This is a genomic window from Pseudoalteromonas tunicata (assembly GCF_002310815.1).
In the GTDB taxonomy this organism is placed as follows: domain Bacteria; phylum Pseudomonadota; class Gammaproteobacteria; order Enterobacterales; family Alteromonadaceae; genus Pseudoalteromonas; species Pseudoalteromonas tunicata.
In genome coordinates this window covers 270,687-386,029 of the sequence record NZ_CP011032.1, presented here as the reverse complement: position 1 = coordinate 386,029, position 115,343 = coordinate 270,687, and the positions used below count along the sequence as shown (strand labels likewise).

98 protein-coding genes, 3 rRNA genes and 1 riboswitch (2 of these 102 cut by a window edge) are annotated in these 115,343 nt (G+C 40.8%); of the genes, 37 read left to right on the top strand and 64 right to left on the bottom strand.

Going from position 1 to position 115,343, the window contains the following annotated elements:
• From PTUN_RS01725 to PTUN_RS01715, 3 genes are all read right to left on the bottom strand, one after another.
• Positions 1-628, bottom strand: the 5' portion of a protein-coding gene (locus PTUN_RS01725; RefSeq protein ID WP_009837956.1) for an ion transporter. 185 nt of this gene lie to the left of the window's left edge; the window shows 628 of its 813 coding nt (coding positions 1-628); its start codon is at positions 626-628; its stop codon lies off the left edge, out of view.
• A gap of 112 nt (positions 629-740) precedes the next feature.
• The gene (ssb, locus tag PTUN_RS01720; RefSeq protein WP_009837955.1) at positions 741-1,457 is read right to left on the bottom strand and encodes a single-stranded DNA-binding protein; all 717 of its coding nucleotides are present in this window, start codon (positions 1,455-1,457) and stop codon (positions 741-743) included.
• 18 nt (positions 1,458-1,475) lie between these two features.
• Complete coding sequence (locus PTUN_RS01715; protein WP_040643787.1) at positions 1,476-2,843, bottom strand: MFS transporter; 1,368 nt, start codon at positions 2,841-2,843, stop codon at positions 1,476-1,478.
• A gap of 238 nt (positions 2,844-3,081) precedes the next feature.
• Here PTUN_RS01715 and uvrA point away from each other — a divergent pair, with 238 nt between their 5' ends.
• The 3 genes from uvrA to PTUN_RS01700 are packed head-to-tail and all read left to right on the top strand — an operon-like array spanning position 3,082 to position 7,812.
• On the top strand, positions 3,082-5,901 hold the full coding sequence (uvrA, locus tag PTUN_RS01710) for an excinuclease ABC subunit UvrA (protein ID WP_009837953.1): 2,820 nt from the start codon (positions 3,082-3,084) through the stop codon (positions 5,899-5,901).
• A 24-nt stretch (positions 5,902-5,925) separates the two neighbouring features.
• Entirely contained in the window at positions 5,926-6,906 is a 981-nt protein-coding gene (locus PTUN_RS01705) for a hypothetical protein (protein ID WP_009837952.1), read from the top strand.
• A 12-nt stretch (positions 6,907-6,918) separates the two neighbouring features.
• On the top strand, positions 6,919-7,812 hold the full coding sequence (locus PTUN_RS01700) for a TraB/GumN family protein (RefSeq protein ID WP_009837951.1): 894 nt from the start codon (positions 6,919-6,921) through the stop codon (positions 7,810-7,812).
• Positions 7,813-7,849: 37 nt separating this feature from the next.
• Here the strand turns inward: PTUN_RS01700 and PTUN_RS01695 are convergent, their stop codons facing one another.
• Positions 7,850-8,239 (bottom strand): acyl-CoA thioesterase, encoded by a 390-nt coding sequence (locus PTUN_RS01695; protein ID WP_009837950.1) that lies wholly within the window; start codon positions 8,237-8,239, stop codon positions 7,850-7,852.
• 23 nt (positions 8,240-8,262) lie between these two features.
• Here PTUN_RS01695 and PTUN_RS01690 point away from each other — a divergent pair, with 23 nt between their 5' ends.
• Positions 8,263-8,967, top strand: a complete 705-nt coding sequence (locus tag PTUN_RS01690) for a 2OG-Fe(II) oxygenase (protein WP_009837949.1) — start codon at positions 8,263-8,265, stop codon at positions 8,965-8,967.
• Positions 8,968-9,041: 74 nt separating this feature from the next.
• On the opposite strand, the gene PTUN_RS01685 is transcribed toward PTUN_RS01690, so the two are convergent.
• Positions 9,042-9,674, bottom strand: coding sequence for a c-type cytochrome (locus tag PTUN_RS01685; protein ID WP_009837948.1), 633 nt, complete (start codon positions 9,672-9,674; stop codon positions 9,042-9,044).
• A 301-nt stretch (positions 9,675-9,975) separates the two neighbouring features.
• Between PTUN_RS01685 and yihA the strand changes: the two genes are divergently transcribed.
• Positions 9,976-10,635, top strand: a complete 660-nt coding sequence (gene yihA / locus PTUN_RS01680; protein ID WP_009837947.1) for a ribosome biogenesis GTP-binding protein YihA/YsxC — start codon at positions 9,976-9,978, stop codon at positions 10,633-10,635.
• Positions 10,636-10,925: 290 nt separating this feature from the next.
• Here yihA and polA read toward each other — a convergent pair whose 3' ends face one another.
• Positions 10,926-13,676, bottom strand: coding sequence for a DNA polymerase I (gene polA / locus PTUN_RS01675; protein WP_009837946.1), 2,751 nt, complete (start codon positions 13,674-13,676; stop codon positions 10,926-10,928).
• Between the two features lie 451 nt (positions 13,677-14,127).
• On the opposite strand from polA, the gene elbB reads away from it, so the two are divergent.
• The gene (elbB, locus tag PTUN_RS01670; protein ID WP_009837945.1) at positions 14,128-14,784 is read left to right on the top strand and encodes an isoprenoid biosynthesis glyoxalase ElbB; all 657 of its coding nucleotides are present in this window, start codon (positions 14,128-14,130) and stop codon (positions 14,782-14,784) included.
• 80 nt (positions 14,785-14,864) lie between these two features.
• On the opposite strand, the gene PTUN_RS01665 is transcribed toward elbB, so the two are convergent.
• On the bottom strand, positions 14,865-16,265 hold the full coding sequence (locus tag PTUN_RS01665) for a M16 family metallopeptidase (protein WP_232521788.1): 1,401 nt from the start codon (positions 16,263-16,265) through the stop codon (positions 14,865-14,867).
• Positions 16,249-17,586: a M16 family metallopeptidase gene (locus PTUN_RS01660; RefSeq protein WP_040643851.1), complete on the bottom strand. Its 1,338-nt coding sequence runs from the start codon at positions 17,584-17,586 to the stop codon at positions 16,249-16,251. Before PTUN_RS01660 ends, PTUN_RS01665 begins: the two co-directional genes overlap by 17 nt.
• Before the next feature lie 363 nt (positions 17,587-17,949).
• Between PTUN_RS01660 and PTUN_RS01655 the strand changes: the two genes are divergently transcribed.
• Together PTUN_RS01655 and PTUN_RS01650 are read left to right on the top strand one after the other, a co-directional pair.
• Positions 17,950-18,345, top strand: a complete 396-nt coding sequence (locus PTUN_RS01655) for a c-type cytochrome (RefSeq protein WP_009837942.1) — start codon at positions 17,950-17,952, stop codon at positions 18,343-18,345.
• A 137-nt stretch (positions 18,346-18,482) separates the two neighbouring features.
• Complete coding sequence (locus PTUN_RS01650) at positions 18,483-21,059, top strand: sensor domain-containing diguanylate cyclase (protein ID WP_009837941.1); 2,577 nt, start codon at positions 18,483-18,485, stop codon at positions 21,057-21,059.
• On the opposite strand, the gene rep is transcribed toward PTUN_RS01650, so the two are convergent.
• Positions 21,056-23,071 (bottom strand): DNA helicase Rep, encoded by a 2,016-nt coding sequence (gene rep / locus PTUN_RS01645; RefSeq protein ID WP_009837940.1) that lies wholly within the window; start codon positions 23,069-23,071, stop codon positions 21,056-21,058. The two genes, PTUN_RS01650 and rep, sit on opposite strands and share 4 nt — an antisense overlap.
• A 179-nt stretch (positions 23,072-23,250) precedes the next feature.
• Between rep and ubiK the strand changes: the two genes are divergently transcribed.
• The gene (gene ubiK, locus PTUN_RS01640; RefSeq protein WP_009837939.1) at positions 23,251-23,502 is read left to right on the top strand and encodes a ubiquinone biosynthesis accessory factor UbiK; all 252 of its coding nucleotides are present in this window, start codon (positions 23,251-23,253) and stop codon (positions 23,500-23,502) included.
• Positions 23,503-23,632: 130 nt separating this feature from the next.
• Here the strand turns inward: ubiK and can are convergent, their stop codons facing one another.
• The 8 genes from can to ilvG all read right to left on the bottom strand — a co-directional run bounded on the left by can (position 23,633) and on the right by ilvG (position 33,105).
• The gene (can, locus tag PTUN_RS01635) at positions 23,633-24,289 is read right to left on the bottom strand and encodes a carbonate dehydratase (RefSeq protein WP_009837938.1); all 657 of its coding nucleotides are present in this window, start codon (positions 24,287-24,289) and stop codon (positions 23,633-23,635) included.
• 12 nt (positions 24,290-24,301) lie between these two features.
• The gene (locus PTUN_RS01630; RefSeq protein ID WP_009837937.1) at positions 24,302-25,480 is read right to left on the bottom strand and encodes a methyltransferase; all 1,179 of its coding nucleotides are present in this window, start codon (positions 25,478-25,480) and stop codon (positions 24,302-24,304) included.
• A 111-nt stretch (positions 25,481-25,591) separates the two neighbouring features.
• A complete protein-coding gene (locus PTUN_RS01625) occupies positions 25,592-26,656 on the bottom strand; it encodes an ABC transporter substrate-binding protein (RefSeq protein WP_040643786.1) in 1,065 nt (354 codons plus the stop codon).
• A gap of 116 nt (positions 26,657-26,772) precedes the next feature.
• Positions 26,773-28,314, bottom strand: a complete 1,542-nt coding sequence (gene ilvA, locus PTUN_RS01620) for a threonine ammonia-lyase, biosynthetic (protein ID WP_009837935.1) — start codon at positions 28,312-28,314, stop codon at positions 26,773-26,775.
• Between the two features lies 1 nt (position 28,315).
• Positions 28,316-30,172, bottom strand: a complete 1,857-nt coding sequence (gene ilvD / locus PTUN_RS01615) for a dihydroxy-acid dehydratase (RefSeq protein ID WP_009837934.1) — start codon at positions 30,170-30,172, stop codon at positions 28,316-28,318.
• A 70-nt stretch (positions 30,173-30,242) separates the two neighbouring features.
• Positions 30,243-31,166 (bottom strand): branched-chain amino acid transaminase, encoded by a 924-nt coding sequence (locus PTUN_RS01610; RefSeq protein ID WP_009837933.1) that lies wholly within the window; start codon positions 31,164-31,166, stop codon positions 30,243-30,245.
• A gap of 53 nt (positions 31,167-31,219) precedes the next feature.
• The gene (ilvM, locus tag PTUN_RS01605) at positions 31,220-31,459 is read right to left on the bottom strand and encodes an acetolactate synthase 2 small subunit (RefSeq protein ID WP_009837932.1); all 240 of its coding nucleotides are present in this window, start codon (positions 31,457-31,459) and stop codon (positions 31,220-31,222) included.
• Complete coding sequence (ilvG, locus tag PTUN_RS01600; protein WP_009837931.1) at positions 31,456-33,105, bottom strand: acetolactate synthase 2 catalytic subunit; 1,650 nt, start codon at positions 33,103-33,105, stop codon at positions 31,456-31,458. Before ilvG ends, ilvM begins: the two co-directional genes overlap by 4 nt.
• A gap of 545 nt (positions 33,106-33,650) precedes the next feature.
• Between ilvG and PTUN_RS01595 the strand changes: the two genes are divergently transcribed.
• The 6 genes from PTUN_RS01595 to PTUN_RS01565 all read left to right on the top strand — a co-directional run bounded on the left by PTUN_RS01595 (position 33,651) and on the right by PTUN_RS01565 (position 40,077).
• Entirely contained in the window at positions 33,651-34,271 is a 621-nt protein-coding gene (locus PTUN_RS01595; protein ID WP_040643785.1) for a fimbrial protein, read from the top strand.
• 244 nt (positions 34,272-34,515) lie between these two features.
• Positions 34,516-34,709, top strand: a riboswitch (Lysine riboswitch).
• A 122-nt stretch (positions 34,710-34,831) separates the two neighbouring features.
• Entirely contained in the window at positions 34,832-35,716 is an 885-nt protein-coding gene (gene dapA, locus PTUN_RS01585; protein WP_040643850.1) for a 4-hydroxy-tetrahydrodipicolinate synthase, read from the top strand.
• Positions 35,717-35,727: 11 nt separating this feature from the next.
• The gene (locus PTUN_RS01580) at positions 35,728-36,468 is read left to right on the top strand and encodes a 2,3,4,5-tetrahydropyridine-2,6-dicarboxylate N-succinyltransferase (protein WP_009837927.1); all 741 of its coding nucleotides are present in this window, start codon (positions 35,728-35,730) and stop codon (positions 36,466-36,468) included.
• Complete coding sequence (locus tag PTUN_RS01575) at positions 36,468-37,673, top strand: PLP-dependent decarboxylase (RefSeq protein WP_009837926.1); 1,206 nt, start codon at positions 36,468-36,470, stop codon at positions 37,671-37,673. Before PTUN_RS01580 ends, PTUN_RS01575 begins: the two co-directional genes overlap by 1 nt.
• A 4-nt stretch (positions 37,674-37,677) precedes the next feature.
• Positions 37,678-38,790: a succinylglutamate desuccinylase/aspartoacylase family protein gene (locus PTUN_RS01570; RefSeq protein WP_009837925.1), complete on the top strand. Its 1,113-nt coding sequence runs from the start codon at positions 37,678-37,680 to the stop codon at positions 38,788-38,790.
• A 264-nt stretch (positions 38,791-39,054) separates the two neighbouring features.
• The gene (locus PTUN_RS01565; RefSeq protein WP_009837924.1) at positions 39,055-40,077 is read left to right on the top strand and encodes a phospholipase A; all 1,023 of its coding nucleotides are present in this window, start codon (positions 39,055-39,057) and stop codon (positions 40,075-40,077) included.
• Between the two features lie 109 nt (positions 40,078-40,186).
• Here PTUN_RS01565 and PTUN_RS01560 read toward each other — a convergent pair whose 3' ends face one another.
• Positions 40,187-41,095 carry a bifunctional GNAT family N-acetyltransferase/hotdog fold thioesterase gene (locus PTUN_RS01560; RefSeq protein ID WP_009837923.1) on the bottom strand — a complete coding sequence of 303 codons (909 nt, stop codon included), beginning with the start codon at positions 41,093-41,095 and terminating at the stop codon, positions 40,187-40,189.
• Between the two features lie 158 nt (positions 41,096-41,253).
• Here PTUN_RS01560 and PTUN_RS01555 point away from each other — a divergent pair, with 158 nt between their 5' ends.
• Positions 41,254-41,943 (top strand): spermidine synthase, encoded by a 690-nt coding sequence (locus PTUN_RS01555; RefSeq protein WP_009837922.1) that lies wholly within the window; start codon positions 41,254-41,256, stop codon positions 41,941-41,943.
• Here the strand turns inward: PTUN_RS01555 and dtd are convergent.
• From dtd to PTUN_RS01540, 3 genes are read right to left on the bottom strand one after another with little or no spacing between them, the layout of a single operon-like run.
• Positions 41,932-42,369 (bottom strand): D-aminoacyl-tRNA deacylase, encoded by a 438-nt coding sequence (gene dtd, locus PTUN_RS01550; RefSeq protein WP_009837921.1) that lies wholly within the window; start codon positions 42,367-42,369, stop codon positions 41,932-41,934. The genes PTUN_RS01555 and dtd overlap by 12 nt on opposite strands.
• Before the next feature lie 3 nt (positions 42,370-42,372).
• A complete protein-coding gene (gene pip / locus PTUN_RS01545; protein WP_040643847.1) occupies positions 42,373-43,338 on the bottom strand; it encodes a prolyl aminopeptidase in 966 nt (321 codons plus the stop codon).
• Positions 43,339-43,379: 41 nt separating this feature from the next.
• Positions 43,380-44,264 carry a virulence factor BrkB family protein gene (locus tag PTUN_RS01540; protein WP_009837919.1) on the bottom strand — a complete coding sequence of 295 codons (885 nt, stop codon included), beginning with the start codon at positions 44,262-44,264 and terminating at the stop codon, positions 43,380-43,382.
• Positions 44,265-44,376: 112 nt separating this feature from the next.
• Here PTUN_RS01540 and PTUN_RS01535 point away from each other — a divergent pair, with 112 nt between their 5' ends.
• Positions 44,377-45,021: a DUF2959 domain-containing protein gene (locus PTUN_RS01535; RefSeq protein WP_009837918.1), complete on the top strand. Its 645-nt coding sequence runs from the start codon at positions 44,377-44,379 to the stop codon at positions 45,019-45,021.
• Positions 45,022-45,096: 75 nt separating this feature from the next.
• Here PTUN_RS01535 and typA read toward each other — a convergent pair whose 3' ends face one another.
• A complete protein-coding gene (gene typA, locus PTUN_RS01530) occupies positions 45,097-46,917 on the bottom strand; it encodes a translational GTPase TypA (RefSeq protein ID WP_009837917.1) in 1,821 nt (606 codons plus the stop codon).
• 522 nt (positions 46,918-47,439) lie between these two features.
• Between typA and glnA the strand changes: the two genes are divergently transcribed.
• The 6 genes from glnA to PTUN_RS01500 all read left to right on the top strand — a co-directional run bounded on the left by glnA (position 47,440) and on the right by PTUN_RS01500 (position 53,698).
• On the top strand, positions 47,440-48,846 hold the full coding sequence (gene glnA / locus PTUN_RS01525; protein WP_009837915.1) for a glutamate--ammonia ligase: 1,407 nt from the start codon (positions 47,440-47,442) through the stop codon (positions 48,844-48,846).
• 131 nt (positions 48,847-48,977) lie between these two features.
• The gene (locus tag PTUN_RS01520) at positions 48,978-49,499 is read left to right on the top strand and encodes a DUF4124 domain-containing protein (RefSeq protein ID WP_009837914.1); all 522 of its coding nucleotides are present in this window, start codon (positions 48,978-48,980) and stop codon (positions 49,497-49,499) included.
• Positions 49,500-49,625: 126 nt separating this feature from the next.
• A complete protein-coding gene (gene glnL / locus PTUN_RS01515) occupies positions 49,626-50,702 on the top strand; it encodes a nitrogen regulation protein NR(II) (RefSeq protein ID WP_009837913.1) in 1,077 nt (358 codons plus the stop codon).
• A 25-nt stretch (positions 50,703-50,727) separates the two neighbouring features.
• Complete coding sequence (glnG, locus tag PTUN_RS01510) at positions 50,728-52,116, top strand: nitrogen regulation protein NR(I) (protein WP_009837912.1); 1,389 nt, start codon at positions 50,728-50,730, stop codon at positions 52,114-52,116.
• Between the two features lie 34 nt (positions 52,117-52,150).
• Positions 52,151-52,612: a Crp/Fnr family transcriptional regulator gene (locus PTUN_RS01505; RefSeq protein ID WP_009837911.1), complete on the top strand. Its 462-nt coding sequence runs from the start codon at positions 52,151-52,153 to the stop codon at positions 52,610-52,612.
• 93 nt (positions 52,613-52,705) lie between these two features.
• Positions 52,706-53,698, top strand: coding sequence for a tol-pal system YbgF family protein (locus PTUN_RS01500; RefSeq protein WP_009837910.1), 993 nt, complete (start codon positions 52,706-52,708; stop codon positions 53,696-53,698).
• Between the two features lie 113 nt (positions 53,699-53,811).
• Here the strand turns inward: PTUN_RS01500 and PTUN_RS01495 are convergent, their stop codons facing one another.
• The 4 genes from PTUN_RS01495 to PTUN_RS01480 form a co-directional block, all read right to left on the bottom strand.
• Positions 53,812-54,201 (bottom strand): YacL family protein, encoded by a 390-nt coding sequence (locus PTUN_RS01495; protein WP_009837909.1) that lies wholly within the window; start codon positions 54,199-54,201, stop codon positions 53,812-53,814.
• Positions 54,202-54,322: 121 nt separating this feature from the next.
• The gene (locus tag PTUN_RS01490; RefSeq protein WP_009837908.1) at positions 54,323-57,196 is read right to left on the bottom strand and encodes a TonB-dependent receptor domain-containing protein; all 2,874 of its coding nucleotides are present in this window, start codon (positions 57,194-57,196) and stop codon (positions 54,323-54,325) included.
• A 687-nt stretch (positions 57,197-57,883) separates the two neighbouring features.
• Entirely contained in the window at positions 57,884-61,009 is a 3,126-nt protein-coding gene (locus PTUN_RS01485) for a TonB-dependent receptor domain-containing protein (protein WP_119081527.1), read from the bottom strand.
• A gap of 613 nt (positions 61,010-61,622) precedes the next feature.
• Positions 61,623-64,496: a TonB-dependent receptor domain-containing protein gene (locus tag PTUN_RS01480; protein WP_009837906.1), complete on the bottom strand. Its 2,874-nt coding sequence runs from the start codon at positions 64,494-64,496 to the stop codon at positions 61,623-61,625.
• A gap of 452 nt (positions 64,497-64,948) precedes the next feature.
• Here PTUN_RS01480 and PTUN_RS01475 point away from each other — a divergent pair, with 452 nt between their 5' ends.
• A complete protein-coding gene (locus PTUN_RS01475) occupies positions 64,949-65,881 on the top strand; it encodes an AEC family transporter (protein WP_009837904.1) in 933 nt (310 codons plus the stop codon).
• 55 nt (positions 65,882-65,936) lie between these two features.
• Here PTUN_RS01475 and PTUN_RS01470 read toward each other — a convergent pair whose 3' ends face one another.
• Positions 65,937-66,158: a hypothetical protein gene (locus PTUN_RS01470; RefSeq protein WP_009837903.1), complete on the bottom strand. Its 222-nt coding sequence runs from the start codon at positions 66,156-66,158 to the stop codon at positions 65,937-65,939.
• A 307-nt stretch (positions 66,159-66,465) separates the two neighbouring features.
• On the opposite strand from PTUN_RS01470, the gene PTUN_RS01465 reads away from it, so the two are divergent.
• Positions 66,466-67,821 (top strand): MBL fold metallo-hydrolase RNA specificity domain-containing protein, encoded by a 1,356-nt coding sequence (locus tag PTUN_RS01465; RefSeq protein ID WP_040643781.1) that lies wholly within the window; start codon positions 66,466-66,468, stop codon positions 67,819-67,821.
• 123 nt (positions 67,822-67,944) lie between these two features.
• On the opposite strand, the gene PTUN_RS01460 is transcribed toward PTUN_RS01465, so the two are convergent.
• The 3 genes from PTUN_RS01460 to pdxR all read right to left on the bottom strand — a co-directional run bounded on the left by PTUN_RS01460 (position 67,945) and on the right by pdxR (position 71,098).
• Complete coding sequence (locus tag PTUN_RS01460; RefSeq protein ID WP_009837901.1) at positions 67,945-69,003, bottom strand: site-2 protease family protein; 1,059 nt, start codon at positions 69,001-69,003, stop codon at positions 67,945-67,947.
• A gap of 115 nt (positions 69,004-69,118) precedes the next feature.
• On the bottom strand, positions 69,119-69,571 hold the full coding sequence (locus PTUN_RS01455; RefSeq protein WP_009837900.1) for a hypothetical protein: 453 nt from the start codon (positions 69,569-69,571) through the stop codon (positions 69,119-69,121).
• Between the two features lie 42 nt (positions 69,572-69,613).
• Entirely contained in the window at positions 69,614-71,098 is a 1,485-nt protein-coding gene (gene pdxR, locus PTUN_RS01450) for a MocR-like pyridoxine biosynthesis transcription factor PdxR (protein WP_009837899.1), read from the bottom strand.
• An 89-nt stretch (positions 71,099-71,187) separates the two neighbouring features.
• On the opposite strand from pdxR, the gene PTUN_RS01445 reads away from it, so the two are divergent.
• Both PTUN_RS01445 and PTUN_RS01440 read left to right on the top strand, forming a co-directional pair.
• Positions 71,188-71,778, top strand: coding sequence for a GNAT family N-acetyltransferase (locus tag PTUN_RS01445; protein WP_009837898.1), 591 nt, complete (start codon positions 71,188-71,190; stop codon positions 71,776-71,778).
• Entirely contained in the window at positions 71,775-72,401 is a 627-nt protein-coding gene (locus PTUN_RS01440) for an FMN-binding negative transcriptional regulator (protein ID WP_050760025.1), read from the top strand. The genes PTUN_RS01445 and PTUN_RS01440 overlap by 4 nt, the downstream gene beginning before the upstream one ends.
• 41 nt (positions 72,402-72,442) lie before the next feature.
• On the opposite strand, the gene PTUN_RS01435 is transcribed toward PTUN_RS01440, so the two are convergent.
• Complete coding sequence (locus PTUN_RS01435; protein ID WP_040643779.1) at positions 72,443-73,510, bottom strand: hypothetical protein; 1,068 nt, start codon at positions 73,508-73,510, stop codon at positions 72,443-72,445.
• 1 nt (position 73,511) lies between these two features.
• Entirely contained in the window at positions 73,512-74,129 is a 618-nt protein-coding gene (locus tag PTUN_RS01430) for a paraquat-inducible protein A (protein WP_009837895.1), read from the bottom strand.
• 182 nt (positions 74,130-74,311) lie between these two features.
• Here PTUN_RS01430 and adhP point away from each other — a divergent pair, with 182 nt between their 5' ends.
• From adhP to PTUN_RS01415, 3 genes are all read left to right on the top strand, one after another.
• Positions 74,312-75,325 (top strand): alcohol dehydrogenase AdhP, encoded by a 1,014-nt coding sequence (adhP, locus tag PTUN_RS01425; protein ID WP_009837893.1) that lies wholly within the window; start codon positions 74,312-74,314, stop codon positions 75,323-75,325.
• A gap of 116 nt (positions 75,326-75,441) precedes the next feature.
• Entirely contained in the window at positions 75,442-76,191 is a 750-nt protein-coding gene (locus PTUN_RS01420; protein ID WP_009837892.1) for a hypothetical protein, read from the top strand.
• A gap of 93 nt (positions 76,192-76,284) precedes the next feature.
• Positions 76,285-77,016 (top strand): hypothetical protein, encoded by a 732-nt coding sequence (locus PTUN_RS01415; protein ID WP_009837891.1) that lies wholly within the window; start codon positions 76,285-76,287, stop codon positions 77,014-77,016.
• Between the two features lie 107 nt (positions 77,017-77,123).
• Here the strand turns inward: PTUN_RS01415 and acnB are convergent, their stop codons facing one another.
• The 7 genes from acnB to PTUN_RS01380 form a co-directional block, all read right to left on the bottom strand.
• Positions 77,124-79,721: a bifunctional aconitate hydratase 2/2-methylisocitrate dehydratase gene (gene acnB, locus PTUN_RS01410; protein WP_009837890.1), complete on the bottom strand. Its 2,598-nt coding sequence runs from the start codon at positions 79,719-79,721 to the stop codon at positions 77,124-77,126.
• 252 nt (positions 79,722-79,973) lie between these two features.
• A complete protein-coding gene (locus tag PTUN_RS01405; RefSeq protein WP_009837889.1) occupies positions 79,974-80,375 on the bottom strand; it encodes a hypothetical protein in 402 nt (133 codons plus the stop codon).
• A 123-nt stretch (positions 80,376-80,498) separates the two neighbouring features.
• Entirely contained in the window at positions 80,499-81,449 is a 951-nt protein-coding gene (gene lhpI, locus PTUN_RS01400) for a bifunctional Delta(1)-pyrroline-2-carboxylate/Delta(1)-piperideine-2-carboxylate reductase (RefSeq protein WP_009837888.1), read from the bottom strand.
• Between the two features lie 9 nt (positions 81,450-81,458).
• Complete coding sequence (locus PTUN_RS01395) at positions 81,459-82,538, bottom strand: M24 family metallopeptidase (RefSeq protein WP_009837887.1); 1,080 nt, start codon at positions 82,536-82,538, stop codon at positions 81,459-81,461.
• Between the two features lie 156 nt (positions 82,539-82,694).
• On the bottom strand, positions 82,695-85,802 hold the full coding sequence (locus tag PTUN_RS01390; RefSeq protein WP_009837886.1) for an efflux RND transporter permease subunit: 3,108 nt from the start codon (positions 85,800-85,802) through the stop codon (positions 82,695-82,697).
• 13 nt (positions 85,803-85,815) lie between these two features.
• Complete coding sequence (locus PTUN_RS01385) at positions 85,816-87,066, bottom strand: efflux RND transporter periplasmic adaptor subunit (RefSeq protein ID WP_009837885.1); 1,251 nt, start codon at positions 87,064-87,066, stop codon at positions 85,816-85,818.
• 63 nt (positions 87,067-87,129) lie between these two features.
• A complete protein-coding gene (locus PTUN_RS01380) occupies positions 87,130-87,489 on the bottom strand; it encodes a hypothetical protein (RefSeq protein WP_009837884.1) in 360 nt (119 codons plus the stop codon).
• A gap of 211 nt (positions 87,490-87,700) precedes the next feature.
• Here PTUN_RS01380 and PTUN_RS01375 point away from each other — a divergent pair, with 211 nt between their 5' ends.
• Positions 87,701-88,594 (top strand): DMT family transporter, encoded by an 894-nt coding sequence (locus PTUN_RS01375; protein WP_040643841.1) that lies wholly within the window; start codon positions 87,701-87,703, stop codon positions 88,592-88,594.
• Between the two features lie 783 nt (positions 88,595-89,377).
• Here PTUN_RS01375 and rrf read toward each other — a convergent pair.
• The 21 genes from rrf to PTUN_RS01270 form a co-directional block, all read right to left on the bottom strand.
• Positions 89,378-89,492 (bottom strand): 5S ribosomal RNA (rrf, locus tag PTUN_RS01370).
• A 131-nt stretch (positions 89,493-89,623) separates the two neighbouring features.
• Positions 89,624-92,512, bottom strand: a 23S ribosomal RNA gene (locus PTUN_RS01365).
• A gap of 271 nt (positions 92,513-92,783) precedes the next feature.
• A 16S ribosomal RNA gene (locus PTUN_RS01360) occupies positions 92,784-94,325 on the bottom strand.
• Together the 16S, 23S and 5S rRNA genes form the textbook arrangement of a ribosomal RNA operon.
• 1,065 nt (positions 94,326-95,390) lie before the next feature.
• On the bottom strand, positions 95,391-95,792 hold the full coding sequence (rplQ, locus tag PTUN_RS01355; protein ID WP_009839379.1) for a 50S ribosomal protein L17: 402 nt from the start codon (positions 95,790-95,792) through the stop codon (positions 95,391-95,393).
• Between the two features lie 40 nt (positions 95,793-95,832).
• A complete protein-coding gene (locus tag PTUN_RS01350) occupies positions 95,833-96,819 on the bottom strand; it encodes a DNA-directed RNA polymerase subunit alpha (RefSeq protein ID WP_009839380.1) in 987 nt (328 codons plus the stop codon).
• 23 nt (positions 96,820-96,842) lie between these two features.
• On the bottom strand, positions 96,843-97,463 hold the full coding sequence (gene rpsD / locus PTUN_RS01345; protein ID WP_009839381.1) for a 30S ribosomal protein S4: 621 nt from the start codon (positions 97,461-97,463) through the stop codon (positions 96,843-96,845).
• 23 nt (positions 97,464-97,486) lie between these two features.
• Entirely contained in the window at positions 97,487-97,873 is a 387-nt protein-coding gene (gene rpsK, locus PTUN_RS01340) for a 30S ribosomal protein S11 (protein WP_009839382.1), read from the bottom strand.
• A gap of 11 nt (positions 97,874-97,884) precedes the next feature.
• A complete protein-coding gene (gene rpsM / locus PTUN_RS01335; RefSeq protein ID WP_009839383.1) occupies positions 97,885-98,241 on the bottom strand; it encodes a 30S ribosomal protein S13 in 357 nt (118 codons plus the stop codon).
• Positions 98,242-98,369: 128 nt separating this feature from the next.
• Entirely contained in the window at positions 98,370-98,483 is a 114-nt protein-coding gene (rpmJ, locus tag PTUN_RS01330; RefSeq protein WP_009839384.1) for a 50S ribosomal protein L36, read from the bottom strand.
• 22 nt (positions 98,484-98,505) lie between these two features.
• Positions 98,506-99,834 carry a preprotein translocase subunit SecY gene (secY, locus tag PTUN_RS01325; RefSeq protein WP_009839385.1) on the bottom strand — a complete coding sequence of 443 codons (1,329 nt, stop codon included), beginning with the start codon at positions 99,832-99,834 and terminating at the stop codon, positions 98,506-98,508.
• Between the two features lie 13 nt (positions 99,835-99,847).
• Positions 99,848-100,282, bottom strand: a complete 435-nt coding sequence (gene rplO, locus PTUN_RS01320; protein ID WP_009839386.1) for a 50S ribosomal protein L15 — start codon at positions 100,280-100,282, stop codon at positions 99,848-99,850.
• Between the two features lie 3 nt (positions 100,283-100,285).
• Positions 100,286-100,462, bottom strand: a complete 177-nt coding sequence (gene rpmD / locus PTUN_RS01315) for a 50S ribosomal protein L30 (RefSeq protein ID WP_009839387.1) — start codon at positions 100,460-100,462, stop codon at positions 100,286-100,288.
• Between the two features lie 3 nt (positions 100,463-100,465).
• Positions 100,466-100,972, bottom strand: a complete 507-nt coding sequence (rpsE, locus tag PTUN_RS01310) for a 30S ribosomal protein S5 (protein WP_009839388.1) — start codon at positions 100,970-100,972, stop codon at positions 100,466-100,468.
• Positions 100,973-100,981: 9 nt separating this feature from the next.
• Entirely contained in the window at positions 100,982-101,332 is a 351-nt protein-coding gene (gene rplR / locus PTUN_RS01305; protein ID WP_009839389.1) for a 50S ribosomal protein L18, read from the bottom strand.
• A gap of 9 nt (positions 101,333-101,341) precedes the next feature.
• A complete protein-coding gene (rplF, locus tag PTUN_RS01300; RefSeq protein WP_009839390.1) occupies positions 101,342-101,875 on the bottom strand; it encodes a 50S ribosomal protein L6 in 534 nt (177 codons plus the stop codon).
• A gap of 12 nt (positions 101,876-101,887) precedes the next feature.
• Positions 101,888-102,280, bottom strand: coding sequence for a 30S ribosomal protein S8 (rpsH, locus tag PTUN_RS01295; RefSeq protein ID WP_009839391.1), 393 nt, complete (start codon positions 102,278-102,280; stop codon positions 101,888-101,890).
• A gap of 21 nt (positions 102,281-102,301) precedes the next feature.
• Entirely contained in the window at positions 102,302-102,607 is a 306-nt protein-coding gene (gene rpsN / locus PTUN_RS01290) for a 30S ribosomal protein S14 (protein WP_009839392.1), read from the bottom strand.
• A gap of 10 nt (positions 102,608-102,617) precedes the next feature.
• Positions 102,618-103,157, bottom strand: coding sequence for a 50S ribosomal protein L5 (gene rplE, locus PTUN_RS01285; protein ID WP_009839393.1), 540 nt, complete (start codon positions 103,155-103,157; stop codon positions 102,618-102,620).
• Between the two features lie 19 nt (positions 103,158-103,176).
• The gene (rplX, locus tag PTUN_RS01280; protein ID WP_009839394.1) at positions 103,177-103,491 is read right to left on the bottom strand and encodes a 50S ribosomal protein L24; all 315 of its coding nucleotides are present in this window, start codon (positions 103,489-103,491) and stop codon (positions 103,177-103,179) included.
• 10 nt (positions 103,492-103,501) lie between these two features.
• On the bottom strand, positions 103,502-103,870 hold the full coding sequence (gene rplN, locus PTUN_RS01275; RefSeq protein ID WP_009839395.1) for a 50S ribosomal protein L14: 369 nt from the start codon (positions 103,868-103,870) through the stop codon (positions 103,502-103,504).
• 335 nt (positions 103,871-104,205) lie between these two features.
• On the bottom strand, positions 104,206-106,140 hold the full coding sequence (locus PTUN_RS01270) for an AsmA family protein (RefSeq protein ID WP_040644032.1): 1,935 nt from the start codon (positions 106,138-106,140) through the stop codon (positions 104,206-104,208).
• A gap of 278 nt (positions 106,141-106,418) precedes the next feature.
• Here PTUN_RS01270 and PTUN_RS01265 point away from each other — a divergent pair, with 278 nt between their 5' ends.
• Positions 106,419-107,591 carry a hypothetical protein gene (locus tag PTUN_RS01265; protein ID WP_009839098.1) on the top strand — a complete coding sequence of 391 codons (1,173 nt, stop codon included), beginning with the start codon at positions 106,419-106,421 and terminating at the stop codon, positions 107,589-107,591.
• Positions 107,592-107,809: 218 nt separating this feature from the next.
• On the top strand, positions 107,810-108,484 hold the full coding sequence (locus PTUN_RS01260; RefSeq protein WP_009839099.1) for a TorF family putative porin: 675 nt from the start codon (positions 107,810-107,812) through the stop codon (positions 108,482-108,484).
• 77 nt (positions 108,485-108,561) lie between these two features.
• On the opposite strand, the gene PTUN_RS01255 is transcribed toward PTUN_RS01260, so the two are convergent.
• Complete coding sequence (locus PTUN_RS01255) at positions 108,562-109,467, bottom strand: aldo/keto reductase (RefSeq protein WP_009839100.1); 906 nt, start codon at positions 109,465-109,467, stop codon at positions 108,562-108,564.
• Complete coding sequence (purT, locus tag PTUN_RS01250) at positions 109,467-110,648, bottom strand: formate-dependent phosphoribosylglycinamide formyltransferase (RefSeq protein WP_009839101.1); 1,182 nt, start codon at positions 110,646-110,648, stop codon at positions 109,467-109,469. The genes PTUN_RS01255 and purT overlap by 1 nt, the downstream gene beginning before the upstream one ends.
• A 143-nt stretch (positions 110,649-110,791) precedes the next feature.
• Here purT and PTUN_RS01245 point away from each other — a divergent pair, with 143 nt between their 5' ends.
• The 4 genes from PTUN_RS01245 to PTUN_RS01230 are packed head-to-tail and all read left to right on the top strand — an operon-like array spanning position 110,792 to position 114,642.
• The gene (locus PTUN_RS01245) at positions 110,792-111,502 is read left to right on the top strand and encodes a YIP1 family protein (protein ID WP_009839102.1); all 711 of its coding nucleotides are present in this window, start codon (positions 110,792-110,794) and stop codon (positions 111,500-111,502) included.
• A 23-nt stretch (positions 111,503-111,525) separates the two neighbouring features.
• A complete protein-coding gene (locus tag PTUN_RS01240; RefSeq protein WP_009839103.1) occupies positions 111,526-112,704 on the top strand; it encodes an efflux RND transporter periplasmic adaptor subunit in 1,179 nt (392 codons plus the stop codon).
• Complete coding sequence (locus tag PTUN_RS01235; RefSeq protein ID WP_009839104.1) at positions 112,704-113,411, top strand: ABC transporter ATP-binding protein; 708 nt, start codon at positions 112,704-112,706, stop codon at positions 113,409-113,411. Before PTUN_RS01240 ends, PTUN_RS01235 begins: the two co-directional genes overlap by 1 nt.
• Positions 113,404-114,642, top strand: a complete 1,239-nt coding sequence (locus PTUN_RS01230; RefSeq protein ID WP_009839105.1) for an ABC transporter permease — start codon at positions 113,404-113,406, stop codon at positions 114,640-114,642. Before PTUN_RS01235 ends, PTUN_RS01230 begins: the two co-directional genes overlap by 8 nt.
• Positions 114,643-114,707: 65 nt before the next feature.
• Here PTUN_RS01230 and PTUN_RS01225 read toward each other — a convergent pair whose 3' ends face one another.
• Both PTUN_RS01225 and PTUN_RS01220 read right to left on the bottom strand, forming a co-directional pair.
• Complete coding sequence (locus tag PTUN_RS01225; protein WP_009839106.1) at positions 114,708-115,037, bottom strand: Bor/Iss family lipoprotein; 330 nt, start codon at positions 115,035-115,037, stop codon at positions 114,708-114,710.
• Positions 115,027-115,343 carry the 3' portion of a Bor family protein gene (locus PTUN_RS01220; RefSeq protein WP_009839107.1) on the bottom strand. It continues 16 nt past the right edge of the window, so 317 of the gene's 333 nt are visible here — the last part of the coding sequence; the start codon falls outside the window, past its right edge; its stop codon occupies positions 115,027-115,029. Before PTUN_RS01220 ends, PTUN_RS01225 begins: the two co-directional genes overlap by 11 nt.

Below are 115,343 nucleotides of genomic sequence, written 5' to 3'. Positions count from 1 at the left end.
TTAAAAAGATAAAACTGAGGTAATAAATCCAACTTAATGGATAAACTGTCATTGTTTCATACATGACATCAGTCCAATCTTCGAACGTCGCGACTCGAAACAAAGTCAACATGGCAATCGATACATCTCGCCACAGCACTTCATTAATATCACTAAACAGCATGCTACCGATTGCGGCGTAAATATAGAAAATAACAAACATCAATAAAGCAATATGCCCCATTCTCGGAATAGCTTTTAATAGCGCATTTACCAGCATTCGTAGCTCAGGCACCATAGAAACTAATCGTAATACTCTGAAAATTCTAAGCAAACGAGCAATAAAGACTGATGAACCAGCCAAAGGAACTAAGCTACCAACCACGATAATGACATCAAAAATATTCCAGCCTTTAGAGAAGAAGTCTTTAAACCCTTTTGATGCAACATAACGAATAATGATTTCTATGAGAAAAAACAGCGTAATTGCTTTGTCTAACCACAACAGTACATTTTCAAACCAAACAGGTAACGCATAAGTATGCGCACCCACACTGATGGCAGATACTACGATCACAAAGATAATGAAGGACTGAAAAACTTTACTGTTATCAATTCGTTGAAAAAATAACTGCAACGACTCAAACATTTTAAAACCTCAAATTATCAAAAAGCCTCAATAAAAATTGAGGCTTAAATTAACATAAAATGTTTAGGCTGAGTTCAGGGGGGCTCAGAACATTTATTAAAAGTATCCCGAATTAGAACGGAATATCATCATCAAAATCAATTGGCGGTTCCATTGGATTTGATGCGCCACCTTGTGGTGCATGCTGCGGTTTAGGCGCAAAACCACCTTGTTGCGGAGCAAATCCACCTTGCTGAGAACCATAATTACTTTGCTGTTGCGGCGCAGCTTGTTGTGGTGCAAATCCACCTTGTTGTTGCGGTGCTGCTTGCTGCTGTGGTGAATAACCACCTTGCTGAGGAGCTTGCTGCTGTTGAGCATAGCCACCACCTTGCTGTTGTGGAGCAAATCCACCTTGTTGCTGAGGCGCAGCTTGTTGTTGTGGTGCAAAACCACCTTGCTGAGCTTGTGGTTGGTAACCACCCGCTTGAGCATTCTCATTGCGCCCACCAAGCATTTGCATTTGGCCGGTAAAACCATCAACTACGATTTCAGTGGTGTATTTTTCTTGCCCGTCTTTGTCAGTCCATTTACGCGTCTGAAGCTTACCTTCAACATAAATTTGTGAACCTTTACGCACATATTCGCCAACGATTTCAGCTAATTTGCCAAAAAATACCACTCGGTGCCATTCAGTTTTATCAACCATTTGACCAGTATTTTTATCTTTATAGCTTTCAGCTGTCGCTAAACTAACGTTTGCAACGGCACTACCATTGGGCATATATCTTACTTCTGGATCTTGGCCTAAATTACCTACCAAGATGACTTTATTTACACCACGTGCCATAGCACCTCTCCTTTATACTTAATTCAGACCAACAACCTGACGAGCTTGTTCCAGGTTAAATATTTTATCATTCACTTTTAAATAGGTGCGATTTTCTTCCCACACCACAGTTGCCTCGAGTACGCCATCGAGCTCAACCAGTCGGGCAGCAAGATCTTCAGCTTGCTGCTCAGTTTCTGTATCTGTGATTAAACTAATTAATTTACTGCGCGGTGGAACCACCATTCCCCATGCGATAGCCAACCATATTAACCCAATCAATGTCGCTGCGGCAAACACTGCTTGCCCGGATTCGATTGATGCAATCATTCCACCTATCATGCCACCTAAAAATGCACCAAAAAACTGCCCAGAAGAAAACACCCCCATCGCAGAGCCTTTTTGGTTAGCTGGTGCCATGCGCGAAACCATGGCAGGCATCGTCGCCTCTAAAAAATTAAATGCGATGAAATACCCTAGCATGGAAATTCCGATCCCCAACACTGAATTGGCCGCTAAGGTTAATGTCAACAAACTTGCCACTAACAAAGCGATTGATGCTATAAACGCCTGTTTTTCTTTTTCTTTTTTTATAGAAATAATCATGATTGGCACCATGAGTACAAAGGCAAAAATAAGCACTGGGATATAAAGTTTCCAATGATATTGCGCTAAAAAGCCATCAGCGATTAGCTTACTTGGCAATACCACAAACACCGCGGTGAGTGTTAGATGTAAAAACATCACGCCAATATCGAGCCTAGCTAATTGAGGATCTTTTATTAATTTTTTTATATCGGCAAATACCGCTAGCGTATCGCCTTTTGGCGCTCGGTTGACTGCGGTAGGCACTACAGTCAGCACAATCACAATACCACATAACGCAAGTGCCGTGGTCAGCCAAAAAATACCGCTAATGCCAAAGCTAGCTGCAATCATCGGCCCTAACAACATTGCAAAAGCAAAACTGAGTCCGATGCACATGCCAATCACAGCCATTACTTTTGGCCGCTGCTCATCTCGGCTTAAATCAGCCGCCAAAGCCAGCACTGCACTGGCAATCGCTCCCATGCCTTGTAATGCGCGACCCAGAGTCATCATGTAAATTGAATCAGCTAATGCAGCAACTAACGAACCTATGGCGAACATAATTAATCCACCAACAATCACTCGCTTGCGACCAAATTTGTCTGACAGCCACCCCATTGGAATTTGTAATAACGCTTGGGTCAGTCCGTATGCGCCAATTGCCAGTCCGACCCATAAAGGCGAAAAACCTTCAAGTTCTTGACCATAAATAGCCAATACCGGCATGAGCATAAATAAGCCCAACATCCGGAAACTAAATACACTCGCTAAAGAGACTGCGGTGCGTTTTTCTAATTGATTAAGTGATGAGGAGGACATAGCACCCAATTGTGAGTTCAAAAAATGCAAAATAAGGGCGTTATATTAACACAGTTTTTTCGGGGGAGTCTAAAGCCGATTTTTAATTCCTTTTTTATAAAAGAAGATAAATGAGCCAAACACCATTGCTTTTTCGTAATGCAAACAGTACTCAACTTTTTTCTAAAGTATGCGATACTGGTCGCAAGACCTGATCGAACGTAAATCAGCCACCGTACCATCAAGATTTAGAGAACTCATGGATAATATCGAAGTAAGAGGGGCCCGCACCCACAACCTAAAAAACATAAACCTCACTATTCCTCGAGATAAACTCATTGTTATTACAGGTTTATCTGGCTCAGGAAAGTCATCTTTAGCATTTGATACCTTGTATGCTGAAGGTCAGCGTCGTTATGTTGAATCTTTATCTTCTTATGCGCGTCAATTCTTATCATTGATGGAAAAACCGGATGTTGATCACATCGAAGGCTTGTCACCAGCTATTTCGATTGAGCAAAAATCTACCTCTCATAATCCGCGCTCAACCGTAGGGACCATCACTGAAATTTATGATTACTTACGTTTGCTTTTTGCCCGAGTGGGAGAGCCACGTTGTCCGCATCATGATTTACCTCTAAGCGCCCAAACTATCAGCCAAATGGTTGACCAAGTGCTGGCGCTTGAGGCTGATACCAAAGTTATGCTGCTCGCTCCTGTGGTTAAAGAACGTAAAGGCGAGCACGTAAAAACACTAGAGTCTCTTGCTGCTCAAGGTTACATTCGTGCCCGTATTGATGGCCAAGTCTGTGATTTATCCGACCCGCCAGAATTAGAACTCCATAAAAAACACACCATTGAAGTGGTGGTTGATCGGGTCAAAGTAAAAGAAGGTTTGCAACAGCGCTTAGCTGAGTCGTTTGAAGCCGCATTAGCACTGTCAAATGGGGTCGCACAAATTGCTTTTATGGATGAACCCGACAGAGAAGAAATTGTCTTTTCAGCCAACTTTGCCTGCCCAACATGTGGTTACGCTATGGTTGATTTAGAGCCCCGTTTGTTTTCATTTAACAACCCAGCAGGTGCTTGCCAAAGCTGTGATGGTTTAGGTGTTCGCCAATACTTTGATCCTAGCCGAGTAGTACAAAACCCTGAGCTAAGTTTATCGGGCGGGGCTATTCGTGGTTGGGATAAACGCAGCTTATATTATTTTCAAATGCTTCAAGCTGTTGCTAAACATTATAAATTTGATATTGAAACGCCATTTAATCAACTGAGTAGCGAAGCGCAAAAAGTCATTTTAGATGGTTCGGGCAAAACCGACATTGAATTCCAGTACCGAAACGATCGTGGTGATGTTGTTTTACGCAAACATCATTTTGAGGGCGTGCTCAATAATATGAACCGCCGCTACAAAGAAACCGAATCAAGTTCTGTGCGTGAAGAACTCGCTAAATATCAAACAAGCCAAGATTGTCCAAGTTGCCATGGCTCGCGTTTACGCGAAGAAGCCCGCCACGTTTTTATCGGCAAAACTAATTTACCTGAAGTCACTCGTATGAGCATTGGGGATGCAACCGTATTTTTTGGCGATTTAGTGCTTACAGGTCAAAAAGGCCAAATTGCTGAAAAAATCCTAAAAGAGATTCGTGAACGCTTGTCATTTTTGGTTAATGTTGGCCTAAATTATTTATCTCTTGAACGTAGCGCCGATACTCTTTCAGGTGGTGAAGCGCAGCGCATTCGCTTAGCAAGTCAAATTGGTGCCGGTTTAGTTGGTGTAATGTATGTTCTTGATGAGCCTTCTATTGGTTTGCATCAACGTGATAACGACCGCTTACTCGGTACCCTGACTCACTTACGAGACTTAGGCAATACCGTGATTGTGGTTGAACATGATGAAGATGCAATTCGCGTTGCCGATCACATTATCGATATTGGCCCAGGCGCAGGGGTGCATGGCGGTTATGTGATCGCTGAAGGTACGCGTGATGACATCATGAATAATGAAAAATCAATCACAGGTCAATTTTTAAGTGGGGTACGTAAAATTGAAGTACCGGCAGTTCGTAACCCAACGAACGACAAATGGCTTGAAGTATTTGGCGCTACAGGTAACAACCTGAAGAATGTCGATTTACACATCCCTTTTGGCTTAATGACCTGCATCACAGGCGTATCCGGCTCTGGTAAATCAACTTTAATTAACGATACCTTATTTAAAGTGGCACATACTGCGCTTAATGGCGCAACAACAGCAGAAGCCGCGCCTCACAAAGAAGTAAAAGGGCTTGAGCATTTCGATAAAGTAATTGATATCGATCAGAGCCCAATCGGTCGTACACCGCGTTCGAATCCTGCAACTTACACCGGAATATTTACTGCAATTCGTGAACTCTTCGCAGGTACGCAAGAAGCACGCTCACGTGGTTATAAAGTCGGCCGCTTTAGCTTTAACGTCAAAGGCGGGCGCTGCGAAGCTTGCCAAGGTGATGGTTTAATTAAAGTTGAAATGCACTTTTTACCTGATGTGTATGTGCCATGTGATGTCTGTAAAAGTAAACGCTATAACCGCGAAACCCTTGAAGTCATTTATAAAGGGAAAAACATTCACCAAGTGCTTGAAATGACTGTTGAAGATGCCTACGCATTTTTTGATAAGATCCCAGCGATTGCGCGTAAACTGCAAACCTTAATGGATGTAGGTTTGTCGTATATTCGTCTTGGCCAAGCAGCTACAACGTTGTCAGGTGGTGAGGCGCAACGGGTCAAACTAGCGCGCGAATTATCCAAACGTGATACCGGTAAAACCTTATATATTCTTGATGAGCCGACCACTGGCTTACATTTTCACGATATTCAGCAATTACTTTTGGTATTACAGCGTCTGCGCGATCATGGAAATACCATAGTGATTATTGAGCACAACCTTGATGTGATCAAAACTGCCGATTGGATTGTCGATTTAGGTCCAGAAGGTGGTGCCAGTGGTGGTGAAATTCTGGTTGCTGGTACACCAGAAGATGTAGCACAATGTGAAGCATCGCACACAGGTCGTTATCTTAAACCTCTGCTTTAGCAGAGGTTTTACTTTGGAGTATTCATGGAACGATTAACGCTACTCAACAACAAAATCAGCCATCGCCTTAATCACTTCAAAGTAAAATTGACCCAGATTTGGTTTGATCTAAATACCGCACAACGCCTTTATTTACTCGCCTTGCTTCTCCTGCCTAGCGAAAATTTAGTCTTGGTCAGCATACCTGCAGCGCTTGCACTGAGCATTGAATTTTGGCCAAGATTTGTAAAGTCGTGGGATTCCATTCTTGGTAAGGCCATTATTTTATTAATTTATGCCACCATCGCCAACTTTGCATTAGTGAATGCAGCTGGTGTAATCAATGAAATAACCACGGTTTCAGCAGAGCACTTCACCTATAGTCATAACTTTGCCATTTTACTGTTTTTGCCCAGCTGGATAATTGGCATCTCATTTATTTTTTTACTGATGTTTCAATTAATCATGCCATTTTATTTACTCGCCCTACTCGCCCTAAAACCATTTGGTATTAAAGGCGTGCGTTTAATTAGCCGCTGCGAGTTTCCTTTTACCACTGCTTTAATCAGATTTATCGTCGCTATGGTATTGCTCGTGCAGGTCATTGCGTTGTCAGAATTTGGCCTAAATAATCAAGCCAAAAACTTTATAAGTGGTGTTGAGCATGGTTTCAACAACCCCCAAAGTACGCTCACCAAAGATCAGGTTACAACTCAATTACCAGTAAGCAAGGTCATCAGTAAAGACGATTTAACTTTTGGAGTGCTTGATGAGAATAACCCTGATATGCCCAGCTTTAGCATTGATTTAAACCAAGACTACCCAAGTATTGCCAAAACGATTATTGCAGACTTTATTTATGAGCTTGAAGCCGATGAGTTTTCTCGCTGTGAACATACTGAAAAGACTAAAGTAGTTGAACTAAACGATTACGAAATTGTTGAAATCAGTAAAAGTAAAACTGCAAAGTTTGGTTATCAATTTACGGTGAAAAAATGTGTTTCACCTGCATTTCCTGTCAATTAAAAGATTCGAATAATGAAAAAAATACCTCAATTACTCACACATCTTAAACTTGTAACAGCAATAAGCATTATCGGCTTTACCAGCCTTGCACATGCCGCGACCACCTCATTGTGGCAAGTAAGTAAAAATGGTGACTCGATTTATCTTGGCGGTACAGTCCATGTTTTACCTCCGAGCGAGTTTCCACTGCCCAAAGGATTTGAGCAAGCGTATCAAAATGCCAATGTATTGATGCTAGAAGCACAAATGCCCGATGCTAACGATCCCGCAGCTCAATTGGCGATGATGCAAAAATTGACTTATCCTGCAGGGCAAAACCTAAAGACTCAGTTATCCCCTGCGGTCTATAAAAAGTTAAGCCAATATTTTACTGATTTAGGGATTGATATTGCGATGTTTGAGCAGTTTAAACCGGGGCTAGTCACTATGATGTTGCTCACATTTGAGCTACAAAAAGCACAATTACAAGGTGAAGGCGTCGACGCTTATTTTTCCCGCTTAGCGAAACAAGATGATAAAAAAACCATCTATTTAGAAAGCCTCGATTTTCAACTGTCATTATTTTCAGCTTTTGGTGAAGATAATGCAGATGCTTTTATTCAAAGTAACTTAGAGCAAATGAAAGACTTTCAACCAAGCTTTACTAAAATGCTAGCAGCATGGCGCTCAGGTGATTTAAGTGATATTGAATATTTAATGACCACCGAAATGCAGCAAACTGATCCCGATACTTATGAATTAATGTTTACCAAGCGCAACAAAGATTGGATCCCTAAACTCGAAGCGCTATTTAATAACCAAGATAAAGAATTAGTATTAGTGGGCGCAGCTCACCTAGCGGGTAAAAATAGCGTACTCGATTTACTAAAACTACGAGGTTATCACGTCAAACAGGTTCAGTTTTAAACAAGCAATAAGTGCTTTGCCACAGCTCTCTTAACTTTTAAATTAAGTGAGCTGACAACGCATCACGCTCTTGTTCATTTAAGGCTTGAGAGCATTTATTGGCAAAATCGTAACGTACCATCACAGTTTTACCTTCAGCACAGCACTGACCGTGCTGCCAAGCTTGCTGCAAAATCACAAAAGAACTGCCGCCAATTTTTTCAATCATGGTTTTAACTTCAACGTCTTGGCCATAAAAAAGCTCACCTTTAAATGTCACTTCAATCTTAGCGACAATCAAGCGCCATTGATGTGGATCTAAATTTGGCGTAAAAAACTTAAAAATAGGCACGCGAGCCGCTTCAAACCATACCGGCAATACGGTATTGTTGATATGCCCAAGTACATCCGTTTCTGAGAAGCGCGGAGCAATTTTTTCAATAAACATAAGAATCCTTATAAGGAACGACAATGACGGACTTTATCCGAATTTATGATGGCGCTTTAAGTCCTGACTTTTGTGATCACTTTATCAAATTATTTGAACAAAGCCCGCATTTAAAACAAGGCACTACGAGTGGTGGTGTCGATTTAAATAAAAAAAATAGCCAAGATTTATATTTGAATATGCATCCAGAATACGCAGAACAACTTAAGCACATTCAACAAACAACCGCCCTGCACTTATTTAATTATCTTGAAGAACACTTTTTTATTTTAATTGGAGCGTTTGGGCTCAAAGTCTATCATCCAAAAACAGGGGAGCCGGTTGATTTAACCGTTGATAACTTTGCAGAAGTAGCCAAACCGCAAATGCACGTTTTAGTACCGCAACTGTTTCGCTTAGGGAATATTCAAGCGCAAAAATACCTTGTTGATCAGGGAGGTTACCCCTACTGGCACAGCGAAGTATATCCGCAAGTTGGACATAATGAAGCACTGCATCGCGTACTTTTATTTATGTTTTATTTGAATGATGTTGAAGAAGGTGGAGAAACTGAGTTTTACTATCAACAACTTAAAATTAAGCCGAAAAAAGGCGACATGGTGATTGCCCCTGCGTATTTTACTCATACTCACCGCGGCTGTATGCCAAAATCAAACGATAAATATATTCTGACTTCATGGGTGCTGTTTAATCGCGCAGAGCATATTTATGGCCAACCCAAAAACTAATAATGAGTATTTTATAACCACAAAAAAGCCGTTTACTTTACAGTAAACGGCTTTTTTAATTCAATAACGAAAAACTAGTGAAGACCATTTAAGTATTTTGATAATACTTCAATATCGTGATCTGTTAGTTTTTTCGCCACATCACGCATCATGCCGTTAAGGTCATTATGGCGTGTACCTGAACGGAATTTTTCAAGTTGTGACTTGATATATTCAGGATGTTGTGAAGAAATTTTTGGGAAGCCAGCTAACGATGTGCCGTTACCACGAGGACCGTGACACGCCGCACAAGCAGGAATTCCACGCTCGGCATCACCCGCTTTGTATAACTTAGTACCAACTTCAACCAATTCTTTAGGAGTTTCACCTTCTTGAATTGGTAAAGAATTAAAGTACGCAGCAAGATCTTTCATATCTTGTTCCGCTAATGGCATGGCCATGCCACTCATTACCGGTTCCATACGACCTTCTTTACCGCCAGAAGTCATACCTTGTTTAAGATCTTTCAATTGCTTGTAGATATACTCAGCATGTTGACCCGCTAATTTCGGATACATACTAATTGGCGCATTGCCATCGGCGCCATGACACGCTGCACATACTGCAGACTTTGCCTTTCCAGCTGTTGCATCGCCATCAAATGCAGTTGCGTTGTTTGCAGCCAATGCACCAAACAACATAGTTAAAGATAGTGCTATTTTTTTCATGGTGGATTCTCTGTTTTCGACCCTGTAAACCTGCAATGCAGGTATATCTACCAGCATTAGTTTCGTATTCTACACGATATTAATTTCTCTGGCACGTCTTATGCCCTGTAAAAACTTATAAAATATAAGGGTTTTGACTTAGATTAAGAAGTTTAGACCTTTTTTTTCATTTCACAGCTAAACTGTCTCGATAGTTGCTCAACATTTTATTGATATTAGTATAAAATGCTCCATTGGCAGTTTAATCGCACATTTTGCAGCTTTGCCTGCAGTTTATCCCAGCATACCTTAAGGAGTCACTGTGCTTAAATCACGTGTACAATACAGTGCTGCAACTTTTATTACCAGCGCTCCCGATATTAGCAAACTCCCACCAGATACAGGCATTGAAGTAGCCTTCGCTGGGCGTTCAAATGCCGGAAAATCCAGTTCTCTCAATACGTTAACCGATAAAAAAATTGCAAAAACCAGTAAAACACCTGGTCGTACGCAATTAATTAATGCATTTGATTTAGGTGATAACATGCGCCTAATCGATTTACCAGGCTACGGTTACGCTAAAGTACCGATTGAGATGAAGAAAAAATGGCAACGTTCTCTAGGTGAATATCTAGAAAAACGTAAAAGCTTAAAAGGCTTAGTTATTTTAATGGATATCCGTCATCCACTTAAAGATCTTGATAAAGATCTGATCAATTGGGCTGTTGATAGCAATATTTCAACCTTGGTCTTATTAACCAAAGCCGATAAATTTAAACAAGGTAAACGTAAATCTGAAGTGTTACGTGTTCGTCGTGAGCTAAAAGAGCTTAACGGTGATATTACCGTGCATGCTTTTTCATCACTTGATGGCATTGGTTTAGTGGAAGTGGCTAAACATCTTGATAATTGGTACTTGGGTGAAGTTATTCATCAAGCTCCTGAAGAAAAAGAAGCTATTGAGCCTGAACAAAACGTTTAAGCAAAAAAAAAACCGGCTTATATAAAATAAGCCGGTTATAGCAATCTGGGGAGAAGCTATTAATACGCTGCATCTCCGATTAAGGAAGACACATCATCAACAGGATGCCTACCTAAGTAGGACGGCGCGCACTTTAACAAAGCCCCCCCAATAAATAAAGCATGTTCGTCGTGTTTTAAACGTAAAAGCTCAATCACTACACAACACTAACTAAATACTAACAATCACTGCTTTTAATTTACTTAAAAAGTAAGTGATGACAAATTTTGCCATCACAATTTTATAAGTAATTAATGCGCCTGTTGCCAGTTATCACCACTATCAGATTCAACAATTAAAGGCACATCTAACGCCGCCGCTTGCGACATCAACAAACAAATGTGCTGCATATAGTCACCAACACACTCTTCTTTAATTTCAAATACTAATTCATCGTGTACTTGCATCAATAAACGTACCGTATTGGCAGGTTGTGCTTTAACCCAAGCATTCACAGTGATCATCGCTTTTTTAATGATATCTGCAGCGGTACCTTGCATTGGTGCATTGATTGCCGCTCGCTCTGCGGCTTTTCGACTTGCGCCATTACGTGCATTAATTTCAGGTAAATACAAACGACGGCCAAACAAGGTTTCAACGTAACCAAGTTCAGCGGCTTTTTCACGCGTGCTTTCCATGTACTCAAGCACACCTGGGAAACGTTCAAAATATTTATCAATATAATGCTGCGCTTCATGACGTGGAACATCAAGCTGGCGCGCAAGGCCAAACGCCGACATACCATAAATCAAACCAAAGTTAACCGCTTTGGCTTTTCGACGCATATCCGTGGTTACTTCAGCGACAGAAACGCCAAATACTTCAGCGGCTGTGGCACTGTGAACATCTAAGCCCTGTGCAAACGCATTCAGTAAGCCTTTATCTTGTGATAAATGCGCCATAATACGCAGCTCAATTTGACTATAATCGGCCGCAGCAATTTTATAGCCTTTGGCAGCAACAAACGCTTGGCGAATTTTTCGGCCTTCTTCGGTACGAATAGGGATATTTTGCAAGTTAGGATCGGTGGAGCTTAAACGCCCAGTGGCTGTAATTGCTTGATGATACGAGGTATGCACACGCTGAGTATCTGCATTAACCATTAATGGCAGTTTATCGGTATAGGTTGATTTCAGTTTTGATAAGCCACGATGCTCAATAATTAATTTAGGTAATGGGTAATCATGAGCAAGTTCTTGCAATACTTCTTCAGCGGTTGAAGGCGCACCTTTTGGCGTTTTTTTAATAACGGGCAATTCGTGCTTTTCAAACAAAATAACTTGAAGTTGCTTAGGTGAACTTAAATTAAACGCTTCGCCCGCCAGTTCATGGGCTTCTTTTTCAAGTTCATCTAACCGTTTACCAATTTCGAAACTTTGTTTAGCCAACATATCGCTATCAATTTCAACGCCGGTGCGCTCAATATCAGATAATACACTGACTAAAGGTAGCTCAATGGTTTCAAATACCACTTTGAGCTTTTCATCGGCTTCAAGTTTTGGCCATAACATTTGATGCAAACGTAATGTGATGTCTGCATCTTCAGCAGCATAAGGAGCAGCTTTGTCTAACTCAATTTGATTAAACGTCAGCTGATTTTTCCCTTTGCCGGCTATCTCTTCAAAACTAATGTTTTTATGGCCAAGATATTTAAGGGCTAATGAGTCCATATCGTGACGAGTGCCGACACTATTGAGCACATATGATTCGAGCATAGTATCGAATTTAATGCCATTTAGCTCAAGCCCAGCACGCGCCAAAACAGATTTATCGTATTTTAAATTCTGGCCTACTTTAGGGCGCTGCTCATCAGCCAATAACGGGCCTAATTTTGCAAACACCATCTCTTTACTTAATTGCTCAGGCGCACCTAAATAATCATGACCAATTGGTAAATAAGCCGCTTTACCTGCTTCGACTGCAAAACTCATCCCAACCAAATCAGCCTGCATATAATCTAAACTGGTTGTTTCGGTATCAAAAGCAAACAAGGGAGCACTTTGCAATTGAGCAAGCCATTTATCAAGCTGCTCTTCAGTTAAAATGGTTTCATACTCAACGTCAATCAGGGGCGCTGTAAGTTCTGAGCTTGTTTGGGCATTCGTTTCGCGTTGAGTTAAAGGTTGAGGTGCAGGTGCTGCGCCGTCTAATAACTCAGCCAACCAGCGGCGGAACTCACAATGACCGTAAAGTTTGATCAATTCATCTTTATTTGGTGCTTGGATCGTTAATTGATCAAGATCGTCAGATACTTCTACATCAAGTTTAATGGTGGCAAGCTCAAAACTAAGAGGTAAATGCGGCACTGCCGCTTGTAATTTTTCGCCTATTTTGCCTTTTATGGCAGCTGCGTTCTCGATAACTTGGGACAATGAACCATATTGTTGTAGCCATTTAACCGCGGTTTTTGGCCCACAACCATCAACACCCGGAATGTTATCGACTTTATCACCCATTAAAGCTAAATAATCGATAATCAGCTCTGGTGGAACACCAAACTTTTCCGTCACTCCGGCAGGATCAAGCACAGTATCTGTCATGGTATTAATCAGCGTTACATGCTCATTTACTAATTGAGCCATGTCTTTATCACCAGTCGAAATCAGCACATTACGTTTTTGCTCAGTCGCAATACGGGCAAACGTGCCAATCACGTCATCGGCTTCAACGCCTTCAATGCTAATTAAAGGTAAGCCCATAGCGCGAATAATGTCATGTAAAGGGGCAATTTGCCCTCTTAACTCATCCGGCATTGGAGGACGATTTGCTTTATATTCAGCGTACATGTCGTTACGGAATGTTTTTCCTTTGGCATCAAATATCACCACCATATGAGATGGATCAAATTGTTTAACCAAACTTTTGAGCATATTAACCACACCATAAATGGCACCGGTTGATTCACCACGGGAGTTTGTTAAATGCGGTGGCGAATGAAATGCGCGAAAAAGATAAGATGAACCATCAACCAAAATCAGTGGATTGTCTTGGATCTGCGCCATTATTAAGGATCCTGTAATTATAAAAAAGTTACTTAGTCGTTGTGATTGCCTAGCATGCCACAAGGACTCTCAGAAAACGAGTCACAGAAACTGATAGCAAGAGCTAAAAAATCAATAAGCTGTGGATAAGTTTGTAGATAAAAAGATATGACTAAACGCACCAGTTATAATTGAATAGCTGGAGTGTTTTTAATTCTTTGTATTTAAAGGGTTTTTAAAAATAATTTCGGTTAGAATATTATTTTTATTATTATTATCCAATGTGGAAAATGTTTTTACTGCAAGGTACCTGAGTGTGGATTACTGCGTCACAAAAATCTCAGAGGCAGTACTTTACCACAAAGGATCGAAGATCCTAGCGATCCTTTTATATTTTTTTATTCTTTAGGTAGATTCCTTTGCGCTATTTGTTTATAAACAAATCAATTTATTGCAATTTGAGAAACAACTTATGAAAAAAATCGCTGTTATATTAAGTGGCTGTGGCGTCTTTGACGGCTCTGAAATTCATGAAGCGGTATTAACGTTATTATCAATTACTCAGGCAGGTGCAAGCTATCAATGTTTTGCACCTAATATTTCTCAGTTTCATGTCATCAACCATTTAACTGGTGAGGTCGAATCAGATCAGCAACGTAATGTATTGGTTGAATCAGCCCGAATTGCCCGAGGTGATATCCAAGATTTAGCAATGTTAGATGCGACGAAGTTTGATGCATTAGTATTACCGGGTGGATTTGGCGCGGCTAAAAATTTATCTGATTTTGCATTTAAGGGCGCTGATTGCCAAATCAATGTCGAAGTATTAAATGCTTGCCAACTATTTGCCCAAGCAAAAAAACCAGCGGCTTATATTTGCATTGCACCCGCACTTATTCCTTTGGTATACGGGCCTGGCGTAACCGCAACTATTGGTACTGATCCGGCTACGGCTGAGCAACTGACTTTATTGGGTGCCAATCACCAAAATTGTGAAGTTAATGAATTTGTGATGGACGAAACCGCCAAGGTCATTAGCACACCTGCTTACATGCTCGCAGGTTCGATTGCACAAGCAGCTCAAGGTATTGATAAAACGATCAAACAATTACTTGTGATGATCCCATAAAAAAGCCAAACAAGGTTTGGCTCTTATTTAAACTCATTTTTCAAAATCAAGTGCAGCTATTGATGCACTTGATTTGATCATTAAAATTGATAACCAGGACGGGTAATTTCAACTTCTTGTACCGCACCATATTTTTTAACTGGCTCACGCAACTCATCCGCTTTACCAATCAGTACAAATTGTAAATCCTTCGCTGGAAAGTATTGCGCTATCAGCTCTTTACTGCGAGCGACTGTCAGTTCATTAACAGACTGTTCAAACTGATTAATCATGCTCTCTTCAATGCCATAGACATACATATCCGCTAGGAAATTTGCGAGATCATCACTGGTTTCATATCGCGGTGGTAGTTGACCTTTAACATATGATTTGGCTGAATTTAATGTTGCCTCATCAATCCCTAAAGACCACAGCTTTTGGTACGTTGTTAAGGCCAAATCAATCGCCTCAATTGTGGTAGCTGTTTTAGTAAAAGTAGAAATATAAAAGGTTCCAGCTTGGGCTTGGCTATTAAATTGGCTACGTGCACCATAAGTTAAACCAGTATTAACACGTAATTCATCATTTAACCATGAAGTAAAACGCCCACCTAAAATGGTATTAATAACCTGTAACTGAACGTAATCTTTTGCATTTTTTGCAACGCCAGCACCACCAATTAAAAATGTAGTTTCATTGGCATCTGCTTTATTAACTAACAGCACCTTGGCTTGTTGAGGTTTCACTACATCTTGTTTTGTCAATTCAATCAGCTCACCTGCAGGCCATGAAGCGAACATAGCTTGCAAGCGTACTTTCATTGCTGCGCTATTAAAGTCACCGCTTACAATTACGGCTGCATTATTTGGTTTATACCATTGCTGATAAAAATTCGTCACCGCTTCAACATTAAGTGCCGCTACAGTATTTTCATCACCTGATACCGGTTGAGCATAACTATGTTGCTGATAATAAAGCCCATTAAAATAGCGCCCAATCACACTACGTGGGCTCTCTTTTTGTTGGCTTAAAACACTTTGATGGCGAACTTTAAATTTATCAAACTCTTCTGGCGTAAAACTTGGTTGTAAAACCATATCGCGCACCAGCGCCATTACCGTCGCTTGATCTTTTGCAGCAAATGAGGCATTGATTTGACTGGCGTCGTGATCAGTTGCCACATATACATTAGCACCTAAAAAATCGAGCTTTTCTTCAATTTCGTTTTTTGATGCCTTCGTTGTGCCAAGCATTAAGCTTTCGTTAGTTAAATACGCCAAACCTTGTTGTGCGCCATCCGCTTTAGCACCTGTTTTTATCACAACCGCCATGTTAATAAGCGGCACTTCATGCTGTTCAAGTAAATAAACCGTGAGGCCATTATCTAAAGTTAGTCGCTCATATTGCGGCAACTTAAAACTGCTACCGGCAGCAAATGCAGTTGCTGAAATTGAACTTACTATCAATACAGATACTTTTAACCACTTAGAAATCATTTTCATGGCTATCCTCCTTCGCACCTAATACACCAACGGTACGATTAGCTCGCTTCAGATAGGTAGCTGCTACACGTTGTACATCGGCCACGGTCACTTGAGCAAAATCTTGTGGCGCGGTAAATAACTTTTGATAATCACCAAAAAACACTTCGTAAGTTCCCATTTCATTTGCTTTACCATTTATGGTGGCCAGCGTGCGGTATAAAGATAATAAGCGCTGATTTTTAACCTTTTCGAGTTCGGCTTCAGTCACCCCCTCTTTAATCACTTTATTAATCTCAGCAATTAAAGCATGCTCTAATTTAGTGGCATCGATGTCTTTTGCAGCCACGGCATAAAGGTAAAATAAGTTAGCATCAAATGACTGTGGTAAATAAGTTGCAGTGTCTAGTGCGATTTGGTTTTCAACTAAATTTTGATTTAAACGCGCACTTTTACCACTCGATAAAATATCTGATAGCAATGCCAAAGCATAATAATCCTGATGTGACGTCGCCGGTACATGATAGGCCATCATAATATTCGGTGATGATACTGATTCTTTTTGCACATACACACGGCGCTCACCTGTTTGTGCAGGCTCAACAGTATGAATGGCTCTTGGTGCAGGTTGCGCTGCAATCGGTCCTAAGTACTGCTCAGCTAATTTCTTAACCTCTGCAGTTTGAACTGCACCCACAATAACCATTACGGCATTATTTGGCGCATAATAGGTTTTATGATAATTTTTTAAATCATCTAACGTCCAATTATCAATATCAGACTGATGACCAATCACAGACCATGAATAAGGATGAGCCCTAAAAGCCGCACCTTTTACTTCCTCTGATAATGTGCGCCAGTTTGAGTTTTCAAGCCCAGTACTGCGCTCCGATGTGACTACACCACGCTCACTTTCTAGTACTTGTTGATTAATATCTAAATTTGCAATCCGATCGGCTTCTAAATCAAAAATAATTTCGAGGGATTCTGATGGAAACCAATTGGTGTAAACCGTTAAATCTTCTGTGGTGTACGCATTATTACGACCACCATGATTCTCCATCGTTCGGTCAAACATTTTTGGGCCGTATTTTTTCGCCCCATTAAACATCATATGCTCAAAAAAATGTGATAACCCAGTTATACCTGGAGCCTCATTTCGCGACCCAACCTTCCAAAATGTATACATATTGGCATTTGGAATTGAATCATCTTCTAATACAATGACTTTTAAGCCATTATCTAAAGTGAATGTATTTACATCCTTAGGGCTAACTAAAGCATGTGAAGCACTTGCTCCAAACAAACTCATAGTTATTAATATGCGCCAGGCTAGCTTCATGCCTGAACCTCCAATAAAAAAAACGAACACCACATTCTGTGACACTTTAAGCAAAAAAAGTTCACTTTTGCGCTTGATAAACAACAGTAACTTACTATTTCGCAGCGATTTGTGCATATTAGCGTAAATAGTGCCTATTTTAATATTAAATATGTAAAAATTGATTTCATTCCATACCCTTAAGTGAGAATGAATTTCATCCAGAAATCTTTTTTGCCTAAATTCTTTGCGCTAACGCAAATTTTTGGGGTTTTATAAACTTATCCTGCCTCTAAGCATTTTATAAATTTGCTGGTAGCGTTATAATCGATCTAATTTCCGTCTATCGTGTTTGATCGCGTTCTAATCGAAGTGAGCAAGGTAATGAAAAAACTATCCGCAGCATTGTTGCTGCTAGCAACAACAGTATCAGCCCAACCTTATGATAATTCTATGACCGAAGAAGCGATTAAAAGTCGTTTAGCACCTATCGGTTCTGTTTATCTTCAAGGTGATAAACCCGCTGCTGCCGCGGTTCCTACCGGCCCAAGAACGGGTCAAGAAGTATATCAAAGTAGCTGTTTTGGCTGTCACGGTACGGGTGCGTTAGGCGCTCCAAAAACTGAAGCAGACTGGGCACCTCGTGTTGCTAAAGGTCTAGATGTTTTGTTAAACCACGCTCTAAATGGTTTTAACTCTATGCCACCTCGTGGTACGTGTATGAGCTGCTCTGATGACGAAATCAAAGCTGCCATCGATTTCATGAAAACAGGTCACTAATTGAGGCCTTAAAAAAGAAGGCCGTTTACGGCCTTTTTTTATTGCTACAAAATCATTAATTCTTGACGAGTTTCTCATTCGATGGAATGATTAAGCTCAAATAATAACCGATAACTATAATAATACGGTTTAATTCAGTGGACGATCCTAACAGCGCTAAAAATAAACTTGTTTATAAAAATAAGCGCTTAAAAAAAATATTAGCCAAATATAAGCATATTCACGATATGCAATCTGCTTTGATTCAACTATCAGAGCAAGCCAGTAATGTTGCCGAATTAACGTTACTTTACCCCGCTATTCATAAAATTCTTGAAGATTATCTGCCGTCGAGCAATTTTTATGTTGTGCTCTTAAATCAACGCACAGAACAACTTGAACTCACTTATTTTGTTGATGAGAAAGACCATCAATCAGTTCCTTTAGCCGAAGAACACCACTTTAATGCAGGACTAACTGGCTATGTTTACCGCACAGGACAAACTCAGTTACTCACCAAAACCGACATACTTAAAGGCCAAACAAATAATCGTTTCAAATTACTCGGCTCAGTATGCGAACATTGGCTAGGCGTCCCTATTTTTCAAAATAAAACCATTATTGGTGTGATGGTTTCACAAAGCTACGAAGTTAAACAAAATTTTAGCGCGACTCAAATTGAATTATTTGAAGTGATTTCACTGTATTTATCAACTGCAATTGAGCGAGTAAAAAAACGTGAATTACTTGAACTCGAAGTAAAATATCGCACCTTTGCGCTGACTCAAAGTAACGAAGCACTGCAAAAAGAAATTCAAATTCGCAAACAAACATTAGAGCGCCAGCAAATATTATTTAAAATCTCAAAATTGGCCACCCAAACTGAGCGCTTAAAAGACTTTTATCAACAAATTCACCAGATTTTAAACAGCATTACCTACGCCGAAAATTTCTATATTTGCCTTTACGACAAAAACAGCCAAACCCTAAGCTTTCCGTATGCGGTTGATGAGCGAATTACTCACTATAAAACACGACCATTTCGTCAAGGTTTTACTGAATATGTTATTAATCAACGCAATGCCCAGCTCATTGATCACTACAAATCGGCTCAGTTAATTGAATCTGGACTAGTAGTTCGCACCGAAAACCATAGTACCGATTTAACCGAAACGTCTTGGATTGGCGCGCCACTCATTAGCAATGATGATGTTATTGGGGTGATTGCGTGCCAATCCTATGACAAAAAACATTATTTTACTGAAGATGATGTTGAGCTTATTAATTTTGTATCGCAGCAAATTGCCAATGTATTACAAAAACACCTAGCCAATGAAGCGCTGCAACAAAGTCATGAAAAGCTAGAAAAGCGTGTCGCTGAAAAAACAAAAGCCTTACAACAAACTAATCTTCATCTTGAATTACAAATTGAAGAACGTAAAAAAATTGAGCTACAGCTTTACCATGATGCACATCATGACGCACTCACAGGTTTGGCAAATAGAAGCTTGTTTTTAATGCAATTAGACAAAACCCTGCAACACCATTTACGCCATCCTCAACCAGGTTTTGCTGTTTTATTTATTGATTTAGATAATTTTAAAGCCATTAACGATAATTTAGGCCATCAAGTGGGTGATCAGTTCTTAATTGATGTCGCTCGCTCATTTGGTTTGTGTATTCGTGAACACGATTTGTTAGCGCGCTTGGCTGGGGATGAGTTTGTTATTTTACTTACCCATTTACATCATCCACAAGAAGCTATCGATGTCGCCAATAGGATTGTCGATATCATGAAAGAGCCCTTTTGCCGTAATGGTTTTTGCATTCAATCCGGCGCAAGTATTGGTATTACTCATAGTCACAATAACTATAATGATACCGATGCAATTATTCGAGATGCGGATACCGCTATGTATCAAGCGAAAAAGAATGGCCGAGGACAAGTTGAATTTTTTCACCCACTACTTAGACAAATCGATAGCAAAAATAGTGGCTTAGTAGAAATTGATGGCACACTTAATACCGCAGATCTTTCATTTAGTACTAAAACGATTATTCAAAATAGTGATGGGGAAGTTAAGGCTTATTTAACCGAGCGAATTTGGCAACATCCAAACCTTGGTACAATCCGCTTTAGTCAAATTGAAAAATACTTAACCAATAGCGTCAAATTGCCCGAAATTGAGACTAAAATTCTCAACGATATTTTGGATCAAGTGCATACTGACGCCCCAATTTTAATCAATTGCAATATCACCATGCTTAATGATGGTAATTTTGAATTACTACAACAAGCCCTTCGCTCTAAACAAGCAGAACAACAGGTTTGCTTACTTTTTAGCGAGCAAGCAATTGCTAAAGCGCCAAATAAAACCCTTGAACAGCTCGCAATCCTCAAAGCACAAGGCGTACTACTTGGTATCACCGATTTTGCACATTATCGCTGCGATTTAAATATCATCACACGTATTGCGTTTGATTATATTATTTTAAGCGCTATTTTTAGCCAAAGAGTATTACAACAACCTGCACAGCAAATGCAATTGCAGGGTTTGCTCGCTGTAGCCCAGTTAACTAAGAGCCAAGTTGTAGTCAGTGGCCCTGCAATTTTAAATTACCAGCAATTACTTGAACGTCATGGCTTAACACTGTTTTGTGCGCCAGCAAAGCCAGAGCAAAAACAGCGAATCACCGAAAAGAGTGACACGCCACTGCGATTATTGACGCGTTAATCTCTTTTCAGCATCGCCCTCAAGTTAGCAACTCGCGCCTGGCCTTTTTCCATACGCTCCGCTTGTGAAGAAGGCTGTTGGCGTGATTCATAAGCCAAGTCATCCTGAGGTAGCTCTTGCACAAAACGGCTGATTTCGGTATTTGATGTTTCGCCAAATTGGCGTCTGACTTTGGCATAAGTGAAAATTAACTCTTGCTGAGCTCGAGTAATGCCTACGTAAGCTAAACGGCGTTCTTCATCAACATTATCTTCATCAATACTGACTTGGTGAGGCAGCAATCCTTCTTCCATTCCGACCATAAAAACATAAGGATATTCAAGGCCTTTTGAGGCATGAAGCGTTAACAGTTGCACCGCATCTGATTCATCTTCCCCTTCGTTGCGCTCCATCATGTCTCGCAATGTGAGTTTTGTCACAACTTCAGCTAATGTCATCGGCGGATTATCTTCATTGCCAGTGATCATGTCGGTGATCCAACGATATAACTCAGAAACGTTTTTCATCCGCATTTCAGCTGCTTTAGGACTCGGTGAAGACTCATATAAATAATCTTCGTAGTTAATTTGTCGTACTAAGGTTTTTACTGCTTCAAGGGTATCACCGCGCACAGCCTCATCAGATAACTCAACCACCCAGCGACCAAATCCTTGTAAGGCGTTATAACCTCGCCCCGTTAAAGAATGATTAAGATCGGGTTCAAAGCATGCTGCAAATAAGCTAATGTGTTTTTCGTTAGCAAATGTGCCCAGCTTTTCTAGGGTAGTGGTACCAATTTCACGCCTTGGGGTATTCACTATGCGTAAAAACGCATTGTCATCATCTTGATTCACCAACAAACGTAAGTACGCCATGATGTCTTTAATTTCAGAACGACTAAAAAACGACATGCCACCACTAATTTTGTATGGAATGCGATTAGCCATTAGCGCTTTTTCAAAAATACGCGCTTGATGATTACCGCGATACAAAATAGCGTAATCTTTATAATTGGTACGCTTGGTAAATTTATGCGAAATGATTTCTGCAATAACACGTTCAGCTTCATGCTCTTCATCACGGGTGCCAATTACTTTAATTTGCTCACCATAGGCAAGCTCACTAAAGAGCTTTTTCTCAAAAACATGGGGGTTGTTAGCAATTAAAATATTTGCCGCTTTTAGAATCCGCCCTGCACTTCGATAGTTTTGCTCAAGTTTAATTAAGCGTAACGCAGGAAAATCTTTACTCAACAAGACTAAGTTTTGCGGTTTAGCACCACGCCATGAGTAAATCGATTGATCATCATCCCCTACCACAGTAAAACGGGCACGCTCACCAACCAGATACTTCACTAATAAATATTGGCTGGTATTCGTATCTTGATATTCATCAACTAATAAATAACGAAAGCGATTTTGCCAACGCTCTCGCACATCAGGATAATTGGCCAGCAATACCGTTGGCACCATAATTAAGTCATCAAAATCTAAGGCATTATAGGCTCTAAGTTGATTTTGATAGCGCGCATATAACAGGGCAAACTGTGCTTTTTGTGGTTCTTGAGCTTCTCGAATGGCTCGTTCTGGATTGATCAGATCGTTTTTCCAGTTGGAGATTTGCATTTTAAGTAAATTCAGCTGATCTTTGTCTTTTTTAAGTTCTTTTTCGGTTAATTCTGCCATCAACTGGCTGGTATCCTGATCATCAAATAACGAAAATCCAGGCTTAAAACCAAGGGTCATGAGCTCTTTTTTAATAATTTCTAGACCTAAGGTATGGAACGTCGAAACCCATACCCCTTTGGCTTCTTTTTTCCCTAATGTTTGACTTAAACGCTCTTTCATTTCGCGCGCAGCTTTATTGGTAAACGTAACGGCAGCAATATTTTTTGCTTGGTATTCACACTTTTGCACTAAATAGGCAATTTTATTGGTGATCACCCGTGTTTTACCTGAACCAGCACCCGCTAGTACAAGGCAAGGCCCGCTGATAAATTTAACAGCTTCATCTTGGCTTGGATTTAATTTCATGACAGAACAACTAACAAAACAGAAGACCGCTGATTCTAACGGATCTCAACTTTTTTACCAGTTGAGATCCGAAGCCATTAGCTAAATCAAGGCTTTTTTAGCTCAAAAATAGGATTGTTTTTTGGTATTCATCTATGAATGCGTTACCATTAGGCCAACTAAATTTAGAAGGCTCTGTCATGATTAATCCCGCTAAAATTGAAGAAATCGCAAAACAACTTACCGAGAATATGCCGCAAGGTATGAAAAATTTAGCTGAAAATTTTGAAGCAAAGACCAAGCAGGTATTACAAAATAAATTATCTCAAATGGATTTTGTTTCGCGTGAAGAGTTTGATATTCAAAGCCAAGTATTAATCCGCACCCGCGAAAAACTTGTTCAATTAGAAGAGCGCGTTAGCCAACTTGAGGCAAAACTAAAGCCAGAATAAGCCTTAGTTTCCTTAAGTCACCAGCTGAATAAAGCGAGCTAAAAAGGTCTGGTGACATTTGAGGTATTGGTGAGAGAAATAACAGCTAACCATTTATAAAGATTGCGTTTTTTATCTTACCAATGCCACATTATAACTTTGAGTTAAAAACTTGCTCAATCGCGTCTTGATAAATAGAATTCATTTCACTAGGTTGAGTAATACCCGAACATAAATCCCTCAAATGCCCATCTTTAAGACCATAAATCCAACCATGTACAGAAAGCTCCTGCCCTCTGTCCCATGCGTTTTCAACGATATTTGTTTGGCAGACATTACGAACTTGCTCTATGACATTTATTTCACATAAGGCATCAAACTTGTGCTGTGGATTACTTATTAGCTCAAATTGAGTAAAGTTTTTCTCTTTAGCATCGGTGACATGGCGCAGCCAGTTATCGATTAAACCAAAACGTGCCCCATCGAGCGCCGCTTTGACGCCACCACAACCATAATGACCCACTACCATGATGTGTTTTACTTTTAGCACATCAACCGCATACTGCATCACAGATAAACAATTATGGTCGGTATGTACCACCACGTTAGCAACGTTTCGATGCACAAATAGCTCGCCAGGTAATAAGCCAACAATTTCATTTGCTGGCACCCGAGAATCTGAACAACCAATCCATAAATATTCTGGATTTTGTTGCATCGACAATATTTTAAAAAAATTCTCATCGCGTGTGGTCATTTTACAGGCCCAATGGCGATTGTTATCAAATAAGTTTGCTAATTTATTCATATCCACCTTTTATTATTTAATTTTATGCGCCTGTATTAATACATTTCTTGGCGTGACTACCTTGTCGCAAAATTCAGCTACCTCAACAGCGTAACCTTGTTCTTGTAAAAACAACACCCGATCGAATACCAACCAAAGCTCAATCGCTCGACGAAAAGCGTGACGAACCAATTCAATTCGATCGGCTACTTTTTTACGCTGTAGACCTAATTCTAAGTACTTTTGATAATCTAAACTCTCAGGTAATTGCAGTGATTTTTTGTTTGCCGCCCAATGACAAAAATCAGCAAACTCTCCTGTAAACAACGCTTTTTGCGCCGAAGGTACCGGTAAATAGGTATCTGTACCAAAGACCTCTCGCTGCAGAGCATCAAAAGCGAGCCGCCACTCTACCTCAGTTTGTCGTAAAACAGTGATCCGATTAGCCGCAGTTACTGTTTCTTGTAACGCGAGTTTTAAATCGTGTCGGCTGAGTTTTAGTCGAGATTGCGCGCCAACCGCGCTCATTGCTTGATAATAATCGTCAGCGATTAAATGATAGCAACAGGGAGAAATCGTCATTTTTTCAGTTTTATTTGCTACAGCGTGGCGCATTAATTGTTGATGCAATGCACCACACGCATGCAGGGCAACTGCATGTTGCTTGCTCTGAACTAAATTTTTAGCCTCGGGCGCCAATACATCAGCTTGGCTAAAAGTAATATTTAACTGATATTTTTGAGCTAACGAATTGCCTTGCTCACATAAATTAGCTTGTAATTCAACACTATGAATCTTTGGTGCACCTGAAAAAGCCAACATTCGACCAAGGTGGCCTTTACCCGCACACCATTCAAGTACTGGTAATGCTTGCTCACTTACCGCAGCAACAAAGTTTTTTAACTGATCAAGCTTGCGGCCTTTAATACCGTTTTCAAGCCAAAAAGGCCAAGTAATATTAGTAAGAGGTTTTATAGGTAATGCTAACAGCGCATCGAGCTGATTTAATTGCGGAATATAAGGCCGAAGAAAATGCGTTAATTGTTTGGGATCATGCTCCAATTGAGCTAACTCTTGATCACTCAATTGCATTAATACTGGGATTAGTTGCGGCCATGGCAAGCAATCATGCTCAAATGCTACTATTTGCCAATATTGTTGGCACTCAAATAAAATACGATCTAACGCTAAAAACTGGCTTTCATGGGTCATCAAACAAATCACTAAAAAAAACAACACAACATCATAACAATTTTTAATCCTGATGTCGGTATTGTTGCCGTCATTGCTTTGAACTGATGAGCTGACTCGGTAAGCTTGCGTTTAATTAAGAGTTGTTTCTAACTGCGATTTCGACTTTTTATGCTTGAATAATAATCGGTAATAGCTAGGTAACGAAATCAATATAATCATTATCGCAATAATATGCATCCAAGAAAAACGCGATGAAGCCAGCTTTTGTGGCTTATAAATAAATCCATTTAAATGCTCATCTATTTTTTGTTTCCCTGCCCCATGCATCATAGCAATCGCTCGCCAACGCGAGCTCGACATTTGGCCAAGTTTAGCTTGTTCAGGATGAATAAACTCAAGTAACTCTTGCGCCTCAAAGGCTAAATGCGCACGAGACTTTTTGCTTTGATACTGGCTTTTAATGATATCAATCACCTTTTGAGGATGATTAATTGCATCTTTCCAACCCTTTATGCTGGCTAAATAAAAATCAAGCACCATTTGTGGATTTTGATCAATCAGATCTTGGCGGGTAAACAAGACATCAGAATAAGTATTCAAACCATATCGTTTGGGGCAGAGTAATCGATAGTCGATATTTTTTTGCTTTAGGGTAAATGGTTCATTGCTGACATAAGCGGGTAAGACATCAACATCGCCGTCGATCCAATTTTGTAAAGAAACCTTAGTTGTTTCAGGAATTAAATCACTTTGGCTAATATCATTTTGCGCCAGCATACTGAAAAGCTCAGCGCTTTCTTCTCGATTAAAAAAACCAACTCGCTTGCCTTTAAAATCAGCAACAGAACGAATTGTTGAATCCCCTTTCACCAGCCAGCAATAAGGTGAACTTTGAAAAATGGCAGCCATTGCAACCAGTTGCTCACCGGCCAATCGATGCAGTAATAAGCCTGAATTTGCAATGCCAAAATCGGCTTGGCCAGATAATACTTTGGGTACGGTATCGACATCGTCGGGATTAGCCGCAATGATGGTGACATTAATGCCCTTCTCTCGGTAATAACCATTTTCAAGGGCCATGTAATAACCAGCAAACTGAAACTGATGTTGCCATTTTAGCTGTAAAACAACATCGTATTGGGCTTGCAATTGACCAGTAAACAGAACCAGCATTGCAAGGATCAGATATCGCATACTGTCCTTGTAACTAACTCATCCATAAAGTGAAATAAACTATAGCCTTAAACTAAGCAAAAAAAAACGCTAATCAAAAATTAGCGTTTAAAACTTAGAGAATAACTAAATATTAGCTAGCCAGCTTCAGCCAATTTCTCAACCGGACCTGCTAAAAAACGTTGATAACAAGGGTTATTTGTTTCTTCTTGGTAACCATAAGCAAGGCGACTTAAATGCTCTTGAAATGCCTGATTATCATTATCAGGGATCTCAAATGCGGCTAAGACATTACCCGTTGCTGCACCGTGATTACGATAATGGAATAAGGTAATATTCCAATTTGCACCTAAAGTATCTAAGAAGCGCTCTAATGCACCTGGGTACTCTGGAAATTCAAAGCGAAATAAGCGCTCTTTAATCATTTGTCCAGGCTGGCCGCCAACCATATATCGAATATGCAATTTGGCTAATTCATTGTCAGATAAGTCAGTAAAATCATAATCTAACTGTGTAAGCTCAGCTTTTAACTCATCGAGCTCTTCTTGTGCACGACGCAAACCGACACCAACAAATATCTGTGCTTTGGTTGAATTGGCATAACGGTAATTAAACTCTGTAATTGCACGCCCACCTAAGGCTTTGCAAAAACGACGGAAACTACCTTTTTCTTCTCCTATGGTAACGGCAAATAATGCTTCATTTTTTTCGCCAAGCGCAGTGCGCTCAGCAACGTAACGTAAGCGATCAAAGTTTAAATTTGCACCCGACAATACGGCTGATAATTTAAGTCCTTTAGCCTTGTTTTCGATGCACCATTTTTTTAGGCCTGCTAAGGCCAAAGCACCTGAAGGCTCTGCTACCGCTCGAGTTGAAACGAATACATCTTGCATTGCAGCACAAATCTCGTCGCTCGTTACAGTGACAACTTCATCACAAAACTGCTGCGCTAAACGAAACGTTTCTTTACCAATAATTTTAACCGCAACACCATCGGCAAAGCTGCCTACTCGTTCAAGCTCAACCGGCTTACCCGCTTCCATTGCAGCTTTTAAGCAGGCACTTTCTTCAGACTCAACCCCGATTACTTTAATATCTGGACGCAACGATTTGATATAAACCGACATACCCGCGAGTAACCCACCGCCACCAACAGGAATAAAAACAGCATCAAGTTGTGGCAATTGCTGCATTAATTCTCGCGCAATAGTCCCTTGGCCAACAATGACATCCGGGTCGTCAAATGGCGGAACAAATACCGCTCCCTCCTGTTCTGCAAGATTTAAAGCAAAGCTATTAGCAGCATCAAAATGATGGCCATGCAAAATCACTTCGCCACCTAAATCGCGTACGGCATTCACTTTTATTTCAGGGGTTGTCACTGGCATGACAATTTTTGCCGTGTGACCTAAAAAACTAGCACTTAACGCCACACCTTGGGCATGATTGCCAGCAGAAGCTGTAACCACTTTTGATTGTGCAGGCAATTGTTTGAGTTTATGAAAAGCACCACGCAATTTAAACGAATAAACCGGCTGCTGATCCTCACGCTTTAGCCAAATTTTATTGCCGAGTTTTTTTTCCAAACTCGGCATTGGGCTCACTTGCGTTACTTTCGCCAATGGCTCCATATTGGCTTGGATAATTGCTCTGAAATATTCAAGCTCTTTTGAAACCATATCAGCTCAGCTCCTCTAATTTAGCTAAATCACGTACCGCACCTTTATCTGCACTGGTTGCCAATAAGGCATACGCTTTTAAAGCTGACGATACATAACGTACACGATCAACAGGTTTATAGGCCTCTTTACCACGAGCAAGCTGCTTTTGTTTACGCGCTTCAAGCTCTTCAGCTGTTAAATCGAGTTTGATTTGGCGAGTTGCAATATCGATAATGATTTTATCGCCATTTTCTACATAGGCGATGGCGCCACCGCTTGCTGCTTCTGGTGAAACATGGCCAATCGATAACCCTGATGTTCCCCCCGAAAAACGGCCATCAGTGATCAACGCACATTTTTCTGCCAAACCTTTTGATTTCAAATAGCTCGTTGGATACAGCATTTCTTGCATGCCTGGGCCGCCTTTTGGCCCTTCGTAACGAATGACCACCACATCACCAGCTTTTACTTCATCGTTTAAAATGCCTTCAACAGAGTCATCTTGTGATTCATAGACCACAGCGCGACCTTCAAAATGCAGCATGTCATCCACCACTCCCGCACTTTTAACAATACAGCCATCTTGCGCTAAGTTACCGTATAACACCGCAAGGCCACCATCTTGTCTAAAGGCATGTTCAACACTGCGAATACATCCGTTTTCGCGATCATTATCTCCTTCTGGCCAACGGCACTCTTGACTCATGGCTTTAGTGGTACGGATACCGGCAGGGCCAGCGCGAAAGAATTTTTGCGCGGCTTCATTTGCAGGATCCGTTGCGTCCCATTTTTTAACTAATTCGGCCATGGTCATACCGGCAACATGATCCACCGATAAATCAACCAAACCCGCTTTGCCAAGTTCACGAATAATCGCCATCATGCCACCAGCGCGGTGTACATCTTCAATGTGGTAATCAGGGGTCGCTGGGGCAACTTTACATAAAAAAGGTGTTTTACGAGAAAGTGCGTCGATATGAGACATATCAAAATCAACACCCGCCTCTTGCGCTGCGGCCAATAAATGCAGCACGGTATTTGATGAGCCGCCCATTGCGATATCAACCACCATTGCATTCATAAATGCGGTGCGATTAGCAATGGCGCGCGGTAATACTGCTGGGTTATCTTTTTGATAATATTCGCGGCATAAATCAACTATGCGCGCACCCGCTTCAACATAAAGTTGTTTACGATCTTTATGGGTGGCAAGCGTCGTACCATTACCAGGCAGAGCTAAACCGATAGCTTCTAATAAACAGTTCATTGAATTTGCGGTAAACATACCTGAACATGAACCACACGTTGGGCACGCTGAACGCTCTACTTGTTCAGAATCTGCATCACTGACATTTGAATCCGCCCCTTTTACCATGGCATCAACTAAATCAAGTTTGATATCAATGCCAGCAAGGCGTGTTTTGCCCGCCTCCATTGGACCACCTGAAACAAAAATAACCGGGATATTTAAACGCAGCGCTGCAAGCATCATGCCCGGAGTTATTTTGTCGCAGTTTGAAATACAGATCATGGCATCAGCGCAGTGACCGTTGACCATGTATTCAACCGAATCAGCAATTAAATCGCGAGAAGGCAAAGAATAAAGCATGCCGCCATGACCCATTGCGATACCATCATCGATTGCAATGGTATTAAATTCCTTTGGCACACCACCCGCTTGTGTAATGGTTTGCGCCATTAACTCACTGAGTTGGTTGAGGTGAACATGACCTGGCACAAATTGAGTGAACGAGTTAACAACCGCAATAATCGGTTTACCAAAATCCTGATCTGTCATTCCTGTTGCACGCCAAAGCGCGCGAGCGCCAGCGCGTTTGCGACCTTCAGTTGTTTCTGCACTTCTTAATTTAGCCATAGTTACCTCTGTATTTTAGGGGGAAACTCCCCCTATTCCTCATTCCCAAAAATTTAAAATCTTTATGTATTTATGCGCTTACGTATTCAAGCCAGCCATGTGGATCGGCGCTTTGGCCTTTAACCAAATCAAAATAGGCTTTTTGTAAGTGCTCAGTGATTGGACCGCGCTTGCCAGAACCAACTGTAATGCGATCAACACTGCGCACCGGTACAATTTCGGCTGCGGTGCCAGTCATAAAAAATTCATCAGCTAAATACAAAGCTTCACGAGCAATCGCTTCCTCACGCACTTCGTAACCAAACTCGTTGGCCAGCGTCATAATGGTATCTCGGGTTAAACCCGGTAAAATACATGCCGTGGTCGGCGGGGTATAAAGCACCCCTTTTTTTATCACAAATAAGTTTTCACCTGCCCCCTCGCTCAACATGCCGTTGGTATCAAGTGCAATGCCTTCAACATACCCATTACGTTTTGCTTCGCCAGAGATAAGTTGTGAAGATAAATAATTGCCACCCGCTTTGGCTGCCGTTGGCATCGTATTAGGAGCTAAACGATTCCAAGAAGAAATACAGACATCGACACCTTCAGCAAGGCTATCTTCACCTAAATAAGCGCCCCATTGCATAGCTGCTACAGAGACCTCTGCTACATGAGATTTTGGATTTAAACCAAGCCCAACATGACCTAAATAAGCAAAGGGACGTAAATATGCGTCTTTAAAACCATTTTGCGCCACAGTGTCTTTACAGGCTTGAACTAACTCTTCTAACGTATATGGAATTTCCATCCGATAAATTTTTGCTGAATCGAACATACGCTTGATATGGTCAGTCAAACGAAAAATAGCCGGACCATTAGGTGTATCATAAGCACGAACGCCTTCAAATACTGAGCTACCATAATGAATGGCATGGCTAAGTACGTGAGTGGTTGCTTGCGCATATGGAACCATTTTGCCGTTGAACCAAATAAATTCTGACTGCTGTGACATAGTAATTTCCTATTTTCAATGCCGGCAATACCGGTAAAAAATTTAAAAAGCGGTTAACTCGCTTGTTGTTTTAATTGTTGCTCAACAAAACTAACTTCAATCAGTTTATTTAGTTGTTGCGTTAATAAATGGATAGGTCGGTCACTATCTACGGTAAAATTTACTAAATACTTTTCATCTTTTGCTTCTAACTGCATGTGAGTGAGTGAAAATCCACGATGACGGGTCACTCTTAAAAAGCGCTCAACCGCAATGCTTTGATTTTTTAGTTCAACCTGTAAATAGTGCTTCATGACACCACCTCCGTTAACATTTGTTCATTTCCCGCGCCTGGCGGCACAAGTGGCCATACATTTTCTTTATCATCAATACAGGCATGTAAAATATAAGGACCCGTTGCTGAGACTAATTTTACCAGCGCTGCATCGACCTCATTGGCGTGCGTAATTGTTTGACCTGGAATACCAAAGACCGCCGCTAAAGCTACAAAATCTGGGTTATCCGATAAATCGGTTTCGCTGTAACGGCCTTCAAAAAACAATTGCTGCCACTGGCGTACCATGCCTAAACGCTGGTTATCTAAAATCAAAATCTTAACCGGTAAATTATTACGTCTGATAGTCGCCAGCTCCTGAATATTCATCATGATTGAGCCATCACCCGACACTGTTATAACAAAATCATTAAGCCGAGCTACTTGTGCGCCAATGGCTGCAGGTAAACCAAATCCCATGGTTCCTGCACCGCCACTACTTAAATGATTACTGGGATGGCGAAATTTCATGTGCTGTGCGACCCACATTTGGTGCTGACCTACATCACAACACACCACGCCATTTTTAGGCATCAACTGGCTTAATTGGTTAAGTAAATAAGGTGCATAAACTTTCTCGCCAGGGTAATCATAACGCCATGCATATTGCTGTTTCATGGCAGAACAATGATCTAACCAATCAGCTGTAGTAAGAGGGCCATTGAGCTTTGGTAATGAATCTTTTAAATCTGCCACTAAAGAAGCCGCAACAGGTTTGCGTTTACCAACCTCAGCTGCATCGATATCTAAATGAATGACTTTGGCTTTAGCAGCAAATTTAGCCAAATTTCCCGTTACTCGGTCGTCAAAACGTGCGCCGATACATACCAGTAAGTCACATTCTTGCACCGCTAAATTGGCAGCTTGACCACCATGCATGCCGAGCATGCCTAAATCATGTTGATATTCAGGCAATACTGACCCTAATGCCTTTAACGTTGAGACTGCCGGCATTTGTGTTGCATTTAAAAAATCCATTAAATGCTGCTGCGCATCTGCCGCTTGCACACCACCACCAACATACGCGACCGGACGTTTGGCGTGCGCTAAAAGTTGATTCGCTTTTAATACTTCATCATTTGAAACCTGTGGTTTGTAATCGTCTACTGCCAGCCAAGGATGAAAAGGCACTTGAGCGAGCTGAATATCTTTTGGTATATCAACTAAAACAGGACCTGGGCGGCCTGACTGCGCAACATGCATCGCTTCTTGTAAAATTTCAGCTAAATCTTCAGGGCGCTCAACCAAATAACTATGTTTTGTACATGACAGCGACATACCGAGTACATCGATTTCTTGAAAGGCGTCAGACCCGATTGCAGCAGTCGGAACTTGACCGGTAATGGCAAGTAATGGCACCGAATCCATCATCGCATCAGCCAATGAGGTGATTAAGTTTGTCGCGCCAGGACCTGAAGTAGCAAAACATACACCTAGCTTACCCGTGCTTCTGGCAAAGCCTACAGCAGCAAAACCAGCACCTTGTTCATGGCGGGTTAAATAATGCTTAATTGGCGCACCATACAAAGCGTCATAAATTGGCATAATGGCTCCGCCTGGGTAACCAAACACCTCGTTTACGCCATGTTTGGCAAGTAATTCTATTAGTAACTGCGCGCCTGTCATTTTAATTCAACCCTTAGTTTTACAAGTTTTTCAAACACCTAGAAACAAAAAACCCCCCGGACTTTTCAGTTCGGGGGGTTCGTGATTAAGCAATTTTACTTAGACACTAGCTCGCCCCCGCGGTGATAATAATCACCACGTTGATAATAATTAGGACTAGAGAAAGTGTGTTTGTCAGCATTAAATTGTTAACCATTAATTCGTTTAAATTTGCAGTTAATTGCTCTGCGTTAATTTCTTATTTATTAGTAACCTTTTAGCCACGATAAGTCAACAACAAAAACAATGCAAATAAAGGCGGTTAATTAGAAATATATTGCAGAAAATGATTTTAAAAAACGGTTGTTTGAATTAATTATCCTCGAGATTAAAGAATAATGAATGATTCAAACAACATAATAGAAATTGTCCAATTGATTAATTTTATATCCCTGCGGCATTTAAATTCAATATACAAAAATAAATTTAATTATTTTTAAACCTTTTTAATCATGACCCGCGACTTACTTGATAACATCATCACAGTCATCAAATGGATTATCACTATGAAAAAATTAATTAGCTCACTTACGCTTATTGCCGCACTTTGTAGCCAACAGGCTATTGCCGATAGCGAAAAAAGAATTGCAGAAACATTAACCATGACCAAGCAACAAAGTTTGAGCATCAATTTCCCCGTTGGCAGCTTAGAGATAGAAGCAGGTGACAGTGACCAGCTCGAAATTGAAATAGACCTCAAACCTAAAAATAGTGGCTGGTTTTCATCCAGTGCCGATTTATCAAGCATCACGTTAGATAAAAAAATAACCGATAATAAAATTAGTCTCGAAGTGGACAAAGACGACCTGCAACAAGAGTGGACAATTCGCCTCCCTCGCACCGCCGCGCTTGATGTGCATTTGGGTGTTGGCAGTATTGAAATCAATAATTTTGCTAATTCTGCTGATATTGAGGTCGGCGTTGGCTCGGTTCGAATTGATACCACCTTGGATGACTTTAAAAATATTCAATTAAGCTCAGGTGTTGGTGATACACGTGTCAGTGGTTTAGTTAACGAGATAAAAGAGCAACGAAAATTAGTAAGCTCAGAAACTGAATACCGTGGTGCAGGCCAATATAATTTAAATATTGAAGTAGGTGTGGGTGACATTAGAATTCGCCGCTAAAATCAGAAAAAAAACATTAAAAATGCTGCCAAAATGCAGCATTTTTAATTTCATCGTAATAAATAAAACAGCACCAACCTTCACCATTCCATCTCAAATTTTACACTTTAAATAAATGGCAAACAGCCAAGCTTCAGATAAAAGATCACAATTCATCATTGACATATAGATGGCTAAAATGTTTCAATCCCTGCCGTGAACCCTATTCAATAATTAATTGCTGTACTAAACGGTGGTTAATTTTAGGGCTAGAAGAGGTGCGTTAATCAGGTAGTAAACGTGAGGAGAACAAACTCCAGAGACCGTTTATGAGGGGAATTAACGCCGAGAATGCGCATTGTTTGTCTCAATGTTATTTCGGGCGCCTGGGCTGAATCCCAGCGACTGTCACCAATAACAGCTAAGCTGTTGTAATTTTGGTGGAGAGCTTCTGGTCTTAGGAAAATAAGGCTATTTGCTTTATTTTTGTTAAGTCCATTCGCTCTTCGAATTTTATATGTTCGGTAGTGTTTTGGATTATTCCCCCACTTTCCTACCGACATGTTATGAGTTCGGTAGAGATGATCCAACAATTCGATTTATCTGAATATCCGTTATGGACGGCTTTAATTACGCCGTTTACACCACAAGACACTGTTGATTTTGACGCTTTGGCGAAGTTAGTCGCTGAACAAGTCGCGGCTAACAATGGCATTTTATTACTTGGCAGTACCGGCGAAGGCTTAGCCCTAACCGAAACCGAGCAAAAAGAAATTGTTACTTTTGTTTGCCAATTAGCACCTCAAGTTCCGTTAATGGTCGCTGTTGGTGGTTTTAATTTAAAGCAACAAGTTCAATGGCTTGAGTTTTGTAATGATTTACCAATCCATGCTTATTTACTTGGTTCGCCACTGTATGCCAAGCCTGGTATTCAAGGACAAACCCAATGGTTTGATACCTTACTGAACCATTCAAAACACCCATGTATGCTTTATAACGTACCAGGTCGCAGTGCTGTTGCTATTGCGCCTGAGGTACTGACTAATTTAAGCCATCACACTAGGCTTTGGGCGATGAAAGAAGCCAGTGGCGATATTGCAAAATTTGAAGCGTTTCGTAGTGCCGCACCCCAGCTTGCCATTTATAGTGGTGACGATGCCTTGATGCCTTATTTTGCCCAAGCTGGCGCTAAAGGGCTAGTGTCTGTCGCAGCAAATGCTTGGCCCAATCAAACAGCTGAATTTGTACGTCGCTCGCTTGCAGGTACTTATCCTAATCTATTTCGTCAATGGTCGAGCGCTATCAATAGCTTATTTGAAGTCGCCAATCCAATCCCTGTAAAAGTGCTAATGCACAAGCAAGGTCGCATTCAATTTCCGGATTTAAGACCACCATTGACGCATTTAGAACTCAATAATCATGCAGCACTTGAAGCTGCGAATCACACAATTTTATCTTTTAATTAAACAGGCAATTTATGAACTGGTCAGAACTTATTCAACAATTAGAAGCGGGCACAGTGCGCGCTGCAACTCAAGATGAAAACGGTCAATGGCATGCCAATGTTGAAGTTAAAAAAGGCATTTTAGACGTCTTTAAAAATGGCAACAATATTGAATTCCCTGGTGGTTTTGTCGATAAACACAACTTAGCCGTGCGTGGTTTTTCGGCTGAAGATGGCGTGCGCATGGTACCGGGTGGCAGCAGTGTTCGCCCAGGTGCTTATGTATCAAAAGGCACGATTATTATGCCTCCTTCTTATATCAACATTGGTGCTTATGTCGATTCAGGCACTATGGTTGATAGCCATGTTTTAGTTGGTTCATGTGCGCAAGTCGGTAAAAACGTACATTTAAGTGCTGCAGTACAACTAGGTGGTGTACTTGAGCCTGTTGGCGCGAGTCCAGTTGTGATTGAAGACGATGCATTTATTGGCGCAGGTTGTGTGATTGTTGAGGGCGTTGTAGTGAAAAAAGGCGCAGTACTTGCCCCAGGTGTGCGTTTATCGGCCACTATTCCTGTGTACGACTGTGTTAACGAGCGCCAACTTGAGCGCGGCGAACCAATCCCAGAATACGCGATTGTAGTACCTGGTTCACGCCCTGCATCAAGTGCATGGGGCCGCAGCCAAGGTTTAAGTATGTCATGCGCCTTAATTGTGAAATACCGTGATGCACAATCAAACGCTTCATTAGCACTAGAAGAGGTATTACGTTAATGAGCTTTTTGAGCACATCAGTTCGCGGTCATATCAATGCACTTGTGCAAACACAAGACCATCCTTTTTTTATCTATGATTTAGATCAGCTCGCTGCTCACTTAGCACCATTAACCGCGCAAAATGTGGTAAAGCTATGGTATGCAGTCAAAGCGAATCCTTTATCGAGCGTGATCCAAACTTTAGATAAAGCGGGTTTTAACTTTGATGTAGCAAGCGCAGGCGAGCTAAATCAAGTATTAAAACAAGGAATTGCCGCTGAACGTGTGCTCAATACTGGCCCTGCCAAAAGTAAAAAACAAATTAACCACTTTTTAGAGGCTGGCGTGCGTACATTTGTTGCCGAAAGCCTCAACCAAGTAGCGTGGTTAAACCAAGCGGCGCAAAATCATCAAGTGCAATTGCGTATTTTGCTGCGCGTGCAACTTCGTTGGCCAGAAGGTGAAAAAAACCCTTTAGGAGGCAATAGCCTAACGCCTTTTGGTTTAGGTACGCAGCAATGGCAGCATTTAAATATTGCCGACTACCCACAACTAAACTTTGTGGGCCTGCATATTTTTCAGTGGGGCAATATGCTCAGCACTGATAAGCTAGCCCAGTTATGGTCACAAATGATTGCGCCATTACAGGCACTCGCCGATCAACTCGGTTTTGCACTGGAGATTTTAGATTTAGGTGGTGGTTTAGGTATTCCCTACACAACCGCGCAAGACCCTCTCAATTGGCCTCAGCTACTTGATGCTCTAAGCAATATTAAATTCGAATCAGGCGTGAATGAGCTTTGGATGGAACTCGGTCGTTATGCTGTGGGTGAATGCGGCCACTATGTTAATCCTGTAGTCGAACAAAAAGAAAACTTTGGGTACCACCAATTAATTACCGCAGGAGGGATTAACCACATTTTGCGCCCTGCAGTGACTAATCAAGCGTTTCCAGCACAGTTATTACGCCAATCAAATGCGCCCGCACGTGAGTTTTTAATTCATGGCCCGCTTTGCACTGCACTCGACAGTTTAGGTACACATCAACTCCCCGCCGATCTCAATGAAAATGACCATGTCATTTTTAGCCAAGTTGGTGCATATGGCTTTACCGAAAGCATGCCTTATTTTTTATGCCACGAATTAGCTGCTGAATACGTAATAGAAAACAACCAAGTTCGCTGCGTTCGTAGTTGCGAAACTGCGGATTATTATTTGAGATAAGCCTATGAACTCAATAAGCCAAGAAAATATCTTAGTCGGTGAAATTGCAAACGGTTTACCGTTAACCATTCCGGTTTATCGCTTAAAAGGTGATGGAACAGGCCCGCATGTTTACATTCAAGCCAATATGCACGGCGCCGAAGTTCAGGGTAATGCGGTTATTTATCAGCTACTTGAACAACTAAAACAACTTGATTTAAAAGCAGACTTTACCTTAGTGCCTTACGCAAACCCAATTGGCTGTAATCAAAAGTCAGGAGAGTTTACTCTTGGCCGCTTCGATCCAATTACCGGCACTAATTGGAATCGTATGTATTTAGATGCAACCAGTATCATTCCTGAGTTTGTGCGCAACCACTTAACAAGTGATGCAAGCACCATTAAACATGCATTTCGTGAGCAATTAATAACCCACATCGATCAAAAACTTAATGGTCCAGCTTATCAACTCACAACCGGGCAGCGCATTGCATATAACCTGCAGCGCCTCGCTCATCAGGCTGATATTGTTTTAGATTTACACACTGGTCCTATTTCAAGTAAGCACTTATATTGCCCAACTTATGCCAAACCCAGCGCTCGTTTTTTTAATATTGAGCATGTTTTATTAATTGATAATGGTTTTGGGGGCGCCCTTGATGAAGCAAGTTTTTGCCCTTGGTGGGATTTAAGCGACGCACTCAAAGCACAAGGTATTAATTTTGATATCGCAGTCGATGCCTTTACGGTGGAGCTTGGCTCACAAGAAAAAATAGATTTAACCGCCGCTAAATATGATGCGCAAAGTATTTTAAGTTACTTAACGCATAAAGAGGCCTTTAATAACTCGCATCATCAACCAGCAAAAATAGCTCGCTATAGCTGTCATTTAAACGATTATATCGCCTATTATTCGCCACTTGGCGGCATGGTTGAATACCTGGCGCCTTTGGGTGGGCACATTAAAGCGGGCACTCCAATCGCTAATATTTTACGTATGGAGCGCTACTTAAGTGAAGCGCCCTTGCATCAGCTCACCTTTGATAAAGACGCAATTGCCATTTTGCATTTTGCCTCGGCAAGCGTAAACCAAGGTACTGAGCTGTATAAATTTTTTACCAATTACAGTGCGCTTTAATAAATTTAAACTGTAATCACACCAAACTCTAATTGCGTGAGAGTCGCCATGTATTCCCGTGGCAAAATCAGATAGCGGCAGCCTTGCCGCAATCTTTTCTCAATCAATTACCCTATTGCGTGAGAGTCCAAATTGGACAAGCTCGGGCGGCTGCAAAGCCGCCTTTTTATTTGTTACGATAACAAAAAAGCGCTTGAATAATTTCCCCGATGAGGGAGAGCCAAGATATACTCAACGCTAAATGAGCTAATTTAAAGGCAAACTATGCGCTATGTGATCTGTTTGGTCGCTTTGATATCGTTTTTTACCAACGCTTCCGAAAGTGACCCTATTTCAAACCCTGAAGTAGAATTAGTAAAACAATGTATATTAGGTGAGTTGTTATCGGGCAATGATGAACGCACCATTGGCCAAATAAAACAAAACTGTGCCAAACCAGATAGCAATACTAATATTAGTCAGCTTGATAAACGCATGGCTCGCGAACACTATAGCCAAGATAATCGTAATGTAATCACGCCACACAAGCGTAATTATCTGCTACCTGTTACCTACATGAGCAACCCCAACTCATCACCATTTAATCATTATGACCAACTGACACAAAATGATAAAGACGAGCCACTTGATAACTTTGAAGCTAAATATCAGCTCTCTATTAAGGTGCCATTATTTAATAACTTTTCAGATAAAGATCAGGCTGTGTATTTAGGCTTTACGTTAGAATCGTATTGGCAGGTTTTTAATAAAGAAATTTCATCTCCATTTCGTGAAACAAATTACCAACCAGAAATTTTTTGGATTAATTTTTTAGACCCCGAACATGTATTATGGGGTGATGAAATGGCTTTTATTCTGGGTTTTGAGCATCAATCCAATGGCCGCAGCCAACCAAATTCTCGCTCTTGGAATCGCATTTATGCTGACTTTATTTGGGAAAATAGAGGGTTTGTTTTTAGCTTAAAACCTTGGTTTCGCATTCCAGAGAACCATAAAACCGATGCCTTAGATCCAAAAGGCGACGACAACCCTGATATTTATAAATACATGGGATATTTTGAGTTTTCAGGCGCATATCGTTATCAAGAGCATGAATTTAGCTTTATGAGCCGTAACAATTTTAACGCGCAAAACCGTGGTGCGATTCAGCTCGATTGGTCATTTCCTCTTTGGGGCCGATTACGGGGCTACACTCAGTATTTTAATGGCTATGGCGAAAGCTTAATTGATTACAACGCCAATATTCAGCGCTTTGGAATTGGAATTTTACTCAGCGACCTTTTGTAATTTAAAGGCGCTGCCATTTAAAGTCGCGCATGAGTTTAATGACATTAAAAAACGCCAATAATAAATTCTTTATTGGCGTTTTTATTAAATAGCCTGAGTTCAAATTAAATCAAACTGATGTTTTTAAAGGCAAGACGACAAACTGACCGATAAATTCAGCCACTTTTACATCATTATCATAAACATTCACCGGCACCTGATATACCGCTTTCTCTCCTTGCTGCAGCACCTCAAGTTGACCAATACAATCGGCTAATACGACACTTGCACGTGGTGAAGACTTAAGCGGTTTAAGATATTTAATATTGGCATCGGCCAAAACAATATCACCATCAAGCTCTAATTCTTTCAGGGTTAAATACGTTGCACCCCACCCAGTGAGGGTCGCTAAACTATAAATAGAACCCGCAAACATCGAACCATGAACATTAATATTGGCATTAAAATCGGCTTGGGTTGAAAACAACCAATCAGTATAACTTTCTACTTTTATCCCCATAGCATCACTAATCGGGATAGCTTCACGCCACGTATTTTGCAACACCTGCGTCCAGTCTGGGTGCAAAAACCAACCAGGCTCTGATGGGCGATTTTTTACCATTTTAAAATGTTGAATATCGCCATAGGCTAGGTGTGCTTTTTCAACCACGGTATAACCATGACGTTGATAAAAAGGCAAGGCGCGCTCGCGGGCAAATAAAACCAACTCTTGCGCCGATTGCGTCCAAGCTATCATTTCTAATTCATGTAATAACCGACTTCCAATATGCTGATTACGAGCATGCTCAGAGACCGCCATATAACGCACTTGCGCTTGATTGTGATTGTTAAAATGTAGCCTGGCGACACCTAATACCTCACCTTCGCGATTACGAATAAAACGATGTTCAGAGTCTTGCTCAAGATCATCTTGCTCAGAGCCTCTAGGTTGCTGCCAAGGTGCCCGTAAAACCTGCCAACGCAATTGATAATAGTCCTGCCAATCTTGACTGCTTTGTGGGGTCGTAACTTGAAACATGCCAGCTCCTATCGATATTATTTGCAATTACTCTAACTATTCAGAGCAAAAAATCCACTCCACAATACAACAAAAGCTAACCAGTTAAAATAGCCTTCCAATTTGGCCTGTGCATAAAACGTGACACATGTAAAATGCTCTACTATCCTGATTAGACTATGAAATATGTGCAAGCCGATAAAGGCATTATTCACCCACACTTCATTGCCCACTGTACGGAGATCGGTCAACTGATCCATTGGCAAAAGCAATTAGGCCAAAACATACAAGTAAGGCAATATCAACAACTTAGATGGTTGTTGATCAATGAAGTACTGCAATCTGTCATCGAAATTGATGAACCGGATCATTTGTTATTTCCGCATTTACAAGTACTTGCAGATATTTGGCGTACCCTTGATGATCCAAGTTCTGTTCTTGAAATTGGCTTAGGTGCTGGCGCAATTCGTAATTACCTACAATTTCATTATCCAAATACCGAACTTATCACTGCAGAAAAAAACCCCGAGATTATCCATTGCTATAAAAAATATTTTGGCGGTCATGCATCAAATAATCTGCATTGCCAAGACGTATTACTCGAAATAAAAACGCCTCGCACCTTCGATTGGATAATCATCGATATTTTTAGTCAACTCGAAGCACCTGTTTTCCTATTTCAAAAACAGTTTTATGATGATTTAAGCCATATTTTGGCCGCTAATGGCCATTTATTTATTAACTTTTTAACCCAAAGTGACTCTCAGCTAACTCAACTTAAACGCTTATTGAGAGCCACTTTCACCAAAGAAGTGAAAATTGAAAAAATCTCAGGTTATACCAACCACATTTTATGGCTACACCTCTAAGCGGAACGTAACCGGACCGTCGTTTACTAAATGCACTTTCATATCAGCACCAAACTCACCCGTTGCGACTTCAATCCCCTTAGCTTGTGCTTGAGCAACAAAATAGTGATACAAACGTTTTGCTTCATCAGGTACAGCTGCCGATGAAAAACTAGGACGCATACCTTTTTTGGTATCTGCAGCCAAAGTAAATTGTGATACCACTAATAACTGGCCTTGCACATCAGATACACTTAAATTCATTTTGCCTTGGTCATCAGTAAAAATACGATAACCACAAATTTTATGTAATAGTTTATCGGCAGATTGCTCATTATCATGTTTTTCAACACCTAACAGCACTAAAATTCCTTGGTTTATCTCACCAATGACCTTATTTTCGACAACAACTTTAGCTTCTGTAACACGTTGAATAATTGCTTGCACTGCTTACCCTAATATTTTCAAATAACTTGATTTAGCTTTGCAATATAATAGATCAGCAGCGCTGCGCATAGCTTCTGCATAGCTATGATTTTCGGAACTATGCCCTACATCATTAAGAATATCTAAACGGGCATTCAAAGCTTGGGCCAATTCATAAACCCCAGCAAGTGGCGCAACAAAATCATGTCGGCCATGGATAAAGTGAATGGGTAAATGCGCGATTGCACCAACTTGGTTCAAAATGTAATTATCTTCAATAAAACAATTATTTAAAAAATAATGGTGTTCTAATATTGCAACATTAAGCGCTCTTTGAGTATCACAAATAAAGTACTGACTATTATGAGTCGGGTGTAACCCCGATAGAACTAGCTCCCACTCACACCATGCTTTGGCTGATTTTAATTTTTGTAGTTCATTGTCACTGTTAAAATCAGTAGCATATGCATCCATCAAATCCAAATAAGATAAATGACTTGGATTAAAGTGCTGATAGTAATCAGGAAAGAGCATCGCCCCCCCCTGCCTTCCATAAAGCCACTGTAAATCTTGTTTACGCGCCAAAAAAGTGCCACGCAGTAATAATCCTAATACTTTTTCTGGGGTTGCTATTGCATACAGCAACGCCAATGTCGCCCCCCAAGAGCAACCACTGAGTAACCAGGCTTTAATTCCAAGTGTTTTACGGATAATTTCAATGTCATTTAGTAGATAGGATGTTTGATTGAACTCTGTATGCAATTGTGGCGTTGAAAGGCCACAACCGCGCTGGCTAAATAAAATAATGCGATATTTTTGTGGATTAAAATAACGACAATCTAATACGTTTGCACCAGCGCCCGGTCCACCATGACATACCAATACAGGTACACCTTGTGGATTACCATATTCCTCCACATGGAGTTGATGCCCCTGCCCAACAGGAATATGGTAACTTTTAGCGTCCGTAATTTCATAAAGCGTAACCATAAATGTTGTACCCTCTGCCTGAGCATGCAACATCGAGCCTTTTATTGCGCGGATTCTGCTTCAGGCTTTGATAATGGCGCTTGTAGCGAATGTTGAATACATACCGTCACTTCAGCTCCAAGTAATACCACTATCCATGATAAATAAACCCATACAAACAAAATGGGAACCGTCGCAAGTGCACCATAAATAACTTCATAAGATGGAAACTCACTAACATACCTTGCAAAACCTTGTTTACTCAATTCAAATAAAATTGCGGCAAATACTGCACCCGGTAAGGCAGCCCGAAAAGGCACTTCAGTATTAGGCACTATGGTGTAGAGCAAGGTAAAAGTAAGTATAGAAATAAAATACGGGATCAGTGTTAAAATAAACCCGCTCAAGCCAGGAATACCCTGTTCAGCGATACTTGCAAGAGACAAAATGTATGATGTTACCCCTAAACTTGCCCCTAAAAGCACTGGCCCTAAAGTAAGCACCATCCAGTAAATTGCAAATGAAATCATTGGATTGCGTTTTTTATCAATTCGCCAGATACGATTAAGTGTACCATCAACATTGCGGATCAAAAAAAGAGCAACCACGACTAAAAAACCAACCCCTATCGTCGTCATCTTACTGGCATTACCTGCAAAGGCACCAATATGCTCACGAATAACTTCACTTGAAGTGGGCACAAAATTAGTAAAAATAAAGTTTTCAATCCCCTCTCTAAATGACTCAAACACCGGAAAGGCCGAAAAAATAGCAACTGCCACAGCCATTAACGGTACCAGAGAGAGCAAAGTAACATAGGCTAAATAACCCGCATTAACAGTAATTGCATCTTCTTGACAGCGTCTCACATACAGCTGCAGCCACGCATACAATTTAAGCAATATGCTATGCGTCTGTAGCCAATAATCTGATAATTTCCCGTGCATATTCGTATATTCTGTTATGATTTAATCTGTTATTGATAAGATATCATGCAAAGGCACAAATAACAGAGCTATGGCTAAAACATCTCTGTTTACAGAATAAAAAGGTCGACTAATGAAAAAGTTACTACTTACCACCTCTCTTGTCTTGCTATTAAGTGGCTGCCAAACAGCCTACTACTCTGCGATGGAAAAAGTGGGGATCCACAAGCGCGATATCCTCATCGACCGCGTAGAAGAAGCAAAGGAATCACAGCAAGCCTCACAACAAGAGTTTCAATCCGCTCTTGAACGATTAAGTTTATTGATTAATTTAGAGGGAGGTGAATTACAAACCGTTTATAGCCAACTAAACGATGACTATGAATCAAGCCAAAAAGCAGCAGATGACGTTTCAAATCGTATTGATAAAGTCGAAGATGTCGCTAATGCACTCTTTGTTGAATGGAATGACGAATTAGCGCAATACCAAAATCCATCTCTCAAACGTGAAAGTGAAAAAAAGCTTAACTCAACCAAGAGACAGTTTGAAAAACTATTAAAATCGATGCGCACATCAGAGAAAAAAATGGGGCCGGTGCTTGCTGCATTAAAAGATAATGTATTGTATCTAAAACATAATCTCAACGCACAAGCGGTCAGTGCCATCAAAGGTGAGTTTAATAATTTAAAACGTGATATTCAGTCGTTAATGACAGATATGAATAAATCCATAGCAGATTCAAATCAATTTATTGAGCAAATGAATAAGAGTAGCTAGTCGCTAACCCGATTATTTATTTTACTCATAAAAAAACCCGCTCATTAGCGGGTTTTTTAACTACTTTAAAAAGTATTATTTTGGTGCACGACCAGCACGTTTACGCTCGTTTTCTGTCAAATGACGTTTACGAATACGAATGTTTAACGGTGTTACTTCAACTAACTCATCATCAGCGATGAACTCAAGCGCTTGCTCAAGTGAATAGTTTAAGTGTGGTGATAACGTTTGCGCTTCATCAGTACCTGATGCACGAACGTTTGTTAACTGCTTACCTTTAAGTGCATTTACAGTTAAATCGTTATCACGGCTGTGAATACCAATAACCATACCTTCATACACTTCAACACCATGACCGATAAATAAACGGCCACGCTCTTGTAGGTTGAATAATGCATTTGTTAACGCTTTACCTGTTGCATTTGCAATCATTACACCGTTTTTACGAACACCGATCTCACCACCTTTGTGTGGACCGTAATGATCGAATGTATGGTATAACAAACCAGAACCAGACGTTAACGTCATGAAGTCTGTTTGGAAACCAATTAAACCACGACTTGGGATGATGAAGTCCATACGCATACGGCCTTTACCATCTGGAGACATATCACGTAATTCACCTTTACGAAGACCCAATTGCTCCATGATAGAACCTTGGTGCTCTTCTTGACAGTCGATAGTCACTACTTCAAACGGTTCTTGTAATTGACCATCAACAGTACGTAAGATTACTTGTGGACGAGAAACCGCTAACTCATAACCTTCACGACGCATGTTTTCAATTAAGATACCTAAGTGTAATTCACCGCGGCCAGATACACGGAAGCTATCTGGGCTGTCAGTTTCTTCAACACGTAACGCAACGTTGTGAACTAATTCTTTTTGTAAACGCTCAAGGATATTACGTGAAGTAACAAACTTACCTTCTTTACCACAGAAAGGTGAGTTATTTACCGAGAATGTCATTGTTACTGTTGGCTCATCAACACTTAGTGGCGGTAATGGCTCAACATTGTTTGGACAACAAACTGTATCAGAAATCTTAAGTTCACCAATACCAGTTACAGTTACGATGTTACCAGCATAACCACGGTCAGTCTCAATACGCTCAAGGCCTAAATAGCTTTGAACTGAACCAATTTTGCCATTACGTTTAGTACCATCAGCACTAATAATCGTAACTTGCTGATTCGGTGCAACAGAACCACGTTTGATACGACCAACACCAATTACACCTACATATGAGTTGTAATCAAGTTGCGAAATTTGCATTTGGAAAGCACCTTCCGGATCTGCCGCCGGAGGAGCAACTTCATCAACGATCATTTGGAACATAGGTTCCATGTTATCTGATGGTACATCTAAATCTAATGTTGCCCAGCCATTGATAGCTGATGCATAAATTACTTTAAAATCTAACTGATCATCAGTTGCGCCTAAGTTATCGAATAAATCAAAGATTTGATCCATAACCCAATCAGGACGTGCACCTGGCTTGTCGATTTTGTTGATAACAACGATTGGCTTTAGACCTTGCGCGAATGCTTTTTGCGTCACAAAACGAGTTTGTGGCATTGGGCCTTCTTGTGCATCAACTAATAGTAATACTGAGTCAGCCATCGAAAGTACACGCTCAACTTCACCACCGAAATCGGCGTGTCCTGGAGTATCTACGATATTGATATGGTAACCATTCCAAGAAATTGCAGTATTTTTTGCAAGAATGGTAATACCACGCTCTTTCTCAATATCATTAGAGTCCATTACACGCTCTTCGTTACCGCCACGTGTTGCTAATGTGCCTGACTGCCCTAGCAGTTTATCAACCAAGGTTGTTTTACCGTGGTCAACGTGCGCGATAATCGCGATATTTCTTATCTTTTCGATGCTCATATACTTACTCAGTAGAATTAATCCGGCTGATCCTAGTAGATCTACGCCCCCAATCTCGCAAATAATTATAGTTGCGAAAAATCAGCATAGCGTTTAAAAAAATGGTCGCATATTATCCCTTAATAATGGCAGGGATGAAAGTTTATCCAATATATATTTTTAGTTTTTCGACAAAAAAACACATTGTAATGACTTTTTATTACACAATTAGTGATGAATAACATTTAGTTAGTCTAATAAACTAATTTAAAACTATTTTTTGATTAGCGCAAAAACGTCATTAACAAATGCGAGATTCAAGTAAAGAATATTTTTTAGACTATAATATTGAGGCTGTTTTTTTGCACCAAATCTGTGCAGGAAGAGATCTTTATGGTGCAAAAACACTAATTCACTCAGAGAATAACAAGCTTAAAACCATTAATATCAATAAGTTAAAATAGTGGCACGCATTAAGCTTATAGTAAAGAAAATTGCAATTGCAAATAATACTTACAACACAACACACAGCTTGGAGGACACATGTCTCAATCAGTTTTACAGTTTATTAAAGATAACGATGTTAAATTTATTGATTTACGTTTTACCGATACTAAAGGTAAAGAACAACACGTTTCAATTCCACACCACCAAGTTGACGAAGATTTCTTTGAAGACGGTAAAATGTTTGATGGTTCATCAATTGCTGGCTGGAAAGGCATCAATGAATCAGACATGGTATTAATGCCTGATGCAAGCTCTGTAAAATTAGATCCGTTCACTGAAGAAGTAACTTTAATTGTTCGTTGTGACGTAGTAGAACCAGGTACGTTAATCGGTTATACACGCGACCCACGTTCTGTTGCAAAACGCGCTGAAGAATATATGCGTTCAACAGGCATCGCCGACACAGTATTATTTGGCCCAGAGCCAGAGTTCTTCGTATTTGATGATGTTAAATACAAAACAGACATGTCTGGCTCAATGTTCAAAATTGATTCTAAGCAAGCAGCTTGGAACTCAGATAAAGAATATGAAGGCGGCAATACAGGTCACCGTCCAGGCGTAAAAGGGGGTTATTTCCCAGTTGCTCCAGTTGATGATTTCCAAGATTGGCGTTCAGCTACTTGTTTAGTATTAGAAGAAATGGGTCACGTAGTTGAAGCACATCACCATGAAGTTGCAACAGCAGGACAAAATGAGATCGCAACTCGCTTCAATACCATGGTAACAAAAGCCGACGAAATCCAAGAAATGAAATATGTTATCCACAACATGGCTCATTTATACGGCAAAACAGCGACTTTCATGCCAAAACCTATCGTTGGCGACAACGGTTCAGGGATGCACTGTCACCAATCATTAGCAAAAGATGGCGTTAACTTATTTGCTGGTGATAAATATGCTGGTCTTTCTGAAGAAGCTATTTACTACATCGGCGGTATCATTAAGCATGCTAAAGCAATCAATGCATTCGCAAATCCAGCAACTAACTCATACAAACGTTTAGTGCCTCATTTCGAAGCGCCAGTAATGCTTGCATACTCTGCACGTAACCGTTCGGCGTCTATCCGTATCCCTGTTGTACCATCAGCTAAAGGTCGTCGTATCGAAGTTCGCTTCCCAGATCCAGCGGCAAATCCATATTTAGCATTCTCTGCAATGTTAATGGCTGGTCTTGACGGTATCAAAAACAAGATCCACCCAGGCGATGCAATGGATAAAGATTTATACGATTTACCAGCTGAAGAAGCAGCAGAAATCCCACAAGTTGCAGGTTCATTACAAGAAGCTTTAGATTGCCTAAGTGCTGACCGTGAATTCTTAACTCAAGGTGGCGTTTTCACTGATGATTTAATCGATGCCTATATCGACTTAAAAACAAAAGAAGTACAAAAATTAAATACTTCAACTCATCCAGTTGAATTTGAAATGTACTACAGCTGTTAAGTTAAAGATTTGTTTCAATGTGTGTTCCAAAAGCCTGCTTTGCAGGCTTTTTTTATAGCCAAAAAGAATTAGTTAATATACAGTTAATGGTTATAAAATAATAAATATAAACTCTAAACAAGGATTTTATCGTGGGGACACGCTTTATACTGCTTGCAGTATGCTTATGTTTATTTTCGCTTTCAGCCGTCGCCTCACAGAAAAAAATTTATGTTTGGCGCGATGCTAAAGGTGTATTAGTGTTTTCTGATACCCCACAAAAAAATGCTGAAGAACTCAACCTCAATGTCAGCAGTATTGACATGCAAGCGGTTGATACCAGTATTTTATATGAAGAAACCAGCACAACAACACCTGACACTGCAAAATTTGAGATTGAAATTACTGAACCGCAACATCAAGCAACGATCCGTGAAAACTCAGGGTCAGTTTACGTCAGTGGACGAGTCTCGCCTCGTTTTGAAAATGGTCTAAAGATTCAACTTTTCTTAGATGGCATTGCAACTAAAGAGCCACAATCCTCTTCTATTTTTGCGCTCAGAGATGTTGACCGTGGTGAGCACACCTTACAAATGCGCCTCATTGACAAAGATGGCAAAGAAATCAGCAAGAGCAAATCAATTATCATTTATCTGCACCGCAAAGGTCTTTAGTCATCAATTGACTACGTATTCACACTTATTTTGCCTTAAAAATAGCGTAACATCTTAAACTCAACGTCACTCTCGTTAGGCTATGACTAGTACCAGAGCCAAGTGACGCACTAAAATGGTGCAACGATGCGCAACAATAAAACACTCACTAAACAAGCATTACAAATTTTAAGTGAAAACTTAGCTACCGCAGTTATTTTACTTAACCAAGATTTACAGGTTGTTTATGCTAATGATAGCGCCAGTGAACTCTTTGCTTTAGGGCCTAAGCGCTTCATTGATCAGCAGTTTGAATCCCTTTTTAATTACCATACCATAGATGTAAAACGCATTATCAGCCATACATTAATAGAAGGTAGCGATTGCCATCAACATAGAGCTGACGCGGTTTTCCTCGATTCTCGCCATGCAAAAATCACCTTAAATTCTCGCCGTCTCATGCTCGAAAATCAGCCTTTCATTCTATTAGAATGCCGCGCACTCGATGATGAAATAAAACACGATAAAGCCTCTCATCAAATGCATCAATACATGGCTGCTCGCACGCTAATTCGTGGCTTAGCTCACGAAATAAAAAATCCTCTAGGGGGCATTCGCGGAGCGGCGCAATTATTGCAATACGAAGTCGATCAACAAGAACGTGATGAATGCGCAACTTTGATTATTGAACAAGCCGATAGGTTAACTGAACTTGTTGACCGTTTGCTTGGCCCGAATCAATTGCCTAAAAAAGCGTGGTGCAATATTCACCAAACCTTGGAGTCAGTGGTTAAACTCACCACATTAAGTAATCAAAGCAATATAACGTTGCTAAAAGATTACGACCCGAGTATTCCCGACATTTTTATCGATCAGGGAAAAATTCAACAAGTCGTACTCAATATTGTACGTAATGCGCAGCAAGCTTTAGTTGATGGCGGACAAATCACCTTGCAAACGCGTATTCGCCATCATATGCGAGTTCATAACAAAGCAATGAAAAACGCCTTGTTGATTAAAGTGTCGGATAATGGCCCAGGCATTGATAAAGCCCTGCGTGATACGCTGTTTTATCCTATGGTCACTAATAAAGAGGGCGGTTCAGGGCTTGGACTTGCCATAGCGCAAACCTTAATTGACCAACATGATGGGTATATTGAGTGTGAAAGCTGGCCGGGTCACACCGAATTTAATATTTATTTGCCATTTGCGAGCACCAAATAGCGCTCGCATCGTTTTGGAGTAAGACATGAAAACAGTTTGGCTGGTTGACGATGATGCATCGATACGCTTTGTTTTAGAAAAAGCTCTCAGTCGCGCAGGTTTTCAAACCGAAAGTTTTGCCTCGGCAGAATCCGTACTTAGCGCGTTAGAATATAACCAACCCATGGTACTCATTTCCGATGTACGGATGCCCGGCATGGATGGGATGACGTTATTAGAAGGAATTTGCAAAGAGCATCCTGAACTTCCCGTTATCATCATGACGGCGCATTCTGATTTAGATTCAGCGGTGCAAGCATTTCAAAAAGGCGCGTTTGAATATCTCGCTAAACCGTTTGATTTAAACGAAGCGGTAAACTTAGTTGAAAGTGCCTGCCGCGCCAATGCAAAAACTAAAACAAAACCTGCACAAGCAGAACAAAAAGCGCAAGATATCATAGGTGAAGCACCCGCAATGCAAGAGGTGTTTCGAGCCATAGGGAAACTCTCGGCATCGAGTATGAGCGTACTCATTAATGGTGAATCTGGGACAGGAAAAGAACTGGTAGCCGGTGCCTTACACAACCATAGCCCTCGTAAAGAAAAAGAATTTATTGCTCTGAACATGGCCGCTATACCAAAGGAATTAGTTGAGTCAGAGCTCTTTGGTCATGAGAAAGGCGCGTTTACCGGTGCCGATAGTGTCCGCAAAGGACGCTTTGAACAAGCCAATGGCGGTACACTCTTTTTAGACGAAATAGGTGATATGCCGCTTGATGTACAAACTCGCTTGCTACGGGTACTCGCCGATGGTGAGTTTTATCGTGTCGGTGGCCATCAAAGTATCAAAGTCGATGTTCGGATCATCGCTGCAACTCATCAAAATCTTGAAGAGTTAGTCAGCGCCGGAAAGTTTCGTGACGATTTATTTCATCGCCTAAACGTTGTGCGCTTAAAACTACCCGCTCTACGTGAACGCACCGAAGATATTGAAAAACTAGCAAATTACTTTTTAACTAAAAGCGCCAAAGAACTCAAAGTTGAAAGCAAAATATTAGCGCCAGATGCCACGAAAAAACTCAAAGCCTTTCACTGGCCAGGTAACGTAAGACAACTCGAAAATACGTGTCGCTGGATTACTGTGATGGCGCCGGGGCAAATAGTGACAGAAGCCGATTTACCAAGTGAAGTATTTGTCAGCGCAGTGAAAACAACACAATCGACTGATTGGTTAGAGCAGTTTCAGGTATGGTTTGATAATGAGCTTAAACAAGGCCGTGAAAATATCTGGCCCGACATTCAGGCCGAAATAGAAGTTCGGCTCATTAATACCGCATTAAATCATTGCCACGGCCATAAGCAAGATGCAGCTGTAAAAATAGGTTGGGGTCGTAATACACTGACAAGAAAGTTGAAGGAACGGAATTTAAACTGATAAGCTAGCACTTTAATTTAAGCTAGTGAACGATATGAAACTCATCGAAAATACGCCCTTAATCAAACGCATGGCGATCATCAATCGGCTCCCTTTTTTTAAAAGTTTTAGCTTAGATGAACGCCAAGTATTACTTGAATCTTTCTCGTCACTATTACTAGTCAAAAAAGATCGCTTTGTTTTCCAACAATTTGATAATGACAAAAGCCTTTATTTAGTCTTAAGTGGTGCATTAATGATGTTTCGCCACAATGATAAAGTTGAATTAGGTTTAGTTGAACCTGGTGAATTTATTGGCGAAGGCAGCTTTGTCAGCCAACGTCAGCGCAGCATTAATGCCAGAGCCTGTGAAGATACAATTTTACTCGCCATTTCATCAAGTGTGCTTTCTCGCTTACCAAGTGCCATGAAAGATAAGCTCAAAGATCAAATTATTATCGGTATGAGTCATCGAATTGAACAACTAAGCAAGCTACTTGAAGCCAAACAAAGTTAAACAAGATGCATATTAGACATCCCTCAAATCGGGAATTTTCATTTATTGTAAACACTGGTATGCTTGGCAAACAAAAAAACTGGATGTATCAGCATGAAAATTAAAATGATTTCGCTAAGTATTGCTCTGCTACTAAGTTTACCACTTAGTGCAAATGAAGCTGCATCCAGCCACTTAGTAAACCTGCTTGATAACCAAACATACACAGATGAATATCACGCGCTAGGTAACCTAAACGCCGCGCAGTTAACAGCAGTTACAAACATTGAACACGCCATCGAAAACGAAGATTTTGCGCAAGCCCACTCTTTAAGTGACCAATTATTACAAAGTGATCCTAATCTTGCCGCTGCACACTATTTAAAAGCAAAAACTAGCGTTGTAGAGGGTACAGACGCCCTATTGTTTTCTTACTCTTTAGCCCAGCAAGCCAAAAAACATTTTTTACTCGCCGAAAAACTCGCACCAACGAATGCTAAATTTAAGCTTGCACTCATGAGCTTTTATTTAAACACCCCAGCCTTTTTTGGCGGAAATGCCAGCGCTGCCGAAAACTTAATAGCACCCATTACAGCACTAAGCACTCACTACGGATTTTTAGCCAAACTAGCTTACAGTGCTGAGTTTAAAGGCAAAGAAGAGTTAGAAAAGCTCATAAGTGAAGCGCAGTCAAAACATCAAACAGATTTGACATTACAACTCCTACTCGGCTTAACACTTTGGCAAAGTCAACAACCGGATTTAGCAGAACAACAACTGCTATACCTTGATTCATTAGACGCCCGCTCGACAAAAGACGATGAAACAAAACAGCTGACGCGTTACTACTTAGGAAAATTTTGTTTAAAAAATAAAAGTGAACCAACAAAAGGCATCGACGCATTAAATGTGTTTATTCAAAACCATATTGGAAATACTGATGATGACTACCTACCCTGGGCGCACTACTATTTAGCGCAGCTATTGCTACAAACAGAACAACTAGAAGATGCAAAACAACATTTTAATTGGCTTATCAATCATCAAACTGATGAAAAGCTAATTAAGTTAGCAAAAAAGAAGTTAAAACAATTACCAAATACTTAATTTAAATAAACGGACCTTTAACGAAGACATTATCAAGAGGAACTTGGCGAAGTAATACACCACAGTTAGTTGCTATTAACATTGAAAATAACAGCTTTGGATAGATTTATTATTCAACGTTTGCTGTGGCAAAAACCAATAAACTCACACCACGCCTCAATCAGTGCAACAAAGTCTTCATAACCGCACACAGCAATTAGACCATCTTCATCAAGCATTAATGCATCATCTTGATATTGTGATAAATCCTCATCTTGGTGGTGCAAAATATTCGCCTCTAACAACGCCTCTGAGCGACTTAACGTCAAGGTCACTTCCTTGCCAAGTAATTGTATTTCATCTTGCTGAAGCGTTTTAGCTTGCGTGATTAACCCCAATAATTGGCCTAACTTTTCAGGATTAGTATTCATTTCTTCAGTCAACCAGCGACCAAACAAAGCCTGCTCGTCGTTAAACTTAGCCCGAAAACCAAAAATTGGATCGCGTATAAATTGATATTCCATAGATTCCCCCTAAAAAATGAGCGAGGAGTATAGCGGATTTAAGAACTGGAAGGAAAACGATCACCATAAAAAATGCCGCTCCCAGGTGAGCGGCATTTATACTAATGGATTGAGAAATTAATTAAAACTTCACATTCACACCAGCGGTAACACGACGACCAATTACATCATAATACGCGCCATCAACAAAAGTTGCTGGATGATACGGTGTTGTATTATCAGTTAAGTTTTGCACACCTAAGCGCAAGCTTACTTTTTCATGCACATTATAAGTACCGCTTAAATCAAACGTAGTGTAAGAAGGAATTTCATTATAATCATGATCTTCAATCGTCCAATCATTACGATCCATTACAGTACTATGACGGTAATTCGCGACTAAAACTAAGCGGAAATCATCATAGGTATAGCTCGTATTAAAACGCGCTCTCCAACGTGGACGAGTCTCTTCACCAGTATGAATACGGTTATCTTCAGCATTTCCTGTCGGGTTACGCTCACGATTGTCTAAATATGTCGCTACAAGCTTAAAGCCAAATTGACCAAAAGAAGTATCGTATTTATATACTGACTCAATATCTAGACCACTTAATTTTTCAACCGCAGCATTCAATGATGTTTCTAAGTAATCTGTAACTTCATGAGTGACAGGATCACGAGTAAATTTACCACAGAAAGGATTATCTAAACTATCAGAACGATAACAGTTTTCCATTGCGCTTTCATAATCATAGAAGCTAATTGCATCTTTGATTTCAAAGCTCCAGTAATCAGCTGTAATTTCAAAGTTCTCAAGGTAAGAAGGAGTATAAATTACACCAAATGTAATATCGTTAGATACTTCATTCTGTAATTCTGAGTTTCCACCTAGTTTACCCTCTAAAGAGCCTCCTGAACGCCAAGCATCTGAAGGCACCCAACCTGCAGGTATTCCATCTGCTGCACAATTTCGTGTCACTTGCTCTTTGTATTGATCTTCTTTGGCAATGGAATCAGCAGCGCAAGATTCTGCTCGAGTCGCAAATTGAGTACCCGTTGAAGAGTAAAGTTCATTCACATTTGGTGCACGAACAGATTGAGCCTTGGCAAAGCGTAAACGAACATCATCATTCACCTGCCATGTTAGACCAAGTTTATAAGCACTATCTGTACCTGTAGAACTGTAATCCATGTAACGGTATGCAAACTCAAAGTTCACCTCTTGAGCAAGATACTGATCTGCTAATATAGGTACTAGCACTTCAGTTGCATATTCTTTTACTGTTAATTCACCTTCATAAGGTAGGCCTGAATTACCAAAAATCAGCCCTTTACGAATACCAGTGCCTGGAGCTTCATAAGCACGCTCTTTACGCCAATCGTAACTAAACGCTGTTTGAACTGCACCAGCTGGTAAATCAAATACATCTCCAGTTACCGTTATACCATAGCTTGATTGCTTATGACCTTGCTCTGCTGTCGCAACTGTTGAATGGTAATCTAGTTGCTCTTGCGTTAAAGGATATTTACCTAACACATTTAAAGGAACACAACCTGCTTTACCTCCAACAACTTCACCTTTATCATTTCTTTCAGCACAAACAATGTTTCCTTTGAAATTTACTGCATCAAATCCATTTTCAACATTCTCCATTAATATTTCACCAAACCAAGATGTATCTTGCTTTAGCTCACCATGTTGTAAATAAGCAGAGTAAGTCCAGTTATCCGTTATCAAACCATCAATACCGATTGATGCACGAACGGTATTACGCTGCTGGTTGTATACACGCGGACCAAAATCATCACTTAGGCGACGCATTGAAATACTTTTTGCTCCCGCATCGTCCATTAATTTAGCTAAGTCATCTTTAATAAATGCATTGTCACGCTTAATTTGAATGCTACGGAAAAAGATTGGAGTGCTTTGACCAAAAGCCTCATTTTTAGCATAAGTGAAGTCAAAACTTAAATCATGATCTTCAGCTAGTTTTTGATTGCCTGCAAAATTAATTGTATGACGTGTAAGTGGTGTTCTAAAGAATTCATCTGCAGCATATTCAATACCATCACCAAAAGCGCCTGTATAGTAGTAGTTAGTTGGAGAGCCAGGTAAACCACCTTTAGGAAGGTAACCATCACCAGTATTAAATGGGCGAAGATTACCGGACTCATCAAAAGTCCACTGCTTTCCACCTAAGAAAAACTCACTCGACTCATCATATAGGCCATAATGGGCAGGTTTATTAACAATAACACGGCCAGGAATTCCATCTGTACCACTTGTATCATCTGGATTAGCAATCGTTCTTAATGGTTTATCCATGTACCACGATTTATCTGAACGTGCCATTTGCTTTTGCTCAGCATAATCATAGTTAAAAATAAAACCACCATCAGCGTATTCTTTACCAAACGTAAGAGAGCCAAATGTTTGATCGCCAGCACCTTCCGTTGGTCTTGTTGTTGAAAGGTCAAACTCAACACCATCAAAACTTTTACGAGTAATAATATTTACAACACCAGCAACAGCATCTGCACCATAAACAGCCGATGCACCACCAGTAGAGATTTCAATACGGTCAATAAATGATGTCGATATATTATTTAAATCAACAGCATTATCACCGGCCATACCACCGATAAAACGTCGACCATTAACTAATACTAAAGTTCTTGAACTACCTAGACCGCGTAAATCCGTTGTATTTAATCCGTTTGCATAAATCGTATTATTTGAATTTTCAGGGCTTAAGCCAACCTCAGCTGATGGCAGCTCCGCTAAAAAGTCGTTTACATTGCTGACACCTGCATTTTCTAATTCAACTCTGCCAATCACAATGACTGGTGTGGGTGCATCGGCGCTTAAACGCTTGATTTTTGAACCAGTAACCTCAATGCGTTCTACTTTCTCTGCTGATGTATCTTCAGCAGCAACAGCAAATCCAACCCCACTAATACCGCCCGCAAGCAATGCGGTTTTTATACCAATTGCTAATAAATTTAATTTTTTCAAAATGAATTCCCTGAAGTATCTAAATATTGTTATTTTTGTTAGCGAATGTGAATAATTATGTATAAATCTTACTAACTGTTCTTTTTTATCATATTCAGGGAGATTAAAAAGGGCCGCTCATCACAATAAACGCTTACATTTTTATAACAAAAAACACAAAAAAAACAAAGTGTTTAAATTTAACCTTTACTTTCAAGTTGTTACACAAAAATCAAAATAAACAACAATATAACCAACTGTTTACAAGAGACTTTTCATTTACAGTCATTTACAATTGAATTTGAACTGATTTGATCTTACCTCATCAGAACACTCTAAAAATTCGATTAATCATTCAGTAAATGCATAAACATGCAAACCTGTCTAAACATGGCTCTAAGCAATACATTAAGATTACTAAAAATAAACACTTAGGTTACTTGGTGCGCATTTATTAACACTAATACATTTAATGCGTGGCTCGTCAGAAAATACAATGTCAATTTAAATACATTACTAGAAACTAAAATCGCACATCTAATTACGGTAACCGGAGCGGATAAATCGGCTTGTCGGAGCTAATATAAAGAGACTTAGCGAATGACTTGAATATCTAAATAGGTAATATATAGATTCGGTTTTTAATAAAAATGCCACTCCCAGGTGAGCGGCATTTGATTAAAAAATAAGGACTCGATTCAGTATTTATTACAACTTAACAGTGATACCTAAGCTATAAGAGCGTCCAAACATCCAACGATTAACTACACGATGTAAACCTTTAGGTTGCCAATCACTAACATTATCAATTTTAGCTCGAAGACTAATGCTGTCCGTCAAATCATAAACAGCCCCCATGTTAAATGTAGTGTATGATGGGATTTCGCTGTAAGGGTTACCATCTAAATCTAAGTAATCATTATCATTTTTCGAATCAATATTACGTACACCACGACCTTGATAATCGAAATCAGTAAACACATGTAAATCATCTAATGAATAACGAATGCTAAAGTCACTACGCCAATCTGGGTTATTAAATTGACCGGTAGTATCGGTGAAATCAAAGCCGGTATTTGAAGTAGCATTTTTCTTTTGATTCATAGCACGTAACGTAAATGATAACTCGCCCGGAACGTCAGTAAGTAATGATCCAGCTAAAGGGTAATTCCTAAGTTCATTTACGTATTGAGCTGAATATTCATAAGCTTCAAACTGACGTAGCGCAGCATTTACATAACCAACTCGATAAGCATCATTTGCTGGTAGCTGAAAGTTTGCTTCGCGTGAAAAATTACTACAGAACTTATTTGGAAACTCGGTACTGTCGTAACACGCTTCCATTACATCTTGTAATTCAAAGCTAACAATAGCATCTGAAATATCGATTTTCACCCAATCAACTGATAAGTAAAGACCTTTTGCCCAGTTAGGTGAGTATAAAATACCTACATTGGACGTTTTTGCTTGCTCATTTTTAAGTAAATCATTACCGCCACTAAAACCTGAACGTGATGCATTCTCAGCTAAACCAACAAAATCCCCCGGGATCCCTTGGGCAGCACAATTTGCTTTACGAACATCTGGCGAAGGACCTTTTCCAATATGCTTTTGATCACATGGATCGCTTGCAAATGAAGTCCCCTCTAATACAGGTTGAAACAACTCACTTACTGAAGGTGCTCTCACTGTTTCAGAAACGTTAGCCTTGATGACTAAATCATCTGTTGGACGGAAATTCACACCAACAGCCCACACATCATCTTTACCTGAACGCGAATTATCAATTTGTCTGAACGATGCCTCTAGTGATAATGAGTTAACTAACGGGATATTCATATCACTTGATATAATAGGTAAATAGATCTCAGCAAACACATCTTCTGTTACATACTCACCTTCGGTAGAAGAATCAGCATTACCAGTTAGAACCCCTGTACCTCCAGAATAATAACCACCAAACTCAGTTCTTCTTTCATAACCGAATGCAGTCTCAAAATTACCAGCAGGAAGCTCAAATAAGCTACCACTCATAACAGCTTGAAATACATCTTGCTCAATTTTGGTCTTACCAGTGGTATTGTAATTAACATAGGATATTGCAGCTTCAGAGGCATCACCAAATGGATTTAATGGTGAACAACTTCCAGGCTTACCTAAAACAGATTCGATTCCTTTAAGACCGAAACCATTCGCCTTTAAATTATCATCATAATTAGGCTCATAATTAAATTTACAATCTAATTGGTTTGTATTTGGATTAATACCTACATCCATTGCTGCAAAGAAACGATGATCACTTACCGATGAGCCTTTATTATAAACAGAACTAGCACCTTTTTGATAAGAAACATTCCAAGTCCACTCGTCATTAAGTAACTCAAAACTTCCATCTAGTCCAACTTTGATACTATTAGTGACGGCTTCATTTATGATTTCGCGAACACCTAAATTAACCCAGCCTTTGTGTAAATAGAAATCCCCTTGTCCACCTAAATACCCTTCAAGAATATCTCTTGAAGATTGTGTTAAATATGGGTGAGATGTATTAAATTTTAATGCCGCACTTGTATCACCAAAAGCACCAGATGAATATTTACTTGCTTGATACCCAGAAAATGAAGAGTCTGAACGATTTGAAAAAGCAGTAATATTTAAGTTTAGATTTTCTGCTAACTCATAGTTAGTAATTGCTGTGAGATTATAACGCTCGGATCCAACTTGAGCATTCGTCGTTGCAGCTAAATCTAGACCATCACCACCAGATGCCCAAACAGCATTTCCTGTCGGATTGCCTGGGTTATAATTAACTAAGCCACCATTTCCTGCAGGATCAAACTGCCAAAATTGTCCATCATTCCAAGCCCCAAGACCACGATTTGTAATCGCTAATGGACCAGGAGAGACAAGTCCACTGAATGATAAAATTCCAGCTCTTCCATTACGAATAGCTTTAACTTGGCCCTTATTTTGTGTGCCATCGGGATTAAGTACAACATCATCACCAACTGGAGTATAACTTGATACTGAATCAGCTAACGATGCAACATCTTTTGTTTTAATAGTATCAGTTTCATTATACTCAAGTGCGAATACCACATTACCTTTGCCTTGACCTATATTGGCACCAAATAGTGCTCTCACTGATTTCTCATCAGCCCCAGTATCACCAACTGTTTTATAGTCGGCTGCAAATTCAGCACCTTCATAATCTTTTTTAAGAATATAGTTAACAACACCAGCAACAGCATCGGCACCATATATAGCTGCTCCACCAGCCTTAACAACATCAACCCTATCAATTAATGCCATTGGAATATTATTAGTATCAACTTGAAGACCGCTTGCACCACCGCCAAGTGGAGAAACACTCGAAACAAAACGACTACCATTAATCAATGTTAATGTTCTTTGAGAGCCCAAACCATAAAGATTAATTGTTCTTTGACCTAAAGCTTGACTATTTCCTTCTTCTCCTGCGGTAGTCGGTGTCAAACCTCTAGCAACACCAGGAATATCTAAAACTGCATCAGCTGCGTTTGTAAAACCACGATTTTTAATAAAATCCGCATCAACAACAGTAATTGGCTGAGTCGGCTCAAGCTCTGCGCGAGTTATACGAGAACCGGTAACTTCAATACGCTCAACTTGTTCCACTGAATCTTCTTCGGCAGCAGTTGCAAACCCACTGGCTGTAAACGCTCCAGCAAACAAAGCAGTTTTTATACTGATTGCTAATAAATTTAATTTTTTCAAAATAATTTCCCTGAAATATATAAATATTGTTATTTTTGTTAGCGAATGTAAGTAATTGTATATAAATATTACTAACAATCATTTTGTACCACATTCAGGGAGATTAAAAAGGGCCGCTCATCACAATTTTTTAAAACAATAAATTTACAAAATAAATACAAAAAAAAGTCGATATTATCATTTCATTATCATTTTATTATTATTTAGTTATTATTTTCATAACGTTATATTCAAACTAAAAAAAACAAAACAATAAAACTCAAAGTTTACAAAATTGTTTTTATTTACAGTCATTTACAATCTTATTTAAACTTTGTGCTCACTTATCATCAGGACACTCTAAAAATTCGATTAATCATTCAAAAAATGCATAAACATGCAAACCTGTCTAAAAATGGCTCTAAAAAACACATTAAGATTACTAAAAATAAACACTTAAGTTACTTGGCGCGCATTTATTAACACAGATACATTTAGTGCGTTGCTCGTCAGAAAATAAAATGTCAATTGAAATACATTACTAGAAACTAAAATCACACATCTAATTTCGGTAACAGGAGGGGATAAATCGGCTTGTCGGAGCTAAATATAACGAGACTTAGCGAATGGCTTGAATATCAAAATAGGCAAAATAGATTCGGTTTTTAATAAAAATGCCGCTCAGGTGAGCGGCATTTGTGTTAGTTATAAATTAAAACTTAACGTTAACACCCGCTGTAATGCGACGACCAATCACATCATAATAAGCGCCATCGGTGAAAGCTGCTGGATGATATGGCGTTGTTCTATCGGCTAAATTTTGCACACCTAAACGTAAATTAACATTGTCATTTAAGTTATAAGTACTGCTTAAATCAAACGTAGTGTATGACGGAATATCGTTATAATCGTGATCTTCAATCGACCAATCATTACGATCCATCACTGTGCTGTGGCGATAGTTTGCAACTAAAACAATGCGTAAATCATCTAAAGTATAACTCGTATTAAAACGTGCTCTCCAACGAGGACGCGCTTCTTCACCAGTGTGAACACGGTTATCTTCTGCATTACCCGTCGGGTTACGCTCGCGGTTTTCTAAATATGTTGCAACTAATTTAAAACCAAATTGACCAAATGCTGTATCGAATTTATAAACCGATTCAATATCAACACCGCTTAATTTCTCAACCGCAGCATTAAGTGATGTTTCTAAATAATCAGTCACTTCGTGCGTATTTGGGTCACGGGTAAATTTGCCACAAAATGGATTAACTAAGCTTTCAGAGCGATAGCAGTTTTGCATTGCGCTTTCATAATCGTAGAAGCTAATTGCATCTTCAATTTCAAAGCTCCAATAATCTGCAGTAATTTCAAAGTTTTCAATAAAGCTTGGGGTATAAACAACACCAAATGTGATGTCTTTTGATACTTCATTACCAAGTCCAATGTTACCACCGGTACTGCCTTGTAATGAACCACCTGAGCGCCAATCTTCAGATGGCGTCCAACCGACAGGAATATTATCGGCAGCACAGTTACGTGTTACTTGCTCTTTATATTGATCTTCTTTGGCGATTGAGTCTGCGGCACATGATTCTGCACGGCTGGCAAACTGTGTTCCAACTGACGAATATAGTTCACCTACGTTAGGCGCACGAACCGATTGCGCTTTGGCTACACGGAAACGCACATCGTCATTTACTTGCCATGTCAGACCTAATTTATAAGCGCTATCTGTGCCTGTAGAGCTGTAATCCATGTAGCGGTAAGCAAACTCAACATTGACCTCTTGCGCTAAGAATTGGTCAGCAAATACCGGCACCAATACTTCAGTTGCGTATTCTTTTACTGTTAACTCACCTTCATAAGGTAAGCCTGAGTTACCAAAGACTAAACCACCTTGAATTTTATTATCGGGTGTTTCATAGGCACTTTCTTTACGCCAATCATAACTAAAGGCTGCTTGCACAAAACCAGCCGGTAGTTCAAATACATCACCTGTTACCGTTACACCGTAACTCGTTTGTTTATGACCTTGTTCGGCTGTTGCAACTGTTGAATGATAATCTAATTGTGCTTGGCTTAACGGGTATTTACCCAATACATTTAACGGCACACATCCTTCAACAGCACCAATCACATTACCTTTAGCATCACGCTCAGCACATACTACATTGCCTTCAAAGTTAACTGCATCAAACCCTTTGTTAACATTGGCCATTAACACTTCGCCGTACCAAGAAGTATCTTGTGTTAACTCACCATGTTGTAGGTATGCCGAATATGTCCAGTTATCAGTAATTGCACCATCAAGCCCAATTGATGCTCGAATAGTTTCACGCTTTTGATTATAAATACGCGGACCAAAATCATCGCTTAAGCGACGCATTGAAATACTTTTAACTCCAGCGTCATCCATTAATTTTGCTAAATCATTTTTGATGAATGCATTATCACGGTTAATTTTAATGCTTCTGAAAAAAATTGGCGTGCTTTGTCCAAACGCTTCATTTTTTGCATAGGTAAAATCAACACTCACATCGTGATCTTCTGCAAAAGTCTGGTGACCGGCAAAGTTAACAGTATGGCGCGTCAATGGTGTGCGAAAGAACTGATCGGCAGCATAGGCAATCCCATCACCAAATTCACCGGTGTAATACCAGTTTTTAGCAGCACCAGGTAATCCACCTTTTGGCAATAAACCATCACCATGATTAAACGGGCGTAAGTTACCCGCTTCATCAAATGTCCACTGATTAGCGCCTAATAAGAACTCACTCGACTCATCATATAAACCATAGTGTGTTTGTTGATTGATTATAATGTTACCAGGAATACCATCGCTACCACTGGTATCAGCAGGGTTAGCAATCGTTCTTAATGGGCTATCCATATACCAAGATTTATCAGAACGTGCCATTTGTTTTTGGTCAGCATAATCGTAGTTAATAATAAAACCACCACTACCATACTCTTTACCAAAAGTGATTGAACCAAATGTTTGTTCACCAGCCCCCTCTAAAGGATTCGTCGTTGATACATCAACTTCAACACCTTCAAATGATTTACGTGTAATGATGTTTACTACACCAGCTACTGCATCAGCGCCATACACAGCAGACGCACCACCAGTAGAGATTTCAATACGGTCAATAAACGAAGTCGCAATGTTGTTTAAATCAACTGAGTTACCACCTGCTTGGCCACCAATAAAACGACGACCATTAACCAGTACTAACGTTCTTGAACTACCTAAGCCACGCAAATCGGTAGTATTTAATCCGTTAGCATAAATTGTATTGTTTGAATTTTCAGGGCTCAAACCAACCTCAGCTGATGGCAACTCTGCTAAAAAGTCATTTACATTGCTCACACCCGCGTTTTCTAATTCAACTCGACCAATTACGACAACCGGTGTTGGAGCTTCAGAACTTAAACGCTTGATTTTTGAACCGGTAATCTCAATACGTTCAACTTTATCTTCTGTTGCCGCTTGATCTGTGGCCATAACGCCAAAGCTTCCAAAAGCTCCAACACACAATGCGGTTTTAACCCCCATTGCTAATAAACTAAATTTTTTCAAAATGATTTCCCTGAAGTAATTTGAACTCGTTGTTTTTTGTTTAGTAAATATGAATAAATATGCTCAAGGCTTACTAACGGCTCTTTTTTACCACATTTGTGAATATAAAAAAGAACAACATAAATCACTGTTTATAAACAAAAAAATAACAATCGGTCAAATTTTGACAGCATCAAAGCCAATAAACCTTAAATTCAATGAATTGAAAATGTAAACAAATAGAAAACATTCACACCAAGCATTAACAAACGACAATGTCGTTTACGTTCATTTACACAAGATTTGGAACCTTCTAAATTTGCCAAGGTAACGAACCCCTAACTTAAAAAAATCCTAAACAAACATTGCATAAACATGTGATTTACAAAAGCGCGAAATATCTGCAGTTAAGGGTGTAATTCGGTCAAGTGAATGAGTCATAATAGCAACCGAGTAAATCCAAAGAGCTAGCTATGAGTGTTTTTTCTATTGTTTTCCCATTGATTTTTATTGTGTTACTCGGTTATGGCGCTGCTAAAACCCAGTTTTTAGAACAAATACACATTGCGGGGTTAAGCAAATTCACTTTTTATATCAGCGTTCCTGCTTTTTTATTTTTAAATATGGCGCAAGCCGACTTAGCACATAGCTTTAATAGCGCTACGCTTTGGGCTTTTTATGTGCCGGTTATATCCATTTTTTTATTAGGGGCGGTGCTTGACCGATACTTATTTAAAAAACAGCATCACAGAGCATCATCCCATGCGGTTTACGCCTTAGGCTGTAGCTATTCCAATACTGTTTTAGTTGGCTTACCCATTATTATTGCAGCTATGGGCAATGCGATGATAGGCAGTGTCTTTATGATCATTACTTTTCATAGCGCACTCTTATTTGCTTTAACTTTTTTACTGAGCGCAAAAGGGCAAGAGCAGGCCTTTTCTTGGCGCCAATTTGCAAAAACCATGCTACTTAATCCTGTGGTGATGAGCATCACATCAGGATTAATCATAAATATTCTTGGTATTACATTATTTAACGACTTAGCTATTGGCATTGAATTGCTTGCACAACCTGCGATTGCGAGTGCACTTTTTGTACTTGGATCTAATTTAGCGTTTTACCGGATTGGTGAAGATTGGCAGCAAGCTTTGTTAGCCAGCGTGATTAAAACTGTTTTATTGCCTGCTTTCGTCTTTGCCTTTGGCCACTTTGTGATAGCGCTTCCTCAAGATCAGCTTGCAATAGTAGTACTACTAAGTGCTGCACCTTTAGGTGTGAATGCTTATTTGGTAGCAAACCAAATTGGCCAACATCAAGCGACGTTAGCAAGCACAGTAGTGCTTTCAACCTTGCTCTGTGTTATTAGTTTTAGTGTGTGGTTAAGTATCTTACTGCCAAACTAAATATTCAATAAAACAAAAAACGCGCTGTAATAGCGCGTTTTATTTACTTTACAAATTAGTCGGCTCTGAATTTTGCCGCATCAATAATTGACCACAAATGTGCAATCGCACCAATAATTGGCGGCACAATAAGAAACCATAATGCATAACCACCTACTACAATAATTGCAAACATTAGCGCGGCTAAAATGCGGCCTTGTACTAGCTGGCCAAGACCAGGGAAAAATACATTACAAATAGCTGCGATTACATTACCGCCTGAACCTTGTCCTGACATAGTGACCTCTTTTTTTAATCATTGTTTTTAACTCAGTGAGCCCAATGCTCAAATATTGCTAGATAATAAAGTAACTTGCTACTAAGTTAAATTTTGTTTTTCATAGTTAAACCTAACACATTTCATGCCAAAAAATTAACTGTTTAAAAACAAAGACTAACAAAAGCATACTTTCATTTAGCTTTTTATTTTAGTCAAAAATCCAATTTATTGGCTAATTCCATCATTACAAATGAATAATTATTGCGCAAAATCAATCCCGCTTAGCAAATAACCCGTTATGCTGTTAAAAACAGGAGCTATCTTCATGCAATTACGTTTCTTAGGTGCAGCAGGCACAGTGACAGGTTCAAAATATCTACTTAACATTAATAATAAAACCATTTTAGTCGATAGTGGGCTTTATCAAGGTGTTAAAAATTATCGTGAACGCAATTGGGCTAAGCTACCCATTGATGAAAGCCAAATAGATGCCATTGTCCTTACGCATGCGCATATCGATCATTCAGGTTATCTGCCTGTAATCTATAAAAACGGCTATCGCGGTGCTATTTTTTGCTCACACGGTACCTTTAAGTTATGTGAAATACTCTTGCCCGATGCCGGTTACTTACAAGAAGAAGATGCCAAATACGCCAACGATAATCGCTTTAGCAAACACCATCCTGCAGAGCCTTTGTACACTGTTGATGATGCTAAGGCCTGTTTAAATCTTTTTACTCCCGTTGATTTTCACCAACATACCGAAATAGCCGATGGGGTATTTTTAACACTGCGCCACGCTGGGCATATTCTAGGTGCTTCGACTGTTGAGCTCGGCAATCAGCAAGATAACATTATATTTAGCGGAGACTTAGGCCGCCATGATGACATCATTATGCGCGCACCCGAGGCTATCCCTGCCTGTAATACCTTGGTGGTTGAATCCACTTATGGCGACCGTCGCCACCACCCAATTGATAGCCTCGAGTTTTTAGCCAATGCGATTAACGCAACACTCAAACGTGGTGGTATTTTTTTAATGCCGGCTTTTGCAGTAGGCAGAGCGCAGCTGATGCTGCATTTAATTCAAGAATTAAAACAAGCAGCGCTTATTCCTAATATTCCTGTTTATCTCAATAGCCCCATGGCGATTAAAGCCACCAGCGTTTATAACCACTTTAATAAAGAACACAAACTAACCGCAGAGCAGTGTAAAGCGATTGATGATGGCACTGAATATGTTAAAACCATGGAGCAATCGACCCTACTGATCAGCAAAGTGATGCCTGCAATTATTATTTCAGCCAGTGGCATGGCAACCGGAGGCCGTGTTTTACATCACTTAAAAAATTTACTGCCTAACGATAAAAATACGATCGCATTTTTAGGCTTTCAAGCTGCGGGAACTCGTGGTGAAGCGCTAGTCAATGGCGCAACACGTATCAAGCTGCATGGCGAATATGTGCCGGTAAAAGCTGAAATTTTGGCCCTTGATAACTTTTCAGCTCATGGCGATTATCAAGATATTATTGATTGGCTCAAACAAGCTGAGCAATTACCTAAAAAAATATTCATTACCCATGGCGAGCCAACAGCGAGCGATGCCATGCGCTGCCATTTAAAAGAGCAGCTGGGGATTGAAGCTTGCGTGGCAGAATATCTGCAAGAGGTAGAATTATAACAACCCTAAAAACAACAACGCAGCCTAGGCTGCGTTGTAATCGAATGAATGAATCAAAAATATAATCTCATATACTTATCTTTTAATTCAAAATGTTGATAAATCTCTTAGCCAGCAATGAAGTTAACTAGACAAAATCTTCATCGGTAACGATAAAATAGCACTTTGTGAATCAGCAAAGTGATAAATAATCGCAATATGCCCCGCCACTACCACGCAATACCACACTGCAGAAAATACCCGACCATAAGTATCTAAAGGGACCAAATGTGAAAAATGACGTTGACGCCACTCAAATACAACTTCGAGAGCCCCTAAAAACAAAAAGAAGACTAGTAGCGTTAAGCCAAATACGTAAGATATCCAAAGTCCCAGTGCTACACCCGCTAAACATACCGATAACCCAATCCATGAGCGCATTGAAAAACTGATACTTTTAAGGACGTGACCCCCATCAAGCGGCAACATAGGCAACAAATTAAACAAATTGAGTAAAGCACTTAATACTGCAGCACCAGCAAAAAGCTCAAGCTCGGTGGCGTAATACAGCACCAAACACAATATCGACATAAACAAGCCAAATACCGGGCCCATAATTGAAATCACCACATCTTGCCAGCGGGTGGTAATTTTTTCGTCCGAAACCGCAAGCCCACCGACAAATGGGATCAGATAAATCCCTTTAGTTTTAATACCAAAATACTTCATCGCTCGCACATGGCCGTATTCATGTACCACTAAACACGCCACCAGCACTAACGCAAATTCAAGGGTAAATAACCAGGCATAACCCGCTATCGAGGCGCCAGCTAATGCTGCTTTAATCACTTTAGCACTTTTAAATAACTTAAAACCCAGCGCCGCAAGGCCAAACCAACCTCTTTTTGCTGTAGCAGAATCACCTGTGACATTAATCAGAGGATATTGCACCCCTTCAACATACTCACCATTAACCGATAACTGCATTTTAACTGTGTCATTGTCAAAATCAGGCTGCAATACCATAGCAACATCATGGCCTTGCCCTTGATGTTCAACAGAAAATTGATGCGTCACTAACGTATCGGGCGCAGCAACCACTTCACTTTTTAATTCACTATTGGCAAATATTTTTTGAGTCAAATCAGGATAAAATTCAATGCGTAGCGCTTGGCCAAACATCTCAAGTTGTAATTGTTTCATGATATACAGCACATTTTTGTTGGTGCGCTATTGTAACTGGATTATTGAGAGGAAGAGAAATGTTTTGCCGCCTGAAGGTGAGTATCGCTACTCACCTTAGCACTTTACGACGATATTATTTACTGATAACAAAAAGTGCAGAGCTGCCGATGATTGTTGCAGGTTGATTATTTGACGCTGTTTTCTGAGTTAATCTAATTTGAGCTCGTAAGGGGTGAGTAAATTCTTTCATTTTCGACTCATCATCTTCATTGAGGAATATCTTCCATTGCATGGTAGCTTGGCCGCTTGCTGCGTTAAACTCACACGCTTTTTGATAATACCCTTGCTTTTCGATTAATACTGTAAACCCAGTTTTTGTTAAATAATGCAATGTGCAGCCATATAAGTTTTCAACGTTTGAGAAATTATCAATCGCGTAATTGAACGATACATTAATTGATTTATCACCCGAGCGCTCATGTGAAACATAGTCTACTTGCGCGGTACTTTTTTCTATTTGGCTATAATCAACCGATGCGCAACCCACTAGAGCTAATGATAAAATAGCCGCTATATAATTCTTCACTGTTATCTTCGTCCTTAAATAAAAATAGTGGGCCATAATACTTTAGACCCCATTATGAATACAAGGTATTGTTCTATAATCAAATAAATAACACATCATTAGTTTTAGCCCAGCTTTCATTTTATGCTCATCTTGCCCAGCAAAACCCAACCTAAGGTGAGTTGGCTCATCAACTTTACCAAGCACAAACTCATCTTCGCTCTGTAAATACAGACCTTGTGCTGCAAGCGCCTCTTTTACTCCGACCACCGAACGATTAACCTTAATCCAAAGCGCCATACCACCATCGGGAATGGTAAATTCAATCGGATAGCCCAAAGCTTGATAGTGCTGAAGTTCAGCGACCATCGCATTTAAACGACAGTGATACAACTTAGTCATGCGCCTTAGGTGACGCTCAAACGCGCCATCTTTCATCCAAAAAGCCACCGCTTGCTGCATCACAATATCGTTTTTATGATTAATAATTTGCTTAAGACCACAGAGCTGGGCAATAACCTCTGACGCAGCATGAATATAACCAATGCGGGCACCAGCAAACATTAACTTCGAAAAGGTTGACAGGTAAATCACACGCAAAGCAGGATCATCGGCCGCCATTGGCACTAAGGGCTGGCAGGCATAATGAAATTCATGGTCGTAATCATCTTCAATAATTACCACACCATACTCACAAGCAAGCCGATACAGCTGCATCCTTCTTACAATTGATAAAGTTACCGTCGTTGGATATTGATGCAATGGCGTTAAATACACTAATTTAATCCCACCGAGCTTTAATTGCCGTTCAAAATCATCAATACATATTCCTTCACTGTCTTGGGCTATTGCAACAAGGTTGGCCCCGCACTCCTTAAAAGCAGCCCGTGCCGGCGGGTAACCTAACACTTCAACAGCGACCTTATCACCTGGGTTAATAAAGGCTTTGGCAATTAAAAACAACGCCTCTTGTGAGCCATTGCAGATCATCACTTGTTTATTAGCATGATACTTAATACCCCTTGCACGCCTTAAATATTCGCTGACTTGATGTTTTAATTCGCTTGCCCCATCCGTCTCGCCATAGTGAAACGACGCAAGTTCTGTTTGCTGGCTAGCCTTTACTAAGTAGCGCTGAAATTCTCGATAAGGAAACACCACTAAATCGGGCAGGCCACCAGCAAAACAATACGAATACTCGGTTATTTTTAGCCTTGCTTGATACGGTAAAGGGCGAGCAAATTCAAACTGATGTATTTTGTGCGCATGTGTCGGTGCTGCTGCACGACTTTGCTCAATTGGCAACGCATGATTAACTCGATAACCCGATCGCTGCTGTGAGACTAACCAGCCTTCAGCGACCAATTCCGCCAGTGCATTCATTACCGTATGGCGATTCATTTTAAGTGCCGAAGCAAATTCACGCGCCGAACTGAGCTTTTGATTGGGTTGTAATAAACCACTTTTAATTGCAACGCGCAGCGCCTCAGCCAATTGTAGGTATTTTGGTACTGATGATGGGATCAATGTGAGTTCAAGAGGGTGCATTTTGGTCTAGTTAAAAAACAAAAACTGGTTGTTAACTTTATACCAGACTAACTCAATAATCTCTCCTCTATTTATTAAGGAGTCGCGATATGCAATTTGAGAAATCTACCTTATACACTGACAAAGTGGCATTAATACCACTGGAAGCTAATCATTTACCCCAATTATTAATCGCAGGGCAAGACCCAAAAATTTGGCAATGGCTGTTTGAAAATTACTGCCAATCAGCCGAAACAATCGAAACTTGGTTTACCGACACAGCCCAGTTTAATGCCAAGCAACAGCTAGTATTTGCCACGTTTGATAAAGCCAGTCAAACCTTAGTCGGCACCACTCGATTCTTTCGCTTGGACCCAATCAATCGTAGCCTGGAAATTGGCCATACTTTTATTAACCCACAATGGCAACGAAGCCACATTAATACCCACGCTAAATACGCCATGTTGCGCTTTGCATTTGAGCAATTAGGCTGTGTGCGTGTATCGATTATCACTAATCAACATAATCAACAATCGCGCAGTGCCATTACTCGTTTAGGCGCTCACTTTGAAGGAGTGATCCGAAAGATACGATTATTACCCAATGGTGAATACCGCAGTAGCGCTCAATTTAGTATCACAGATGACGACTGGCCAGATGTAAAACAAACTCTTGAATATAAAATGAAGGAGTCTCAATGATGTATCCACCAGCGCATTACCAATCAGATAATACCGCCTTGTTGAATACCTTAGTGGCTGAATTTCCGTTAGCAACCGTGATGTTTCAACAAGATAACAGCGGTTGGCCACATATAAGTCATTTGCCGTTTATTTGGCATGACGGCAAATTACTTGGCCATCTTAGCCGCGCTCACCCTCTTGCCTTGGAGCTCAACCGACAAGAGACAACCATAAAATTAATTTTTAATGGTCCAGATGGTTATATTTCCCCAAATTACAGCCAGCAAGAGCAAAAAGTACCAACCTGGAACTACGCCAAACTGGTAGTCGATGGCAGCGCAAAAAGTGTGAGTGAACCACAAGAAAAAATAGCGCTGATGACGGTTATCAGTGATCACTTCGAGCATCAACTAGCACAACAATTTGCCACCCAACCTTGGTTAATGAGTGCTCTATCTACGCCAAACTTAAGCGCTATGTTAAACGCAATTAGTGTATTTACTATTGAAGTAACCGCATTACACGGCCATTTAAAATTAAGCCAAAATAAATCTGCGGTTACGGTCGGGAAGATATGCCAGCAATTGACGAAGCATCAGCAACCCGCTTTAGCCAGAATAATAAAAATGGCGCAGGCTTAACTGCGCCATTTTTATAGTTTGATCTAGAGACGTACTGATGATTATTGTGCGCTTAATTTACTCATATCATAAAGTTGCGCATACGACACATTCATAGTGTTGATGTTAACCTGCCCCTGATTTAATAAAGTATCTTGAGTGCCAGGACCTGATACTCGCCAATTAAAACTAGGTAATGCCGCATCAATAGTCTCGGTTGTAAAGCTTAAATCAATATCCAAATGCTCAATTTGCTTTTCTTCATTGATTGCGGTTTTATAAAGAGAAAAGGCATAACGAGTTCCCATCACATTGATATGGCCGTTAAATTGATGCTTATTTTCATGATAGATATACCGATAATCAACCTCTAGCTCTGGAGTTTGCTCCGCCACTAAAGATTTGTCGAAAATAAAGTTAAGCTGCGCTGTTGTAGCTGAGGTTAATTGAGCAAACTCAGTGCTTAAAATTGGTTTATCTAATGCGTGTAATGCGCCAATTTTACTTTTCACATCAACAATAAAACCAATGCCATCATTAGCTTTTTCAAGTGGCCAAGTTAACGCGCCTTGCTCTAGCTTATTTGACCCTGCACTATCAAATAACGATTGTAAAATGATCTGATTATCTTCTTGTTTTGCTAACTCAAGATTACCACCGAGCTTAAATTTCAACTCATCAGAAAAGTCATCATTCACCGCAGCAATTGAGGTCTGGCAAAAACCCGTCAGCGATAACTTACTAAACCGAGAAACCGCCAATTGATCTGTTGCTTGTTTACAATCGAGCGCCAAATTTTTCGCTAAATTGACCGACTTCAGTTCGTTTAAATCAGTCAGTGGGGTTAATGATGTGACATCATTATGGGTGAGCACTAAACTAGCAAGTGAAGTAAACGTCTCTAAACCATCAAGTTTAGTAATTGGCGATTCTTGTGTTCCCGGGCAATTGAGTGAGCTTATTTCATAGGTATATTCATACTGATTGTCTTCGACTAGCTTGTCTATACACGCTTTAATTTCTTTATCGGCAAAACTAACATCGGCTATTTTAATTGGGTCATCATCAGAGCATGCAGCTAACAACAACGAACTAATACCCACAGCGATGAGCTTTTTATTTCCAAACATTTTAAACATCCTTTTCTTTGTGGCTTCGCGAGACAAAATAACCCGATAAAATAGCGCACAGACAATAACCAACAAAATACCAAAACCCAGCACCAAGCTCAGCTTTCATAATCAACAATTCACCCATTTGACCGTCTGCATTCCCGGCCAAATAGGTCACAATCAGCGCTATAACAAAGACATCTGCCATACTCCACTTACTCACCAATTGCGTAAAACGCCCAACTAAACGCTTAAATTTACATGGGTGTAATAAGGAATACAGTAATTGTGATAACAGCTTAATTACCGGCACAATCACAGCAAAGAGCGCCACTAAACAGGCGACTAGCAGGTTATTGTTAGCTTTAAGCTCATTCACCGTACCCCAGATGCTGCGAGTTTTTTGATATACCAGAACCTGACCTTCTAATTGATCAAGCCCCAACATGCCCGATACCATTTGTAACATGCCGCGCGAACGGCTATTGCCATCTTCGGCCAGCATTTCAATGCCAGCTTGCGCTAGCTGTGATTTTTCAATATGACCCTCTAAAGTGAGCACAGGTAAAGTAATGCCAGGTATCAACAAGACAAGCGCCAGCACAATCATAAATAACGAAGCAATCTTTTGTTTCATACCCTAAACAGACTCTAAAAACGGTAATAACGAATGCTAACACTGTGTTTTTTCGCTGTCTGTGCTTTTTTGTAAACAAATTTAACAAGCACAATTAACGAATATTGAGCCATTATTTGATCTAGTTCCGATTTTTATTCTGGTATTTACTTATCATGATAATAATTAATTTGGAGGATGATATGAAAGCAGCTGTGACTTATGGTTATAAAGAACCCCTGGTAATTGAAGAGCGCCCGACCCCAACATTAAATCCAAAAGATATTTTAGTGAAAATTCACGCCTGTGGTGTCTGTCATACCGACTTACATGCATGCCATGGCGATTGGCCTGTTAAAGCCAAATTACCTTTAGTGCCAGGCCATGAAGGTGTAGGTGAAATTGTTGCACTCGGTGCCCAAATAACCCATTTAAAGATTGGCGACCGTGTCGGTATTCCATGGCTCTATAGTGCATGTGGTCATTGTGAGTATTGTTTAAGCGGTAACGAAAACCTGTGCTTAGCCCAACAAAATGCAGGCTATTCGGTTGATGGTAGCTATGCGCAATACTGTAAAGCGCACGGCGACTACGTAATTAAAATTCCTGACAATTTAACATATGTTGAAGCAGCACCTTTATTTTGTGCTGGCGTTACGACGTATAAAGCGCTCAAAGTTGCCAACATTAAACCTGGCGACTGGGTGGCTATTTTTGGCGTGGGTGGTTTGGGCCATCTTGCTGTGCAATATGCTGTTGCAATGGGTTTCAATGTTGTGGCGGTTGATACCGGAGCTGATAAATTAACTCTAGCCAAAGAGCTTGGGGCAGAAATCTGCCTTGATTTCAAAACCGATGACGTTATTGGCCAAATCCTCAAACAAACCCAAGGGGTGCATGCGACAATTTGCACTGCGGTCAGTAAAGCCGGATTTGAGCAAAGTTACCGGGCCATTCGCCGTGGCGGGAAATGTGTATTGGTCGGTCTACCACCAGAAGATATGCCGATTCCTATTTTTGATACTGTACTGAACGGCGTCAGTATCATCGGCTCAATTGTCGGCACTCGCCAAGATTTAGTTGAATGCCTAGATTTTGCCGCTCGCGGTAAAGTTAAAGCCATCACCATTGAAAAATCACTTGAAGATATCAATGACATCTTTAATGACATGATTGCAGGCGAAATTAACGGCCGCGTCGTGATGAAAATGTGCTAAGCAAAGCAAATTGGGTCAGTTCAACAACAAGGTTAAACTGACCTTACAATTTTTGATAACAAACTCCTTGTTCAGTTGTATTATTGTGCGAAATTGAACTAAAAAAGAAGCTTTATATGTCACGCCACATTTTATTATTAGCAGCTGGATTATCGTTAACCGCCTGCCAAACAACTGAATTTTTACCCTTAATGCCTCATTCACCAGAATTTGTCGGTTTAAGCAATCATTATCCCATTACACTCAACAAAGGTTTTTGGCTTGAAGATAAACTTAATGTCTCCGTCGGCCCTTTTTCTGTATCAAACATGGACATTAGTTGGCAAACCAGCACTGCATCTGGCACCTCAATTGGTATAGACAAGCTTGGCTATAATGATCAAAGCGTGAAAAATGAGCAATCTTTTAGCTACCAACTGAACAGCTCTGCAGGTAACAGTCAAAGTCGCTGTCGCCAAAGCATTCGTTCAAACGAGCAATCTTGGTCATTCAATGCTCATTTTTCGCTGCCACTCAACTTTGATGCCAGTTACAGCTACCATTGTCAATTTGGCGCAGCAAGCCAAACATGGCAACTGCTTATTTTGGCTGATAATTATGGTAAAGCGGAATTCCAACTTTATGATCAAAGCAATAATCACTATGAAATTAGGCCAGTAAATTACGATTTAATGCCCATACCACATCGCACGTTTATTGGTTTTGAATTATTAAAAGGGACTGAAAAACTCGCAGCTGTCGCGATGAATGAGCCAGGTGATATTTGGATTAATCAAGCATTACCACAAGCAGAACAAGACTTACTGGTGAATGCGCTGCTCAATTTATGGTTTTTTAAACATGCGCTTGATAAAAATATCAATTAAGCCGCTTTAATTTCAACAAAATAACCCAGCTCAATTATCACTATTACAAATAGGAGATATAATTAATGTCTATTTGTTTGATAAGGATAAAAAATGAAATCATCTATTTTATTACTCCCAAGTTTAAGCTTGGTTGCTTTATTAGCGACATCAACAAGCGCTGAAGCCAGCCCTGTCGGTGTCAGTTTAAAAGCGGGGACTTTAGGTGCTGGTGCAGAATTAGATTATCGTTTTAATGAAAACTTTAACTTACGCCTTCAAGCAAATACTTTTAATTACAAAGACGATTTTGAAGAAGATGACATTAATTACTCAGGTAAAATTGATTTATCAACTGCCGGTATTTTATTAGATTGGCGCCCATTTAGTGGCACGTTTAGACTTACTGGTGGTTATTACATTAATAATAATGAAATCAAAGCAAATGCTAAAGATGCAAGCAATGAAGGCTATGAGTTGGGGGATGTTACTTATTTTTCAGATACTGCCAACCCATTGTCACTTAATGCGAACATGGAGCTTGGTAATTCAAGCAGTGGCTATTTAGGTCTTGGTTGGGGTAATGCAACCGATGCAGGCTGGATGTTTTCGTTTGAGTTAGGTGTGTTATTTGCCGGCAGTCCAAAAATCGACCTCTCAGCCAGTGGTTCTGCTGTGGTCTATATTGATGGTGCCGCTAATTATTTTGATGTTTCAGATACCACAAACCCATTAGTACAAGAGTTTAATGCCAACTTAATTACTGAAAAAAATAATTTAGAAAAAGATATTTCTGATTTTGAGTTCTACCCCGTGATTACATTAGGTGTGGGTTACCGCTTTTAAGTTTTCAAATAATATATCAATATTTTTGCCGACAAAAATTTTATAAGTACTCTTAAAACAAAAAGCCGATGCATTATCGCATCGGCTTTTTTAAGCCTTTAATAAAATTAAACGGCTTGTTGAACAATCACTTTATCTGCCTTTTTAGTGTACTCAGGCATACGGTGGAAGTTCAAATAACGGTAGGTATCTGCTGCTGTAGCATTGATTTTTGCCGCATATTCTTGGTATTCAGCTGGTGTTGGTAATTTACCAATAATTGCAGCAACTGCCGCAAGCTCAGCTGATGCTAAGAATACATCTGCACCTGTACCTAAACGATTTGGGAAGTTTCGTGTTGAGGTCGACACAACCGTTGCTTTATCAGCAACGCGCGCTTGGTTACCCATACACAATGAACATCCTGGCGTTTCAATACGCGCACCAACACGACCGAAAATACCGTAGTAGCCTTCGTCCGTTAATTGGTCTTTATCCATTTTAGTTGGCGGTGCAACCCATAAACGTGTTGGTAATTGGCCTTTGAAATTATCCAGTAATTTACCTGCGGCACGGAAGTGACCGATATTTGTCATACATGAACCGATGAATACTTCATCAATACTTGCACCTTGCACATCAGATAATAAACGCGCATCGTCTGGATCGTTTGGCGCACAAAGAATTGGTTCTTTAATATCGGCTAAATCGATATCGATAACGTGTGCGTATTCTGCATCTGCATCAGCCTCCATTAACTCTGGATTAGCTAACCAATCTTGCATTGCATTAATACGACGCTCGATAGTACGTACATCACCGTAACCTTCAGAAATCATCCACTTAAGCATCACGATATTTGAGTTTAAGTACTCAGCAATTGACTCTTTAGATAGTTTAACTGTACAACCTGCTGCTGAACGCTCTGCAGATGCATCTGATAATTCAAACGCTTGCTCAACGGTTAAATGTTCAACACCTTCAATTTCTAAGATACGACCTGAGAACTCGTTGATTTTGCCTTTTTTCTCAACAGTTAATAAACCATTTTTAATCGCAAAATAAGGGATTGCATGCACTAAATCACGAAGCGTGATACCTGGTTGCATCTCACCTTTAAAACGAACCAAAATAGATTCTGGCATATCAAGAGGCATTACACCTGTTGCAGCAGCAAATGCAACCGCACCCGAACCTGCCGGGAACGAAATACCTAATGGGAAACGAGTATGTGAATCACCACCAGTACCCACTGTATCTGGTAATAACATACGGTTTAACCACGAGTGGATTACACCATCACCTGGACGAAGTGATACACCACCACGATTCATAATGAAATCAGGAAGTGTATGGTGAGTGTTTACATCAATTGGTTTTGGATATGCCGATGTATGACAGAAAGACTGCATAGTTAAATCTGCAGAGAAACCTAAACAAGCTAAATCTTTTAACTCATCACGGGTCATAGGACCTGTAGTATCTTGCGAGCCTACGGTTGTCATTTTTGGTTCACAGTATTGACCTGGGCGAATACCAACTACATCACACGCTTTACCAACCATTTTTTGCGCAAGCGTGAAGCCTTTAGTTGAGACTTCAGTGACTGCTGGTAAACGGAACGTATCTGCAGCAGACAAACCTAATGATTTACGTGCTTTGTCTGTTAAACCACGACCGATGATTAATGGAATACGGCCACCAGCGCGTACTTCATCAAGGATCACTTCTGATTTAAATTCAAATGTTGAAATAACATCATCAGTACCATGACGTTTAACCACACCTTCGTATGGATAAATATCAATTTGATCACCCATGTTGAATTCATCAACATTTAGCTCAATAGGTAACGCACCTGAATCTTCCATTGTATTGAAGAAGATTGGCGCAATTTTGTTACCTAAACAGACACCACCAACGCGCTTGTTTGGTACAAATGGAATGTCATCACCCATAAACCAAAGCACAGAGTTAGTTGCAGATTTACGTGAAGAACCAGTACCTACTACATCACCAACGTATGCAAGTGGTAAACCTTTGGTATTTAACTCTTCAAGTTGCTTGATAGGACCAACTTCGCCTGCTTTATCAGGGTTGATACCATCACGCTCATTTTTTAGCATCGCTAAAGCATGAAGTGGAATATCTGGGCGCGACCATGCATCTGGTGCAGGTGATAAATCATCAGTATTAGTTTCGCCAGTTACCTTAAATACTGTAACTGAAATTTTTTCAGCAACAGCAGGCTTACCAGTAAACCATTCTGCATTTGCCCAAGACTCAACAACTTGCTTAGCATGCGCATTACCTGCTTTTGCTTTTTCTTCTACATCGTAAAAAGCATCAAACATTAATAATGTATGTGATAAACCTTTAGCAACAATTGGAGCAAGCGCTTCGTCATCTAGTAATTCAATCATAGGGGCGATGTTATAGCCACCTAACATTGTACCTAACAACTCTGCTGCGTACTCTTTGCTCACTAATGGAGAGCTTGCTTCACCTTTAGCTACAGCCGCTAAAAAGCCAGCTTTGATATAAGCCGCATCATCCACACCTGGTGGTACACGATTAACTAATAAATCTAAAACGAATTCTTCTTCGCCTGCAGGTGGAGTTTTAATTAATTCAATAAGGTCTGCAGTTTGTTGCGCATCTAATGGCTTAGGTACGATACCTAGCGCGGCACGTTCTTCAACGTGTAAACGATATTCTTGAAGCACAGTATTGTCCTCTTGGTGACGTAATAATATCCCCTATTACTCTAGCATGAGTCGGGCATAATTATTGAGAAATGAGTGTTAAAAACATGCTAAGTATAAGGTTTTTCAAGTTAGATGAAAATTAACTGAGATAAGCGCCTATTTATATTCACTATAAATTTGGTGAATAGTACTATTCACTTAAGGCTATTTTGATGAATAATATTTAATTAAGAATTATTTAGATTTAATAATTCAGCACCTATTGTACTGTTAAGCCACAATCAGCTGAGCATAAAACACCACAAAAATCCCAATCACCATAAAAATAACGCCTATAAAAGGATTCCTTAAGGTGTGCATTTGGGCCCGGTTAGGTGCATTTGGATCGACCAAAAGATGACTCTCAATTTGTTCAAGATAATTGTTATAAAAGTGTTTATTATAATTCATCATCACACTTAAACGCTGTTGCTCAAACGAGTATTCAACCAGCATTTGCTGATTGACTGTCTGAGCAAAAGGCATTGCTTTATTACTTGAGACTAACGTAACCGCCTCAACTTTACATACTCGCCATGTGCGCTTTTTCATACTTTGCAACGCTTGGCGAATAAAGGGTTCCACCCCTAAAAATAAAATCACAACACCAAGCAGGGTTAACTCTAATTTCATATTTTCATCCTTTTATTATTGTTTTTAGGATTAAATGAAGTGCTTTAAAACATAGGCTTGTTCGAATTGAATTTGCGCACATCTCAAGCAAAAAACAGCGCCAAACTCACTAAAAACCGATGTCTATAGTTGATTAATCACTTTTTTATATACCGAATGGGCTGCCACTAAATCGCTCAAAGCGGTACCGACTGATTTAAATAACGTTATTTCGCTATCACTTTGGCGCGCATATTCTTTATTTGCGCATAATGAAGCAAGTTCAGCTTTAATATGTGCCTCCGTTATGACGCCTGCTGCAATTGGAATTAACAATTCACCCGCTTCATTCATCACATTGGCGATACTATCGAGATAAACACTCGACTTAAGCACTGTTGCGGTATCGCATTCTCGATATTCACTGTGGTGATTGCCAATTAAATCAATATGCACCCCAGCTTTTAGCCAAGCACCGTCAAATAAAGGCGTTTTTGAGCCAGTGGCGCAACTAATAATATCGGCGGCAGCAACAGCCGATTGCAATTGTTGGCATAAAGTGAATTCAACTTCTGGATATTGTGGCTGTAGTTGTTCTATTAACACCTGCGCTTTTTCGTGATTTCGTGCCGCTATAACTACTTTTGTTAGCGCCCGAACACTTAAATGCGCCTTGATCATAAAGCTTGCTAAGTTACCTGAACCAAAAAACAGTAAGCTTTTACTATTTTCTCGCGATAAATAACGCGACGCCAAAGCCGATACCGCAGCTGTGCGCCAATAAGTAACCGATGTACCATCAACCAGTGCTAGTGGCACACCATGTTTGCGGTCAAATAACATAATCTTTGAATAGAGCGATTCATAGCCTTGCGCTGCATTTTGTGGAAAATAAGTAAATGACTTCACCCCGATTACGTCATCATTCCAAGCTGGCAAAACTGCAAAGGCATTATGGGCTGCATCACCAGGGAGCAGCTCAAATACTTGACGCTTAGGCATCGAAAAATGACCGGCAAACCCTCGGTCGAGCGCATCAATTAAACTTGGAAAATCAAAAGCCTGCTCAACTTGTGTTTTATCAATTACTAGCATATCACTCTCTTAAATTTCAAAAGGTTTTGGGGCATGAGTTAATACTTGGCAGCCCGTATCTGTAATTAAAAAATCATCCTCTAAACGCACACCGCCAAAGCCTGGAATATAAATTCCCGGTTCAATGGTAACAACATTGCCCCGTTGTAATTGATACTCTGTTTTGGCGTTTAAAAATGGCTGCTCGTGTAAAAATAAGCCCACTCCATGACCTAACCCTTCGCCCTGCCATTTGGCATAAGGTGATGCATCAAGCACCGCTTTAGAAGCAAAATAGACCTGTGCACTAGTTACACCAGGTTTTAATGTGGCAATGGCAGCGTGTTGCGCTGCAGCAACCGTATCATAAATCGCTTTTTGCTCAGCACTGGCCGCGCCTAAAATATAACTGCGCGTCATATCAGAACGATAGCCATTTACTACCGCTCCAAAATCAAGAGTAATAAAGTCACCCGCTTGTAATTTTTGATCACCCGGCACCCCATGAGGTAATGAAGTACGCGCAGAAAATAACATGATGGTATGAAATGCCATACCTTGTGAGCCAAGCTTTTGCATGCGATATTCAAGTTCAAGTGCGACATCACGCTCGGTTGCTCCGGCCGTAAAATAAGGCATGGTTTCATTTAATGCTTGATCGGCAATCGCTGCGGCAAGGGCAATTTGTTTTATTTCCCACTCATCTTTAATCATTCGTTGTTGTTCGATCAGCCCAACTATCGGACTCAGCGTAATACCCGTTAAAGATTGAACGATATCTTGCCATGCCTGGACGTTAATAAACGCGGCATCAAAACCTAAATGCTCAATATTAAGCAGATGACGTTTGATACAAGCGCCCAAGCTTTCGTTATCACGGTCGCGGCAAATAACTTCAAAGCCCTGACACTCAGACTGGGCGCGCTCGAAATAGCGGTAATCTGTAATCAGAAACTGATGCTTTTCGGTCATAATCGCGTACGCAGCATTGCCAGTAAAACCGGTTATATACTGAATATTTTCATGGCCTAAAATCAGTAAACCATCTAATTTATTTACTGCTAAAGAGCACACAAGTGCATGCTGGCGCGTACTAAAAATACTATTCATATCAACCAAACCTATCGAGTCATGCTCGTGATATTAAACAAAGCAATACCATTCAATATTGCATACAATATTCCAAACCAGGAAAATTCGCAAGCGCTGAGTCAATCAAAATAAAAAAGCCCTCAATGGGTAAGGGCTAATCTTCGCTTGATTTTTTTAGAGCCTCTGGCGGCGCTTTAATAAGTAAAACCCTATGGGGATCAATAACATTGATACTAATGGACTCAATATCATCCCACCTAGCATAGGTGCAGCTATTTTTTGCATCACCTCATTACCAGTGCCTGCACCCAGCATAATGGGCAGCAAACCAGCAATAATAGTTAATACCGTCATTGCTTTAGGGCGTACGCGTTGTACCGCCCCTTGCTCAATGGCCAATACCAATTGTCCTGCGTTTTTTTGCCATGCTTGATTAAGGTAAATCAGCATCACGACACCAAACTCCGCTGCAACGCCCGCCAGCGCAATCATGCCCACAGCTAAAGCAACCGACAATTGATAATCAAGCCAATATACAAACCAAACTGAGCCAGCAAGTGCGACAGGTAATGTGAGCATCACCAGCAATGCTTGAGTAACAGAGCCAAAAGCTAAATGCAAAATCACAAAAATGATTAATAGTGTAATTGGAATAACATACAATAACTTCGCTTCAACTCGTTGCATATATTCATATTGACCGGCAAAACTTATGGTGTATTTAGCTGGCAATACCAACTGTTTATCAAGCGCCGTTTGAGCGGTGCTTATGTAATCACCTAAGCTGACATCAGATTTAATATCAATAAATGTCCAAGCAATGGTGCGGCCATTTTCACTTTTAATTAAAGCCGGACCATCTTTAATCACGATATCTGCAACTTGTTCAAGTGTTACCCATGCACCACTCGGTGTCACAAATGGTAAAGTCGCTAAACTTTCTATTTGATCGCGATAACGACGAGGGTAACGCAAGTTAATTGGGTAGCGCTCCGTACCCTGAATTGATTCACCAATATTAGCGCCGCCTAAAGCAAATTTTATTATTACCTGAATATCATTGATGCTCAGCCCATATTTAGCTGCATCAGCACGCCTTGGCACAATATCAATATACCGACCCGATTGTGCCCGCTCAGAATAAACCGAACTGGTAGCAGAAAGAGGCGCCAAAATCGCTTCAATTTGCTGACCGATTTGCTCAATGACCGCCAAATCAGCCCCCGATATTTTAATACCTACAGGGGTTTTAACGCCGGTTGACAGCATATCAATGCGCGTTTTAATCGGCTGCACCCAAGCATTGGTTAATCCGGGAAACTTAATTTTGCTATCAAGCTCGGCAATAATGTCATCAAGAGTGATGCCTTCGCGCCATTCTGATTTCGGCTTTAATGCAATTGTGGTTTCAAGCATAGTCAGCGGTGCAGGATCCGTTGCTGTTTCTGCACGGCCAACTTTACCAAATACCGAGGCCACCTCGGGCTGAGTTTTAATTAACCTATCGGTTTGCTGCAAAATTGCGCCAGCTTGTGCAATCGAGACTCCCGGTAATGTTGTTGGCATATAAAGTAAGTCCCCCTCATCAAGTTCGGGCATAAATTCAGCGCCCATTTTACTGAGTGGATAATAACTTGAGGCACCAATCAATAGTGCAATCACAACAACAGTCCAAGGTGCTTTTAAACAGACACGTAATATTGGTTTATAAATAGTAATTAATCCGCGATTTATCGGATTTGCTGATTCGGTTGGAATTTTCCCTTTCACTAAAAATCCCATTAATACCGGCACTAAAGTAATTGATAATAATGCTGCTGCCGCCATAACAAATGTTTTTGTATAAGCAAGTGGCGCAAAAAGCTTTCCTTCTTGTGCTTCAAGCGCAAACACAGGAATAAAACTTAACGTAATTAAGAGTAAAGATAAAAACAAAGCCGGTCCGACTTCAATGGAGGCAGTTTGAACCAACTGCCAATGCTCAGCCCCTTTAGCGCTTCGACCATGTTGTTGCTGAAACTCATCTAAATGCTTGTGTAAATTTTCAACCATGACTATAGCGGCATCTACAAGCGCACCTATCGCAATAGCGATACCACCTAAACTCATAATGTTGGCATTAATCCCCATGGCTTTCATGGCAATAAATCCCATCAAAACAGCAAGAGGTAAGCAAATCACAGCAACCAAAGTTGAGCGCACATGGAGCAAAAAGATAAAACAAACCAATACCACAACCAGCATTTCTTCAATGAGTTTAGTTTGTAGCGTTGTAACTGAGCGCTCAATCAAAAGGCTGCGGTCGTATACTTCGGTAATGACAACACCATCAGGCAGGCTGGCTTTAAGGCTATTTAACTTTGCTTTTACACCCGCAATAGTCGTTAAGGCATTTTCACCATGACGCATCACAACAATACCACCGACTACTTCGCCTTCACCATTTAGTTCAGCAATACCACGACGCATTTGTGGGCCAAGGCGAATTGTTGCAACGTGCTCCAATAAAAGTGGTGTACCTTGCTCACTGGTAATACCCAAAGGGATCGTTTTGAAATCAGTCAAGCTTTTTAAATAACCTTGACTGCGTACCATATATTCCGCCTCTGCCATTTCGAGCACTGAACCACCAACTTCTTGGTTTGCTTGCTCAATCGCTTGTTTTACTTGCTGTAAGGTCAAGCCATATTGCATTAAGCGAAGTGGCTCTAAAACAACTTGATAGGTTTGCTCCACGCCCCCCACTGTTGCGACTTCACTCACGCCTGCAACCGATTGCAATTCAAATTTTAAAAACCAATCTTGTAAGGATTTTAATTGCGCCAAATTATGCTGACCGCTCGGATCAGATAACGCATATTGATATATCCAACCAACCCCAGAAGCATCAGGGCCAAGTACTGGCTTAGCTTCTGGCGGTAATTGTGCTGCAACCTGACTCAAATACTCTAAAACGCGAGAACGCGCCCAATACAAATCAGTATTGTCTTCAAAAATAATATAAACATACGAATCGCCAAAAAAAGAAAAACCTCTCACCGTCTTCGCTTTTGGCACTGCCATTAAGCTGGTTGCCAATGGGAAAGTCACCTGCTGCTCAATGAGTTCAGCGGCCTGTCCGGGATAACTGGTTTTAACGATGACTTGAATATCCGATAAATCAGGAATTGCATCGAGCGGCGTTTCCTTAACCGCTTTAATACCCAAAACCACACAAAGTAATGCGATTAATATCACCATCATTTTGTGTTTTAAGCTCAGGCTTATAATTGCTTTTAACATTTTATAATCCCTATTAATGCTGATGCGTCGATGGCATAGGCGATGTGGCCGCGCCCATTTTCAAAATAGCTGAACGAATATTGGCTTCAGAATCAACCAAGAACTGACCAGACGTGACAACTATATCGCCTTCGGATAAACCAGAAATCACCTCGGCACGCCCTTGTGTGATCATGCCAATCGACACCTCTTTTGCCGCAAAGGCATTGTCTGAGGTTTTAATAATTACGCGATTTTGCTTTTCAGTTCGAATTAATGCTTCGACAGGAATATTAAGCGCACCTTCCTTAGGGCCACCATAAATGCGAACGTTCGCTATCATGGCTGGTTTAAATCGGTGGTCTTTATTATCTAATGCCAAGCGCACCTTGAGCGTTCTTGTTTTAGGATCTAGCGCAGGATAAATGTACTCAATTTGCCCTTCTGCGGCATAAACTCCGAGCGCAGGTAAATCAAATTCAGCCCACTTACCTGTTTTTACCCAATCCATTTGATGCTCAAAAACATCAGCAAGCACCCAAACTCGGCTTAAATCAGATAACGTCATTAAACGGTTTTCAGGATTCACATACATGCCCTCACCAATAACAAGCTCGGTAACTACAGAATCAAAAGGAGCATAATAAGGAACTTGAAAAAACGACTGTTTCCGTGCTTCAAGCTCTTCAATAAGTGCATCTGTCATACCCAATAGCTTTAACCGAGTGCGACCACGTAATTTAAGGTAGTTGGGCGCTTTTTGGTTATCTCTGAACATCGATAAATAATCATCTTGCGCCACCACCAAATCTGGCGAATAAATCTCATAAAGTAACTGACCCTTTTTAATTTCTTCTCCCAAGGTTTTTACTTGTAGATTCTCAACCCAACCAGCAGCCCGCGGATGTACGTGATAAATACCATTTTGATCATAATTAATTGAACCAAAGGTTTCGATATAACGCCACAAGGTACTTTTTACAACTCTGGCCGTGGTTAATGCCATGCTTTGCTGCATATTGCCGGATACAATCACGCCATTATTGGCGTCAACCTGATGTTCCGCAGGCTCAACTAATACTAAATCCATACCACAAATAGGGCATTTACCAGGATGGTCTTTAACAATATGACTATGCATAGGACAAACGTAACGTTGCTGATTATTTTGCGAAAGTAAATCAGTGATCAGTTCTTTTTCTGAAGTCACTTTAGGCGTAGCTGCTTGAATTGGAAAAATAAAAATAAGGCTTAATAGCCACAAAAGACAAAAAGGGTTTTTCATAAAAAGTTACTCAATAAAATAAATGTATCTACCGCTAACAGTAGGCTTCTTTTAATTTATGAGTTAGGCAATAGGAGGTATTAACCAGCCTTCGGTAGGTTCTACATAATAAATAATGCGATAGTGGCTACTAGCCTCCTGATTGTTTAGATCTAAATTTGGAGAAATAATCGCTTGCAGCATCGCCATTCCAGAGCAATGAGACTGGCAATGCCCACAATCATCAGGACAACTTTGCATAGCCACATTGGTATCATCACAGCATGAATGGGATTGTTCAGAGTCTGAAGGTGCTAAGTCGCTATCTATATCATTCATGTGCTGGTGATGCATTGCGCAGCCTTGTTGCTCCGCATTTACAGCGGATGTAAAACCGATATTCAACAAAAAAACAACACAAAGAAGGAGATGAATAATTTTCATAAATGGAGTCTAATCGATTTAAAACTGGAACGCTAGATGAGGTAACTAATAAATCAAATCTTAAAAGATACCCGCCAGCTTGTACCTAACAAAAAATATCTTATTGAAACTAATAACATTTATAAAATTGTATATTGTTTTACTATCTTTAAATATTAAATATGGTATTTTTAGCGGCCTTTTTATACGTACAGAATTTAATCGCCCCATTATGGTTAAAAATCAACGCCACGCTCTGTTTTTTGGTCTTGCTGCCGTTTTATTATGGTCAACAGTCGCAACAGCATTTAAGTTGGCACTTGAACAACTTACATCTTTGCAACTACTGTTTTTTTCGTCGCTTATTAGCTGGCTTTTTTTAGCGGGATCTTTGGCTTACACAAAAGATTTTTCAAACGTAGTACCGTGCTTTAAGGCCCATCCTTGGCGCTATCTGAAGCTAGGTAGCATTAACCCTTTTCTTTATTATTTAATCTTGTTTAAAGCCTACGAATTGCTCCCCGCGCAACAAGCACAAGCTTTAAATTATACTTGGGCAATTAGCTTAAGTTTATTAGCGGTGCCATTACTCGGTCAAAAACTACGTAAAGCCGATCTCATATCATTAGGCCTAGCTTATTTTGGCGTATTAATTATTAGTACAAAAGGTCAAATTACCGAGCTCAACTTTGAAAGCCCTTTAGGTGTCGGATTAGCGCTACTCAGTACTTTGCTATGGTCGCTTTATTGGATTTTTAATACCAAAAATACCGACAAACCAGTTATTAGCCTCTTTATTTGTTTTAGCATTGCACTGCCACTTATTGCGCTGGTAATGACTTGGCAAGGTGCATGGCTTATCCCATCTATCAAGGCAAGTTTAGCTGCGATTTACGTTGGTTTATTTGAAATGGGGATTACTTTTGTACTTTGGCTATTTGCGATGAAAAAAGCCGAAAATACCTCTAAAATTAGTAACCTAATATTTATATCACCCTTTATTTCACTGGTTTTTATTTACACTTTATTAGGTGAAGAAATACACCCAACCACTCCAATTGGACTTGGGTTTATCATTGCAGGGCTATTTATACAAAAATTTGGTAGCAAAAAAGCACCTCAGTGAACTTTATTCCATAATCAAAATGCATCTGCGAATTCTATAAACGATAGCATTAATTGTCAGCAACAAACGCTATCGTTTTACCTCTAAAAGTTTCAAGTCTATCTTTATAAACAACTCAACGCTTATTGTTTGACGAACAGTAAATACCGCTAGCTAAAAAGTTAAGGTTGTATCTCAGGCACTGCTTTTATGCATAATTAACCTCAGTTCTGGATAAGAGATTTATCGACATCTTGAATTATAATGAAGACTGAGGTTGTTTATCTCTAGCAATAGGGTCTTCAACCATCAAGGCGGATAGATGCGTCAATAGCAAGATTGTTAACTCCTACAATAGCAGCCTGAGATGCTCCCTGAGATAGATTTATTATCCAGTATTTAGATTAAGTAAATAAGAAAGGTATAACTCAGGAATTAAGCCAGAGATGGGGTTCAAAGGGTGTTGATTGTTAAGAGTATCAGCATGCCCTCTCAAACTGGTTTCAGGTCCGTGCGCTTTAAGCAATTACCACAGCTCATAATAAGTGGTAATAGTGAGATGATAGAGTTACTAAAATTGAATGTTAGCGCCATTAAATGTGCTGTTTTTTAGTAGATCTAGCCACCCCAAATGAATTTTGCACATCCACACCTGCTATGAAAAAGTTTATAGGAAAGATAGAGTAATTGCTTAGCTATAGTGATCTAGTACTTACAGCGGATTAACTAAACGGATACAAATAAGGTCTAGATTTAGAAAGCAAAAAAGCCTCTGATTTCTCAGAGGCTTTCTTTAAATTAGGAGCCTGGCGATGTCCTACTCTCACATGGGTAACCCCACACTACCATCGGCGCTGTTTCGTTTCACTACTGAGTTCGGAATGGGATCAGGTGGGTCCAAAACGCTATTGTCACCAAGCAAATCTGGTTCGTTAATCGCCTTGGCAATTAACTAAAATTCGGAAGGCTGATATTCAAATTCGTCTACTTCAGTGCTATTTAACTTCTTGCTTGTTCTTCAGTGCTTCATACAAACCACTTTGGCGTTGTATGGTTAAGCCTCACGGGTAATTAGTATTGGTTAGCTTAACGCCTCACAGCGCTTCCACACCCAACCTATCAACGTTGTAGTCTCCAACGGCCCTTCAGAGAGCTTATAGCTCTAGTGAGAACTCATCTCGAGGCTCGCTTCGCGCTTAGATGCTTTCAGCGCTTATCGATTCCGAACGTAGCTACCGGGCAGTGCCATTGGCATGACAACCCGAACACCAGCGGTTCGTTCACTCCGGTCCTCTCGTACTAGGAGCAACCCCTCTCAATTCTCAAACGCCCACGGCAGATAGGGACCGAACTGTCTCACGACGTTCTAAACCCAGCTCGCGTACCACTTTAAATGGCGAACAGCCATACCCTTGGGACCGACTTCAGCCCCAGGATGTGATGAGCCGACATCGAGGTGCCAAACACCGCCGTCGATATGAACTCTTGGGCGGTATCAGCCTGTTATCCCCGGAGTACCTTTTATCCGTTGAGCGATGGCCCTTCCATTCAGAACCACCGGATCACTATGACCTACTTTCGTACCTGCTCGACTTGTCCGTCTCGCAGTTAAGCTTGCTTCTACCATTACACTAACCGTACGATGTCCGACCGTACTTAGCAAACCTTCGTGCTCCTCCGTTACTCTTTAGGAGGAGACCGCCCCAGTCAAACTACCCACCAGGCACTGTCCGCAATCCCGATTAGGGACCTACGTTAGAACATCAAAACTACAAGGGTGGTATTTCAAGGACGACTCCACAAGAACTAGCGTTCCTGCTTCAAAGTCTCCCACCTATCCTACACATGTAGGTTCAATGTTCAGTGCCAAGCTATAGTAAAGGTTCACGGGGTCTTTCCGTCTAGCCGCGGGTACACAGCATCTTCACTGCGATTTCAATTTCACTGAGTCTCGGGTGGAGACAGCGTGGCCATGATTACGCCATTCGTGCAGGTCGGAACTTACCCGACAAGGAATTTCGCTACCTTAGGACCGTTATAGTTACGGCCGCCGTTTACCGGGGCTTCGATCAAGAGCTTCGCGTTGCCGCTAACCCCATCAATTAACCTTCCGGCACCGGGCAGGCGTCACACCGTATACGTCATCTTGCGATTTTGCACAGTGCTGTGTTTTTAATAAACAGTTCCAGCCACCTGGTTACTGTGACTGCCAATAGCTCCGGGAGCAAGTCCCTTCACCATCAGCAGCGTACCTTCTCCCGAAGTTACGGTACTATTTTGCCTAGTTCCTTCACCCGAGTTCTCTCAAGCGCCTTAGTATTCTCTACCTGACCACCTGTGTCGGTTTGGGGTACGATTCTTCATGAACTGAAGCTTAGAGGATTTTCCTGGAAGTATGGCATCAACAACTTCACTACCGTAGTAGCTCGTCTCGTATCTCAGTCTTAAGGAAACCCGGATTTACCTAAGTCTCCAACCTACTTACTTTCACATGGACAACCAACGCCATGCCTGCCTAGCCTGCTCCGTCTCCCCATCGCATTCATGCCGAGTACGGGAATATTAACCCGTTTCCCATCGACTACGCGTTTCCGCCTCGCCTTAGGGGTCGACTCACCCTACCCTGATTAACATGGGATAGGAACCCTTGGTCTTCCGGCGTGGGAGTTTTTCACTCCCATTATCGTTACTTATGTCAGCATTCGCACTTCTGATACCTCCAGCAACCCTCTCGAATCACCTTCAACGGCTTACAGAACGCTCCCCTACCCCGCATACAAAGTACGCAGGCGCATCTTCGGTGGTATGTTTAGCCCCGTTACATCTTCCGCGCAGACCGACTCGACCAGTGAGCTATTACGCTTTCTTTAAAGGATGGCTGCTTCTAAGCCAACCTCCTGGCTGTCTGGGCCTTTCCACATCGTTTCCCACTTAACATACACTTTGGGACCTTAGATGGCGCTCTGGGTTGTTTCCCTCTTCACGACGGACGTTAGCACCCGCCGTGTGTCTCCCGGATAGTACTTTACGGTATTCGGAGTTTGCAAAGGGTTGGTAAGTCGGGATGACCCCCTAGCCTTAACAGTGCTCTACCCCCGTAAGTATTCGTCCGAGGCTCTACCTAAATAGATTTCGGGGAGAACCAGCTATCTCCCGGTTTGATTAGCCTTTCACTCCTAGCCACAAGTCATCCCCTAACTTTTCAACGTTAGTGGGTTCGGTCCTCCAGTTGATGTTACTCAACCTTCAACCTGCCCATGGCTAGATCACCGGGTTTCGGGTCTATACCTTGCAACTATACGCCCAGTTAAGACTCGGTTTCCCTACGGCTCCCCTAATTGGTTAACCTCGCTACAAAATATAAGTCGCTGACCCATTATACAAAAGGTACGCAGTCACACCACGAAGGTGCTCCTACTGCTTGTACGTACACGGTTTCAGGTTCTATTTCACTCCCCTCACAGGGGTTCTTTTCGCCTTTCCCTCACGGTACTGGTTCACTATCGGTCAGTTGGGAGTATTTAGCCTTGGAGGATGGTCCCCCCATATTCAGTCAAGATAACACGTGTCCCGACCTACTCGATTTCACTTACTATAGATTTTCGTGTACGGGGCTATCACCCTGTGCCGCTGTCCTTTCCAGAACATTCCACTAATCACAAATAAACTTAAGGGCTGCTCCGGTTTCGCTCGCCGCTACTTCCGGAATCTCGGTTGATTTCTTTTCCTACGGGTACTTAGATGTTTCAGTTCTCCGCGTTCGCCTCACATAGCTATGTATTCACTATATGATAGTGAGTAAACTCACTGGGTTTCCCCATTCGGAAATCCTAGTCTCAAGCGCCTTTTACTAGCTTGACTAGGCTTATCGCAAGTTAATACGTCCTTCATCGCCTCCAACTGCCAAGGCATCCACCGTGTACGCTTAGTCACTTAACCATACAACCCAAAATAGTTTGAGTTATACATAAAGGACTGATTTAAACTTCGCCAGAAGTTAAATATTGAATACTAAAGTAGACACCAATCACATCTTTCGATGCAAATGGCATAATTTTACTTTTGAAAACTCTTTCAAATCTTTCGATTCAAAGAATTTTTTCTATCAGCTTTCCAAATTTTTAAAGAGCAATATTAATTAAACAGCCTAAGCCATTTAACTAACAATCATCTGTGTGGACACTACGAACAAATCAGTTCTAAATCGTGATAAGGAGGTGATCCAGCCCCAGGTTCCCCTAGGGCTACCTTGTTACGACTTCACCCCAGTCATGAATCACACCGTGGTAACCGCCCTCCCGAAGGTTAAGCTAGCTACTTCTGGTGCAACCCACTCCCATGGTGTGACGGGCGGTGTGTACAAGGCCCGGGAACGTATTCACCGCAACATTCTGATTTGCGATTACTAGCGATTCCGACTTCATGGAGTCGAGTTGCAGACTCCAATCCGGACTACGACGAGCTTTAAGGGATTCGCTCACTATCGCTAGCTTGCTGCCCTCTGTACTCGCCATTGTAGCACGTGTGTAGCCCTACACGTAAGGGCCATGATGACTTGACGTCGTCCCCACCTTCCTCCGGTTTATCACCGGCAGTCTCCTTAGAGTTCCCGACATTACTCGCTGGCAACTAAGGATAGGGGTTGCGCTCGTTGCGGGACTTAACCCAACATCTCACAACACGAGCTGACGACAGCCATGCAGCACCTGTCTCAGAGTTCCCGAAGGCACAAAGCTATCTCTAGCGATTTCTCTGGATGTCAAGTGTAGGTAAGGTTCTTCGCGTTGCATCGAATTAAACCACATGCTCCACCGCTTGTGCGGGCCCCCGTCAATTCATTTGAGTTTTAACCTTGCGGCCGTACTCCCCAGGCGGTCTACTTAATGCGTTAGCTTTGAAAAAGTTGTCCGAGGACCCCAGCTTCTAGTAGACATCGTTTACGGCGTGGACTACCAGGGTATCTAATCCTGTTTGCTCCCCACGCTTTCGTACATGAGCGTCAGTGTTGACCCAGGTGGCTGCCTTCGCCATCGGTATTCCTTCAGATCTCTACGCATTTCACCGCTACACCTGAAATTCTACCACCCTCTATCACACTCTAGTTGACCAGTTCGAAATGCAGTTCCCAGGTTGAGCCCGGGGCTTTCACATCTCGCTTAATCAACCGCCTGCGTACGCTTTACGCCCAGTAATTCCGATTAACGCTCGCACCCTCCGTATTACCGCGGCTGCTGGCACGGAGTTAGCCGGTGCTTCTTCTGTCAGTAACGTCACAGCTACGTTCTATTAAAACGTAACCTTTCCTCCTGACTGAAAGTGCTTTACAACCCGAAGGCCTTCTTCACACACGCGGCATGGCTGCATCAGGCTTTCGCCCATTGTGCAATATTCCCCACTGCTGCCTCCCGTAGGAGTCTGGACCGTGTCTCAGTTCCAGTGTGGCTGATCATCCTCTCAAACCAGCTAGAGATCGTTGCCTTGGTGAGCCATTACCTCACCAACTAGCTAATCCCACTTGGGCCAATCTTTAGGCGTGAGGCCCGAAGGTCCCCCACTTTGGTCCGTAGACATCATGCGGTATTAGCAGTCGTTTCCAACTGTTGTCCCCCACCTAAAGGCATGTTCCCAAGCATTACTCACCCGTCCGCCGCTCGTCACCCAAGAAACAAGTTTCTCTGTGCTACCGCTCGACTTGCATGTGTTAGGCCTGCCGCCAGCGTTCAATCTGAGCCATGATCAAACTCTTCAATTAAAAGTTTTTAGTCTTTCGACTGCTCAATGAATTCTGTTTATGACTGTGTAGCCACTCACTTTACTAAATTGAGACTCTAAATTTTTTGCTTCATTCAAAACCGAAGTTTCGAACTAAGCTGTTAGAACTCAATCTGTACGAGTGCCCACACAGATGATTGCTTAAATTGTTAAAGAACGTTGCAGCGCCAACCCTAAGAGCTTGCTGCGAAGTGGAGCGCTATAATAAACGTTTCACTTTTCAAGTCAACACTTAATTTTAAATTCTTTCGAAGCAAACTAAGTTTTACTTAACTCTCTGACTCAACCTTCATACCCCGCTAAGCGTGGTGTGCTGCCGTGTCAGTGGGGTCGCATTATAGGGCGGCGAACTTTTTTGGCAAGCGTTATTTTGCATAAATTTACGATTTATTTCACTTAGTTAGTCATACAGACTTAACACCACCTTACCCTCACCTTATTCACAAAAACCTGTGGATAACTAAATGAAATAACCCATTTAAAATGGTCAGACCGTTATTTTATGATGCAATTCAAACTTTATAACACTTTTTATAGACTCTAGAATTTGCAAATAACAACAAGCTTCGTTGACTACCTCAAGTAATAGGTAAAATTGGTCAAACTTTAAGAGTTGCTAAGAATTGGATTACTAATAACGCTTAACTTAATAGTTTATTTCACATATATAGTTACAGGCCTATGACAGCTTCTATCGATATATGAATAAGTTTAAACTGAAATCTAAACTATAAAATAGTATTAGTGCTGGAAAAGAGATTTACCAATACATTGAATTAAGCTAAATATTTTAGTTTTGATCTCTAGCCAGAGATTCTCAAGGATGACTAAGCGGATTGACGCGTCAATAACGAGTGTATTGCAAGTTAGTACAACGCTGTTATCGTTGAAAATAACTACTTGAAATAGATTTATAATCCAATATTAAGGTTATATAGATAGGTTTATTAAAAATGATAAATAAGAACAAGTTAATAGTGTGGAGAGTTGTATTTTCTAAATAAAAAAGCCGAGCTATTGCTCGGCTTTTTTTGTCATATCAGACTTACTCTGCAGACTGTGCGTCTTCTTGAACTTCTTCAGTCGTTACTACACGACCTACTAGCTCAACATAAGCCATTGGAGCATTATCACCAGCACGGAAACCACACTTTAAAATACGAGTGTAGCCACCTGGACGGCCTTCGAAACGAGGACCAAGCTCAGTGAACAATTTACCAACTACTTCGCTATCACGCGTGCGTGCGAACGCTAAACGGCGATTAGCTACGCTATCAGTCTTAGCCAGTGTGATTAAAGGTTCAATTACACGACGCAACTCTTTAGCTTTTGGTAAAGTCGTTTTGATGATTTCGTGCTTCACCAAAGAACCTGCCATATTGCTAAACATCGCTTTACGATGGCTGCTATTGCGATTTAATTGACGACCACTCTTACGATGGCGCATTACCCTATCCTTCTAACTAAACTTAATTCAGTGAATTATATTATTCAGCAAGACTTGCAGGTGGCCAATTTTCTAAGCGCATGCCTAGAGAAAGACCACGTGAAGCTAGCACGTCTTTAATTTCTGTTAGAGACTTCTTACCTAAATTAGGCGTTTTAAGAAGCTCAACTTCTGTGCGCTGAACTAAATCACCGATATATTGAATTTGCTCGGCTTTCAAACAGTTCGCAGAACGTACAGTTAATTCAAGATCATCAACAGGACGAAGTAGAATCGGATCGAATTCTGGCTTCTCTTCTTTCGCTACAGGTTCAGTTACATCACGTAAATCTACGAATGCATCTAATTGCTCAGCTAAGATTGTTGAGGCACGGCGGATCGCTTCTTCAGGATCCAAAGTACCGTTAGTTTCCATATCGATAATTAACTTATCTAAATCTGTACGTTGCTCAACGCGAGCTGATTCAACCGAGTACGCAATACGCTCAACTGGGCTAAATGATGCATCTAGCAACAAACGGCCAATTGGGCGCTCATCGTCATCAGAGGATAAACGGTTAGATGCAGGAACATAACCACGACCACGTTCAACACGAATACGCATGCTGATACTGCTGTTAGCTGTCGTTAAATGACAGATAACGTGATCTGGGTTACAGATCGTAACATCACCATCATGCTGAATGTCTGCCGCAGTTACAGGGCCTACGCCTGATTTTGTCAGGGTAAGAAAAACTTCATCTTTGCCTTCTAAAGTAACCGCTAGTCCTTTAAGGTTTAACAGAATTTCAATGATGTCTTCTTGTACGCCTTCTTTCGCGCTGTACTCATGCAATACACCGTCAATTTCAACTTCAGTCACTGCACATCCTGGCATAGATGAAAGTAATATACGGCGTAAAGCATTACCAAGAGTGTGACCAAAGCCACGCTCTAACGGCTCTAAAACAACTTTAGAACGTGTTGGTGAGACTGCGTCGATTTCGACTAATCTTGGCTTTAGGAATTCGGTTACAGAACCCTGCATTTTATCCTCTCTTAACTCTTACTTTACTTAGAGTAAAGTTCGACGATTAGCTGTTCGTTAATATCTGCAGACAGATCAGAACGCTCTGGTAAACGTTTGAAAACGCCTTCCATTTTGCTACCGTCTACTTCAACCCAAGTTGGTTTCTCACGTTGTTCTGCTAACTCAAGAGCAGCAACGATACGTGCTTGCTTCTTAGCTTTCTCACGAATTACTACTACATCATCAGCAGTGATTCTGTAAGAAGGAATGTTAACAACAGAACCGTTAACCATAACCGACTTGTGGCTTACAAGTTGACGTGCTTCAGCACGAGTACTTGCAAAACCCATACGGTATACAACGTTATCTAGGCGTTGCTCTAGAAGTTGTAAAAGGTTTTCGCCTGTGTTGCCTTTAATACGAGCAGCATCTTTGTAGTAGTTACGGAATTGCTTTTCTAATACACCGTAGATACGACGTACTTTTTGCTTTTCACGTAACTGTAAACCGTAATCAGATAAACGACCTTTACGGGCGCCATGCTGACCAGGTGCTGTCTCTAATTTGCATTTAGAATCAATTGCTCTAACGCCGCTTTTAAGGAACAGGTCAGTACCTTCACGACGACTTAGCTTGAGCTTAGGGCCCAAATATCTAGCCATGTTCTTTCTCCACTAACCTATTGTTATACGCGACGTTTCTTCGGTGGACGACAACCGTTATGAGGAATTGGCGTCACGTCAGTGATGTTTGTAATACGGTAACCTACTGCATTAAGAGCACGAACTGCAGACTCACGGCCTGGGCCTGGTCCCTTAATGAATACTTCTAGGTTTTTCAAACCGTACTCTTGAGCTGCAGTACCTGCACGCTCAGCAGCAACCTGTGCAGCGAATGGAGTAGATTTACGTGAACCACGGAAACCAGAACCACCTGCAGTTGCCCAAGATAACGCGTTACCTTGGCGATCTGTAATCGTTACAATAGTGTTGTTGAAAGATGCATGAACATGAGCCATACCATCAGCAACTTGTTTTTTAACTTTCTTACGACGAATTGGTGCTTTTGCCATTGTCTTTACCCTTATCGCTTGATAGCCTTACGAGGACCCTTACGAGTACGCGCGTTAGTCTTAGTTCTTTGACCACGTAGTGGTAAAGAGCGACGATGACGAAGACCACGGTAGCAACCAAGGTCCATAAGACGCTTGATATTTAATGTGATTTCACGACGAAGATCACCTTCAACGGTGTACTTAAGCACTTCTTCACGAAGTACATCAAGAGTTTCATCGTTTAATTCGCCGATTTTAGTTGTTTCAGCGATTCCTGTCGCAGCTAAGATAGCCTTAGAGCGAGTTTTGCCAACACCATAAATTGCAGTTAAAGCGATAACAGCATGTTTATGATCAGGGACGTTAATGCCAGCTATACGGGCCACTAACACATCTCCTATAAAAGAATTTGACTATATTTTGTTGAAAAGCCCGTTAGGATACTCAACCAATAATCAAACTTCAACCAAGAACGCAGACCGAGTATCAAATACTCAGTCTGCACGACTTTTACTTAGCCTTGCCTTTGCTTGTGCTTTGGCTCACTACAAATTACACGTACAACACCGGCACGTTTAACAACTTTGCAGTTACGGCAAATTTTCTTAACGGAAGCACGTACTTTCATAACTCAACTCCGTAAACTTACCTTATCGGCCATAGCCTTTAAGGTTAGCTTTTTTCAGCACAGAATCATACTGATGAGACATCAGATGGGTCTGTACTTGTGCCATAAAGTCCATAATCACAACAACGATAATCAAAATTGATGTACCGCCGAAGTAGAATGGCGTTTGCCATGCCATTGTCATGAACTCGGGCACCAGACAGATAAAGGTAATATACAATGCACCTGCCAATGTCAGGCGTGTCATCACTTTATCAATGTATTTCGATGTCTGCTCACCTGGACGAATACCTGGTATAAATGCGCCAGACTTTTTCAGGTTGTCTGCTGTCTCACGCGGGTTAAAAACCAACGCAGTGTAGAAAAAGCAGAAGAAGATAATAGCAGCTGCTAAAACCATCGCATAAAGCGGTTGCCCTGGGGACAATGCTAATGAAATTGTTTGCAATGCATCTGCAATAGGACCTTCGCCCTGACCAAACCAGCTGGCAATTGTACCAGGGAACAGAATAATACTACTAGCGAAAATTGGTGGAATAACACCAGCCATATTAACTTTCAATGGTAAATGTGTACTTTGCGCAGCAAACACCTGACGGCCTTGCTGACGTTTAGCGTAGTTAACAACAATACGTCGTTGGCCACGTTCAAAAAACACTACCAAATAAGTTACAGCAAATACTATTACCGCTATCACTAACAGCATTAAAACATTCAAATCACCTTGGCGCGCCATTTCGGCTGTCGAACCAATAGCAGACGGCAGGTTAGCAACAATACCAACAAATATTAGAACTGAGATACCGTTACCGATACCGCGCTCTGTAATTTGCTCGCCCAACCACATCAGGAACATCGTACCTGTTACCAAGCTCACCACTGCGGTGAAATAAAATCCAAAACCTGGATTTACAACCAGACCTTGCATCATATTTGGTAAACCGGTTGCGATACCGATAGATTGTACAGTTGCTAGCACAAGCGTAGCATAACGAGTGTATTGGCTGATTTTCTTACGCCCTTGCTCACCTTCTTTTTTAAGCTCTATCATCGCAGGATGTATGTGCGTTAATAGTTGCATAATAATTGAAGCTGAAATGTAAGGCATAATACCTAGAGCCAATACCGATGCACGCTCAAGCGCACCACCACTGAACATGTTGAACATCTCAACAATGGTGCCCTTTTGTTGCTCGAAGAATTCGGCTAGTACAGCGGCGTCAATACCAGGGATTGGCACAAAAGAACCTAAACGGTAAATGATTATAGCTCCGAGTACGAACAGTAAGCGACGCTTCAATTCCGCTAGACCACTTTGGGCACTTTGCATATCTAGACCTGGTTTAGCCATGGTACTTTCCTTATTATTCTTCTACCTTGCCTCCGGCAGCTTCAATTGCTTCGCGAGCGCCTTTGGTCACTTTAAGACCCTTGACAGTCACAGCACGTGAAACTTCGCCAGATTTAACTACTTTAACGAACAGAACGTTCTTTTTAACCAGACCAGCTGCTTGTAGTGTGCTTAGCTCTACCACATCGCCTTCTACTTTAGCGATTTCATAAAGATTTACTTCTGCAGATACTAAAGATTTGCGTGAAGTAAAACCAAATTTTGGTAGACGGCGTTGAATTGGCATTTGACCGCCTTCAAAGCCTACGCGTACACCACCGCCAGAACGAGATTTTTGACCTTTGTGACCACGGCCACCAGTCTTACCAAGACCAGAACCGATACCACGACCAGGGCGTTTTTTCTCAGTTTTTGCACCAGCAGCAGGTGAAAGTGTATTCAGATGCATGAATTACCCCTCAACCTTAACCATGTATGAAACTTGGTTAATCATACCACGTACACATGCTGTGTCTTCTAACTCAACAGTGTGATTGATACGACGTAAACCAAGACCGCGTAATGTAGCTTTATGCTTCGGTAAACGACCGATAGAGCTCTTTACTTGTGTTACTTTTACAGTTTTCATGGTTTACCCCTTGATCTGTTCTACGCTAAGACCACGCTTAGCCGCAACTTTCGCTGGAGAAGTCATATTCTCTAGCGCTGAAATAGTTGCACGTACAACGTTAATCGGGTTAGTTGAACCGTAGCACTTTGATAATACGTTATGTACACCAGCAACTTCTAACACTGCGCGCATTGCGCCACCAGCGATGATACCAGTACCTTCAGAGGCTGGTTTCATGAATACTAATGAACCTGCGTGGCGACCTTTAACAGGATGCTGCAGTGTATTACCGTTAAGGTCTACATTAATCATGTTACGGCGCGCTTTTTCCATTGCTTTTTGAATAGCAGCTGGAACTTCAAGTGCTTTACCGTAACCAAAACCTACTTTACCTGCGCCATCGCCAACAACTGTTAGTGCTGTGAAGCTAAAGATACGACCACCTTTAACAACTTTAGACACACGGTTTACAGCAACTAGCTTCTCAGCTAAGTCTGACTGTTGTTGCTTTGCTTCTACGTTAGCCATCGTCTACTCCTAGAATTGCAAACCGGCTTCACGCGCTGCATCAGCAAGCGCCTTCACACGGCCGTGATATTTAAAGCCACTGCGATCAAAAGTAATCTTTTCGATACCTTTGTCAGTTGCACGTTGAGCAACAAATTTACCCACAGCTTGCGCTGCTTCGATGTTACCTGTGCCTTTAACTGTTTCGCTAATTGCTTTTTCAACAGTAGAAGCAGCAGCCACCACGATACCCTCAGCAGTTACTACTTGAGCGTAAATGTGACGTGGCGTGCGGTGGATAACAAGACGGGTGATGCCTTGTTCAATATAATTTCTGCGAGTGCGTTTAGCACGGCGCAGACGAGCTGTTTTCTTATCCATCGTCTTACCTTACTTCTTCTTGGCTTCTTTACGACGCACATTTTCATCAGCATAACGAACACCTTTGCCTTTATAAGGCTCTGGTTTACGGTATGCGCGAATGTTTGCAGCTACTTGTGAAACAAGTTGCTTATCTGCGCCTTTAACAAGAACTTCAGTTTGGCTTGGAGTTTCAATAGTAACTCCATCAGGAACATTGAAGTTCACTGGGTGTGAAAAACCAAGAGTTAAGTCTAATACTTTACCCTTAGCTGCCGCACGGTAACCAACACCTACTAACTGAAGTTTACGCTCGTAACCAGCATCTACACCAATAACCATGTTATTGATTAAAGCACGTGCAGTACCTGCTTGTGCCCATGCATTTGCTACGCCTTCACGAGGAAGAGTAGTGATTACGTTATCGTTAACAAAAACTTCAACAGCAGCGTTAATTGTACGGCTTAATTCACCGTTTTTGCCTTTGATTTTGATGTCCTGGCCGTTTAGTGTAACTTCTACACCGGCAGGAACATTGATTGGTGCCTTAGCAACACGAGACATAGTTCCCTCCGATTAAGCTACAAAGCCGATGATTTCACCACCAACGCCAGCACCACGTGCAGCACGGTCAGTCATCAAGCCTTTAGAAGTAGAAACGATAGCAATGCCTAAACCGCCCATTACTTTTGGTAAATCACCACGTTTCTTGTAAATACGTAAACCTGGACGGCTAACACGTTGAATAGTTTCGATAACAGCTTTGCCTTCGAAATATTTTAATTCAACAGCTAACTCTGGTTTAACGTCGCCACTTACTGAATAATCAGCAATATAGCCTTCGTCTTTAAGCACTTTTGCAACAGCGATTTTTAACTTTGAAGAAGGCATTGATACTGTTGCCTTTTTCGCTGTTTGGCCGTTACGAACACGTGTAAACATATCCGCGATTGGATCTTGCAAGCTCATAGTCTTACTCCCGTGATTCTATTACCAGCTAGCCTTTTTAAGGCCAGGAATTTCACCGCGCATGGCTGCTTCGCGAGTTTTAATACGGCTTAAGCCGAACTTACGAAGAAAACCGTGTGGGCGGCCCGTAATGTTACAACGATTACGTTGACGTGCAGGGCTAGAATCACGCGGAAGGCTTTGTAGCTTTAATACCGCGTCCCAACGTGCTTCATCAGAAGTTTCAACACTGCTGATGATAGCTTTAAGATCAGCACGCTTTTCAGCGAACTTTACAACTAATTTAGCACGTTTAGCTTCGCGCGCTTTCATTGAATTCTTTGCCATAACCCTACCCTTATTTCTTAAATGGGAAGTTAAACGCTGTTAACAACGCACGGGCTTCCTCATCATTCTTAGCAGAAGTAGTGATTGTGATATCCATACCGCGAACGCGATCTACTTTATCATAATCAATTTCTGGGAAGATAATTTGCTCACGTACACCCATGCTGTAGTTACCACGTCCATCAAAAGACTTAGCACTAACACCACGGAAATCGCGGATTCGAGGCATAGCGATTGTTACCAAACGCTCCAAGAATTCCCACATACGTTCGCCACGTAGGGTTACTTTACAACCGATCGGATAACCTTCACGAACTTTAAAACCAGCAACTGATTTACGAGCTTTAGTGATCAAGGCTTTCTGACCAGAAATCGCTTCTAGATCTTTAACAGCATTCTCTAGAATTTTTTTATCTGCAAGGGCTTCGCCCACACCCATATTCAGGGTGATTTTCTCTATTCGAGGGACTTGCATGACAGAGCTGAAACCAAACTGTTTTTGCAGTTCAGCTACTACTTTGTCGTTATATACTTCATGCAGTTTCGCCATCGTCTACTCCAATAACTAATTAAATAGCTTTACCAGTAGATTTGAAGATACGTAATTTCTTACCGTCTTCAATCTTGAAACCAACACGATCAACTTTACCAGTTTCCTGGTTGAAGATCGCAACGTTTGATACGTCGATAGACGCTTCTTTCTCAACAATGCCACCAGGCTGGTTCAATTGTGGAACCGGCTTTTGGTGCTTCTTGATAAGATTGATGCCTTCGACAAATACTCTGCCAGATTCAGAAACAACTGAAAGCACTTTGCCGCGCTTACCTTTGTCTTTACCAGCTAGTATGACTACTTCGTCATCACGACGGATTTTTGCGGCCATGATAAACTCCTTATAGTACTTCTGGGGCTAGTGAAACGATTTTCATGAACTTGTCTGTACGAAGTTCGCGAGTCACAGGACCAAAGATACGAGTACCTATAGGCTGTAGATTACTGTTTAACATTACAGCTGCATTACCATCGAAACGGATCAAAGAACCGTCTGGACGACGAACGCCTTTACGTGTACGCACAACAACTGCATTTAACACATCACCTTTCTTCACTTTAGCGCGAGGAATTGCTTCTTTAACAGAAACTTTAATGATGTCGCCAATTGCAGCATAACGACGGTGCGAACCACCTAAGACTTTAATACACTGCACTTTGCGAGCGCCGCTATTACAAGCAACGTCCAGCTGAGTTTGCATTTGGATCATCTAAATGTGCTCCTGTGTAGTTTAGGAAACGCCTTAACTTATTATTAAATAAAGGCATATTGTTCAATTTCCACTCAAGAATACCGTTTGGTCGTCTCAAGGGCGGGCAATTGTACCAGCAAACTTTAAGAAGTGGTAGGTTAAATTTTAATTAATTGGTTTATTAATGAATCAAAAATTAAACAGTGAAAAGCTTCTTGTTATTAGTCATGTGGTTATTAATTAAGCAGCAAGATAAATTCTTTTTGCTAAGGGTTATATGAGGGTAAGATTTAGCTTTTCAAGTAGCCAAAAGCACAAATTTGTACCCTTGGCTGCCTTTTAAAATGCAGCGATTAGCCAAATAATCCTTTTAGCTTATCTTTGACTTTGTCCTTCAATTTATTTTTAGTTTCTTCTTCAGCCGCCTTACTCAGATCAAGCTGCACTTTGACATCGTGGAAAGGTCCTTTAATTTTAACTGGTACTTTAAAGCCGGTACTTTTATCTGTAGTACCCTGCCCCTCTATAGAATCAACAATCCCAGTAACAAGTCGATAATTCACAGTGGTAAGGGGTAAGTTAACATCTCCCGAACCAGACACTCTAATTAGGGGACTCACTAGAGCCAAATCGGTATTAGTACCAACACCTTGCTTAAAAACAAAACTGCCGGTTAACGCTGAAAAGTCAGTTTGCTGAGATTTATCAAACCCAGTATTTAAACCCTCTTTTGCTGCTGATAAATCACCTTTAAGCATATCTTTTGCTTTACGCACTAATGCTGCAATGTTGGCGCCTTTGATCGCCCCATCATTAAAGCTAAACGCTGTTGTTCCGTTCAATCCATTTACAAACTGCTTTTGCGAGACACCTGAGGTCGTTAATTGCCATGCAAGATTTCCTTTCCCCATTAATTTATCAAAGCCTGCAGCATCGCTCAGTAACGGTTGCGCGGCAATTCCTGTCAATTTGAAATCAGTACTTAATTGATATGGTCTTTTAACTGCATTGATAAGTACTTTACCAATACCATTACCTTCATATAAACCAAACTTAGTTAAATCAAGTGTAGCGATGCCATCTTTTATATTCAGTGCTAAGGCATTTGCATCTAACTTGATTTCATTAAACAGCAATCTTGTAGAACGCACTTTAATATTTGCATTTAAACTGTTAATACCTGATAAATCGATAGGTGTATCGTCCCAAACTATCGGTTGTGATACTTGTTTTTTATCCTCTTGCGCTACCACTTGTTCTGGCTTTACTGGTAAATAAGGGTTTAAGTTCAACATTCCCAAATCAACATCTGCAGATATTGAGAGCTTTTTCGCTAAGTCGACTACAGCTTGTCCATTCACATCTAACTCATCTAACGCTAATTTTAGTTTAGTGAGAGTTAACTTTTGATTAGCGAAGTGCATAGTGGCTGCTAATTCAAACTGGTTAAATGCATCCTTTTTGGCATCCAAGGCTATTTTCTGCCAAGTTAGAATTTGTTTAACTGAATCACCTTTTAAATCCAAGCTACCCGAAAAATCCTGACCCGCCTTAGCAACTAGGCCATCAAATTTAAAATTAAAGAGCTTTGAATCAATTGCACTGCCAAGGGTAAAGTCATCACCTGCAATCACTTTGGCTAAGGTATTTAATTGTGTTACTAATTCAAATTTTTGCCCTTGATAAACTAACTCACCAGAGACTTCTAATGGTTGATAGAGTGAAGGTAATGCAACTGCTAACTCAACATCGCTCAACTGATACTGAGCCTTTGTTTGATGATCAATATAGCTAATGGTTGCATCATAAATCGCAACCTCACCCAGAGAAACATCAAACCCTTGGGGTAACTGAGTTGCGCCTTTAGCTGAAGTAGGTTGCTCTGTTGTAGCTGCGACTGCATCAAAAAGCTGCCAGTTAACTTTTCCGCTAGGCATTTTTTCTAAAATAATCTTTGGCTGACGAATAACAAATTTTTCTAATTGTATGTCACCCAATAAGGCTGATAAGTAAGGTATTTGAATTGCAAGTTGCGCCATGCTAACCATATCAGCATGTTCTGAGCCTTTAATATTGGCAAAATGCACATCATTTAATTCGAGTTTTAGAGAAGGAAAAACCGCAAGAGTCTTATCTCCTTTAATAACCAGTGTCCGACCTGTCGCTTTTTCAACCGACTCTGATACTTTATTTACTATATAATCCACGGGCACTAAAAAAGGCAACGCAACAATCAATAGCACTACGCCCAGAAGTAAACCCGCTAAAATCTTAAATAATGTTTTCATATCAATCCCTTTCAAGCCATTTCGCTTAGTGTATCTCTCAACGCAACTTAATAAAAGCAGTGCGGTCTTTTCGATAGCGTACCATCCAAAAACTTTATTATAGAGACCATTGCTAAGTCGGCTTGATTTTAATTTAAATAAAACCACACTTTATTTAGGTGAAAACACGACTATTTCCAGTGTCAAGATTGAATCGAAATAAGAACTAGGTATGATGCACGCCCCACGCTGTGCTGTGTGGTAATACTTTTAATTTTAGCCAGAGTTGAATTTACTTAATGAAAAAACTGCTTACCTCTCCTTCAAAAATGAAATTGTCTGATAGCGAAAACGTTAGCTATCAAAACATCCTTAAGTTGGTACCAGAAATTAGTTTGAATTTAATGGCAGTAAAAGTGGAGAACCACCCAAATGATTTCGCATCATGGTGTGAAGAATTATTAGATGTATGCCAAAATCGAATTAACTTCAGCTTACTTGAAGAAAAGCAACTGCCAACCGTGAAAAAAATGGTACTACAGCTGCAACAGGCAATTACCCTACAGCAATTAAAAATGCTACGCATTGCTCCTTGGCCAGTACTTTCTAGTTTTATTATTAATAAAGCCGAAACTTTAGCATTAAATGAACAACTTGCCTTAATGCAGTACATTGCTCAGATAAAACAGCAAACTCTAACGGCTATGATTGAAGAAGACCGTCTGGCGTTTGCTGGTAAACATGTACCAAATCATGATCCTGCAATTTATAAATTTGATGTTGAGTGGTTCTGCTCAACAAAAACAGCCAAAGGGTTTCACTGTGCATTAGAAGCCGCACCAGAGAAATTAGATGCTGCATTAAGCCATATTCCACTTGAAGGCGACGTAACCGAAGCGCAGTATTTAAGTTTTGTCAGCGACTATTTAGCTGCTTTTGTTGGCCTTGAGGATGATAAAGCCACTCTTGCTCCTGCAACTCGCTTATTGGCCATGCGCCGACCAGATATATTTACCGCACTTTCGCAACCTAAATTAGAGTTACTGAGCCAAGCGCTAGGATATACAAAGTTGCATAATCGCGATTTTAAACGCTATTGGTCAGATATAGTACAAACCATCAAAAACACTCCTTGGTTCAACAGCGCAATACCTGAAGATCCACAAGAGTTTGATTTATGGCAAATTCGCGCATTATTGCCAAGCATGTTCTTTTATAGTGATCAGCAACACGCCGATAACTCAAACTACATCAAGTCATTAAGCAAACCAAAATCAGCAAAAACCAAAGTGAATTTAGATAGAGGGCAAAAGCGCTCTCAAGAATCAGCCGAGATTTTAGTTGATCGCGCTTTAGCCGCCGACGATATTCCAGCACACATCAAAGCAATGCGAGATTCAATTACAGCCGAAGTTGTCAAAGGCCGAAGTGTTAATGAAACCATCGCCCTAATGCGAACTATTTTTGGTTAAAAACACACCTACTTTGTTGCATAATAAATGTGCAAAACTAACAAACAACGCACTTATTTAGTGCGTTTTTTGTTTTATCTTTTTAATCCCAATTTAAAAAATAAATAACCGACTGATATTATTGATAATTTACAGGTTAATTATTTGTTAGAATCATGGCTTATCTTTTGCAATTTCCTCAATGAAAAATTTATGCGCTATCATTAAAAGGAAATATCATGCAAAAACAAACACTCATAAGTTTAGCTCTCACCTCTTTATTAACACTTACTAGCATTAACTCGTATGCCGAAGTCACTGCAAATATGGCTGCAAATTCAAACTATTATTGGCGCGGTGTAACACAATCTGCAGATCAAGCTGCGATCTCTGGCGGAATTGATTATAGCAATGACACTGGTTTTTATGCTGGCGGCTGGGCTTCGAATATTGATTTTGGCCCAACGACTAGGGCAAGTTATGAACTTGACCTTTATGCTGGTTTTAGCCAATCGATTGGCGAGATCACCTATGATGTAGGTTACCTTTATTATGCCTATCCAGATGCAGATACATCTATAGACATGGGGGAGCTTTATGGTTCATTAAGCTGGCAATGGCTTACAGGCAAAGTTAGCTACCTTACTCACGCACAAAGTGACTCAAGCGCATCTGAAGACATGCTTTATCTCGAACTCAATGCCTCGTTTGAAATTTTAAATGCGACAGAACTCGCATTTCACTTAGGCCACTCAAGTGGTGACACTATTAACGATTGGTATGGTGAAAAGACCTACTTAGATTACAGTGTCAGCATCGCAAAAGACGGATTTTCTCTAGGGTTAGTTCAAACTAACTTAACAGATGATGATTTAAAAGTATTTGTCGGTTACAGCCTTGATTTTAAGTTATAACCAAAGTTTATTTCGCTCATTCAGATAAACAAAAGCAGCGTAATACGCTGCTTTTTTTATTTTATTTTGAAATTAACTTAAGGAACACTATGTCCTGTCGATGCTTGCCAAACACGGTACCATTGCTCACGCGACAGTGTTAATTTTTGCGCCTCTAATGCCGATGCAACCCGATTAATATTGCCAGTACCAAGCACAACCGAAGGTAAACTCGGATGCGCCAATAACCATGCGTAAACGACTTGATCAATACTGTTGGCACCTATTTCAGACGTTATTTCGTTTAAAGTGGCTTGTAAACGCAACGCTTTTGGATCTTGCTCAGAAAACAGTCGCCCGCCCGCTAATGGTGACCAACACATAGGCCGAATGTTCAACATTTGACACTGATCTAGGCTTCCATCATCGAGGGCCTTCATTTCATAAGGTGAAAATTCGATTTGATTTGTCAGCAGCGGCAACGATAAGCGCGATTGCAGCAAGGTAACTTGTGAGGAGGTAAAGTTAGACACACCAAAAGCCAGCACATCGCCATTTTTATACAATTGCATAAATGCTTCGGCTACTTCGTCAGCTTGCATTAAATAATCAGGGCGATGGATTAGTAATGCATCTAAACGATCAGTCTTAAAATGGCGCAACGATTGCTGCGCTGATGCAATAATATGCTGGGCACTTGAATCATAATGATTCACTCTACCGGCCTGAAGTTGCTCTTTCGACGCAGGACGAATACCACACTTAGTCACTATTTTAATTTGTTCGCGTACACTTGGTTTTAATTGCAATGCAGCACCAAACTGGGTTTCACATTGATAACCACCATATATATCAGCATGATCGGTCCAGGTAATCCCTAATTCAATACTCTGCTCTAAAAAGCTTAAGCACTGCTGCGGCGTTAATTGCCAAGCCAGTAAACGCCAAAAACCAAGTACTATCGGTGCAATTGGTTCAACTGAACTATTTTTAGAATCAATCATTAAAGTACAACCTCCACCGTTGATGAAACATATTTAGCATTGTTTAACGCTTGCTCAACGGTTGTAGCGCGGGCAAGGCCAACCCCCATTCGGCGTGTACCACTAACTTGTGGCTTACCAAATAAACGTAAATCGGTATTTTCTAACGCCAGTGCTTCGGCCAATTGCGTAAATTCCAGCCGTGCCGATTCTCCAGTCACTAAAATGACACTGGATGCCGAAGGCCCTCTAAAGTGAATATTAGGAATAGGTAAACCTAAAATAGCACGAGCATGCAGGGCAAATTCGCTCAAATCCTGCGATATGAGTGTCACCATACCGGTATCATGTGGTCGGGGTGAAACCTCACTAAAATAAACGTCATCACCTTTAACAAACAGCTCAACCCCAAACAGACCAAAACCTCCTAATGCTTCAGTCACTTTACTGGCCATCTCTTGAGATTTAAGTAAAGCAACCTCACTCATTGCTTGCGGCTGCCAACTTTGCTGATAATCACCATTAACTTGCACATGACCAATTGGTTGACAAAAACTTGTCCCTGCTCGGTGGCGAACCGTTAATAAAGTAATTTCATAATCAAAATCAACAAAGCCCTCAACAATCACACGCCCTTTACCTGCACGGCCACCCTCTTGGGCATAATGCCAAGCAAGACTTAAGTCAGCCTCGGTTCGAACCACACTTTGCCCTTTCCCTGAAGAACTCATAATTGGTTTAACCACACACGGCATACCAATGGCCTGCACTGCTTTGACAAAATCAGCTTCGCTATCAACAAATTGATACTGTGATGTCGGAATCGATAAATCCTCAGCCGCTAAACGGCGGATACCTTCACGGTTCATGGTTAACTGAGCAGCCTTCGCGCTTGGAACAACTGTAAAACCTTCTTGCTCTAAAGCAAGGAGCTCATCGGTAGCAATTGCCTCAATTTCAGGAACGATTAAATCAGGTTGCTCAAGCTCTATTATTGCTCTGAGTGCCGCACCATCAAGCATAGATAATACATGACTGCGGTCAGCAACTTGCATCGCTGGGGCATGCTCATAGCGATCAAGCACTATTACCTCACAGCCTAAACGTTTGAGCTCAATTACAACCTCTTTACCTAACTCACCACCCCCACACAATAAAACGCGTTTAGCGGTTGTTGAATAAGGTGTGCCAATTTTTATCATTTTAATTCCCTATTTGAGACTAAATTTATGCGATTAACCGTTCATGGATAAATTTTACCGTTTATCATAAATTTATACAGCAATTGTAATTAAATGTTAATTTATAACCAATTAGAACTAATAACGACAATAAGGGAAAAAACATGCAATCAACCAATCAATTTAATGCAATACTCGATATCTTTATCTCACCCACTAAAGTTTTTGCCGGTTTAAAAGACGCCAAAGGCTGGTTTCTAATGCCACTGATTTTAGTCTGCGGCTTAATGGCAGCTTCTCAATATACTTACTTCAGCAATGTCGATACCGAATTTCTACTCGACCAACAAGTTGCTCAAGCTGGAGCAGACTTAACTTCTGGCGAGCAAAAAATGATACGTAACCAAATGGCGAGCACTGTAGATATGCAGTATTTATTTGCCATGTTCGGTGGCATTATTGCCATTGTGGTTATGAACGCAATTATCGCTGGCTACTACAACTTTGTAGCTAAACAAGATATGACCACTGACTATAAATATGGTGACTGGTACAGTTTTGGCCTTTGGACCATGATGCCAACAACTATTTATGCTCTTGGTTTAATTGCCCTTGTATTAACTGCGCAAACCGACCAACTTCCTCTTAGCATGCACGCTTATGCATCTTTAAACCAACTGATATTTGGAATTGAAGCTGGCCAACCATTTGCAGCACTTCTCGACAGCCTAAATATCTTCTCATTTTGGAGTATTGCCATCGCTGCAATTGGCTTAAAAACTTGGACAAACTTCAGCATGAATAAAGCAATTGTATTTGCCGCCTTACCAACTGTAGTTATCTACGTTATTTGGGCAATTATTGCTGCACTTTAAGTGCAGCTTTTTGTGAGTGAATTATGAAAAAAATAGTTATTATTACACTAGCTGTAGCCGGTTTTGTTGCTTTGATTGTCTCAAAACAAATTAGCGGCAATAAAGAAGCGATAAAAGTCGATATCCAGTCAGCGCAAATTGGTAGAATTTCCGACTCAATTCTTGCTTCTGGGAATCTTGTTTTTAATACCCAAGTGCAATTGCGTTCAGAAGTAACCGGGCGCGTCGCCAAAGTCTTTGTAGAAGAAGGCCAAAGCGTGCAAGAAAATGACATTTTAATGCAGCTCGATACCCAAGCATTCGAATCAGAAGTAGAACGCATTCAAGCAATTGTGCGCGCTAGCGAAATCGAAATTAAACATGCAAAAACACGCTTAATTAATTTTGAACGCCAATTAAAGCGCCAACAAGAATTAAACGATGCGGGTTTATCGCAACAAGAAACATTAGATAACATCGAAAGCGCCCGTGATTTAGCCAAAATTGATATCGAAGCGCGTTATGAATCTCTTAATCAAGCCAAAGCTTCTTTATCGATCGCTGAAGATCGCTTAAGTAAAAGTGTCTTTCGTGCGCCAATGAGCGGGTTATTGGCATCGGTTAATATTAAAGAAGGTGAGACGGTTATTGCCGGTACTACTAACATTATTGGTTCTGATTTAATGCTTGTGGCCGACCCAAGCGCCATTTTAGCTGAACTTCGTGTTGATGAAACTGATATCGCCAGTATTAAAGAGGGGCAAGTAGCCGATATCTATGCCGCGGCTTACCCAAACCAACCTTTTAAAGGTAAAGTGATCAACATTGGTACATCAGCTAAAAATCAAGCGGGTTCTCAAGGCCTCTCTTTTCGAGTCAAAGTTTTACTCGACCCAACCGATCGCCAACTTTATGCAGGAATGAGCTGTCGCGCAGAAATTGCCTCTTTTATTGCTGAAGATACCTTAAAATTGCCAATTGAAGCGATCCAAAAAGAAGACGAAAAACACTTCGTTTGGGTTGTTGATAACAATAATAGTGTCAGTAAAAAGTTTATTGAGGTAGGTATCTCATCAGATGTTGAACAAGCGATCAAAAGTGGTTTAACCGAACAAGACAAAGTGGTCATTGGCCCGGCTCGCCCAGTTAGCAAACTAAAAGCGGGTGATATTATTAGCCAAGCAAAGGACGATGATAAAAAATCGACCAAGGATGCAGCATAATGGATGCCGTCATCAAACTTCACAATATTGAAAAACACTACAAAATGGGTGAGCAAACCTTCAAAGCGCTCGATGGTGTTAATATTGAAATTGAAGCCAACGACTACGTTGCCATTATTGGCCCTTCGGGTTCAGGCAAATCGACCTTGATGAATTTAATTGGTTGTTTAGATATCCCGACCAGTGGTGAATATTTTTTAAAAAACAAATTGGTTGAAAGCATGACCGAAACTGAACTTGCACATCAGCGCAACGAAAGTGTCGGGTTTATTTTTCAAAGCTTTAATTTACTCCCCAGAGCCACCGCACTTGAAAATGTAATGCAGCCCTTGGTTTATCGCTTTATTCCAGCCAAAGAGCGAAAATTAAAAGCGCTTGAAGCACTCAAGCGAGTGGGTTTAGCCGATAAAGTAAATCATTTATCGAATCAGCTTTCTGGGGGCCAACGCCAACGAGTTGCGATTGCTCGGGCGCTTGTTACCAAACCCCATATTTTGCTTGGTGATGAACCAACCGGTAACCTCGACAGCAAAACCACACAAGAGATCATGGCGCTGTTTGATGAGCTGCACCAAGAAGGCCATACCATCATTTTAGTCACTCATGAACAAGAAATTGCAGACCATTGCCAACGGGTTATTCGGTTAGTTGATGGTCAAGTGGTCGCCGATACACGCAATCATCATGGAGAAAAACTCAATGTTTAAATCTCTTATTGCCATTATGGAAGGGACTAAAGCAGCCCTGCAAGCTATTCGTGCTAACGCAATGCGCAGCGCTTTAACCTGTTTAGGTATTATCATTGGCGTTGCTGCGGTAATAACCGTGGTTGCGGTAATGCAAGGCTTTACTAAACAAATCAATAATATGATGGCCGACATGGCACCCGATGTCACCACTATTAAACCATTCACCAGCCCAGAGCAAGAAATGGTAGGTGTACGCAGTAAGCTCACCTACGAAGACTTTTTAGAACTTAAAGGTAAAATTAAAGAAGCAGAAACTATGACTGCACTGATGTTTACTTGGCGCTTTGCTGGCGGTGCACAATATGGTAATAAAACTCATAATTCTCGTGTGATGGGCACCGAGCAAGATTATCAAAAAGCGTACCGCACTTACCCTGATAAAGGTCGCTTTATTCGTGCCGAAGACGATGAAAAACGTCGCAGAGTTGCTTTTATTGGCCCAAGTTTAATTGAGAAACTTAACCTGCCTAAAAATCCAGTTGGTGAGTATATCAAGCTGGGTGGCGAATGGTTTCGCATTATTGGAGTTGCAGAATCGCAAGGTAGCCTCTTAGGTTTTGATCAAGATGATTATATTAACATTCCAATCAGTACCATGAGTGCGCTTGAAGGAGCCATGGGCTCAAGCAATGTACAAATTATGTTTAGGCTAAAACCCGAGGCGAATGAAGAGCAAATCACCGCTCAAATTACCCGAATCTTGCGCCAACGTCATAAAATCAAAGACGGCCAAGATAGTGACTTTGAATTTGAAACTGCTGAAAAAGCACGTGCTAACTTTGATAAATTTACCGGCAGCGCAACCGCTATTACGGCAGGCATTGTTGGTATTAGCTTAATTGTGGGCGGCATTGGCGTGATGAATATCATGCTTGTTTCTGTGACTGAACGCACCCGTGTTATAGGCACACTCAAAGCGCTGGGCGCAACACCGGGCTTTATCATGCTACAGTTTTTAGTTGAGGCCGTCGTATTATCGCTTTTTGGTGGTCTAATTGGCTTAGCGCTTGGTTATGGTATGGCAGCCATGATTTCAGCCATGGTGCCAAGTATGCCCGATGCGTTTATTCCTGGGTGGGCCATAATGCTATCGTTTGGTTTCACCTCTATGATAGGGATTGTTTTTGGTTTAGCTCCGGCAATCAAGGCTGCTCGACTCAACCCTATCGATGCTTTACGTTACGAATAATCAACCTTGGATGTTGATAACAAAAAGGCTGCAATTGCAGCCTTTTTACTTATAAAATTAATATTTTATTCAGATGCCATTGGCACTTGTGTCATTGCACAGCTGGTTTTTACAGTTTTTGGATACCAAATTGGCCCAAGAGAATTTACTGCCCCACCCGCTAAGCCATTAATAAATGACAATTGCGTTTCAACACTCTGCCATTGACCACCATTACAGTTAGTCTTTAAATCAACCGGAATTGAGCCTTCATATAATGCTAATGCAAAATTATGGTGCCATTGTTCATTTGTGGCAGGCACATTAACCCCTTGGCTACCATTATCAAAATGAATGCTTGTACAACCTGTTGCAACTAAGGTTAATGCTGCGATTAAAAGAATCTTAGTTTGCATGGTTTGTCTCCATTGGGATTGCTAGATTTGCTTGATTGTCACACCACACTTTTACAGTGTGCGGTGCATAAATACCGAAGGTAATACCTCCTAACAAAGCATCTGTAAATGTCGCTTGTGACTGCATTTGCAATACCCTGCTGTTACCACACACTTGCTTAACATCAACACGCTCTTCCCCAACTAATCCCCACAAAAAAAATGGACGGCTGTCTTGATAGGTTGGTTGCGTTGATAGCTTAGTTATTTTTTCTGGCTGAATTGTTACCGAAGAACATGCCGCCAATGATAATATTGCGACACCTA

What these genes read in the sequence shown, in the direction of transcription:
- rpsN (WP_009839392.1), bottom strand. Translation starts at nt 102,607, where the DNA reads ATGGCAAAGAATTCAATGAAAGCGCGCGAAGCTAAACGTGCTAAATTA.
- PTUN_RS01230 (WP_009839105.1), top strand. Translation starts at nt 113,404, where the DNA reads ATGTTTAAATCTCTTATTGCCATTATGGAAGGGACTAAAGCAGCCCTG.
- uvrA (WP_009837953.1), top strand. Translation starts at nt 3,082, where the DNA reads ATGGATAATATCGAAGTAAGAGGGGCCCGCACCCACAACCTAAAAAAC.
- PTUN_RS01395 (WP_009837887.1), bottom strand. Translation starts at nt 82,538, where the DNA reads ATGAATAGTATTTTTAGTACGCGCCAGCATGCACTTGTGTGCTCTTTA.
- PTUN_RS01415 (WP_009837891.1), top strand. Translation starts at nt 76,285, where the DNA reads ATGAAATCATCTATTTTATTACTCCCAAGTTTAAGCTTGGTTGCTTTA.
- glnL (WP_009837913.1), top strand. Translation starts at nt 49,626, where the DNA reads ATGCGCAACAATAAAACACTCACTAAACAAGCATTACAAATTTTAAGT.
- PTUN_RS01560 (WP_009837923.1), bottom strand. Translation starts at nt 41,095, where the DNA reads ATGTTTCAAGTTACGACCCCACAAAGCAGTCAAGATTGGCAGGACTAT.
- PTUN_RS01695 (WP_009837950.1), bottom strand. Translation starts at nt 8,239, where the DNA reads ATGTTTATTGAAAAAATTGCTCCGCGCTTCTCAGAAACGGATGTACTT.
- rpmD (WP_009839387.1), bottom strand. Translation starts at nt 100,462, where the DNA reads ATGAAAACTGTAAAAGTAACACAAGTAAAGAGCTCTATCGGTCGTTTA.
- glnG (WP_009837912.1), top strand. Translation starts at nt 50,728, where the DNA reads ATGAAAACAGTTTGGCTGGTTGACGATGATGCATCGATACGCTTTGTT.
- PTUN_RS01660 (WP_040643851.1), bottom strand. Translation starts at nt 17,586, where the DNA reads ATGAAGCTAGCCTGGCGCATATTAATAACTATGAGTTTGTTTGGAGCA.
- ssb (WP_009837955.1), bottom strand. Translation starts at nt 1,457, where the DNA reads ATGGCACGTGGTGTAAATAAAGTCATCTTGGTAGGTAATTTAGGCCAA.
- PTUN_RS01575 (WP_009837926.1), top strand. Translation starts at nt 36,468, where the DNA reads ATGAGCTTTTTGAGCACATCAGTTCGCGGTCATATCAATGCACTTGTG.
- PTUN_RS01420 (WP_009837892.1), top strand. Translation starts at nt 75,442, where the DNA reads ATGTCACGCCACATTTTATTATTAGCAGCTGGATTATCGTTAACCGCC.
- PTUN_RS01435 (WP_040643779.1), bottom strand. Translation starts at nt 73,510, where the DNA reads ATGTTTGGAAATAAAAAGCTCATCGCTGTGGGTATTAGTTCGTTGTTG.
- PTUN_RS01715 (WP_040643787.1), bottom strand. Translation starts at nt 2,843, where the DNA reads ATGTCCTCCTCATCACTTAATCAATTAGAAAAACGCACCGCAGTCTCT.
- PTUN_RS01255 (WP_009839100.1), bottom strand. Translation starts at nt 109,467, where the DNA reads ATGATTGATTCTAAAAATAGTTCAGTTGAACCAATTGCACCGATAGTA.
- secY (WP_009839385.1), bottom strand. Translation starts at nt 99,834, where the DNA reads ATGGCTAAACCAGGTCTAGATATGCAAAGTGCCCAAAGTGGTCTAGCG.
- PTUN_RS01555 (WP_009837922.1), top strand. Translation starts at nt 41,254, where the DNA reads ATGAAATATGTGCAAGCCGATAAAGGCATTATTCACCCACACTTCATT.
- PTUN_RS01390 (WP_009837886.1), bottom strand. Translation starts at nt 85,802, where the DNA reads ATGTTAAAAGCAATTATAAGCCTGAGCTTAAAACACAAAATGATGGTG.
- purT (WP_009839101.1), bottom strand. Translation starts at nt 110,648, where the DNA reads ATGATAAAAATTGGCACACCTTATTCAACAACCGCTAAACGCGTTTTA.
- PTUN_RS01460 (WP_009837901.1), bottom strand. Translation starts at nt 69,003, where the DNA reads ATGAAACAATTACAACTTGAGATGTTTGGCCAAGCGCTACGCATTGAA.
- PTUN_RS01500 (WP_009837910.1), top strand. Translation starts at nt 52,706, where the DNA reads ATGAAAATTAAAATGATTTCGCTAAGTATTGCTCTGCTACTAAGTTTA.
- ilvD (WP_009837934.1), bottom strand. Translation starts at nt 30,172, where the DNA reads ATGGCTAAATTAAGAAGTGCAGAAACAACTGAAGGTCGCAAACGCGCT.
- PTUN_RS01245 (WP_009839102.1), top strand. Translation starts at nt 110,792, where the DNA reads ATGCAATCAACCAATCAATTTAATGCAATACTCGATATCTTTATCTCA.
- PTUN_RS01690 (WP_009837949.1), top strand. Translation starts at nt 8,263, where the DNA reads ATGACGGACTTTATCCGAATTTATGATGGCGCTTTAAGTCCTGACTTT.
- rpsD (WP_009839381.1), bottom strand. Translation starts at nt 97,463, where the DNA reads ATGGCTAGATATTTGGGCCCTAAGCTCAAGCTAAGTCGTCGTGAAGGT.
- rep (WP_009837940.1), bottom strand. Translation starts at nt 23,071, where the DNA reads ATGAAATTAAATCCAAGCCAAGATGAAGCTGTTAAATTTATCAGCGGG.
- PTUN_RS01505 (WP_009837911.1), top strand. Translation starts at nt 52,151, where the DNA reads ATGAAACTCATCGAAAATACGCCCTTAATCAAACGCATGGCGATCATC.
- PTUN_RS01580 (WP_009837927.1), top strand. Translation starts at nt 35,728, where the DNA reads ATGAACTGGTCAGAACTTATTCAACAATTAGAAGCGGGCACAGTGCGC.
- elbB (WP_009837945.1), top strand. Translation starts at nt 14,128, where the DNA reads ATGAAAAAAATCGCTGTTATATTAAGTGGCTGTGGCGTCTTTGACGGC.
- pdxR (WP_009837899.1), bottom strand. Translation starts at nt 71,098, where the DNA reads ATGCACCCTCTTGAACTCACATTGATCCCATCATCAGTACCAAAATAC.
- PTUN_RS01225 (WP_009839106.1), bottom strand. Translation starts at nt 115,037, where the DNA reads ATGCAAACTAAGATTCTTTTAATCGCAGCATTAACCTTAGTTGCAACA.
- PTUN_RS01625 (WP_040643786.1), bottom strand. Translation starts at nt 26,656, where the DNA reads ATGCGATATCTGATCCTTGCAATGCTGGTTCTGTTTACTGGTCAATTG.
- PTUN_RS01685 (WP_009837948.1), bottom strand. Translation starts at nt 9,674, where the DNA reads ATGAAAAAAATAGCACTATCTTTAACTATGTTGTTTGGTGCATTGGCT.
- PTUN_RS01565 (WP_009837924.1), top strand. Translation starts at nt 39,055, where the DNA reads ATGCGCTATGTGATCTGTTTGGTCGCTTTGATATCGTTTTTTACCAAC.
- PTUN_RS01375 (WP_040643841.1), top strand. Translation starts at nt 87,701, where the DNA reads ATGGTTAAAAATCAACGCCACGCTCTGTTTTTTGGTCTTGCTGCCGTT.
- PTUN_RS01385 (WP_009837885.1), bottom strand. Translation starts at nt 87,066, where the DNA reads ATGAAAAACCCTTTTTGTCTTTTGTGGCTATTAAGCCTTATTTTTATT.
- PTUN_RS01570 (WP_009837925.1), top strand. Translation starts at nt 37,678, where the DNA reads ATGAACTCAATAAGCCAAGAAAATATCTTAGTCGGTGAAATTGCAAAC.
- typA (WP_009837917.1), bottom strand. Translation starts at nt 46,917, where the DNA reads ATGAGCATCGAAAAGATAAGAAATATCGCGATTATCGCGCACGTTGAC.
- ubiK (WP_009837939.1), top strand. Translation starts at nt 23,251, where the DNA reads ATGATTAATCCCGCTAAAATTGAAGAAATCGCAAAACAACTTACCGAG.
- PTUN_RS01475 (WP_009837904.1), top strand. Translation starts at nt 64,949, where the DNA reads ATGAGTGTTTTTTCTATTGTTTTCCCATTGATTTTTATTGTGTTACTC.
- PTUN_RS01700 (WP_009837951.1), top strand. Translation starts at nt 6,919, where the DNA reads ATGAAAAAAATACCTCAATTACTCACACATCTTAAACTTGTAACAGCA.
- rplE (WP_009839393.1), bottom strand. Translation starts at nt 103,157, where the DNA reads ATGGCGAAACTGCATGAAGTATATAACGACAAAGTAGTAGCTGAACTG.
- rplX (WP_009839394.1), bottom strand. Translation starts at nt 103,491, where the DNA reads ATGGCCGCAAAAATCCGTCGTGATGACGAAGTAGTCATACTAGCTGGT.
- adhP (WP_009837893.1), top strand. Translation starts at nt 74,312, where the DNA reads ATGAAAGCAGCTGTGACTTATGGTTATAAAGAACCCCTGGTAATTGAA.
- PTUN_RS01470 (WP_009837903.1), bottom strand. Translation starts at nt 66,158, where the DNA reads ATGTCAGGACAAGGTTCAGGCGGTAATGTAATCGCAGCTATTTGTAAT.
- PTUN_RS01350 (WP_009839380.1), bottom strand. Translation starts at nt 96,819, where the DNA reads ATGCAGGGTTCTGTAACCGAATTCCTAAAGCCAAGATTAGTCGAAATC.
- PTUN_RS01270 (WP_040644032.1), bottom strand. Translation starts at nt 106,140, where the DNA reads ATGAAAACATTATTTAAGATTTTAGCGGGTTTACTTCTGGGCGTAGTG.
- rplR (WP_009839389.1), bottom strand. Translation starts at nt 101,332, where the DNA reads ATGGATAAGAAAACAGCTCGTCTGCGCCGTGCTAAACGCACTCGCAGA.
- PTUN_RS01430 (WP_009837895.1), bottom strand. Translation starts at nt 74,129, where the DNA reads ATGAAACAAAAGATTGCTTCGTTATTTATGATTGTGCTGGCGCTTGTC.
- PTUN_RS01260 (WP_009839099.1), top strand. Translation starts at nt 107,810, where the DNA reads ATGCAAAAACAAACACTCATAAGTTTAGCTCTCACCTCTTTATTAACA.
- rplF (WP_009839390.1), bottom strand. Translation starts at nt 101,875, where the DNA reads ATGTCTCGTGTTGCTAAGGCACCAATCAATGTTCCTGCCGGTGTAGAA.
- dapA (WP_040643850.1), top strand. Translation starts at nt 34,832, where the DNA reads ATGATCCAACAATTCGATTTATCTGAATATCCGTTATGGACGGCTTTA.
- PTUN_RS01630 (WP_009837937.1), bottom strand. Translation starts at nt 25,480, where the DNA reads ATGACCCATGAAAGCCAGTTTTTAGCGTTAGATCGTATTTTATTTGAG.
- PTUN_RS01655 (WP_009837942.1), top strand. Translation starts at nt 17,950, where the DNA reads ATGAAAAAACTATCCGCAGCATTGTTGCTGCTAGCAACAACAGTATCA.
- PTUN_RS01705 (WP_009837952.1), top strand. Translation starts at nt 5,926, where the DNA reads ATGGAACGATTAACGCTACTCAACAACAAAATCAGCCATCGCCTTAAT.
- pip (WP_040643847.1), bottom strand. Translation starts at nt 43,338, where the DNA reads ATGGTTACGCTTTATGAAATTACGGACGCTAAAAGTTACCATATTCCT.
- lhpI (WP_009837888.1), bottom strand. Translation starts at nt 81,449, where the DNA reads ATGCTAGTAATTGATAAAACACAAGTTGAGCAGGCTTTTGATTTTCCA.
- rplQ (WP_009839379.1), bottom strand. Translation starts at nt 95,792, where the DNA reads ATGCGCCATCGTAAGAGTGGTCGTCAATTAAATCGCAATAGCAGCCAT.
- PTUN_RS01665 (WP_232521788.1), bottom strand. Translation starts at nt 16,265, where the DNA reads ATGAAAATGATTTCTAAGTGGTTAAAAGTATCTGTATTGATAGTAAGT.
- glnA (WP_009837915.1), top strand. Translation starts at nt 47,440, where the DNA reads ATGTCTCAATCAGTTTTACAGTTTATTAAAGATAACGATGTTAAATTT.
- ilvM (WP_009837932.1), bottom strand. Translation starts at nt 31,459, where the DNA reads ATGAAGCACTATTTACAGGTTGAACTAAAAAATCAAAGCATTGCGGTT.
- PTUN_RS01405 (WP_009837889.1), bottom strand. Translation starts at nt 80,375, where the DNA reads ATGAAATTAGAGTTAACCCTGCTTGGTGTTGTGATTTTATTTTTAGGG.
- PTUN_RS01440 (WP_050760025.1), top strand. Translation starts at nt 71,775, where the DNA reads ATGATGTATCCACCAGCGCATTACCAATCAGATAATACCGCCTTGTTG.
- PTUN_RS01265 (WP_009839098.1), top strand. Translation starts at nt 106,419, where the DNA reads ATGAAAAAACTGCTTACCTCTCCTTCAAAAATGAAATTGTCTGATAGC.
- PTUN_RS01535 (WP_009837918.1), top strand. Translation starts at nt 44,377, where the DNA reads ATGAAAAAGTTACTACTTACCACCTCTCTTGTCTTGCTATTAAGTGGC.
- PTUN_RS01235 (WP_009839104.1), top strand. Translation starts at nt 112,704, where the DNA reads ATGGATGCCGTCATCAAACTTCACAATATTGAAAAACACTACAAAATG.
- PTUN_RS01445 (WP_009837898.1), top strand. Translation starts at nt 71,188, where the DNA reads ATGCAATTTGAGAAATCTACCTTATACACTGACAAAGTGGCATTAATA.
- ilvA (WP_009837935.1), bottom strand. Translation starts at nt 28,314, where the DNA reads ATGGTTTCAAAAGAGCTTGAATATTTCAGAGCAATTATCCAAGCCAAT.
- ilvG (WP_009837931.1), bottom strand. Translation starts at nt 33,105, where the DNA reads ATGACAGGCGCGCAGTTACTAATAGAATTACTTGCCAAACATGGCGTA.
- PTUN_RS01540 (WP_009837919.1), bottom strand. Translation starts at nt 44,264, where the DNA reads ATGCACGGGAAATTATCAGATTATTGGCTACAGACGCATAGCATATTG.
- rplN (WP_009839395.1), bottom strand. Translation starts at nt 103,870, where the DNA reads ATGATCCAAATGCAAACTCAGCTGGACGTTGCTTGTAATAGCGGCGCT.
- can (WP_009837938.1), bottom strand. Translation starts at nt 24,289, where the DNA reads ATGAATAAATTAGCAAACTTATTTGATAACAATCGCCATTGGGCCTGT.
- PTUN_RS01465 (WP_040643781.1), top strand. Translation starts at nt 66,466, where the DNA reads ATGCAATTACGTTTCTTAGGTGCAGCAGGCACAGTGACAGGTTCAAAA.
- PTUN_RS01380 (WP_009837884.1), bottom strand. Translation starts at nt 87,489, where the DNA reads ATGAAAATTATTCATCTCCTTCTTTGTGTTGTTTTTTTGTTGAATATC.
- PTUN_RS01595 (WP_040643785.1), top strand. Translation starts at nt 33,651, where the DNA reads ATGAAAAAATTAATTAGCTCACTTACGCTTATTGCCGCACTTTGTAGC.
- rpsE (WP_009839388.1), bottom strand. Translation starts at nt 100,972, where the DNA reads ATGGCTAACGTAGAAGCAAAGCAACAACAGTCAGACTTAGCTGAGAAG.
- rplO (WP_009839386.1), bottom strand. Translation starts at nt 100,282, where the DNA reads ATGCATCTGAATACACTTTCACCTGCTGCTGGTGCAAAAACTGAGAAA.
- PTUN_RS01495 (WP_009837909.1), bottom strand. Translation starts at nt 54,201, where the DNA reads ATGGAATATCAATTTATACGCGATCCAATTTTTGGTTTTCGGGCTAAG.
- PTUN_RS01610 (WP_009837933.1), bottom strand. Translation starts at nt 31,166, where the DNA reads ATGTCACAGCAGTCAGAATTTATTTGGTTCAACGGCAAAATGGTTCCA.
- rpsH (WP_009839391.1), bottom strand. Translation starts at nt 102,280, where the DNA reads ATGAGCTTGCAAGATCCAATCGCGGATATGTTTACACGTGTTCGTAAC.
- rpsK (WP_009839382.1), bottom strand. Translation starts at nt 97,873, where the DNA reads ATGGCAAAAGCACCAATTCGTCGTAAGAAAGTTAAAAAACAAGTTGCT.
- rpmJ (WP_009839384.1), bottom strand. Translation starts at nt 98,483, where the DNA reads ATGAAAGTACGTGCTTCCGTTAAGAAAATTTGCCGTAACTGCAAAGTT.
- polA (WP_009837946.1), bottom strand. Translation starts at nt 13,676, where the DNA reads ATGGCGCAGATCCAAGACAATCCACTGATTTTGGTTGATGGTTCATCT.
- PTUN_RS01240 (WP_009839103.1), top strand. Translation starts at nt 111,526, where the DNA reads ATGAAAAAAATAGTTATTATTACACTAGCTGTAGCCGGTTTTGTTGCT.